Source organism: Hymenobacter ruricola (assembly GCF_015694525.1).
In the GTDB taxonomy this organism is placed as follows: domain Bacteria; phylum Bacteroidota; class Bacteroidia; order Cytophagales; family Hymenobacteraceae; genus Hymenobacter; species Hymenobacter ruricola.
In genome coordinates this window covers 798,119-913,461 of record NZ_JADQDM010000001.1, presented here as the reverse complement: position 1 = coordinate 913,461, position 115,343 = coordinate 798,119, and the positions used below count along the sequence as shown (strand labels likewise).

Below are 115,343 nucleotides of genomic sequence, written 5' to 3'. Positions count from 1 at the left end.
GTACTGAGCCCGCCCACGGCCCGGCCACGCTAAAACTTGGCCGCGAGGCCCACTTTGAGGTAGGTCTGGTCGTAGCCGAGTTCGGCGAAGGCGCCGATGCTGGGCGTGAAATAATAGCGCCCGCCCACGAACAGGCCGAGCGCAAACTCATTGCCGCTAACCGCCGTGGAGCCAAAAAAGCTACTACCCTCAAAGGAGACGCCGGCGTGCCGCACACCCATGCCCAATCCTCCGTAGGCATCGAATTGCTGCGAAACCGGATAGTGAAACGCACCGCGCAGCGTCACGATAACGTCGGTGTACTTCCATTTGTCGCCCCCGCCGTAATCGTAGGTGGCGCCCTGGTAGCCGGCGAAAATGCCGACGCCAAGTACGCCCGGTCCCAGCGGCATGATGCCACGCTCGTAGGACACGCTCAAGGCCGGCGATACCGACGAGCTACCGCCGAAAAAACCGGCGCCGTAGCCATAGCGGTTGCCCAGCCCGATGCCAACGTTCACGGCGTTGGTGCCCACCTCGAAGGGGTCGGTGCCGCTGGCGGTGGCCGCGGGCGGCGGGGGCGGCGTGGGGGCCGGGGCGGGCGCCGCCACCGGGGCGGGGGCCAGCTTGGGGGTGGGTTTGGCTACGGGCTTGGCGGCGGGTTTGGTCGCGGGCCGGGCGGCGGGTTTGGGCGCGGGCTTGCGCGGGGTGGTCTGGGCCAGGGCGGCCGTGAGGGGCAGCGCGGCCACGCAGGTGGCTGCGAGCAGGAGACGGGGAAAAGCGAGCATTAGGGTGCTAAGTGAGTAAGGTGATGAAGGAATGAAAGTCAAAACATGGAGGTAAAAAATTGCGCAAATATAGTATTGCTACTTATTCGCCTGCGCCAGCTGCCCGGCCGTAGCCGGGCGCTGGGCCTGCTCCAGGGCCGCGAGGCGGGCGGCGAGGTCGGTCTGGCCCGCCTGCACGGCCTGCAGTTGCTGGCGCAATTGCGCGTTTTCGGCCCGGAGCTGGTCGTTCTGCTTGGCCAGCTCCTGCACGCCCGCCAGGGCCACGCCGGCGGGGTCGATGGTGCTGATGCTGGTGTCGTTTAGGCCGAGGTGGAAGAGGCGGTAGAAGTCCTGGGCCATGGGGCCGAGGTGGGTTTCGCCATTGGTGCCTTTGTAGGCCCAGCGGCTCAGCGGGAGCTGGCGAATGAGGCCCAGCACCTGCGCTCCCTCCACGGGCTGGATGTTCTCTTTCAGGTTGATATCCGAAGCATTGGTCCAGGTGCCGCCTTGGGAGAGGTAGGCGGCGTTGCCGTTGGTGGCGTTGCTGCCCACTTGCAGGGCCACGCCCAGGCCGGTCACCTGGTTGCGGCCCAGCAGCCACTGCCGCACGTTGATGTTGCCGAAGGCCATGGTGTTGTCGGCGGTGAAGGCCGCGCCATTGCCGAGGGCCGTGGAGTTAGTCAGGTTTTCGTAGCCACCGCTGTTGAACGGGCCCGCGCTGGTGCCCACCACCGTGAGGCCGGTGCCGGTGATGTTGGCTAAGCCGGCGTTGTGGCCGATGAGCACGTTGTCGGTGCCGCTGGTGGTGCTGATGCCGGTTTGCCGGCCCACGAAGGTGTTGCGGGCGCCGGAGGTGATGCCGGCACCAGCCGCCTGGCCCAGCAGGGTGTTGTTGTCGCCGGTGCTGAGGCTGGTGCCGGCCAGGTCGCCCACGGCGGTGTTCGACTCGCCGCTGGTGCTGGCCTTGCCGGTTTGGTAGCCCACGAAGGTATTGTAGTTGCTGTTGTTGCCGGAACCGGAAGCCCCGGCTTCGTTGCCAACATAAGTGTTGCGGTCGCCGCCGGTGTTGGCCTGGCCGGCGTGGTAGCCCACGAAGGTGTTGTCGGCGCCGGTGGTGTTTTGCAGGCCGGCCTGGTTGCCCTCGAAGTGGTTGTGGGCGCCGCTGGTGTTGGCGCGCCCGGCCTGGTAGCCCACGAAGTGGTTGTCGTCGGCGGTGGTGAGGTTGAGGCCGGCCTCGTAGCCCAGGAACGTACCGTGGTCGCCGGAGGTGTTGCTGTTGCCCGCGAAGTAGCCCAGGAACACGTTGCCGGTGCCGGAGGTATTGTCGGCGCCGGCACTGGCGCCCACCACGGTGTTGTTGCTGGCCGTGTTGCTTTGGCCGGCCTGGTAGCCCAGGAAGGTGTTGTTGCCGCCCGCGGCGGTGGCGTAGCCGGCCTGCAGGCCCACGAAGGTGTTTTGGTCGCCGGTGCTGAGGTTGCTGCCCGCCAGCCGGCCAATGACCACCGAACCGTCGGTGGCCGTGGCGTTCTGGGCCGCGCCGTCGCCGATGAACACGTTGTTGTCGGCCGTGAGCTTGTTGCCGGCCGAGTCACCGATTATCACGTTCTGGTCGCCGGTGAGGTTGGCGGCCAGCGCGCCGTGGCCCAGCACCACGTTGCTTTCGCCGCTGGTGTTGCTGCGGCCCGCCCGGAAACCGAGGAAGATGTTGCCCCGGCCGGTGGTGTTGGCGTAGCCCGCGCGCATGCCCACAAACAAGTTGCGGTAGCCCGTGGTGGAGCTGTAGCCGGCCTGAAACCCGCTGAAGTGGTTGGAGTAGCCAGTGGTGTTGGCCTGGCCGGCCTCGTGGCCGTCGAAGTGGTTGGCCGAGCCGGTGGTGGTGCGCCGGCCGGCGTTGTAGCCGTTGAAGTGGTTGTCGTTGGCCGTGGAAACGAGGCCAGCCTGGAAGCCCACGAAGTGGTTGCGGTCGCCGGTGGTGTTGCCGGCGCCGGCGAAGTAGCCCAGCAGGAAATTGTTGTCGCCGTTGGTGTTGCTGTCGCCGGCCCGGAAGCCCACGAACACGTTGTTGGCGCCGGTGGTGTTGGCGTAGCCGGCCTGGTAGCCCTCGAAGTGGTTGCTGCCGGCGCTGGTGTTGTTGTAGCCGGCCCGGTAGCCCACAAAATGGTTGTAGTTGCCGGTGCTGCTGCGGCCGGCCTGTTGGCCCGAAAAGTAGTTTTCCGTGCCCGTCACGTTGGCCCGGCCCGCCTCGAAGCCCACGAAATGGTTGTTGTCGGCCATGGTGTTGGAAAGGCCTGCCGAGTAGCCCTGGAAGAAATTGCCGGTGCCCGTGGTGTTGGCAAAGCCCGCCCGTAGGCCTTCAAACTGGTTGTTCTCGCCATCGGTGTTGGCGTAGCCGGCCTGGAAACCGGTGAAGTGGTTGCTGCTGCCGGTGGTGTTCAGGCCGGCCTGGTAGCCCACAAAGTGGCTGTTGAAGGAGTTCCCGGGCAGCCGCTTGCCGGCCTGGTAGCCCACCAGCAGGTGGTTGTCGGGAAAAAAGGCGGGCCCTACCGGCACGCCGCCCAGCCAAAACGCGCCGTTGACGTGCAGGCGGGCCTTTTCTTGGCTGTTGATGCCCAGGCGCAGGGGCTTGATGTCGGTGGTGCCCACGAAGTTGGTCGTGGAGTCGGTGGCGGCGTTGCCGGTCAGGCCCCAACCACTGCCAGCCGGAGCCGCACCGGTGTTGAGCTTGGTCCAGCTGGGTGCAGCGGGGGTGCCGGCGTTGTAGTAAAAACCCACCCCGCCCCCCAGGCCGGCGTTACGGTTGAAGACAAGAAGACCAGTTGCAGGTGTTGGGATTGTGGTGCCATCGGTGAGTGCAGAAAGGGTGACTTGAGGAATGAGCAGGCCTTTGTCAGCGGCCCGGATTTCGAGTGCGGCCGAGCCGTCGGGCGCGGTGGTGCCGATGCCGACCTGGGCCCGGCCGGCCCGTGCCAGCAGCAGCCCCGCCGACAGCAGCAGAAAAGCGGAGATGTTTTTCATATTAAACAAGGAATGAGCAAGCTAAAAAAACGCAACGCTAGGCCAGTCCTTCGCGCAGCAAGCCCCAGGTGGGGGGCCCGCCCGCCCGCAAATCGGGCGGGCACTGCCCCATCAGGCGGAAGCCAATGCGCTGGTAGAAAGGCAACTGTTCAGGTAGCTGGGTATCGAGGTAGCACGGCACGTGGGGGGCCTGCATGGCGCCCATGGTGGCTTGCAGCAGCCGGCGGCCCTGGCCCTGGCCGCGGGCGGTGGGGTGCACGGCCAGGGCCAGCAGGTAGTGGTGGCGGGTGGTGGCCACGCTTTGGCGGCGCAGCCAGGCCGTGGCCGCCAGAAAGTGCCGCAGGCGCCGCAGCCCGCCGCCCCGCAGGCGCCACAAGGCCGTGGGCAGCAGCCCCGACCGCAGCAGCCGCCACAGCGACGCCGCCGGTTGGCCCGGCCCCAGCCACACCGCCAGGGCCGTTTGGGTGGGGTTGGTGTACACCCGCCCGTAGCGCAGGCCGAAGCGCAGCAGCCGCTCCAGCAGCCACACCCGTTGGGCCGGGGCGTCGGGGCCGGTGCAACAGTAGCTCAGCACCGGGTGGCCGGCGCAAGACGCGGCCAGCAGCGCCGTGGCCCAGGCCAAATCGGCGGGCTCCAGGCGGCGGGCGGGCGGGGCAAAGGCGGTGGGCATCGCGTTAGGCGGATGGAGTAACAGACGCAGGATGAGGCGAAACCAACAGGTAGCAGCAGGCCGAAACGGGCGTTTGGCCCGTGCTTCTCTTCGTGGCCGGAGGCAGTTTTGGGCTTATTCGCGCACCAGCTTCAGCACCTGGCTGGTGCCGGCGGTGGTCACGCGCAGCAGGTACACCCCGCTGGCCAGGGCCGCCGTTTCGGTGGCAAACAGGTCTTCGCTCACCCGGCGCGAGGTGGTATATTCGGCCAGGCGCCGGCCCGTGGCGTCGGTGAGGGTGGCCGTGAGCGGGCCCTCAAACGGCTGCTCCACCCGAATGTGGGGCCCGGCGCCGGCCGAAGGATTGGGCCAGGCCGTCACGAGCAGGGCCGTGGCGCTTTCCACGGCCACCGGCCGCACCGCCGAGTAGCTGCCCGTGCCGTCCTTGTCTACCTGGTGCAGCCGGTAGTAAAGCGTGGGCACGCCGTACTGCGCCACCTTGGCGTCCGTAAACTGGTAGTCGTGCGCGGCCGTGCTGCTGCCCAGCGCGGCCACGCGCCCGGCGCGCTCAAAGGCCACCCCGTCGCGGCTGCGCTCCACGTCGAAGTAGGCGCTGTTCTTTTCCGAAGCCGTGTTCCAGTCCAGCCGGGCATCTGCCCCCTGGCGGCGGGCCTCGAAGGCCGTGAGCTGCACCGGCAGCGGGGCGCTGGGGTCCGAGAAGGTGAAGCGGCCGGCCACGGGCTCCGCAGCGGCCCCGGGGGGAGCGTAGGTGCGCGGGTCGCCGCCCGTCACGTTGGCCGAGGGCCCGGCCGCCAGCACCCAAGTCGTGAATGGCGAAGCGCTGCGCCAAGGCGTGGCTTGGGTCATATTGCGGCCATTATCGAGCGCCGCCAGCCAGCTGAAATTCAGTTGGCGGTTGCCCGAAGCCGTGGTGGCCATCTCCCAATACACGGCCGTCGACGAGTTGCCGCCCACCGTGGTAACGGCCGTGGGGCCCGTCACGCGGGTCAGGGTCAGGGTGCCCACGCTGGGTCCAGCCGGCATGCTCAGGCCCAGAAAAGGGCCGAAGGCCGTGCCGTTCACGGCGCGGGCGGCCATGCTCACGGGCCCCACCAGGCGCGCCCCGGTGGTTTCCACCGGGTCCGGCGCGGTGGGCAGCAGTACTAGGGGGGTGCCGCTGGCAATGCTGACCAAGCCGCTGGTGAGGGTGAGGGTGCCGGCCACGTTGGCGTTGGTGCTCAGGGCCACCCCGGCCGGGTTGTTCACCGTCAGGTTTTGGAGGGCGACTGTGGCGGTGCCGTTCACGCTCTGGGCGGTGGTGCCCACGGCCCGTAGCAGGGCAGCGGGCGCGGCGGGCGCCGTCACGGTGCCGTTGTTGGTGAGGTCGCCGCCGAGGTCCAGCTGGCCGTCGTTGGTGAGCGTGGCGCCGGTGCCCACGGTCAGGTACGAGGGCATAGTGACCAGCCCGCCCGCGCCGATGTAAAACGTAACCGGCCCTGCAAGCGTCATCTGGGCCCGGGCCGCCGAAGCGGGCAGCCCCAGGGCCAGGCCGGTGAGAGCAACTAGAAAGTAGTGTTTTTTCATGGCGTTGGGGAAGGATGAACAAGAGCGGCTTGGTGGTTCCAAAGCAAGTGCCCTTCCCTACCGCCGCCGTTCGCAGGCGTTGCAAATGCGTGTTTCAGCGTTGCAAAAGCCCTGTAGCGGTTGCACATTCTTTCGGATTTGTGGCAACGCCCTCAAATCAGCCCAAAAAAGCCTTGAAAAAGCTGGTTGCAGTAAAACCCGGCTCTCCGTAGCCGATTGGATTCTGCCTACCCGTTGCGCTCCATCTCGGCCTCGCGGCCGTGCCGGGCCGCCGCGCTGGGCGGGTAGCCGAACTGCCGCGAAAACGCCGTGGAGAATGCCGCCGGGCTGCCAAAGCCCACCTGGTACGACACCTCGGCCACGGTGCCCACCTGCGCCCGCAGCAGGGCCAGCGCCCGGTGCAGCCGCGTCTGCCGGATGCGCTCGCCCGGCGACTGCCCGGTGAGGGCCTTCAGCTTGCGGTGCACCTGGGTGCGGCTCATGCCAATGTCGGCGCCCAGTTGGTCCACCCCGAACTGCTCGTCGGCCAGGTGGCGCAGCACCGATTCGTTCACCCGGCGCAGAAACTCCTGGTCCAGCGAGGGCAGCCCGGCCACCGCCGCCTCGTGCGCCGCCAGCGGGTCAGCCGCCGGCTGGGGCGGGGCGGGCGCCGGGGCCACGGCTGCGTCGGTGCCAGCGGCGGGGCTTTCCGCCGCCACCGGCGCGGGTACGGCCAGCCGGGCCTGCACGCTTTGCCGCAGCGCCAGCAGGTTGCGCACCTGCGCCCGCAGCTCGCGCGGGCTGAAGGGCTTGGCCAGAAAGCTGTCGGCGCCGGTTTCGAAGCCTTCGAGGCGGGCGTCGGGGCCGGAGCGGGCGGTGAGCAGCACGACGGGAATGTGGCTGGTAGCAGGGTCAGTTTTCAACGCCTGGCACACCTCGTAGCCGCTCAGCCCCGGCATCATCACATCGCTCACGATTAAGTCTGGCACTTCCGCCCGCGCCAGCGTCACGCCCGCTTTCCCGTCAGCAGCCGTCAGCAGGCGGTAGCCCGCCGGCGCCAGCGTCGCCCGAATGAACTCGCGCACCTCGTCATTGTCTTCCACAATGAGCACGAGCTCACGCAAGCCTTTTTCCTGGCTTTCAGCATCTGCATTAGGGGCATCGGCGGAAGATGGCGGGGCTAATTGGGCCGCCAGCGGCTGGCTTACTCCGGGCTGAGCCGCGCCAGTGGCGGGCTGCAGCAGGCGCGGCAGTTGCACCGTGAAGGTGGCGCCGGCGCCGGGCGCGTTGCTCACTTCCACCGTGCCGCCGTGCAGCGCTACCAGCTCGCGCACCAGCGCCAGGCCGATGCCGGTGCCCGTGCGCTGCTCGTCGCCAGAGTTGTTGGCTTGGTAAAAGCGGTCGAATAGATGGGGCAGGTCCTCGGCGGCGATGCCGGGGCCGGTGTCGCGCACGGCCACGGCCACGCCGCCGTCAGGAGCGTAGCGGTCGGGCGGGGTTTCGGCCACCGTCACGGTCACGCTTCCGCCGGCGGGCGTAAAGCGCAAGGCGTTGGCCAACAGATTGGTAATAATTTCTTCCAGCTTGCTGGCATCGAACACCAACGGCACGGGCGTGGCCGGCACTTCGCAGCGCAGCTCGATGGCGCGGCTTTCGGCCAAAGACGAAAACGACACCACCAGCTGCCGCGTGAACGCGGCCACGTCGCCGGAGGTGGGCAGCAGGCGCAGGGCCCCGGCTTCGAGCTTGCTCAAATCAAGCAACTGATTGATGAGGGCGAGCAGCTTGCGGGCGTTGCGCAGCACCAGACTGCCCTCGCGCCGGATGGCGGGGTCGGCGGGCGCGGTAGCCAGGGTTTCGGCGGGCCCCAGAATGAGAGTGAGCGGCGTGCGCAGCTCGTGGCTGACGTTGGTAAAAAACACCGACTTCACGCGGTCCATTTCCTGCAGATGCCGCAGGGCCTGCCGCTCCAGCTCGCGGTCGGCGCGCTCCCGCTCGCGGCTGCGGGTGTACGCCCGCACTCCGTAAATGGTCAGCCCAAACAAACTGCCATACAATAGATAAGCCCACCACGTGCGCCACCACGGCGGCCGAATGGTGAAGGCGTAGGTAGCCGGGCGGGTGCTCCACACGCCCTCGTTGTTGGCGGCCAGCACCCGGAAGGTGTAGGCGCCGGGCGGCAGGTTGGTATAGGTAGCGTTGCGGCGGGCCACCGGGCCCTGCCAGCCGGCGTCGAACCCCACCAGCTGGTAGCGGTAGCGCACGGCGGCGGGGTTGGTAAGGCACAGGCCCAGGTAGTCGAAGGTGAGCTGGTTTTGCCCGTGGGCCAGCGTGAGGCCGGGCGCGGCCACGGTATCGCGCAGAAACAGGCGCAGCCCCGTGACGCGGGTGGCCGGGGGGCGCCGGTTGGGCCAGCGGCCGCCGGGCACGTAGCGCATCAGGCCCTGGTTGGTGCCCACCCACAGGGTGCCGTCGGGGGTGCGGTGCGTGGCCAGCTGCTGCGCGCCTTCGCCAAAAAAACCTTCGGCGGGCCCGAAGCGCTGCACGCGCCCGGTGCGGGGCTCGTACAAGTCGAGGCCCTGGCCGGTGCCCAGCCACACGCGCCCGGTGGGGTCGGCCTCCACGCCCAGCAGGGCCAGGGCCGGCCAATGTCCCGGGTACGTGGCGGTGGGCACGGGCCGCAGGCGGTGGCCGTCGTAGCGCAGCAGGCCGTTAGCGGGCGAGGTCACCCACAGCTCGCCGGGCCGGCCTTCGCTCACGTCCGTCAGGGTGGCGAGGGCCGCGGAGCCGGGCACTTGTCGAAACCGGTCGGGGCGGCCGTTGCCGCCTTCGTCCAGCCAGAGCAGGCCTCGGTCGTCGGTGCCGAACCAAAGCCGGCCGCGGCGGTCGCGCAGCAGTTTCCAAAAGGACGCGGTGCCGGGGCCGTCCGGGTCAGCGGCGGTGTAGGTGCGCCAACGGCCGGTAGCTGGGGTATACACGCTCAGGCCGCCGCGCTCGGTGGCCAGCCACATGCGGCCCTGGCGGTCTTCGGCCAGGCCCAGCACGCGCTTGTGCTGCAGCTCTGGCACGTGGGCAAAGCTTTGCCAGCGGGCGGTGGCCGAGTCGTAGCGGGCCACGGAGCCGGCCGTGCCCACCCACAGGCCGCGTCGGCGGTCGGCCGCGAAGCTGCGCACGAAAGTGTGCAGCTCGGCGGGCTGCGGCACGTCGCGCACCTGCCGGCCCGCGGCGGCGCCTGGCTCGAAATACCGCAGGCCCAGGTGGGTACCCAGCCAGTAGGCGCCCGGCCCGGCCGGGGCCACGGTCATCACGCCCCCCGCCGGCAGGCCCTGGGCTTCGGCGTAGTAGGCAAACCGCTCGTCGGCCAGCCGCTGGTCGAGCCCGGCCGAGCCGTGGGCTATCCACAGATTCTTTTCGGCGTCTTCGAGCAGCAGGCCGGGGCGGAAGCTGAGGTTGGCCGGGTCGGGGTAAAACTGCCAGTGCCCGGTGTGGTCCAGGCAGCCGGTGCCGGCCGTGCTCAGGGCCCAGAGGCGGCCGCGCGCGTCGGGCCGCACGGCCAGCACGTTCGGCGAGCCCGGGCCGCTCAGGTAGCGGCGCACGCGCCAAGGGGCGCCGGGGCGGGCGCAACTCAGGCGCAGCACCCCGCCCCCAAACGAGGCGGCCCACCACAGCGTGTCGGCGGCCCGCACCACCTGGCGAAATTCCTCCTGGGGCAGCGAGGCCAGCGGGGCCACGGGCGCCGGCAGCACCCGGCCGGTGGCCGCCGCCACCAGCGCCAGGCCGTGGCCGGTGGCCACCAGCAGCTGGCCGGCCGGGCCGGGGCACAGGCCGCTTACCTGGTTGTTGGGCAAGCCCTGGCGTTGGTCCACGTGCACCACGGCGGTGTCGGCCGGGCCAAAATGGCAGCGGTAGAGGCCGGCGCTGCTGCCCACCCACAGCGTTTGGGCATCATCGAAGTACAGGGCAAACACGAGGGCGTTGGCATCGAAGCCGGCCGGCCGGTAGTGGCGCAGGCGCCCGTGCCGCACCCAGCTCAGCCCGCCGTGGAAGTGGCCCAGCCAGAGGGTGCCGTCGGCCTGCTCGGCCAGGGCCGACACGTTGGAGTCGGGGGTGCGGCCCTGCGCCGCCAGCGGGTGAAACCCGGTGCCGTCGTACCAGCAGGCGCCGCCGCGGGTGCCGGCCCACAGCCGGCCCGTGTGGTCTTGCAGCAGCGCATACACCGTGTTTTGCAGCAGGCCATCGGTGGTGCCGAAGTGGCGCTGGGCGAGCTGCTGGGCCGGGCCGCGACGGGCCATCGCAAGCAACCCCCAGCACAAAAACAGTGTCCTCAGCAGCAGTCTTGTTCGCATAAGCCCCTGGCCCAACCCGAAACAAAGCCCCATTGAATGAACTTTGTCTGGCGCAAGTTTTTTTGAAAGCTACTCAATATTCACCAAACGCGGTATTTGCGGGCCAGAGCGTTGCGCCATTTTTTCCCGCCGCAGGCGTTGGCGATGTCGTACCTTTGAACTCGCTTGTCCGAAAAAGCTTCTCTTCCACCCTATTCTATTCCGTACTCCGTGGCCGAAATATCCTGTTCCTTTTGCAATAAGAGCAAGCGCGAAGTTGCCGTTATGATTTCGGGCATCAACGCCCACATTTGCGAGAAATGCGTGGGCCAAGCCCAGCACATCCTCGACGAAGAAGCCAAGGCCCAGGACGCCAGCAAGCAGCCCAAGTTCAACCTCATCAAGCCCAAGGCCATCAAAGACCACCTCGACCAGTACGTGGTGGGCCAGGACGAAGCCAAGCGCGTGATGAGCGTGGCGGTGTACAACCACTACAAGCGCCTGATGCAGAAGCCTTCCGAGGACGAAGTGCAGATTGAAAAGTCGAACATCATCATGGTGGGCGAAACCGGCACCGGCAAAACCTTCCTGGCCCGCATGCTGGCCAAAATCCTGCAAGTGCCCTTCTGCATCGCCGATGCCACCGTGCTCACCGAGGCCGGCTACGTGGGCGAAGACGTGGAAAGCATCCTCACCCGCCTGCTGCAAGCGGCTGACTACAACCTCGAAGCCGCCGAGCGCGGCATTGTGTACATCGACGAAATCGACAAGATTGCCCGCAAGAGCGACAACCCCAGCATCACGCGCGACGTGAGCGGCGAGGGCGTGCAGCAGGCCCTGCTCAAGCTCCTTGAAGGCACCAACATCAACGTGCCGCCCCAGGGTGGCCGCAAGCACCCCGAGCAAAAGATGATTTCGGTGAACACCGAGAACATCCTCTTCATCTGCGGCGGCGCCTTCTCGGGCCTCGACCGCATCATCAAGAGCCGCCTGAACACCAAGCCGTTGGGCTTTGCCAAAACGAATCTGGAAGAGCAGGTGGACACCGAGAACTTCCTGCGCTACGTGTCGGCCCAGGACATCAAGAGCTTCGGCCTGATTCCGGAGCTCATCGGCCGCCTGCCCGTGCTCACCCACCTCAACCCGCTGGACCGCACCACGTTGCGCATGATTCTGACCGAGCCTAAAAACTCGCTCGTGCGCCAGTACAAGCGCCTGTTCGGCATGGAGAACATCGAACTCAGCTTCACCGAAGACGCCCTCGAATACATCGTGGAGAAGGCCGACGAGTACCGCCTCGGCGCGCGCGGCCTGCGCTCCATTTGCGAGAGCATCATGACCGATGCCATGTTCGAGATGCCCTCGGAAGAAGGCGCGGACACGCTGCAAATCAACCTGAGCTACTGCCGCAGCAAGTTTGAGAAGTCGACGCTGCGCCACATGCGGGCGGCGTAGTTTGATGACTGATAGTCGATACTGAGCAGTCAGTATTTGGTCGTGGGAAGTTCGGTTTGGGCCGGGCTTCCCATTTTTGTTGGCTTACTTTCAAAAGCCGACTTCCGTTTGGAGCACCTCCATGCACTACTTACGCGCCTTGCCTTTCCGTGTCTTATTCCTTAAATGCCTTACCAGTTGAGTTTCACCTGACTACTGCTCCACTGACGCCTAACGGGTTGGCAGGCTTTGAGGCATTGTGCCAGCGGGTTGGTGGCAAGGCCTTGCTTATTGAACTGGCACGGGGCCAGCATTGCCAGCAACCGATGTTGAGCCTTGTAAAAACGGATATCGCCCCAGCCACTGCGCTCGTAGAGGCGAGGAAGCTGGCGGAGCAGTTTGGAGATGGTGGCTACTCGGTGCTACGGCTTAAGCTGGAGGTACCAGCCTGGGGCGCGGCCTGGGCACGCCTGGCGCAGCTTGCAACGGGCGGCACATACTATGAGTGGCACGGCCGGGTATGGTATGAGCGGGAAGCGGAGCTGCGGGCCTGGTGTGAGCAGCACGCGGTACACCTCTCCTCCAATGCGTTGCGCCATCGGCCAGATACCCGTTTCGTTACCCTGCGCGAGTTCGGGCCAGTTGCCCAGTTCGCTGCCCGCGTAGCAGCGGTACAGGACGGACTAGCCGCCAATGGCTGGAACGTAGCCAAGCAGCAAGCCGAATTTTGTTTTTTTGACAGCCAGATATCGCTCGATGCCGGTTGGCTAACCACCTGATTTCAGTTGTCCGTGTTCAAAAGGGCCTGATGAATAACAACTGATAATTAGTAACGACACCTTATGACACCCGAAAAACTTTGGACTCCGCACAATGAAATGCTGGCGCAGGAGGCCTTTATTCGGCGGGCGGCAGCAGTAGGTGGCCCATTTATGCTGAAGGGCAGCTTCGTAACGCGCCAATACTTTGCTCACCCCGAGCAGCGGATTCCGCAGGACTTGGATTGGGTGTGCCTCACTCCAGCCCAGAGCGAAGAGCAAATGCGCACCCTGCTCAATGCCTGGGCTACGGCCGTAACCGAGCAGCCCGCCACCGACGGCTTCACTTTCCAGAGCTTCCGGGAAAACACGTTCTGGCGCATGATGGACTATGCCATGACCGACGATTTCCCCACCGTGAATACGGATATAGGCGTCTGGTTACCCAGCTATTCTCCCGCCACCGAAGCCACAATGCTCAGCATTTCGGTTGATGTAAGCTTCAACCTGGTGGTGGAGCCGCCGCCAGTCCCGCTCACCTACCACCCCCTCGACGGGGAGACCTTTCTCGTGCCGCGCACCTGTCCGCTGGCCTTGCAAGTGGCCTGGAAGCTACACCAGACCCTGGTGCGCCCCCGCTACAAAGACCTCACCGACTTGATAGCGCTGCTAGCCGTGCCTGCTTTTGATGCTCCCACCCGGGCCGCCGCTTTGCAAGCCTTCGTGGACGAGTGCCACAGCGACCAGGTCGACCCTAAGAAGATTCGCTACTACGCAACCGGAGATGCCGCTGCCGACAGCCGCAAGTTTGGTCAGCGCGAGTCGTTGTGGTTTCATCAGCTGCTAAACCTCGGGGACAAAGCATCTAACCCATTTGGCAACATCTACTTACAATACGGTCATCACCTCGGCACAGGCAGCAAGCATTATACGTCATTGCCTGAGCTACTTGCAGATTTTCAGCTAGCGCTGAACAATGCCGGCATCAACGCAGCGGTGCTTGAGTATCTGCCTTTACCTACTCCTCGGCGCGCTGAATAAGTCCGTTGTTTGTGTAGAACAAGTGCCCCAGGCTGGCGCTAAAGCCTTGCAGGCATAGCAGTGGCTGCAAGGCTTTAGCGCCAGCCTTTACCTTCGCCCCCACTGCATCCCGTCTTGCGATTTTCAATAGCTGCGCGCATTCTGTTTCTGACCTATCTTCTTGGCGGGGGAATGTTAGGTGGCGTGCTGACAGTTTGCCGGCCCCCGTCGCCCAGTCCACCGCTGCGTGTGAGCATGGTGGGCGACGTGCTACTGGCCCGCGGCGTGCCGGCCGCCCTGGCCCGCGACAGCGTTGCCCTGCGCCGCAACACCCGCCGCTGGTGGGCCGGCAGCCGCTACGTCATCGGCAACCTGGAATGCCCGCTCACCACCGTTGAGCAGCCAGCAACCAAGCCAATCACCTTTCGGGCCAAGCCGCGCTGGGCGGGGTGGCTGCGGCGGCTGGGGCTCACGCACGTATCGCTGGCTAACAACCACACCTTCGACCAGCACCTGGTGGGCCTGCGCGATACGGAACGCGCCGTGCGCGCCGCTAGGCTGGGCCCGCTGGGATACCAGGCTGATTCTGCGACTGGCTGCCTGCCTACCTTATTAGGCCGGGACAGCAGCGTGGCCGTGCTGGCGTACTCCGAATTTCGGACGGGCGGCGCGGGCAAGCGTTGCGTGTGCGGGCGCGATTTTGCCGCGCTCTGCCAGCGGCTGGCCGCCTACAAAACCTTGTTTCCGCAACGGGCGGTGCTGGTGTACCTGCACTGGGGCACCGAATATGCCGGCCAGCCCACCGCCCGGCAGCGGCAGCAAGCCCATACGCTCGTCGACTGCGGAGCGGCGGCCGTGGTGGGCGCGCACCCGCACGTGGTGCAAACCGTGGAGTTTTACCGGGGCCAGCCCATCCTCTACAGCCTGGGCAATTTCCTGTTCGACCAAAGCCGGGAAGCTACTGCGCTGGCGGTGCAGGCCGATTTTGACCTGCGGGCGGGGCGCGTGGTGGCGACGTACCTGCGGCCGCTGCAGCTGGTGGGCGCCGTGCCCCGCCCCGCCGGTGCCCACGCCCAGGCCGCGCTGGCAACCCGCATCCGGCGCTATTCACCTGAGGTGGGACTGGTGCCGGCGGGCGCGGCCGGGGGCTGGCGGCTGCAGCCCACCGGTCCCGGCGCGGCGCAGGATTCGCTGCCGGGATTCTTTGAGCGGCAGGCCGCCGTGGCAGGCCCGGCCGGCGCGGCCACGGCCCGGCTGCGCGCATTGCCCCGTGCCCGCCAAACCCAGGTGTGGCTGCCCACGGCCAATGGCGGCGCTTCCGTGGTGGATTTTCGGTTTCCGATTTACGCGTTTGGGTCGGGCGACGTGGACAACGACGGTTACACGGACTTGCTGATTGGCCCCATCAAGCCCACTCGGTTCGACAGCGCCCTGCACCGGCGGCTATTTGTGTACGCCCTCGACTCGGCAGGGCGGCTGCAGCCGCGCTGGCGCGGCTCGCGGCTGACGTACCGGCTGCTCTATTTCCGGACCGAACGGAGTGCCAACGGACGCACGTATGTTCGCACCCTGGAGCGGGCGCCCGATGGCCGCTACTGCATCGGGCGCTACCATTGGCAAGGCTTTGGGCTGGCGCTCGATGGCTTTTTGGCCCGGCGGCGGTCGTTGGATGCCGCGTACCGGTGCTTCGTTTTATGACACTTTTCCTTCCTTTTATTTTTGCATGAATCGTAAACTTTACCTGCCGCTCATTGGCCTGACCGTCGTTTTGGCACTGGCCGCGGGCTATTTCCTCTGGGAGCGGCACGCAGCGGCCTCTTCTTCCTCTGCGGCAGGCCCGGCGGTGCCCACGGGCAGCACTCTGCACGACAACGGGTTTGGCGAGCAGGTGCCCGTGGTGCTCACCGAGGACAAAACCGCACTGGCCAACGTCTACGCCCGGCCTTACATCAAAGAATATTTTGACCCCTCCGGCGAATACGCCCTTGCCGACTCGCTGAAGCGCAAGCCGCTGCCCGCCTTCGACTACGGCCAGGACCTGGCCGGCAAGTCCTACCTCGACCTGGTGCTGCTGCGCAACACGCTCTACGCCCGCAACGGCTACTGCTTCATGAACGCCACGCTGCGGCGCTACTTCGACAAAACCAACTGGTACAAGCCGGTGTGGAGCGAGCAAATGGACTCGACGGGCAAGGAGCTACCCGTCGAAATCATCCCCGTGCCGCTCAACCAACAAGAGGCGGCTTTTGAGCAGAAAGTCAAGGCCTTTGAAGACAGGCTGCTGGCCAGCCGCGTGACCAAGCCGGGCGGCTACCCGATGATTGGGCCTGACTTCGTGACCAACCAGCGCGAGTTTCTGCTGCCGCCGGCCCTGCGCACGGTGCTGGCCCGCAACAACTTTGCCCTGGTGCCAACCAAAGAAGAGCAGCTGTTTTACCTCTACGACAAGGGCGAGTACGCCTTCACGCCGGCCTTCGTCACCACCGATTTATTCTTGCAGCTGCTGCACAAGTACCTGAACGGCATTCTCGAAGACGTAGAAGAAGAGCGGCTGCTGCCCGTGGTGGCCACCGTGCTGCGCCAGGGCAATGCCCAGGCCCGCACCCTAGCCGCACAGAGCCAGCAGCCCGACGCCCGCGCCGCCGCCGAGTGGGCTGCCACCTACTACGCCGTGGGCCAGAGCCTGCTCACCGGTCAGTCGGGGCAGGTTCCGCCCACCTACGCGGCCGCTGCCCTGGAGGAAATAGCCAACGCTAACCAAGCCGACGGCAAGGGCTCGCTGTTCCTCAAAGACTCGCTGTTTGAGTACCAGTCGCTGAAGCCGCGCGGCATGTACACCCGCAACGACACCACCAGGCGCTACTTCCGCACGGTGAAGTGGCTGAACACGGCCCCGGTTTTTCTCGACACCGACGCCGGCCTGCTGCGCGCCGTGGCCCTGGCCAAAGCCCTGGCCGGCAACCCCGCCGCCACGCAGGGCTTCCAGAACTTCACGCACGTGCTCGACGTGCTGGTGGGCGACGAGGACAACCGCTCGCTCACCAACCTGCTGAAGCTGCTGGCCAGCCCCGGCTACGCCGGCAAAACCCTCGACGAACTGGCCGCCCCGGCCGTGCTGGCCCGCCTGCGCCCGGCGCTGCTGGCCACCGGCACCGACCGCGTGCGCGCCAAGGGCCTCACCGTGCACGCCCAGGAAGCCCTCGACCGCCCCACCCTGCTTTTCACGGCCGGCCGCTACACGTTCGACGCGGAAATCCTGTCGCGCCTGACCGAGGTGCGCAACAAAAAGCGCCCGTTCCCGAAGGGCCTCGACGTGTTTGCCACCTTCGGCACGCCCGCCGCCCAGGACGTGCTGCTGAACCACTACCGCGAAGCCGTGCAGTGGCCCGCCTTCCCCGACACGCTACGGCAGTTGCAGAAGCAGTTTGGGGCCGCGCCGGCCTGGGACCGCAACCTCTACACCAAAACCCTGCAAACCCTGCTCAGCCTGAACAAGCCCGCGCCGCCGGCCGCCGGCACGCCGCTGTTTGCCGCCACGCCGGCCTGGCAAAAGCGCAACCTGAGCACGGCCCTTGGCGGCTGGGCTGAGCTGAAGCACGACCTGCTGCTGTATTCGGAGCAGCCGATGGCGGCTGAAATGGGCGGCGGGGGCGACGGCGGCCCGCCCCCGCCCATTATTCTGGCCTACGTGGAGCCCAACCTGCCGTTCTGGGACGCGGCCCTGGCCTTGCTGGCTTTTCAGGAGCAGTCCCTCACCCGCCTCAAGGCCAACACGCCGCACCTGAGCGGCCTGAACAAGGACCTGCGCGAGAAAATAGCGACCATGCGCCGCATCACCCAGCAGGAGCTGCGCCACGAAAAAGTGAGTGAAGCCGACATGGCCGACTTGTCGGAAATTGGGGGCTGGGCCGAATTCCTGACATTCAACATCCTCAAAACCGACCGGTTGCCCGAGCGGGAGCGCCATCTGGGCGTGACAGCCGACGTGTATGCCTACAACGCCCTGCGGCTGGAAGAGGCAGTGGGCGCCGTCGATGCCCTCTACACGGTGGTCGAAATCAACGGCACCACCGTGGTGGCCGTCGGTCCGGTGTTCAGCTACTACGAATTTCAGAGCCCCAGTCCGCTCACCGACGAGGAGTGGCAGGCCAGGCTGCGCACCAGCCCGCCGCCCCGGCCCACCTGGCTGCGCGAGTTCATCGTGCCCATTCCCAAAGTCAACACCAAAGAAGTGGACGGCCTGTATTGAGCCCCGGGGAAGAAAGGCCAATAGTTTCCATCACAAAAAAGCCCGCCAATTCGGCGGGCTTTTTTGTGATGGAAACTGGCTGAAATGCTCAGCCAGACGTTCATCTACTCCACCACCACGCGCTGGATGCTGGGCGCGCGGCCTTCCGTTTGCACGGTGAGGAGGTAGGTGCCGGTGGCCAGGCCGGTCGTGGACAGCTCGGTGCTGCTGCCGCTGAAGCTGCGGGTGGTCACCGTCTGGCCCAGCACGTTGCGCAGCGTGAGGCTGGCCGAGCGGGCCGGCAAAGCCAGCGTGAGATGCAGCGTGCCCTTGGCTGCAATGGGGTTGGGCCACACGCTGAACGTGCTCTGGTTGGCATTGGCCGTGGCCGACAGCGGCGTCACGGTGAACAGGCTGCCGTTGCTGGCGCCGTTGGGCGAGGACAGGTATACGTCGCCGGTGGTGGCGCCCGTGGGTACCACCACCGTGATGGTGGTGGCGTTGACGACGGTGAAGGACGTGCCCCGAAGGCCGTTGAAGCTCGCCGCCGTGGCCCCCGTGAAGTTGGTGCCGGTGATGGTGACGGTGGTGCCCTCCGGTCCGCTGTTGGGCGATATCTGGGTGATGGTGGGCGCCGACGCCGAGCAGGTGGCGCGCAGCACAAACGTGCCTTCTTCGCCGTCGTAGCCCGTCACGAAAATGCGGTACGTCTCGCCCAGCACCGACGCAAAGGTGACCGTCGAAGACACGCCACCGTTGCTGTTGCAGTTGCTGGCGTCGTCGTTGCCGCCCACGCACACGTAGGCGCCGCAAGCGCCGGAGTACACAAACAGCTTGGTGTCGAAGTTGGTCCCGGCGTTGCACGTCGACACGGTTAGGTTGTTGCCCGTGCCCACGATGGTGTAAAACACCCCGCCCGCGTCAATATCAGCCACGCAGTTGCCGGTGGGGTCGCCCGCGTCGGTCGCGTTCACCGTGCTGCCCGTCACGCTCTGGCCGCAGGCAATGGCAATGGCATCGGCGCAGAGGTCGTTGGCAGGCGCTAGGCCGAAGGACGTGGCCGAGCAGCCCTGGCCGCCGGGCCCGGTCACGCAGATGGGGCCCGTCGAGACGCCTACCGGCGCCGTTGCGGTCAGCTGAGTGGCCGAGTTAATCGTGAATGCCGGCGCCGCCGTCCCGTTAAACGTCACCTGCGTGGCGCCGAGGAAGTTGGTGCCCGTGAGCACCACCACCGTGCCCGCCCGGCCCGAGGTCGGCGTGAAGGATGTGATGGTAGGCGGCTGAATTACGGTGAACACGGCCGACGACACGGCCGTGTTCACCGGCGTGGTCACCGAGATGTAGCCCGTGGTGGCGCCCGCGGGCACCGTGGCCGTAATCTGCGTGGCCGAATTCACGGCGAACGTCACGGCCGCCGTGGTGTTGAACCGCACCTGCGTGGCGCCCGTGAAATTCGTACCCGTGATGACCACCACCGTACCCACGGGGCCGGTGACGGGCGTGAAGCCGGTGATGGTGGGCGGTGCCCCCACCACAAACGGCGTGGCCGAAGTGGCCGTGCCCACGGGCGTAGCCACGGTGATGGGGCCCGTGGTGGTGCTCGCGGCTACCGTGGCGGTAAGCTGCGTGGCCGAAACCACCGCGAAGCTGGCCGCCGGCGTGCCGTTGAAAGCCACCGCCGTGGCGCCCGTGAAGTTGGAGCCGAGGATGCTAACCACCGTGCCGGGCATCCCGCCGGTCGGCGTGAAGCTGGTGATGGTGGGCCCCACGGCGGGCGGCGAGATGGTGAAGTTGGCGTCCGAAATGTCGAAGAAGTAGTTATCGGCGGCTTCCACCATGATGCGGGCCTGCGTTTGGGCGGTGGCGGGGCTGGGCGCCACCACCACGGCCGCGCCGTTGTTGGGCACGTTCTGGGCCAGCACCGTGGGGTAGGTCAGGCCACCGTCGAGGCTGAGGCGGATGTTGACCACGGCGCAGCTCACCGGCGCCGCGTCGGTGCCGGCCACGTCCCAGGTCACGGTTTGGGCGGCGCCGCCCACCCAGGTCACGCCCGTGTTGGGGGCCTGCACCACAAAGGGACCCGCGGTTGCGCTGCTGCTCAGGCTCACCGTGGAGCTGTAGTTAACACCGCCGATGACGCCCACCAAGCCGTTGTGCTCGTCGCGCACGGTGCAGCGGAAGTTCAGGGGGCGCGTCACGGTAGGCAGGCGCTCGCCCAGCACCGTGGTGTTGTTCACGAGGCTAATCAGGCGCGGGAAGTAGCGCGTGGGGCTGGAGTTGGGCGTGAAAGAGCGGAACAGCGGAATGGCCTGGCCGGGGACCTGGGTGGCGTTGGGCGAGCCCGCCGGGCCGAGGTCCAGCTCTTCCCACATATAGGTGAGGGCGTCATTTTCGGCGTCGGTGGCGCTGGCCGTGAGCTTGAAGGGCGTGCCGATGGGCAGCACCTTGCCGCTGGCGGGCACGGCCGTCACCACGGGCGCGGTGTTGCCGGTGGCCGAGTTCACGCTGCAGGTGGTGCCGTCAATAAACGCCCGCATCTCCTGGTAGTTGGCGGTATGAAAAATCGGGTCCGAGTTCGGCTGCAGGTTGTTGGGCGAGCCGCAGATGCCGGCATACGCCATGATGGTCGAGCCCGAGCCCGGCTCGTAGGCCACGTCGGCCTCGCGGTTGCCGGCGCAGCTGCCCGAGTCGTCGTTGTTGAAGGTGTGGTTGCCGCCAAACTGGTGGCCCATCTCGTGCGCCACGTAGTCAATGTCGAAGGAGTCGCCCACAGGGGTGCGCGAGCCGGTCACGCCGCGCGCCTTGTTGGCGTTGTCGCACACCACGCCCAGGTAGGCCACGCCGCCGCCGCCGGTGCTCACTACGTGGCCAATGTCGTAGTTGGCCGCGCCGATGATGGCCGTGATGTTGGACTGGTTCTGGCCCAGCATGGCGTTACCATTGCCGTTGCTGTAGGGCGTGGGCGGCGGGGTGCCCCCGTCCAGGAAAATCAGCTGGTCGTTATTGGCAATGAGCACCAGGCGCACGGCCAGTTCCTTCTCGTACACGCCCACCACGCGGTTCACGGTGGTGGCTTCGCCGGCCATCACGCCGGCCACGGTGTTGCCCTTGGTGAGGGCGTACTGGGGCGTGCAGGCCAAGGCCAGGCGGTAGGTGCGCAGCTGCGGGCCGCTTGAAAGCAGCGCGGTGGCGCGGCTGGCCGCGGCGGCCGGTCGGCCGGCTTTGGCTTTCGGGGCGTCCTGCTTGGCGTCGAAGCCGCAGGTCAGCGCCGCACCGGCCGCGGCCCGGTTCATGTCTTTCTTATAAAAGCCGAGGTAGTGCCGCACGTCGGTCCGGCTCATGGGGTCGATGTAGAAGCTGTTGCCGTTGGCGGTGAGCACTTGGGCGTGAAAGCCCATGGGCGTCACGTCGAGGCGCACCGACGCGGCTGCGTCGTCGAGGCCCACGCCGGCGTAGGTTTTGATGGCGGGGAAGCGGGCCGCCAAAGCGGGCTCCATGATGGGCGCCTCGCGCACGGCAAACCGGCCGAGGTGGCCGTCGGGCAGGGGCAGCGCCAGGACCAGGGGCGCGGCGCCGGCTTTGGTTTCGAGCGGGGCCGTGACCAGAGCGGCGCGCAGGCTGGCCAGGTCCAGGGTCAGGGCCTGGGAGTGAAACAGGGCCGCCGCCAGCGGCGAGGTGGCCGCCGCAGCTTTGGCTTCGGCATCGGCCCGGAAGAAGGGCGAGTCAAGCCGCTGGGCCCGGGCACCGCCCGAAACGCCCAACAGAGCAAAAAGTGCGAGCAACAAGCGGCCCATACGGGCAGGGCCTTTCCGGGCCGACGAGTTGGAGGGCAGCTGGGGGCGAGCCGGCCGGGGCAGGTATCGTTTCTTCATTATGGGCGAGTGAGTTGGGTGGAAGCAGTAAATATAACAGGCCGCCGATGCCCGCCCGGTCAAAATCGACCAACGCCCGAATTAGGTCGCTTGCCGTGCGCATCCGTCGCTTTGCCCGGCACTAACGCCCTTCAGGCCGATAACAAGCCATCGTTTGGGGCAAAGAAGTTTACGGGAACACAAAAGCGCCCTGCCCCGAGGCTACTCCTCAGCGCGGGACGCTTTGCATTATTTATAGCAGAAGACGCTTTCGCCTGAACTCGTAAAGCCAGGGCCTTCGCAAGCCGTGCGCTAGGCGGGCTGCAAGTACTTCACCATCAGCTCGGCCGTTTTTTTGGCGGCTTGCTGCTGGCCCAGCTTTTCGCGCAGCTCGGTGTAGCCGGCCCGGATGCGGGCCTGGTAATCGGCGTCGGTGAGCATCGTGCGCAGCTCGTCGAGCAGGTTGCGGGCCGTGAAGTCGCCCTGAATCAGCTCTTTCACCACTTCGCGCCCGGCAATGAGGTTGACCAGCGAGATGTAGGGCACCTTGATGACCATCTTGCCGATGGTGTAGCTCAGCAGGCTGGTGCGGTAGCACACAATCTGGGGCACGCCAAACAGGGCGGTTTCCAGCGTGGCCGTGCCGCTCGTGACCAGCGCCGCGGCGGCGTGCGCCAGCAGGTCGAAGGTTTGGTCGAACACGAAGCGGATGCCGTTGCGGTGGAAGTGCTTGTAGTAATTAGGGTCGAGGTTTGTGACGCCGGCCACCACAAACTGGTATTCCTGAAAGCCTGGCAGAATGGCAATCATCTCGTGCAGCATCTCCTCGATTTCCTGCTTGCGCGAGCCCGGCAGCACCGCAATGATGGGCCGCTCGGGGTCGAGGCGGTTGCGCTCGTAGAAATCGGGCGTGGGCTGAAACTCGGCCACGGCGTCGGCCGTGGGGTTGCCGGTGTAGTCGATTTCGTAGCCGAACTTGGCGTAGAACTCGCGCTCGAACGGCAGAATGGCGAACATCTTGTCGACGTAGGCCTTCACCTTCTCGACGCGGCTCTGGTTCCAGGCCCATATTTTGGGCGAGATGTAATAGAACACCTTGATGCCGCGTTCTTTGGCAAACCGGGCCATGCGCATGTTGAACCCGGCGTAGTCCACCAGAATCAGCACGTCGGGCTTAAAGGTCAGGATGTCCTGCTGGCACTGCTTGAGGTAGCCCCGAAACTTGAGCACGCTGGTAGCGGCCTCCACAAAGCCCATGATGGCCAGTTCCTTATAGTGGCGCACCAGCTCGCCGCCCTCGGCCTCCATCATGTCGCCGCCCCAAAAACGGAACTGCGCGGCCGCGTCCTGCACCTTGAGCTCGCGCATGAGGTGGGCCGCATGAAAATCGCCCGAACGTTCGCCGGCTATTAAGTAATACTTCATTTAGTGAGTTAAGAGTTAATAGTTAGGAGTTAGGAGTTCTGGTTCTGAATGGCACCTGCGCGAAAATCCGCCAAGGTCCAACTCCTAACTGTCAACTCTCAACTCTTAACTTCTTCAGCCGTAGTATTCCACGAAGTTGCGCGGCGTTTCGTAGAGTTTAACGCAGTGCAGGCGGGCCTGGGTGATGGCGGGCAGTTCGCGCTCCAGAATTTGCCAGAAGGCGATGGCCAGGTTTTCGGTGCTGGCCATCTGGCCGGCCATGAAGGGCACGTCGAGGTTGAGGTTTTTGTGGTCGACCTGCTCGGTGATGTGCGTGCGCAGCAGGTCGGAAAGGGCCTTCAAATCGACCACAAAGCCGGTTTCGGGGTCGGGCTCGCCCTTCACCGTCACGATGAGGTCGTAATTGTGGCCGTGCCAGTTGGAGTTGGCGCAGGGGCCGAACACCTCGCGGTTGCGCTCGTCGCTCCACTTGGGGTTGTGCAGCTTGTGGGCGGCGTTGAAATGTTCCTGGCGGCTAACGTAAATCATTTTCTAAGCTTTTAGCTACTAGCGGTTAGCCATTAGCTTTCTTGGGCTTCCTCCAAAAAAGAAGCTGACAGCTAACAGCTAAAGGCTAATAGCTTAATTATTTTTCCGCAGCAAATATACGAAGAAGGGTACCCCGAACAGGGCCGTGACCAAGCCCACGGGCAGCCCGGCGGGCGGGTAGAGCAGCCGCGCCAGCAGGTCGCAGGCCAGCAAAAAGCCGCCGCCCAGCACCGCGCAAAACAGCAGGTTGTAGCGCCCCGTGGTGCCCAGCAGGCCCCGCGTGAGGTGCGGAATGAGCAGGCCCACGAAGCCCACCGGCCCGCACAGTGCCACCACGCCCCCGGTGAGGCCGGCCGCCAGCAGCACCAGCAGCCAGCGCCGCCGCGCCACCGGCAGGCCCAGGGCAGCGGCCCGCTCCTCCCCCAGCAGCAACAGGTTCAGGTCTTTCTGCAAAAAAGCCATGACGAACAGGCTGACAATCAGCACCGCCGCCGGGTACGGCAGCACGCCCCACCCGGCCCGCTCGAAGCTGCCAAACGCCCAAAATACCACGCTGCGCAGGCTGCCCTCCGGCGAGGCCAGAAACGTGAGCAGGCTGCCCACCGCCGAGGCCAGCGCCCCCACCGCCACCCCCGCCAGCAGCAGCGGCGCCGGCAAAATGCGCCCCCGTCGCGTGCCCAGCGCCACCACCAGCAGCGTGGCCGCCAACGCCCCCGCCAGCGCCGCCACCGGCGGCAAATACACGCCCGCCAGCGTGAGCGAAGGCACCAGCACGTAGCTGGCAATGGCGCCCAGCGACGCGCCCGAAGCCGTGCCCAGCAAATACGGGTCGGCCAGCGGGTTGGTGACGAGGGTTTGGAGCAGGTAGCCGCTCACGGCCAGGCTGGCGCCGGCCAGCAGGGCCAGCAGCAGGCGCGGCAGCCGCAGCTGCACCAGCACCAGCTGGGCCGGGTCGGCGGGGTCGTAATGCCGGAAAGTATTCAGGATGAAGCCGTAGGAAGTGGCGTAGCTGCCCACGCGCAAGCCCAGCACTACCAGCGCCACCACGAGCCCCAGGCCCAGCATCAACCACAGCAACGGGCGACGGGCGGGCATCAGCGGGCGGCGGCGGTTGACTTGGCAGCAGGCTGATTAAGCAGCGCTTGGAGTTCCCGCACCGACTCCACGACGCGCGGCCCCGGACGCTCCATGAGGTTGCCGGTGATGGCGAAGACGCGGCGACTTTTGTACGCGTTGATGCGGCGCAGCTCCGGGTAGCTTTTGAAAAACGTGCTGTCCAGCTTCCCGAAGCTGCCGCCGAGCAGCACGTCGGGGTTGAGCTTGAGGATGTATTCGCGCGTCAGGGCCGGGTAGGGCTGCGGAAAGGTTTCGGTGACGGCGTTCTGGCCCCCGGCCAAACGGATTTCGTCGGTAAAGAGCGTGTTCTGGCCGTAGCAGTAGATGGGGTCCTGCCAGGTGATGGCCAGGACTTTTGGTGGGGCGTCGGATGGTTGGGTTGGTGAACTGGTGAGGCTTTTCAGACGCTGGCGCAGCGAGTCGGCCACGCGGTGGCCCTGCGCGGGGCGGCCCAGCAGCCGGCTTAGCTCCTCCACACCGGAGAATACGTCCTCAACTTTACGGAAACGCATGTAATATACCGGAATACCCAGGTCCTGCAGGCGCTGGGCATCGTCTACCGACGTGATGCCTTCGACGGTGAACACCACGTCGGGCTTCAGGGTGATGAGGCGCTCCATATCCAGCGGGTAGTTGTTGACGACGGGCTTTTGCAGCACGGCGGCGGGGAAATTATCCTGCGGGCAGCGGGCCACGATGGTGGCGGTATCGGCCACGGCGTAGAGCATTTCGGTCATGCTGGGGGCCAGGGCCAGCACGCGGCGAGGGTGCGCGGGCAGCGTGAGGGCGCGGCCCATGCCATCGTGCACGGCCACGGGGGCGGCCGGTTTGGACTCGGATTGGCAACTTGCCAGCCACGCCAGCGGTAAAAGCAACAACAGGAAACGCATGCCGCAAAGGTAGCGGCGCCACCCGGCGCGTCGGTTTACCTTTGCCCCGTCCTCAAGCCCCCACCCTATGATAGTAGTCACCGGCGCGGCCGGCTTTATTGCCAGCTGCCTAGTCGCCCGCCTCAACGCCGCCAATTTCAACGACGTGGTGGCGGTGGATAATTTCTCAGTTGAAAAGAAGCTGCCCAACATCCAGGGCAAAAAGCTGCGCGAGTACGTGGACCGCGAAACGTTTTTTGAGTGGCTCGACGCCCACCACGAGCAGGTGGAATTCGTCTTCCACCTCGGCGCCCGCACCGACACCACCGAGATGGACCCGGCCGTGTTCGACGTGCTCAACCTGAACTATTCCAAGCAGATGTGGCAGGCGTGCGTGAAGTATAATTTGCCGCTGGTGTACGCTTCCTCGGCCGCCACCTACGGCGACGGCACCCTGGGCTACACCGACACCGACGAGGCCCTGTTTCCGCTCTACCGCCCGCTTAATCCCTACGGCGACTCCAAAAACGACTTCGACAACTGGGCCCTGGCTCAGGCCGAAAAGCCCTATTTCTGGGCCGGGCTGAAGTTTTTCAACGTGTACGGCCCCAACGAATTTCACAAGGGCCGCATGGCCTCGGTGATTTTCCACGCCTTCCACCAGATTCAGCAAACGGGCTCGATGATGCTGTTTAAGTCCCATAATCCCGACTACACCGACGGTGGCCAGATGCGCGATTTTGTGTACGTGAAGGACGTGGTGGAAGTGTGCTATTTCCTGCTAAATAACCGCACCCATTCCGGCATCTACAACCTGGGCAGCGGCCAGGCCCGCACCTTTCTGGATTTGGCTCTTAACACGTTCCAGGCCCTGGGCCGCACGGCGGACATTCAGTTTAAAGACACGCCCGAGGACATTCGCGACAAGTACCAGTACTTCACCGAAGCCGACATGAGCAAGCTCCAAAGCATCGGCTACGACCAGCCGTTTACGCGGCTGGAAGACGGCATTCAGGACTACGTGCAGAACTACCTGGTGCCGGGCCGGTACATGTAGTTAGCCCAACGACTTACTTTATTGGTCGTCATGCAGAGCGCAGCGAAGCATCTTTACCGCAATAGTAAACATGCTTAGTTGCGCGGTAAAGATGCTTCGCTGCGCTCTGCATGACGTTCTTAACTTCACTTTGCCGCCCCCGCCCGTGACTCACGCCGTCCGTCCCGTCATTACCATCGTGGGCGGCGGCTTTGCGGGCACGGCGCTGGCGCTGCAATTGCGGCAGCAGCCAGCGTTGCGGCAGGCCGAAATTCACCTGATTGAGCCCCGGGAAATTCCCGGTCCCGGCCTGGCTTACAGCGCGCGCCGGCCGGAGTATCTGCTGAACGTGCGCCCCGGCGCGCTCAGCCTCTACCCCGACGCTCCCGGCCATTTTGCCGACTGGCTGAAAACCCAGCCCGAAAGCGCCGCTGGCGTGCCGGAGTTTGCCGCCCGGGCCACCTACGGGCGCTATCTGCAAGAAGAGCTGGGTGCGGCCCTGGCGCCCACGGCCGCCGCGCCGCGCATTCTCTGGCACAACAGTAGGGCCCTGACGGCACCCTTACGGGGAGGCCCGGGCCGCCGCCAGGTGCTGCTGGCCAACGGCACCGAAATCAGCAGCGACTACGTGGTACTAGCCCTTGGCAACTTCCCGCCCCCGCCGCCCGCCGGACCCGACCACCGCTACCTGCACCACCCCGGCTACCACGCCGACCCCTGGGCCATCGGCAACCTGCGCCGCATCGGGCCAGATGACGAGGTGCTGCTCATCGGCTCCGGCCTGACGGCCGTGGACGTGCTGCTGGCCCTGCACAAAGACGGACACCGCGCGCCCGTGACCGTGGTGGCCCGGCACGGCCGCTGGCCCACCGCCCACGGCCCGGTGGCACCGCCCTACCCCAGCTTTTACCCCGAGCTGGCCGACAAAACCACCGTGGCGGGCGTGCTGGCCGTATTCAAGCGCCACTTGCGCGCGGCGGCGGCGCAGGGCGTGGACTGGCGCCAGGTAATTGATTGCCTGCGGCCGGATTTGGGCCGCATCTGGGGCGCGTGGCCGCTGGTGGAGCAGCGCCGCTTTTTGCGGCACCTGGCGGGCCCGTGGTCGGTGGCCCGGCACCGCAGCCCACCCCAGAATGCCCAGGCCCTGGCCGACCTCTCCGCCGCCGGCCTGGTGCAATTGAAAATCGGCACGGTGCGCGAAATCCTCCCGGCCGGCGACCACCTGAACGTGCGCGTGCGGCCCCACGGCGCCCCCGGCTCCTGGCTCACGGCCCGGCATGTGGTGTGCTGCGCCGGCCCGCTGCTCGACTACGGCCGCATTGCCGACCCGCTGGTGATGCACCTGCGCGACGCCGGCCACCTGGCCGCCGACCCGCTGGGCCTGGGCATGCTCACCGACGCGCACGGGGCCGTGCGCGGCCCCGACGGCGTGGTTTCCGCCACCCTCTTCACCCTCGGGCCCAGCCGGCGCCCGGCCTATTTTGAGTCGACGGCCGTGCCGGAATTGCGGCAGCAGGCCGCCGCTTTAGCCGCGGAACTGGCGCGGCGCGTAAGCCAGGGCGCGTAGCCGGGGCCATAAAAAAGCCGCTTCCCTGCGAAAGCGGCTTTTGTGGGCAATGGAAGCATGGCGGCTTAAGCGGCCAACGCCGGATACAGAGGCAAAACCGGCGCTTCCGTGGCCGGGAAGGCGGGGCGAATGTCGGCCAGGCGGGCGGGCGCGGCGGTGGGCTGCGCCGCGTCGTGGTGGCGCAGGGCGCGCATCAGCAGGTAGCGGTATTTCTCGGCGTCGGCGAGGGCTTGCTCAATGGCTTGCACGGCGTCGGCGTGGGCCACCACGGCCTGCAGGTTGCGGCGCGGACGGCGGGCTTCAAACACACGACCTTCGAGGTATTCGGCGGCAGATTTCATACGTGAAAACGGGCTGGCTTTTAGAGGAATATCAGCGTATTGTAGTAACCCTAAAAACGCGGTTTTCATTCCCGTAGAGGCCGATTTTGGCGCATAATTTTGCGTGTTTCAAAACGCTTTAGAACCCAAAACGTCATGCTGAGCTTGTCGAAGCATCTCGCGTGCAGGAGTAAACCAATCGAATGAATTACTGCCACACGCGAGATGCTTCGACAAGCTCAGCATGACGGTCTTTTTGCTCTGTCTCCCCTGCTTTCTCAGCCAATCTTCAGCACGATTTTGCCGAACTGCACGCCGGCGTCCATGCGGCGCAGGGCGGCTTCGCCTTCCGCCAACGGGAACACCTCATCCACCACCGGCACGATTTGCTTCTCGGTCACCAGCGCCAGCATGTCTTCAAAGTCCTGCGGCGAGCCCATGGTGGAGCCGAGGATGCTGAGTTGCTTCCAGAACACTTTGGCGGGCGGCAGGTCCGGAATGGCGCCCAGCGTGCCGCCGTAGAACACGATGCGCCCGCCCGGCGCGGCCGCGTCGAGCAGGGCGTTGAAGGCCGGCCCGGCGGCGCTGTCAATGATGACGTCGAACGGGCCACCGGCTTGCTGCATGAGGGTTTTCACCCAGTTCTCAGCCGTGTACTTGATGCCGCCTTTCGCGCCCAGCGCCCGGGCGCGGGCCAGCTTGTCGTCGGAGCTGGACGTGACCCAGACCTCGGCCCCGCGGGCGGCGCAAAACTGCGCGGCCAGCAGCGCCACGCCGCCGCCCACGCCCGTCACCAGCACCCGCTCGCCAGCCTGCACCCGGGCGCGGCTGAAGGCGGCCCGGTAGGCTGTGAGCCCGCCCAGCGGCAGCGCTGCGCCCTGCTCATAGCTGAGGTGGGCCGGCAGCGGCCGGACGTATTCGGCGGGCAGGGTGATGTATTCGGCAAATGTGCCGGGGTCGGGCATGCCCCGCACCACAAAGTCTTTGGCCTGGACTTTCGGATTATTGCCCCAGCGCAGGCCGGGGTAGAGCAGCACGCGGGCACCCACCGCGGGCGCCTCAGCGGGCACTTCGGGGCCGTGGGTGGCTACTTCACCGGCGCCGTCGGCGCCCAGGATGCAGGGCAGCTTGATGCCGCCGTACTGGCCCTTTTGAATCCAGACGTCGCGGTGGTTAAGGGCGGCGGCGTGGAGCCGGACGAGGATTTCGCCGGGGCCGGGCGTGGGCGTGGGCACGTCGCGCACGGCGGCGGGCTGGTTAATGGCGTCGAGTTGGAGAGCTTGCATGGTTTCAGTGAGCAATGAGCAAGTAAAAGAACGTCATGCTGAGCGCAGCCGAAGCATCTCGCCCGCGAAGAGTAATTATTTACTTACTCGTTTTCCCTCTTCTGCCTACGCCACGTTAGTCTTTCACTAAGCGCTTGACCACGGTGCCTTCCTGGGCGTGCAGGCGCACGGCGTACACGCCCGGCGGCAAGCCGCCCAAGTCCAACTCGGCCCGGGTCACGCCCTGGCGCACGGCCACGGCCCGCGCCTGCACCACCTGGCCCAGGGTGTTCAGCACCTCCACCCGCACCGGCCCCTGGGCCCGCAGGCCGGGCACCTCCAGCGTGGCGCGGCCCGCCGTGGGGTTGGGCCACAGGCGCGCCCCGGCCGCCAGGGCCCGGGCGGCGGCCGTGGCCAGGGCGAAGGGGAACACGGCCTGCGTGCTGGTGCAGCCCAGGTTGTTGGTCACGGTCAGCCGCACGGCCGTGCCCGCCCCCGGCGCGCCGGCGTAGCGGTGGGGCGGCGGGGCGGGCCCGTCGAAAAAGGTGCCGTCGCCGAAGTCCCAGTGCCACAGAGCCAACTCGGCGTGCCGCGGGCCGGGCGTGGACAGGCTCACCAGGCGCAGGCTGTCGCCGCCGGCCGTGAAGGCGTAGCCCACCTGCGCCTGCGGCCGCACCCGGCACAGCTCCGCCACATACGGCGACCCCACGTTGGCGAAGCGGGCGAAGTAGTCTTCGTAGACCGTGGCCCGGTTGGTGGCCCGCGTGCCGCCCACCACGTAGGCCGAGCTGTCGGCGCTGCCCACCAGCGCGGCCAGGCCCGTGGGCCGCTGCGGGTCGTTGCCGAAGCGGTACTGGAACGCCCAGCGCGGCGCCCCGCCCGCCGTGAAGGCGGTGAACTCCACCCCCACCTGCCGGGTGAGGGCGTTTACGCGCCCGCCCCCGAACACGACGTCGCCGCGGGGGGTGCCGTAGGCGAAGCCAAAATAGTCGTTCTGGTTGCTCGTGTTGGGCTGGGTGTAGGTCCACTGCGGGCGCAAGAGGCTGTCGACCTGCACCAGCTGCGCGTCGTTGTTGGCGCTGGTGGGCAGGCGCCGGGCCCCGCTCACCAGCGCCCCGCCCCCGCGCGTGTTGGAGACGAAAAAGCCGCCGTCGAACTGCGCGCCCGCCCCGAAGCGGGCCGTGCGCAGCGTGTCGCCTTGGGGCGAGAACTGCACCAGCCAGTGGTCGAAGCGCGGCAGGGCGGCCCCGCCGGTGTAGGGCGTGCCGTTGTCCGAGTAGCCCGTGGCCAGGTACGAGCCGTCGGGCCGGGCCACCAGCCCGTTGAGCAGCCCCACCCCGCCGTAGCCCCGGCTGGGCCAGGTGCGCCGCCAGAGCAAGTTGCCCAGCAAATCGAACTTGGCCGCCCCGCCCTGCCCGTAGGTGGCCGCGGGCGTGCTGGCCGGCGAGACGCCGTTGACCAGCACCAAAAAGCCGTCGGGCACCCGCAAGAGCGCCCCCACCGACGCGACGTCGGCGACCGGGTAGCGCCGCTGCCAGCGCACGTTGCCCAACGTGTCCACCTGCGTCAGGGCGTAGAAGCGCTCGGGCGGCAGCGTGGGGCTGGCGTTGGGCTCGTGGTGGTTGCTGAGGTAGGTCAGCAGGTGGTCCGGGCCCAGCACGACGTCCACGAAGAAGTCCCCGCCGTCGGCTTGGTTCAGGTTCAGCCGCCGGTAGCGCACCGTGTCCCCCGACGCTTTGCTCACCACTAGTGCTAACTCTTTCTTCCCTCGGCTCTGAATGGTGACATCTGCTTCGCCGCAATGCACAAACCGGTGACCAGGTAACTCAAAGGACTTGCTGAAAAGGGCCTGAAACCGAGGCGTATTTTTCCGCTCGCCGATAAGCGTGGGCTGCGCCAGGGCCGCGCCAGCCAGAACGAGGCACCAGCCCCCGACTACCGTCAGACACTGGCAAAATCGACGAAACTTGCTCATTGTACCAGCAGGTTATGGTGAGCGACGGGACGGCCTCCAACTTCGAGGGCATAGTGGTAGATGCCGGGCGCCAAAGGGGTCACATTAAGCTCCACGGTGTGCTCGCCGGCCGCCACGGCCCGCCGCAGCACCACTGCGCCCGAATAATAATTTCGGACGACCAACTCTGCCTCGGCGCTGCCCTTGGGCGTGCGGTAGCTCACCGAGGTGCGGCCCGAACACGGGTTGGGCGCGTTCTGGGCCAGGAAGGCATCCTGAGTGGCCACAGTCGAGGTACTGACCGGCGGGTGCGGCGCCACGAGGCCCTGCAAGCCGTTGGCGAAGCCTTCCGAGGCGCAGTCGTTGGCCTTCATGGGCAGCAATGAAGAAGAGAGAACGATTGTTGAGAAGCCAAATATATCAGTACCCGGTTCAGAGGCAAGCCGTTTGGTATTATTTTTCAATGCGTTGCTCAAAACATTACCCCTGCTGTCGCTCGCCGGTACAGGAGCCCGGCGGCCCGCGAAGAACCAGCCTGCCCGCAGCAGGAAATGAACTGCGCTCGTTGCGTCGATAACCTTCCTGCAAAGGCGTCGTTCAAACGAAACGCCCCGACGCGGGCACCTTTCACTCTCGCACCCCCAACGCAATGCCCGAAACCCACTCCCTCGAAGCCGTGCTGAACACGCCGCAAAAGAAGCTCGCGTTTTTTCAGAACCTGATTTTGGTCGCCGCCGCCGACGGGCAGCTCAGCCAGGAGGAAGGCGATTTTCTGCTGCAAATCGGCAACCGGCTGGGGCTGAAAGCGGAGGAGGTGATGCCCATCGCCGACAATCTGGGGGTGCTCAGCTTCATTGTGCCGGCCGAGGGCATTCAGCGCACCCTGGAGCTGCAAACCCTGGTGCAGATGATGATGCAGGACGGCCACCTCGACGCCCGCGAGTACGGCCTGTGCCAGGAGTACGCCATGCGCATCGGCTACAGCAAGTCCATCCTCGACGACATGGTGAGCCAGCTGGCCGGCGGCCCGCCCAACCCCTCCCCCAACCCGCCCACGGTGAGCTAACGCCCCGTGGAGCGGCTTCTAGCTCGCCCGTTTCAACCCGATGAGGGCCAGCGGGCCCGCCACCAGCAGGCCCGTGGCCAGCCCGCCCAGGTGCGCGGCGTTGTCGATGTTGCCGGTGAGGCCCGAAATGAGGTTGCTGAGTACCAGGTAGAGCACCAGCCCCAGCATGGCGCGCCGGTCAGACTTGTCCAGCACCAGCTTTTTGCCAATCAGCAGCACCAGCAGCAGGCCATACAGGCCGAAGATGGACCCGCTGGCGCCCACCGAGTTGATGCCGCCGGTGTGCCACCACAGGCTGGCCAGCCCGCCGCCCACGCCGCTGGCCAGGTACACCAACGCCAGGCGCCAGGGCCCCACCCGGTCTTCCACCAGCAGGCCCAGCAGCCAGAGCGAAAACATGTTGAGCAGCAGGTGCGAGAGGCCGGCGTGCACAAACTGGTAGGTGAGCAGGCGCCAGGGCTGGCCGTGCAGCGTGAGCCCCGACACGTTGGAGCCCCACACCACCAACTGGTGCGGCGTGGGCGCCGACGCCGACACACCGCTGAGCACCATCAGCCCGAAGATGAGCAGCGTAAAATCGAGCAGCAGCGGCGTGGCCAGGAAGCGGCGCGACGGAATGAGCAAGCCCCGCAGCAGCTGGCCCAGCAGTTGGCTCCAGGTTTCGGGCGCTTCGGCCAGGGGCGGCGGGGCAGCGGGCGTGGCCTCGGGCAGCAGGCCGCGCCGCTTGAGCTCGGCCACGGCGGCGGCGCCCACGGCGGGTGGGTAGCGGGCCGCGTTCTGGGCCAGGTACAGGAGCTCGGCTTCGGGCTTTTGGGCGAAGAGCTGGGCGGCGAGGGCGGCGGTGGAGCCGGGCCCAGCGCCCGCAGAGGGGGTGGCTTCTTCCATCAAGGCAGCACGCGGCAAGTAGCGCGCCAGCCTTCAACAACCGGCCACTTTGCCAGTTCGGATGTTGGGTGTTCGGTGTTGGGTGTTGGGTGTTGGGTGTTCGGCTAAAGCTTTTACCGAAACCCAACACCTAAAACCCAACACCGAACACCCAACACCTAATACTTTATCGTCAGCACCGTGGCCTTGTAGGGCTTGCCGGTGACGGGCGAGGCGGGCAGCACGTCCTTGAGCCAGTCTTGCACGTCGGCTTCGCGGGACACCAGCTCTTTGTCTTTCAGAAATTGCTGGTGGGGCAGCAGGGCGGGAAACTGCTCCAGAATGTGCTGCTGGCTGCTGGCGGCGTCGCGCATGCGGCCATATACGTTGGCCATTTTCGGGCCGAAGCGGTAGCTGTACACGGCGCCTTTGTTGAACTCCGACCAGGTTTGGCGCACCACGGTGGTTTGCTCGGCGAACATGGGGCCGGCCTTGCCGGCGTGGGCCTGGCCGGTGAGGTATTCGGTTTGCATCTCGGCCGTCCAGAAGCGGCGGGCCAGCTCGCGGAACTGCCGCAGGGCCTGCGGGTCTTTCTTTTCGGCGGCCGGCATGCGGGCCACCAGTTGGTCGGCCACCGCCGACGCTTCGTAGGTGGGAATGGCCGAGGTGGCCACTTCCGTGAGCTTGGGCACCGGCCGGGGCTTGGCCGGCACCGCGGCCGCCTGCACGCCCCCGCCCCGCTGCTTGGTGTAGTACAGGTAGCCCAGGCCCAGCAGCAGCACGGCGGCCAACGCCAGGTTCAGGAAGCTGGCGCCGCGGCCCGCCCGGGCCACGCTGGCCGGGGCCTCAAAATCCTGCGGCGCCAGCGGCGGCAGCTCCACGGTCAGCAGGCCGCGCCGGCGCAGCTCGCGCCGGGCCAGCTCTATCAAATCGGGCTGGTAATACTCGGGGTGCTCGATGAGAAACCGCAGCTCGGCTTCGGTTTTCTGGTGATAAAAATCGGTAGCGGAGTCGGACACGGTGGCAGGTGGCGGGGCTGAAAGTGAATAGCGGTTACTAAGATGGTGAACGCCGGGCAAACCGCCGCGCCCAACCACCGCGCCCGCCCGCCGTAAACTCAACCGCGAGGCCTGCGGGCCGCCGCGCGTCCTTCCACTCATTCGTTTTATTCCCATGCCCGACCCCACGCAGAACCCCACCGACTCGCAGCCCGACTACGCCCCCACCGCGTCCACGCCCGACCAGACGTCGGAGCAAGACAGCACCGTGAACGCTACGCCCGACCCGGCCCCCGACGAGCAGCCCAGCACCGGCACCAGCATCCCCAGCAGCACCCAGCAGAACATGGGCGACGGCGCGGGCATCCGCGGCGACTACGGCGACGCCAGCCAGACCAACGGCTTGGAAGGCGGCCCCGACACGCCCGACCAGCCCGAGACCGATACCGAGCTGACGGGCTCGTAGAAGCATTAGGCTTACGCTCGATAGACCGTCATGCCGAGCGCCAGCGAAGCATCTTTACCGCAGCAGTAACTCCTGCACTTGGATTACTTCCACGGTAAAGATGCTTCGCTGGCGCTCTGCATGACGTTTCGGTTAAAGGACGTTTTAAATGACAACGGCCCGCATCCAGCGTAATTTGCGGCTTGTTCTCGTGTTGCTGATTTTCCGTTGATGCTCCGTTTTCTTGCCGCAGGCCGCTTTTTCCTACTTCTTACATTGCTGAGCTGGGCTGCCCCCGCCCAGGCCCAACCCACCGCCGATACCCTGCTGGCCATTCCGCCGCCCAAGCGCGAGCTGCGCGGCATGTGGGTGGCCACGGTCGAAAACATCGACTGGCCCAACCAGCGGGGCGAGTCGCCCGACCAGTACCGCCGCGAGTACCGCCGCCTGCTCGACGCCGGCCAGCGCGCCGGCCTCAACGCCGTCTTCGTGCAAATCCGACCCGCGTCGGATGCCTTTTACAAGTCGGACCTGGAGCCCTGGAGCAAGTGGCTGACCGGCACGCAGGGCAAGGCCCCGGCCGACGGCCAGGACCCCCTGCCCTTCCTCATCATCGAGGCGCACCGGCGCGGCATGGAATTCCACGCCTGGTTCAACCCCTACCGCGCCACCATGGATTCGGTGACGCGCCGGCTGGCCCCCACCCACCCCTTCCGGCAGCACCCGGAATGGTTTCTGCGCTACGGCGGGCAGCTGCTGTACAACCCCGGCCTGCCGGAAGTGCGCGCCCACATCACCCGCGTGATACTGGACGTGGTGCGGCGCTACGACATCGACGCGGTGCACTTCGACGACTACTTTTACCCGTACCCGGACCCGGGCAAGGTCATTCACGACGAGGCCGCTTTCCGCGACTACAACCCCGACGGGCTGACCAAGCTGGCCGACTGGCGCCGCCAGAACGTGAACATCCTCATTCGGGATTTGCACGACAGCATTCAGGTGGCCAAGCGCTGGGTGAAGTTCGGCATCTCGCCGTTTGGGGTGTGGATGAACAAGTCGAAGGACTTCCCGCAGGGCTCCGACACGCGGGCCGGGCAGCCGTCCTACGCCAATTTGTACGCCGACACGCGGCTGTGGCTGGAAAAGGGCTGGATTGACTACATCGTGCCGCAGCTGTACTGGAGCACCAATTTCCGCCTCTGCCCCTACCCCGTGCTGGTGAACTGGTGGGCCCAGAACCACTTCGAGCGCCACCTCTACATCGGCCACGGCACCTACCGGATGCTGGAAAGCACCCGCTCCGACACCACCTGGCGCAACCCGCGCGAGCTGCTGCGCCAGATTCGCCTCAACCGCGCCACCGACGGCGAGGCCGTGGGCAGCGTGTTCTTCTCGGCCAAATCGGTGCTGCGCAACCCCCTGCACACCACCGACTCCCTCACCCAAACCCTGTTCCGCTACCCCGCTTTGGTGCCAGCCATGCCCTGGAAAGACGACCTGCCGCCCCTGCCCGTGGCCAACCTCACCCTGCGCCGCCTCGGCAGCGAAGTGACCCTGAGCTGGCAAAGCGGCCCGCCCGCCGCCGACGGCGACGCGGCCACCTACTACGTGCTCTACCGCTTCGACGCCAACGAGCGCAGCACCCCCCACGACCCCAGCCACATCCTGGCCCTGCCGCGCCCCGCCCCCGGCTTCCCCGCCACCTACGTGGACACCACCGCCGTGCCCGGCCAGGCCTACGCCTACTACGTGACCGCCGTGGACCGCCTGCACAACGAGGGCCGGCCCGTGCGCGTCATCAGCACCGGCCAAGCCGGCCCCGAGCTGGCCCTGGGCCAGGCGCCCGGCGGCACCCGCCCGGCTACCACGCCACCCGTGGCCACCCAGCCCGCCCCCCCCAAACCCGACCCGCGCTTCACCCTGCCCAGCGGCGAAAGCCCCGACAAAGCGGCTCCGCTCCTCAAAGTCAAAGTAAAAGAGAAACCCAAGAAGCGCGGCTTCTTCGGGCGGCTGTTTGGGGGCCGGGACTAGCGCCGCCACCAGTGGCGGAGCATGCGGGCACAATGGTCATGCCCACCGCCACAGGTGGCGGGCCGTGTGGGCACACCAGGCAATAGCATCGCCACAGGTGGCGGGCCATATGAGCACACCGGTTATGCCTATCGCCACCTGTGCCGGCGCTTTTTGGGTACTCGGCGGTTTTTCCGCTGCATGCGGCAAGCCACCTAAGCACTGTGCTCATGCCCGCTGCCGCATGCGGTTGGCCTAGCCGGCACTGCGCCCAAGGGTGCTGCCGCACGCGGCAAGCCACCTAAGCACAGTGCCCACCCGGCTTGCCGCATACGGCGGGCCGGGTGGGCACATGAGGTAAGGCCGTTGCCGCACGCGGCGGCGCTACAGCGTCTTGTACTCGAAGCGGACGCGGGCCGTGGAGCCGGCTGTGCCGGGCCGCACGCTCAGGATGCGCAGCAGCCCCAGTTCCGCGTTGCGCACGCGCACGGCGTACACGTCGCCGGCGGCCACGGTGCCCAGGTCGGCGCTCACCAGGCCGGCGGTGAGGCCGTTGGTGTAGAGCAGCGTGCCGGCGGTATTCGCCGTGGCGTTCGCGTAGAAGCGGTCAATTTGCGCGGGCGTGAGCTTGGTGTAGCGGGTGGTGTTGGCGGCCGAAAGCGTCACGGTGGGACTCACGGAGTTCACGAACAAATCCTTGGCCGCGGGCGGGTTGGCAGCCGGCTCTATCTGGCCGGTGCGCAGGTTGAAGGCCAGCGAATCGGGGGTCACGTTGCCCCCGGCGCTGATGCGGCCGGTGCGCAGCGTGGCCAGCGGCGTGGCCGTCGTCACGTTGAGGGGGGGCGCAGTCACGGTCACGGCCTGCACCGGCCCGTAGGCCGTAAAGGAATAGGTGATGGCCTGCCCGGCCGCCGCGGCCGGAATGGTCACGTCGACGGTCCGGCTGTTGGCGGCGCCGGTGGAGGGGTTGCGAACCACGCCCACGCGCACCGGCGCACCGGTGCCGATGCGGTAGAAGGTGGTGAGGCTATCCACGGCCTTGAACAGCGGCGCGGTGGGCGAAGGCAAGGTGGGCACCGGGGGCTGTGTGCCCACCCCGGTTTCGTTGATGACGAGCGAGTAGCCCACGATGTCGCCCGCGGTTTGGGCCGTGCCGGCCAGGGTGTTGCGGTAGGTGGCCGGCGTGGCCCCCAGCTTTATGGTGATGGGCTGGGCAATGTTGTAGGTGAAGCGGCGCAGGCGCTTGCTGCCGTTCTGGAAGGTGAAGGTCACGTCGACGCGCACGGGCAGGCCGTTGGCGGCCACGGGCACCACGTAGGGGATGGCCTGCGTCTGCACGGCCCCGGCGGCGTTGAAGGTGCCGCTGGCCGGAAACGTGCCCACGGCCGCGGAGTCGGCGGTGCCATAGGCCTTGCTGCCAATCACCTGAAACACGCTGATGTCGCGCAGCTGGTCGGTCTGGGTGAAGGACACGTAGAGGGGCACGGTTTCGCCGGGGGCGTAGCGCGGGGCCAGGGGCACGCGCGGCAGGCCCAGGCTGGCAAAGCCGGTGTCTTCCACGGGGGCGTAGTAATCGTCGAGCTCCTTTTTGCAGCTGCCCAGCAGCAAGCCCAGCAAGGGCAGCGCCGCGAGCAGCGTTTTGAATGAAAAGTGTCGCATATAAGTATCGTTTGAAGTCAAAGAGTGAATGTTGCCCGGACCGGACGAGTAGTGGAACGGTCCTGCACAGCCGTTTCCTTAGTCGCTAGGGGCGGTCGAACCACAGCGGCTTGGTCACGTAGTCCTGGTCCGAAGTAGCACCGGCTTCGGCGTAGAGCGCGGCCACGGCGTTGGGGTTCACCGTGACTTCGGTGGCACCCGGCAGCAGGCGGCGCGGGTAGAGTTTGTCGCCGTTGGCGGCCACGGGCAGCGGCGGCGTGGTGCTGGCGTTGTAGGTGGGGAACAGGAAATTGACGTACAAGTCCGAGCGGTAGTTGTAGCGGCGCAGGTCCGACCACGAGTCCGGGTTCAGGAACATGGCGATGTACTTCTGCTCCATGATGGAGCGCAGCGTGAGGGCGCCTTCGTTCTGGGGCACGGCGGCGCTGGCCAGATAGGCCGCAATCTGGCCGGGCAGAATGGTCGGGAACGTCACCAGCGGCGCCGAGTACGTGCCGCCGCCGCCCACCTTGGCCATGTGCGCCCGGATGCCTTCGCGCAAGGCCGCCAGAGACCGGGTTTTGTCGCCGGCCAGGAAGGCGGCTTCCGCCTCGATGAACTTCAGTTCGTGGTAGGTGATGGCCTCGAAATAGCCCAGGTCGCGGGCGTACCAGCCGCCGTAGAAATCGGTGACGTTGGCGCTGCCCGGCGTGATGTTGGCAGATGCCGAGGTGAGGCCCACGCCCGGGTTCACGCCCGAGCCGGTGCTGGGCGTCAGGACGCCGAGGCGCGGGTCGACCACGCCCGGGAACGTGGTGCCGTTGAGGTACTTGACGATGTTCGACGAGAAGGTGGCCGTGCCGAAGTTGGCCCGGGTCACGCCGAAGATGTTGGTCGTGCCCGTGAGCGGGGCCACGGCCGTCTGGAAGTTGATTTGGGCGTCGTCGGCCGAGCTTTGGAACGCCTTGTCGCAGAGGGCGAGCACGTCGGTGGCCTTGTAGCTGGCCTTCTTGGTGAGGTGCTGGGCCTGGCGGGCTTTCAGGGCGTAGGCCAGGCGCACCCACTTGGCGGGGTCGCCTTTGTAGAGAATGTCGCCGCTCTCGCTGGGCGCGGTGCTGTAGAAGGGCCGCACCTGGGCGCTGGCGGGCTTGCTCATTTCCACCGCGCCCTCGTCGCAGAGCTGGTTGACGACGGCGTAAATCTTCTCCTGCGGGTCGTACTTGGGCGTGAAGTTGGCGCCGCCCTGGTAGGCCTCCGAGTACGGAATGTCGCCGAGCATGTCGGTGGCGTGGGCCAGAATCACGGCCTGCATGATTTTGCCAGCCCCCACGTAATACACCGAGCCTTCGGCCTCTGCCGCCTTCTGCATCACCGGAATGTTGCCGCCCGCCTGGAAGTAGGAGTAGTTGAAGGTGTTGGTGCTGTTGGCGTTGGTGAAAAAGTACTGGTCGTTGCCGAGGCTGTTGGGCGTGCGGCTCACCACGTACTGCGTGATGTAGGGCGTGCGCAGCGCCGTGAACATCTGCACCTGGATGCCGTTGGAAATAATGCCCGGCAACAGGAAGTTGGGGGTCGACGCCACCGGGTTGTTGGGGTTGTCGTTCACGTCGAGAAACTTCTCGCACGCGGTGAGGGCCGTGCCGCTCAGCAGCACGCCCAGGCCAAGTATATATCGTTTCAGGTTCATAAGAAGAAAGTTGATGCTGGTTGTCTGCCGGTCATGCCGAGCGCAGCGAAGCAGCTTGCTCGCCGCCACTAATTCAATTGATTGCGTAGCGCAGTAAAGATGCTTCGCTGCGCTCTGCATGACGTTTTGCTCGTCAAAATCATTCCTAAAAATTCACGCGCAGGGCCATGTCCACGCCGCGGGTGGCGGGCACGTTGCCGTAATCGAAGCCGTTGGAGCCGCCGCCGCGCACGCCCGCGCCGGCCGCAGCCGTTTCGGGGTCGGCGCCGCTGTAGTTGGTCAGCAGCACCAGGTTGCGGCCGGTCACGCTCAGCTCCACGCCCTTGATGAACTTGGTGGGCGTGAGGAGGCTGGCCGGCAGCGCGTAGCTCAGGGTCACGTAGCGCAGGCGGGCCCACGAGCCGTCCTCGATGAAGGCCGTGCCCACGCGGCCCAGAATGCTGGTGTAGTAGTTCTGGGTCAGTTCCACGGGCCGGGTGTTGGGCGAGTAAGTGCCGTCGGCGTTTTTCACCACGCCGTCGAACACTACCTGCTTGTAGCGGTCGGCGGTGCGGGGCGAGGTGCCCACGCCGGTCTGGTACCAGTCGTTGCCGTTGATGACCTTGCCGCCCACGCGGAAGTCGAGCAGGCCGGTCAAGGACAGGTTCTTATACGTGAACGTGTTGGTGAGCTGCGTAGTGAAGCGCGGGGCGCGGTCGCCGGCGTACACCAAGTTGGTGTTCACGCTGGGGTAGCCGGTGAGGGTGTTGATGAGCACCTTGCCAAAATCGGGGCTGTTGGGGTCGGTCACGCGGTTAAAGTCCGTGGCCCCCACGCCCGTGATGGGGCGGCCGGGGAAGGCCCCGCCCTCGTGTACATCCGTGATGAAGGCATCGGACTGAAACACCACCGTGAGCGGGTAGGGCAACTCTTCTACGCGGTTGGTGTTGTGGTAGAAGTTGGCGATGATGTCCCAGGTGAAGTTGTTGGTTTTGACGGGCGTGCCGGTCAGCGAAATCTCCTGGCCCTCGTTGGTCACGATGCCGCCGTTGATGTACTGCAGGATGAAGCCGGCCGCCTGGCTCACGCGGGGCGCAATAATCTGGTCTTTCGAGCGCGAGTAGTAATAATTAAAGTCCAGGCCCAGGCGGTTTTTGAGGAACTGCAGGTTGAAGCCGGCCTCGTAGGTGCGGGTGCGCTCGGGCTTCAGGTTAGGGTTCGAGCCGAAGAAGTCGTTGCGGAAACCGCCGCCGATGTAGGTGTTCTGGGCCAGGGCGGCCAGCACGCGGTAGGGCTGCGTGTCCTTGCCCACCTCGGCCACCGAGGCGCGCACCTTGCCGTAGTTCAGGATGTTGCTCTGGTCCATGCCCAGGGTTTTGGTAAACTCGTAGCCCAGGCCGGCCGAGCCGTAGAGGAAGCCTTTGCCGTAAATCTTGCCCTCATCGGGCCGCGGCAGGGTCGAGGACTGGTCGTAGCGGCCCTGCAGTTCCACGAATATCTGATTGAAGGCGTTGATGCTCAGGCGGGCGAAGTTGCCGATGAGGTGGCGCGTGGCATCGCGCTGCAAGGCGCTGCGGTTCACGGTGTTGTTCAGGCCCACGAAGCCAGGGTTCTGGAAAATCAAGCCCAAGTAATCCACGGCCTGGTCCTTGTTCTCCTCGATGGTGTTGCCCAGGATGAGGGTGCCGCCGAAGTTGCTGCTGAATTCGTGGTTGAAGGTGGCCAGCGTGGTGGCCGTAATCAGGCGGAACTGGTCCACGGTTTCGGCGATGCCGCCGTTCTGGTTGCCCACCTGCGAGGTGCCCACGGCCCGCACCGACGTGTTGCGCGAGGTATACAGGTCGGTGCCGATGTTGTGGCTCAACGTCAGCCAGTCTGCGGCCTTGAACGTCAGCTGCACGTTGCCGATGAAGCGGTTGGTGCGGTCGGTTTGCGGGTTTTTCTCAACCGTGAAATAGGGGTTGTCGGCGTCGGCGTCGGTGCCGTTGCCGGGGGCCAGCAGGCGGCGGCGGGTGCCGTCGGGGTTGAGGTAATTGCGGGCGTCATCGCCGCGCGGCCAGTTGAGCAAGCTCAGCAAATAGCCCCCCGACGAGCCGAACAGGCCCGGCCCCTGAATGGGCCGCGCCCCGCCCGAGGTCAGGTACTGAGCCGAGCCGCTCACGCTGAATCTGGACGAGAGCTGGGCCGTGCCCGAGAGGCGCACCGTGCTTTTGTCGTACTTGCTCTGGGGCGTCACGCCGCTTTGCTGCAGGTTAGAGGCCGACACGAAGAACGTGGCCTTTTCCGAGCCGCCCGACATGTTCAGGAAGTTCTGGTAGGTGTAGCCCTTGCGGTAGAAATTGGCCAGGTTGTCGTACACCGGCTGGCCCGGCTGGAAGCGCGGCCCGAACGAGATGCGCGTGGTGGCGTCGTACAGGCCGTTGGTGCCCTGGCCGTACTGGTCCTGCATTTTGGGCAGGCGGTTCACCTCGTCCACCGACACCTGGGTGCGGAAGTTGAGCGTGGTGGTGCCCGACGTGCCTTTCTTGGTGGTGATGACCACGGCGCCGTTGGCGGCGCGCAGGCCGTAGAGGGCGGCCGCGGCCGGCCCCTTCAGCACCGTGATGCTGGCAATGTCCTCGGGGTTGAGGTCGCCGGCGCGGTTGGCGGCGCCCACCGAGCGGCCCAGCAGGCCATTGAACTGCGAGCCCGCGCCCGGCGCCGCGCTTTCCTGAAACGAGCTGTTGTCCATTATCATGCCGTCGATGACGAACAGCGGCTGGTTGTCGCCGTCGAGCGAGTTGCCGCCCCGGATGACGATGGCCGCGCCCTCGCCCGGCGCCCCGCCCGACGACGTGATGTTGACGCCCGCAATTTTGCCTTGCAGCGCGTTCACCACGTTGGTCTGGCGCGAGTCGATGATGTCCTTGCTCTTCACTTCCTGCACCGACGTCACCAGCTCGCGCTTGGCCTGCTGGATGCCGTAGGACGTCACCACCACCTCATCGAGGCCGGTGGTGCTTTCCTTCAGGCTCACGTCCACGGCGCCGTCGGCGGGCACGGTGCGCTCCTGCGAGCTGTAGCCAATGAAGCTGAACACGAGGGTGGCGCCCGGCGCGGCCTGCACCGAATAGCGGCCGTCGGCACCGGTGGTACTGCCCGTGGTGGTGCCCTTTACGAGGACGGTGACGCCTGGCAAGGGGCTTTGGTCGGTGCCGGACGTGACAAGGCCGCTGATGGTACGGGTCGCGGCTGCGGCGTCCGCCGGGCGGGCCGTCTGGGCCCAGCTGGCGGGGGCCGGCGCCAGGCCCAGCGTCAGCAGAAATAACCAGTAAGGTTTTTTCATGAGGTAAGAAATTTGGTGGGGAAAGACGGAAAAACAGCGCCGGCCAGCAGCATTCAGCAATGCGGCCGGTGGGCAGGGTTCGACAATTTAAGCCAGGTAAAGCCCGCTGCCATCATGGCAAGGCGGGTTCTGGGGGCAGGGCAGGGAAAGTGCCGGCCAGGGCGGTGGAAAAGAAGGGTTCAAATGTGCGAAATATTCAGGCAATATTCACCCAAACGTTTGCGGAATTTTTACGAGCTGGCTCACAATCGTAATCTGGCTATTTTCTATGTAATTCGCCACGGCACAGCAATTTTCCAACGGTGGGCGTTGCTTCATCCGTAGCCGCTTCCTACTTTCCCTGGCCCTTACTTTTCCACCCTTTCAGCTGCTTTCCATGACGTCTCCTCTCGCAGAACTGCCGGCCACGGCCGGCGCCCGCCTCCCCGTCAGCCTCTACGCCGATTCGGAGCAGGCCTCCGCCGCCGTGGCCGCCCAGATTGCCGACCTCATCCGTAGCCGGGCCGCCGAGGGCCGGCCCTGCGTGCTGGGCCTGGCCACCGGCTCTTCCCCCACGCGCGTGTACGAGGAGCTGGTGCGGCTGCACCGGGAGGAAGGGCTGAGCTTTCAGAACGTCATCAGCTTCAACCTGGACGAGTACTACCCCATGGCGCCGGGCTCGCTGCAGAGCTACGTGCGCTTCATGCGCGAGTACTTATTCGACCACGTCGACATCAAGCCTGAGAACGTGCACATCCCCGACGGCACGGTGCCGTCCGAGCAGGTAGGCGAGTTCTGCCAGCGCTACGAGGAGCAGATTCAGCAGGCCGGCGGCATCGACTTGCAGCTGCTGGGCATCGGGCGCACCGGCCACATCGGCTTCAACGAGCCCGGCTCCGGCCCCGCTTCCCGCACCCGGATGATTACGCTGGACCACGTAACGCGCACCGACGCGGCTTCTGACTTTTACGGCGAAGAAAACGTGCCGCGCCGGGCCCTCACCATGGGCGTGGGCACCATTCTGGAAGCCCGCCAGATTGTGCTGCTGGCCTGGGGCGAGGGCAAAGCGGCCGTGGTGAAGCGCATGGTGGAAGGCGACGTAACCGACACCGTGCCCGCCACTTACCTGCAGCGCCACCCCGCCGTGCAGGTGGTGCTGGATGAGGCCGCCGGTGCCGAACTCACGCCCCGCAAAACGCCCTGGCTGCTGGGCCTGCCCTGCGACTGGCACGACGCCGCCCTGGTGCGCAAGGCTGTGACCTGGCTGGCCCGCACCGTGAGCAAGCCCATCCTGAAACTCACCGAGGAAGCTTACAACGAAAACGGCCTCTCGGAGCTGCTGGCGCAGTCGGGCCCGGCCTACGACATCAACATTCGGGTCTTCAACGAGCTGCAGCACACCATCACGGGCTGGCCCGGCGGCAAGCCCGATGCCGACGATGCCCACCGGCCCGAGCGCGCCGCGCCCTTTCCCAAGCGCGTGCTCATCTTCAGCCCGCATCCCGACGACGACGTGATTTCGATGGGCGGCACGCTGCTGCGGCTCGTGGACCAGGGCCACGAGGTGCACGTAGCCTACCAGACCTCGGGCAACATTGCCGTGTTCGACGACGAAGCCATTCGCTTCGCCGAGTTCGTGGCCGACTACGACCACGCCTTCCGCCTGCCCTCGGGCGAGCCGGCCGACAACCTCTACCACCGGGTGGCCGACTTCCTCAAAAACAAGCAGCCCGGCCAGGTCGACAGCGACGAAGTGCAGCAGATTAAGGGCCTCATCCGGCGGGGCGAGGCCAAGAGCGCCTGCCGCCTGGCCGGCATCCCCGACGCCAACGCCCACTTCCTGGATTTGCCTTTCTACGAAACCGGCCGGGTGCGCAAAAAGCCGCTCGGCGACGAAGACATCCGCCTCACCATGGAGTTGCTGAACCGCATTCAGCCCCAGCAGATTTACGCGGCCGGCGACCTGAGCGACCCGCACGGCACCCACCGCGTGTGCCTGGCGGCCATTTTTGAGTCCATCAACCGCCTCAAGGCCTCCGGCACGGCCTGGCTCGACGACTGCTGGGTGTGGCTCTACCGCGGCGCCTGGCAGGAATGGGACGTGGACCAGATTGAAATGGCCGTGCCCCTCTCCCCTGCCGAGCTCACGCGCAAGCGCCGCGCCATTTTCAAGCACCAAAGCCAGAAGGACCGGCCCTTGTTCCCCGGCGCCGACCAGCGCGAGTTCTGGCAGCGCAGCGAGGCCCGCAACCGGACCACCGCCAAGCTGTACGATGAGCTAGGCTTGCCGGAGTACGAAGGCATTGAGGCGTTTGTGCGCTGGGCGTTTTGAAGGGCCCGTTTGCTTCGAAAAGAACGTCATGCAGAGCGCAGCGAAGCATCTTTACCGCGAAGAGTAACTAATTGCATTGCGCGATAAAGATGCTTCGCTGCGCTCTGCATGACCGTCCTTTTTCACCCATCCCACTCCCATCCCACGCGCCCATGCAACGCACCACCCAAGCCGCCCTCGACACCACCGGCACCTTACCGCTGGCCGAGGCTTCCCAGCCGGGCCGGCTCATCTCGCTCGACGTCTTCCGCGGCCTCACGGTGATGGCCATGATACTGGTGAACAACCCCGGCGACTGGGGCCACATCTACCCGCCGCTGGAGCACGCCGAATGGAACGGCTGCACGCCCACGGACCTCATTTTCCCGTTTTTCCTGTTCATCGTGGGCGTCAGCCTGGTGTATGCGCTCGATGGGGTGAAGCGCCAGGGTGGGCCGCAGGGCGCGGTAATGTGGCGCGTACTACGCCGGGCGGCCATGCTGTTTGGGCTGGGGTTGCTGCTGTCGCTCTACCCGAAATTCAACTTTCCGGTGGTGCGCGTCATGGGCGTGCTGCAGCGCATCGCACTGGTGTTTCTGGGCTGCAGCTTTATCTTTCTGAAAACCAGCTGGCGCACCCAGCTTTGGCTGATTGCCGGCCTGCTCATCGGCTACGCGGTGCTGATGCAGCTGGTGCCGGTGCCCGGCTTCGGCCCGGCCAACCTGGAGCCCGCCACCAACCTCGGCGCCTGGCTCGACCGGCTGATTATCAGCGAGCCCCACCTCTGGAAGCAAAGCCGCACCTGGGACCCCGAAGGCCTGCTCGGCACGCTGCCCGCCCTGGGCACCGGCCTGCTGGGCGTGCTCACGGCCCAGTGGCTGCGCCAGCCCGGCCCGGAGCCGGCCGCCAAAGTGGCCTGGCTGTTCGTGGCTGGCGGCGCTCTCACGCTGCTGGGCCTGCTATGGGCGCCGTGGTTTCCCATCAACAAAGCCCTGTGGAGCAGCCCCTACGTGCTGTATGCCGGCGGGCTGGCCATGGCCGGGCTGGCCGCGCTCTACTGGGTTTGCGACGTGCAGGGCCACCGCGCCTGGACGCGCCCGGCCGTGGTCTACGGCGTCAACGCCATTTTGGTGTTCTGCCTGTCGGCGCTGCTCTCGCGCACGTTCGGTCTGTTCAAGCTGCCGCTGCCGGGCGGCAAAACCGGCGGCGTGAAGGAATGGCTCTACGAATGGGCCATCGCGCCGCATTTTGCCGACCCACGCCTGGCCTCGGCGGCCGGGGCTCTCACGCTGGTGGTTATCTGGTATTTTATTCTGAGTTGGATGTACAAAAAGGGCGTGGTGCTGAAGGTGTGAGGGAGCCTTTTCACCCGTCCGTCATCCTGAGCACAGCGAAGGACCTTATCCCCGCTGAACAAATCGTTCTTACTTGACAAGGTCCTTCGCTGCGCTCAGGATGACGGACGGGTTGGCGTTCTTTGCCTTCGGACAACGACTCCATCTCATGAAAATCCTCATCATCGGCGGCGGCAACATGGGCCTGACCTACGCCCGCAGCTTCGTGCGCGCCCACATCACCTCACGGCTCGATTTGCGGCTGCTGGCGCGCTCGCCGGAGCGCGTGGCGGCGCTGGCGGCCCACGAGCTCGGCACCGTGTGGGGCGCGCCCGAAGAATGCGTGCCCGGCGCCAACCTGCTCATTCTGGCCGTGAAGCCCCAGGACTCGCCCGCGCTGTTTGAAACCCTGCGCGGGCTGGTGCAGCCGCAGCAAGTGGTACTCAGCATCATGGCGGGCGTGCGCATTGCCACCCTGCGCGAGGCCCTGGGCACGCCCAAAATCATCCGGGCCATGCCCAACCTGCCCGCCCAAATCGGCATGGGCATGACGGCCTTCACCAGCACCGACGAAGTGACCCGCGCCGAGCTGGTGCAGGTGCAAAACCTGCTCAGCACCACCGGCAAGACGGTTTACGTCGAAACCGAAGCCGCCATCGACGCCAGCACGGCCATCTCGGGCAGCGGCCCGGCCTACGTGTACTACTGCATGAGCGCCCTCATGGACGCCGCCACCCAAATGGGCTTCGCCCCCGCCGAAGCCGAGCTGCTGGTGAGCCAGACCTTCCGCGGCGCCGTGGACCTCTACTCGCAGTCGGGCCTGAGCTGCGAGGACTGGATTGCCCGCGTGGCCTCCAAAGGCGGCACCACCGAGGCCGCCCTCAAGGCCTTTGGGGCCGGCGCGGTGCGCGAGGGGCTTGTGGCCGGGGCGGGCGCCGCGCGCGACCGGGCCGAAGAGTTGGGGAAATAAAAGCCCGGCGTTTCCTTTTTCTGCCGGTTATTTGATTCATGAAAAAACCCCTTCTCTGCCTGCTGTTCGCGGCCATCGGCTACCTGCCGGCCCAGGCCCAAACCGCGAAATCGAAGGCGGCAACCGCTGCGGCCACCCCCATTTCCGCCAGCCATCGCCAGGCGGCCGAAACGCTGCTGGCCCTGGTGTACCCCCCGGGCTCGTTCGATAAGCTCATCGACCAAGTGCTGGACGCCCAGCTCAAGCAGCGCCCCGAAGCAAAGGCCATCGAGCCGGAGATGCGGGCGTTTTTCACCAAATACATGAGCTGGAGCAGTCTCAAACCCGATATCGTCGAGATGTACAGCCGCAACTTCACGGAACCGGAGCTGCGCGACATCACCAAGTTTTACCAAACGCCCACCGGCCGCAAGATGGCATCGACGCTGCCCCAGCTGATGCAGTCGGGCATGGAAATCGGCCAAAAACGTGTGCAGGAGCACCTGCCGGAACTGCAGGAGGCCATCAAAGCCAAAATGGAAGCCGAGAAAGGGAATTAGCCGATTCCCGCCCCCTACCCAGCGGCGGCCGCCCAGCCCACTCAGCGGGCCGGGGGGCCGCCTTTTTTTAGGGCAGGGCGTAGCCGGCAAAGTCTTTTCGCAGCTGCGTTTTGAGCAGCTTGCCGGTGGCGGTGTGCGGCAGCGCGTCCACGAATTCCACCGCGTCGGGCTCCCAGAACTTGGCCACTTTACCCCGGAAAAACGCCAGCATTTCTTCGGCCGACACGTCCAGCCCTGGCCGACGCACCACCACCAGCAGCGGCCGCTCGCTCCAGCGGGCGCTGGGCACGCCGATGACGGCGGCTTCGGCCACGGCGGGGTGGGCCACGGCCAGGTTTTCGAGGTCGATGCTGGAAATCCACTCCCCGCCCGATTTGATGACGTCCTTCGAGCGGTCGGTGATGTGCATGAAGCCGTCGGGGCTGATGGTGGCCACGTCGCCGGTGCGGAACCAGCCGTCGGCGGTGAGCTCGCCGGGCGCGGGGCTGCGGAAGTAGTCGCGCACCACCCAGGGCCCGCGCACCAGCAGGTCGCCGAAGGCCGCGCCGTCGTGCGGCAGTTCCTGGCCGTTGTCGCCCACAATCTTCATATCGACGCCGAAAATGGCCCGGCCCTGGGTGGCCAGCACGGCCGCTTTTTCGTCTTTGCTCAGGCCCAGCTGCTTCACTTTGAGGCGGCTGGCGGTGCCCAGCGGGCTGGTTTCCGTCATGCCCCAGGCGTGGGTGATGGTCACGTGCAGCTCGGTTTCAAAGGCCCGCATCAGGGCCGGCGGGCAGGAGGAGCCGCCCACCACCGTGCGCCGCAGCGTGCTGAATTGGCGGCGGCCCTCGCGCATGAATTGCAGCAGGGCCAGCCAGATGGTGGGCACCCCGGCCGAGAACGTGACGCCCTCGGTTTCCATCAACTCAAACAGGCTGGCGCTGTCCATGCCCGCGCCGGGCAGCACCAGTTTCGCGCCGTTGAGCGGGGCCGCGTAGGGCAAGCCCCAGGCGTTGACGTGGAACATGGGCACCACGGGCATTATCACGTCGGTGGCCGCGCAGCCCAGCGCATCGGGCAAGGAAATGCCCAGCGCGTGCAGCACCGTGGAGCGGTGCGAGTAAAGCACGCCCTTGGGCTGGTCGGTGGTGCCGGAGGTGTAGCACAGCGAGCAAGCTGTGTTTTCGTCGAAGCTCGGCCAGTTATAGTCCGCCGTTTCAGCCGCCAGCAGGTCCTCGTAGCAGCACAGACCCGGCAAGGCTGAATCGTTGGGCAAATGCTCGGGACCGGTCATCAGCACCCACTTTTCCACGGTGGGGCAGGCGGGCGCCAGCTTTTCCACCAGCGGCAAAAAGGTCAGGTCGAAGAACAGCAGCCGGTCTTCGGCGTGGTTGATGATGTAGACGAGCTGCTCGGCGAACAGCCGCGGGTTGATGGTGTGGCACACCGCGCCGAGGCCCGCCACGCCGTAGTAGAGCTCGAAATGGCGGTGGGTGTTCCAGGCCAGGGTGCCCACCCGGTCGCCGTTCTCAATGCCCAGCCGTAGCAGCGCGTGGGCCAGTTGCTTGCTGCGGGCGTGGGCGTCGGCGTAGGTGTAGCGGTGAATGCCGCCCTCCGGCCGGCTGCTCACGATTTCGGTATCGGCGTGCCACTTGGCGGCGTGCTCGATAATTGCCGCCACGCGCAGCGGCTCGGCCATCATCAGTCCTAGCATAGGAAGCGGGGTGGGATTGAATAGATGCCCGTAAGGTAGCAGCCGGGCACCTAAGTTCTCGCCGGCCCCGCGCCTACTTCCGCACCGCTTCAATGGCCAGCTGCAGCAGCGACGAGCGCACGCTCAGCTCGGTCAGCTTGTTGTTGCGCCGCGTGGGGTGCACGCGGTTGGTGAGCAGGATGACCACCAAATCCTGCGCGGGCTCGACCCAGAAGTAAGTGCCCGTGAAGCCGGTGTGGCCGTAGCTGCCCGGCGAGGCGCTTTTGGCCGAGTTTACGGTGGGGTTGGCGGCGGGGCGGTCGAAGGCCAGGGCGCGGCGGTTGTCGGGGCAAAACTGGCAGCGCGTCCACTCGGCCAGCACGTCTTTGCTGAACACCTGCTGGCCACCGTAGCGCCCGCCCCAGGCGTAGGTCTGGGCCAGCTTGGCCACGTCGTTGGCATCGCCGAATAGGCCGGCGTGGCCCGAGAGGCCGCCCAGCAGGGCTGCGCCCTCATCGTGCACGGTGCCGTGCAACAGCTGGCGCCGGAAGGCCGAATCGACTTCCGTGGGCACGATGCGGGCCAGTGGGAAGCGGTTGGTGGGCCGGAAGCCCAGCGTGGTGGCGCCCAGCGGCCGGTACACCTCCTGCTGCAAAAACGCGTCGAACGACTGCCCCGTCCGCGCTTTCACCAGCTCCGGATAGAGAATGAACGACAAATCCGAGTACACGTAGCCCGGTTTCTCGTTCAGCGGCGACTCCCCTATTCCCTTGTAGATGCGCGCCGGCAAATCCTTGCGCGCCCACAGCCCGGCCGCCGCCGGCAACGGGAAGCGCGCCGAAGAATCACTCCGGAAATAGCGCCGCCGCATGTCGCCGTTCTTCTTGCGCAGCTCCTGCCAAAACGGAATCCAGGCCTTGAGGCGGGCCTGGTGGGCCAGCACGTCGCGCAGCTTCAGGTCGGCCTTGTTGGTGCCGCGCAGGAAGCCAAAATAGTTGCCCAGGGCGCTGTCGGGGCTGAATTTGCCCTGACCCTGCAGCTTCATCAGGGCCGGCGTGGCGGCCATCAGCTTGGTCATCGAAGCCAGGTCGTAGAGGTCGTCGTTGCGCACGGGGCGCGGCACACTCACGGCCTGGGCGGGGGCTGGGGCTTTGTTCTTTTTAGCGTCAACCACCGCGTCGCCGAAGCCGGCGTAGGTTTGGTTGCCGTAGCTTTTGCGCAGCACCACCGTGCCGCGCCGGGCAATGAGCACCTGCGCGCCCGGAAATGCCTGCGCCGCCAGGGCCCGGCCCACAAGGCTGTCCACGCGGGCTTCGAGGCGCGGGTCCATGTTCACGTCTTCGGGGTTGGCGTAGCGCAGGCGGAAGCCCGCGGCCGTGCGCAGCCCGAAGCCGCGCGGGTACCGGTCGCTCACCGTCACGGGCAGCTTGCCGGTGGCCGCGATGCCGCCAAAAATGGCCTGCGCGGCCAGGCTCTGGGCATTCTCGCTTTCCTGGTAGGCCAGAACGACGGCGGCGGCGCGGTCGATATCGCGCACCTTGGCCACGGCGTAGGCCGAGCCGAACACGCTGATTACCAAGGTTTGCTTCTGGTCCAGCAGCTCGCGCAGCAGCAGGTTGGTTTCCGGCGTGATGCCGAAGCTGGTGGCGGGCAGGCGGCCCAGGCTTTGCAGGCCCACCAGCACCACGTTGTAGGGCTTGAGGGCGGCGCGCAGCTTCATCAGCTCATCGAGCGTGGGCGCGGCCGCGGCGTGGAAGTGCGCGGCGGGCGCGTAGTCGGCCACCGCTTTCTGGAAGTCGGTGGTGTCGCGCGGGGAGCCGCCCAGCACCAGCGTGGCAATGCGCAAGGTGTCGAGGCGTTGCAGCGGCAGCAGGTTTTTCTGGTTGCGCAGCAGCGTGATGCTCAGCTCGGTGAGGCGGTGGCTGAGGTACTGGGCGTGCGGCGGGTTGAGGTCCTGGTACAGGTTTTTGGTATCGATGGGCCGGTAGTGGTTCAGGCCGGCCCACTGCTTGAGGGCCAGCACGCGGCGGCAGTGCACGTCGATTTCCTGCTGGGTGAGGCGGCCGCTGTCCACGGCGGTGCGCACCATGCGCAGGGCCAGCGGAATGTTCCTGCTGAACTCCAGAATGTCGTTGCCGGCGATGAGGGCGCGCACGTCGGCCTCGCCCGGCGCAAACATGCTGATGACGCCCTTCATGTTCATGGCGTCGGTGAAAACCAGCCCTTTAAAGCCCATCTCCTTGCGCAGCAAATCGGTAATAATGGGCTTGGAAAGCGTGCTGGGGCCCGGCACGGTGTCCAGGGCCGGCACGTTGAGGTGGGCCACCATCACGCCGCCCAGCCCACCGGCCATGAGGCTGCGAAACGGCGGCAGCTCCAGCGTATCGAGCCGCTTGCGGTCGACGCGCACGGTGGGCAGGGCCAGGTGGGAGTCGGCGTCCACGTCGCCGTGGCCGGGAAAGTGCTTGGCCACGGCCAGGATGCCGGCGTCCTGCATGCCGCGCATGTACTGGCGGCCGTCGCGGGCCACGGCGGCCGGGTTTTCGCCCCAGCTGCGGAAGCCGATGACGGGGTTGGCGGCGTTGTTATTCACGTCGACCACCGGCGCGAAGTTGACGTGCATGCCCAGGCGCTTGAACTGGTGGGCGATTTCGCGGCCCATGTCGTAGAGCAGCGCGGTGTCGCTTTCGCCGCCCAGGCTCATCTGGTAGGGGAATTTTACGATGCTGTCGAGGCGCATGCCCACGCCCCATTCGCCGTCCATGGCCACGAGCAGGGGCACGCGGCTCTGGCTTTGATAGCGGTTCAGCAGCCTGGCCTGCCGCATCGGGCCGCCCTGGAAGAATATCAGCCCGCCGATGCCATACTGTTGAATGAGCGTCGAAATCGAGTCCTCGTCGATGCGCTTGCGGTTGGAATACGCGGCCACCATGAACAGCTGCGCGGCGCGCTGGTCGGGCGTGAGCACCCGCATCAGGCTGTCCACCCACGGCGAGTGCAGGTAGCGCGTGAAAGCCGGGGCGACGGGCGAAGCAGCTTTTTTAGGCGCTGCTTTTTTAGCACCTGCGGCGCGCGTGGCCTTTCGCGCGGCTTCCACGCGGGGGATGGCGGGGCGCTTGACCGGGCCGGCCGGGCGGCGCTGGGCGGAGGAGAGCAACGGGGCGGCCAGCAACAGCAGCAGCAAGAGGAACGTGGGGAAGGCGGTGCGCAAGGGAGTCTTTATTTTTTGCAAAAGTACCGCACGGCGAGGCGTGTACTGGCCGGCTGCTTGACGCCTCACGGCCCGCAGTTGGCATACCCACCTGCCCCGGGGGCTTTCTTTTTCCGGACGATGCCGTATGAAGAAGCGGTTTTGGCTTCTAACATCCTCCGCTCATGCTCCTTCCCACGTCCCTTGGTGCTTCTTACCGGTATTGCCTGGTCATCTTAGCCGCTGGCGGCTTGCTGAGTGCCTGCAGCGGCGGCGCGCCGCTCGAACAATCCAGCGGCGGCTCGGGCCGCTCCACGGCGGTGCAACTCGACACCACGGCCACGCTGCCCACCGAAGCCTGCGGCCTGCTCACGGCCCGCGAAGTGAGCGAGCTGACCGGCCAGGACGTGCAGCAACAAGCCCAGGGCGACGCCTGCCGCTTCGTGGACGCCACCCGCCCCACCGACCCCGACGCGGTGGTGCTGGTGTCGCTGCGGCCGGCCACCGCCTTTGCCATCGCCGAAGCCGGCAACCAGCACAACCGCCGCGCCGTGGTGCGCATTGCGGGCCTGAGCCGCGCGGCGTACTACGACGACTACCGCGGCGACCTGTACGTGCAACTGCCCGGCCGCACGCTCGTCATTGGCATGCCGCGCCGCCTCGAAGACCGCCGACGCGACCGCATTGCCACGGAGCTGGGGCGGGTGGCCCTGGCGCGGCTGGCCAGTCGCGCCGGCACAGCGCCGGCGCAGTAGCTTCGGGGCGGGTGCGGGGCCCGGCCGGGCTTCGTAGCTTGCGCCAACTTTTTCCCGCCTTCATGAAGAAAACTGTACTGGCCGGCCTTATGGCCGCCGCGCTGGTTTCGGCCTGCAACCAAACCAAAACCACGGAAACTGCCGTCACCAGCGCCCCCGGTGCGGCCGCCGACTCCACCAAGGGCCTCAACGGCCTGTTTGCCAGCTTCTGGGAGCGGCAGTCGCGCCTCGACCCGCTGTCGGCCACGGCGCAGGGCGACAACCGCTACAACCACCTGCTGCCCAACGACCAGACGCAGGCCTTCCGCGACACGCTGCGCACGTTTTACCAGGACTACCTGGACCGGCTGGGCAAGTTTGACCGCGCCACGCTGGACGACAACGACAAAATCAGCTACGACATCTTTCAGTACGACCTTAAGCAGCGGGTGGCGGGGCTAAAGCTGAACACCTGGATGCTGCCGTTTCAGCAGTTCTGGGGGCTGCCCATCAGCATGGGGCAGTACGGCTCGGGGCAGGGCAACCAGCCGTTTAAGACCGTGCAAGACTACGACAACTGGCTGGGCCGGGTGCGCGGGTTCTCGGTGTGGGCCGATTCGGCCATCGGCAACTTCCGGCGCGGCATGCAGGCCGGCGTGGTGCTGCCCCGGGCCCTGGTGGTGAAAATGCTGCCCCAGGTGCGCGCCGCCGACATGCAGGTGACCGACCCGACCAAGTCATTGTTCTACGGCCCCATCAACAGCTTCCCGAAAGACTTTTCCGACGCCGACAAGCAGCGCCTCACGGAAGACTACAAAAAGGCCATTCTGACGGAAGTGGTGCCCACGTACAAAAAGCTGGGCGACTTCCTAGCCAACGAATACCTGCCCAAGTCGCGCGCCAGCAGCGGCATCAACGCCGTGCCGGGCGGGCCGGAAATCTACCGCTACTACGTGGGCTACTGGACCACCACGGAGAAAACCCCGGCCGAAATCCACGAGCTGGGCTTGCGCGAAGTGGCCCGCCTGCGCGCCGAGATGGAGCGCATGAAAACCGAGCTGGGCTTCAAGGGCACGCTGCGGCAGTTCTTCGAGAGCCTGAAAACCAACCCCAAGGCCATGCCCTTCAAGACGGCGGAAGAGGTGTTGGCGGGCTTCCGCCAGATTCAGGCCACCATCGACCCCAACCTGAAAAAGATGTTCGGGCGCACGCCCAAAACGCCGTTTGAGATTCGGCGCACCGAGGCCTTCCGCGAGGCGTCGGCGTCGGCCGAGTACAACCAGGGCTCGCCGGACGGCACGCGGCCGGGCATTTTCTACGTGCCGCTGCCCAAGCCCGCCGAGTACAACGTGACGCAGGGCATGGAGTCGCTGTTTCTGCACGAGGCCATTCCGGGCCACCACTACCAGATTTCGTTGCAGCAGGAAAACACCAGCCTGCCCAAGTTCCGCCAGTTTGCCGGCTACGGCGCCATGACCGAAGGCTGGGCCCTCTACTGCGAAAGCCTGGGCAAGGAGCTGGGCCTCTACAAAGACCCCTACCAGTACATTGGCGCGCTGAGCGACGAGATGCTGCGCGCCGTGCGCCTGGTGGTGGACACCGGCCTGCACACCGGCCAGATGACCCGCGAGCAAGCCATTGACTACATGCTCGACAACACGCCCGACAACCGCGAAAACGACACCGCCGCCATCGAGCGCTACATGGCCATTCCGGGCCAGGCGCTGGCCTACAAAATCGGCCAGCTGAAAATCCAGGAGCTGCGCGCCCGCTACAGCCAGCAGCTGGGCAGCAAGTTCAAGCTCAGCGACTTTCACGACGAGCTGCTGAAGGACGGCGTGATGCCCCTGGCCGTGCTCGAAACCAAGATGGACGCCTGGGCCGCTCGTCAGAAGTAAGGCCGGCTTTGCACATTCAGAGAACAACTCGCTGGCAACGGCGAGTCGTTTTTCTGCTGATAAACGGGCAAGGCTGGCGCGCCAGCGGTGGCAGCTGCCGAGGGAAACTGGCGCGAATTGTGGCATTCCAGCGCAATTGGGCGTAGATTGCGAGCTTATTCTCGCGGTGAATGGGCAAGTTGGTTTTCGTTTTGCTGGCGGCCCTGGCCCTGAGCGCAGGGCCCGCGGCGGCGCAAGCGCCCCCGGCCGGCCGGAGCCCCAACCCGGCCGGCGTGCTGCTGGCCAACCTCTTCAATAATTACTGGGACGACCGCGCCCGGCTGTTCCCCCTGCTGGCCATGGCCCAGGGCGACAACCGCTACAACGACCGCCTGCCCAACGACCAGACCCGCGCCTTCCGGCAGCAGCAGCAGCGCCTCTACCGCCGCTACCTCAACGACTTGCTGAACATCGACCGCGCCCGCCTCTCGGCCGAGGACAAGCTCAGCTACGACATCTTTCAGTACGACATGCGCACCCGCCTCGACGGCCTGCGGCTGGATTTGTGGATGCTGCCCTTCGCACAGTTCAACAGCGTGCCCAGCGTGCTGGGCGTGCTCGGCGGGGGCAGCAGCGCGCAGCCCTTCCGCACGGTGCGCGACTACGACAACTGGCTGGCGCGGGTGGGCCGCTTTCCGGTCTGGGCCGATTCGGCCATTGCCAATTTCCGGCTGGGCATGAAGGCGGCCGTGGTGCTGCCCCGCGTGCTGGTGCTGCGCACGGTGCCCCAGCTGCAGGCCTTTGTGACGAGCGACGCCACCAAAAGCCCGTTTTACGGCCCGGTGGCGCGGTTTCCGGCCGACTTTTCGGCCGCCGACAAGGCCCGGCTGACGGTGGCTTACCAGGAAGCCATCCAGACCGATTTGGTGCCCACCTACCGCAAGCTGGCCGACTTCCTGCAAACCGAATACCTGCCCCAGGCCCGCACCAGCACCGGCTTCAGCGACGTGCCCGGCGGGGCCGACATGTACCGCTACCAGGTGCGCCTGATGACCACCACCGACCGCTCGCCCGACGCCATCTACCAAACCGGGCTGGCCGAGGTGAAGCGCATCCGAACCGAGCTGGAGGCCTTGAAAAAGCGCGTGGGCTTCCGGGGCCCGCTGCCGGCGTTTTTCACCTACCTCAACAGCAACCCCCGTTTCACGCCCTACCAAAGCCCCGACGAAGTGCTGAACGCCTTTCGGGCCATCCAGAACAAGATTGCGCCCAACCTGGCCAAGGCCTTCAGCCGCGGGCCGCGGGCCGCGTTCGAGATTCGGCAGACGGAGGCCTTCCGCGCGGCCACGGCCCCGCCCGAGTACAGCCGCGGCACGCCGGACGGCACCCGGCCCGGCATTTTCTACGTGCCCATTCTCGACGCCACCAAGTTCAACGTGACGCAGGGCATGGAGTCGATTTTCCTGCACGAGGCCATTCCGGGGCACCACTACCAGCTCTCGCTGCAGCAGGAAAACACCAGCCTGCCCAAGTTCCGGCGCTTTGCCAGCTACCCGGCCTTCAGCGAAGGCTGGGCGTTGTATTGCGAAAGCCTGGGGCCGGAGTTGGGCTTGTTCAAAGACCCTTACCAGCGCATTGGCGCGCTGGGCGACGAGATGCACCGCGCCCTGCGCCTGGTGGTCGACATCGGCCTGAACGCCAAGGGCATGACCCGCGAGCAGGCCATCGACTACCTGATGGCCAACGAGCCCATCTCGGAACCGGAAGCCACGGCCGAGGTGGAGCGCTACCTGGCCCTGCCCGGCCAGGCCCTGGCCTACAAGGTGGGCGCGATGAAAATACAGGAACTGCGCGCCCGCTACGAAAAGCAACTCGGCGACAAGTTCGACGAGCGGGCCTTTCACGACGAGATTCTGGCCGGCGGCAGCATGCCCCTGGCCGTGCTGGAGCGCCGCATGGACGCCTGGGCCGTGCGCCAGCGCTAAAATCCGGAAGCGGGCAACCCTGAAAATTCAGTAAACTGCGCCCATGAAAATGCGGACACTAAAAGGTCCGCTGGCGGCCTGGCTGCTGGCGGTGCTGATGCTGCTGGGGCTGCGGCCCCACGCGACGCGGGCCCAACGCCGGTTTGAGCTGGCCGACATCGGCAAGCTGGTGAACGTGAGCGACCCGCAGCTGTCGCCCGATGGCCGCAGCATTCTGGTGGTGGTGTCGCGCCCCAATTTCACCACCAACCGCCACGACGCCGAAGTGGTGCTGGTGGACGTGGCCAGCGGCCGGCAACGCGTGCTAGTGGCCGGCCGCCCCACCGTGAAGCAGCCGCGCTGGGCGCCCTCCGGCGACCGGGTGGCGTTTCTGGCTCGCACCGGCACCGGCAAAGACGCGCACACCCAGCTCTTCGTGCAAACCCTGGCGTCCGGCGAAGCGCGGCAGCTCACCAGCGCCGTCGAAAACGTGCAGCTCTATAGCTGGAGCCCCGACGGCACGGCCCTGGTCTACTCGGCCGCCGATGCGCCCGCCAACGCGGCCGAAGCGGCCCGCGGCCACGACAGCTTCGAGGTGGGCAACGGCGCCGTGACCCTAACCGCGCCGCCTGCGCCCGACCACCTGTGGCTGGTGGCAGCGGCTGGCAACGCCCCCGCCCGCCGCCTCACCAGCGGCCCGCTCAGCTTGCCCGACGACTCGTCGGCGCCGTTTGGCTGGGCGCCCGACGGCCGCGTGCTGGTGTGCGTGCTCCGCCCCAGCGCCCAGACCGGCGACCAGGAAACCCAGGTGTACACCCTGGAAGTGGCCTCCGGAGCGCTGCGGGCGCTGCCCGGCTCGCCGCACCGGGTCGACCTGCCCGCCTACTCACCCGACGGCCGCTGGATAAGCTACCAGACGCCGCGCGAGCCACCGTATTTTGAGTCGCTGGAATTTGACGTGGTGCCCGCGGCGGGCGGCCCGGCGCGCCACCTCAGCCGCGCGCTCGACCGCAACCTGCAACGCGCCTTGTGGAGCCCCGACAGCCAGAGCCTGTTGGTGGGCGGGAACGACGGCACCACCGTTGCCATCTGGCAGCAGGGCCTGAACGGCAGCAGCCAGCGGCTGAAGCTGGGCGCGGTGTCGCCCAACGGCAGCTACTGGGTGGACATGTCGGTGGGCCGCCGCGCTGCCCTGGCCCTCACGGCCAACGAGCCCGGCCGCCCGCCGGAGCTGTACTACTTAGCGTCGCCCGCGGCCGCCCCGCGTCGCCTCACCGATTTCAACCACGAAACGGCCGCCCTGCCGCTAGGCCGCATGGAAGCCGTGCAGTGGACGTCCGACAACCTGCGGCCCGACGGCGTCCTCACCTACCCGCCCGACTTTGAGCCCACCAAAAAATACCCGCTGGTGCTGATGATGCACGGCGGGCCCTCCAATGCTTCGCGGCTGGCGTTTTACGGGCTGGGGCAGGCGGTGGCGGCGCGCGGCTACGTGGTGTTTCAGCCCAACTACCGGGGCTCCGACAACCTGGGCTACGCCTTTCAGCGGGCCATTCGGGAAGACGCGGGCGCTGGGCCGGGGCGTGATGTGCTGGCGGGCATTGCCGCGCTCACAACGCGCGGATGGGTGGACACCAGCCGCATTTCCCTGAGCGGGGCCAGCTACGGCGGCTTCCTGACGGCCTGGCTCATGGGCGAGCCGTGGCGCTGGCGCTGCGCGGTGGCGGCCTCGGCCGTGGTCGATTTGCTGGATAGCTACAACCTGAGCGACAACAACATTGCCAACGCCGGGCACTACGGCCCCTCGCCCTGGCTGAGCGCCGAAAACCTGGCGCGCTACCGGGCGCAGTCGCCCCTGGCGCGGGCCGGGCGCTGGCGCACGCCCACGCTCATCCTGCACAACGTGAACGACTTCCGGGTGCCCATTGCCAACGCCTATAAGCTTTACCACGCCCTGCAGGACAATGACGTGCCGGTGCGCTTCGTGGCCTTCCCTATTGCGGCCCACGTGCCGGGCGACCCCGTGCGCAGCGCCGAATGGAACCGGCTCTGGGTGGAGTGGCTCGACCGGTATCTGCAGCCCGGGCCGGCGGCCAAATAAGCGGCGCGCCTACTTCCCCTTGGCCGGCAGCTTTGTCCGTTTCGTGCCGGTATGCCTTCGGCGTCCTGCTCGCCAACAGAACTTCAGGCGGAAGCGGTGTGGTAAGGCGGGAACAACCGGCCCGCCGGCCGCTTGGGCAGCAGGCCGAACTCCTGCAGCTGCTCGATGTGGTGCGGCTCGCACACGCCGCTGAACTTGATGGCCGGGTGCGGACACTGCGCCACCCGGCAGGGCTTGCCGCTGGGCTCGAAGGTGTTTTTGGCGTAATACGGCTGCATTAGGGCGGCGTACACCATCCACGCGGCGGGCTGCAGGTAGGGTTCCCGCAGCCACTCGGCTACTTCGATGGCCGGCACCTGGTACGCGTATTCGGTGCCGCCCAGATTCCACTCCCACCCGGTTTGCCAATAGTGGCCGCACTGCGGGCACTGCAACAGCTTCAGCTTCGCGGCGGCGTGGGTGACCAGCAGCCCCAGCGGCTTCAAAAGGGCTGGCGTGGCCTTGATGCGCTTGTTGATGGCGGCACGGGTGAGTTCAAGCGGCGGATACTGGGAACAGACGCAGGGCATAACCCAAAGGTAGAACGCCCGGCTGGGCGCCCGGCCCGATAACGCCCGCCCGGCCCGCCCGTATAGCCGGCATGCTTACTCTGACCAATGCCGAACTGGCCTTCGTGCTGGGCCGCCTGCTGATGGGCGTGGCCTTTCTGACTCATTTCCTGGTGCGGCTGCCCAAGCTGGCCGCGTTTCAGGCGGGCATGGCGAAGCAGTTTGCCAATTCCCTGCTGCCCGAGCTGCTGGTGCGGCCTTTCGCCGCCGGGCTGCCTTTCGTGGAAGGCGCCATTGGCGTGCTGCTGATTATCGGGCTGTTCACGCGCGCCGTCCTCGCCGCGGCCATGCTGCTGATGACGGCCCTGGTGTTCGGCAGCAGCCTGCTGGAGCAATGGGCTACCGTGGGCACGCAGCTGGTCTACGGCCTGTTTCTGTTTGCGCTGATTCTGCACAGCCAGTACAACCGCCTCTGCCTCGACCGCTCGGCGGGTCCCACCGCACACTAACGTCCTGGGCTGAACAATTGGGGGAAGAAGCTGGTCATTGCCCCACCACGCCCGCTCCCACCTTCGTTCCTCCATGCGCCACCTCACCGCCGCCGACCTTCAGGCTTTCGAGAAAATCTACCGCCTCAACCTCGTCAACGGCCTGCCCGGCTTCAAGCCCGCCAACCTGGTGGGCACCGCCGCGCCCGACGGCGCCACCAACCTGGCCGTGTTCAGCTCGGCCCTGCACCTGGGCTCCGACCCCGCCCTGCTCGGCATCGTGACGCGGCCCACCACCGTGCCCCGCCACACCTACGCCAACCTCAAAGCCAGCGGCTGCTACACCCTCAACCACGTGCCCCAGGCCCTGGCCGCCCCGGCCCACTACACCTCGGCCAATTTCCCCGACGACGTGTCGGAGTTCGACGCCTGCGGCTTCACCGCCGAGTACCGCGACGGCTTCCCGGCGCCCTACGTGGCCGAAAGCCCACTCAGCATTGGCCTGCGCCTGCTCGAAGAGCACGCCATCAGCAACGGCACCGTGCTGCTGGTGGGCGCGGTGGAACACGTGTATCTGCGCGAAGAAGGCCTGCGGGAAGACGGCACCCTGGACCTGGCCGCGTTTGGCGTCGCCTGCATCTCCGGCCTCGACGGCTACCACGCCGTGCAGCCGCCCGTGCGCTTCGGCTACGCCCGGCCGGGGAAATTTCCGGAAGCGCAGTAAATGTTTTTGCCTAAAACGTCATGCCGAGCGCAGCGAAGCATCTTTACCGCAGCAGTAATTGATTTTACTATTGCGGTAAAGATGCTTCGCTGGCGCTCGGCATGACGTTTTAAGACTAATTATCGGCGCTCCGGTCTACGGATACTGCGTTTCAATCTTGCGGCTCCAGGAGTCGGAGTAGCGCTGGTCGGCGTGTTGCCGGGTACCAGTCTCGTGCGAAAAGTTGGAACCGCCGTGGCCTGGCTCCGAGCCGGCAGCCGGGTTGTCGCGGTACCAGGCCCGGTACGAGCCGTCGGCCGGGCGCTGAGCGGCTTTGCCGGGCGAATCGGAACTGTCGGTACGGCCTTGTTTCCGCTTTTTGTCTTTCTTTTTGCCCTTGCCGGCCGTGGCCAGCGCCACGGCCCCAATGGCCAATCCGGCCAGGGCCAGGCCTTTCAGCCAGGGCTGCACCAGGGGCGGCGGCACCGAGGTTACCCCGCTGCCGTCGGCCGTGGCCGGCACTTTGGCGTAGCGGCCCACTTTGGGGCGGGCCAGCGCGTCGAACCGCGGCACGAAGTCGGCCAGCTGGCGGCGCAACGTGGTGCCGCTCATCGGAATGCCGTGGCCGGTGGCGGCCACTTCGGGCTCCAGGCGGGCCAGCAGCGCTATCGACTCGCGGGCGGCGTCCCAGTCGGGCGTGAAGTAGGCCGGCGGGCCGTGCACTTCCTGCTTCTGGGTGTACACCGCCGAGCCCGACTCCTGCTTCACGGTGGTGAAAGCGTCGCCGGCCACCAGCACCTTGTCGTGCTCGCGGAAGAAGGAAACGTGCCCGAACGTGTGCCCCGGCGTGTGCACCCAGCGCCAGCCGGGCAGGCCGGGCACGCTGCCGTCGGCGGGCAGGGCCTGCACGCGGGGGCCGAAATCGTAGGCGTGCTTGGGGTAAGTAAAGGAGAGGTAGGCCATCATGCCGCCGCCCACGGTGGGGTCGGGCGGCGGGAAGCCCGACTTGCCGGTGAGGTAGGGCAGTTCCAGAGGGTGCGCGTACACCGGCACGTCGGGCCAGGCAGCCAGCAGGCCATCCAGGGCGCCCACGTGGTCGAAGTGCCCGTGGGTGAGCAGGATGGCAGCGGGCGGGGTGTCGGGCCCGAACAGCTCCTCGGCCTGCTTGATAATCTTGTCAGAAGAGCCCGGCAGGCCGGCGTCAATCAGCACCCAGGGGCCCTGCGGCTGGTCTTGCGGAAAGGCGTAGTAGAGGTTCACAAACACGTCGCGCAGCACGCTCAGGCCGGGCACTACGGCGGTGAAAGCGGGCGTGGTGGCCCGGGTGGCATCGTTGGAAAGCATAGGCGGGGAGGAAGTGGGTGAGGTGGGGAGAAGTGAGGTGGGGACTCGCAAGCCGTCACGCAACGAAAAGAACGTCTTGCCGAGCGCAGCGAAGCATCTTTACCTCGGAAGTAATCCTGTTGATTGGAATGCGTTGCGCGGTACAGATGCTTCGCTGCGCTCGGCATGACGGCTGACGGGCCGGCCCGCTGCTACTACGGCAGCCGGTAGCCGGCAGGTTGAGTTTTTTCACTACCTAAAAAGCCGCGCCGCGCCTACGGCCGCGCTTCGCCCAAACGCAAAAAGCCCGCCACTGAACCAGTGACGGGCTTCCAGCGCGGAGCTTAAAAAACTACTGCGGCTGCGACTTGGGCTGCGGCTGGTCGTTGGTGTTGCCGTTGCCGTTGGTGGCTTTGTCCACCGAGTTCATGGTGCCGTTGGCGGCCTGGGGCGAGGCGGTGCTGTTGCCGGCGGGGGCCGAGTTGAGCTGGTCCTGCACGGTGCCGTTGGCAATGGCCGCGGCCGAGCCTTCGCCGCCGGCGGGCTCCACGCGCTGCTTGTAGTTGATGCTGTCGCGGTTCACGTCCCAATTGTGCCAGCCGGGCGCTTTGGTGAAACCGTGTTTGAATTGCGGGTTTTCGCCCGGGCTCCAGCGGTAGTCGCAGGACGAAAGCGTGGCGGCCAAAGCGGTGCCCAGCAGCAAAGCCAGGGCGGGACGAGAAGAGAGCTTCATGAAGTAGGTCTGGGGATTGGTCCCACAAAGTACGGGGATTTCGGGCGGAAGGCCAACCCGATGCCGCCGTGCGCGTTACTTTCGGGGCCGGCGCGTGCCGCCACTCTTCTGCTTTTTTCGTCATGGCCGCTTCCGACGCTCCCCAGCCTTCCCGCTTCCGCCGGGCCCTCGGGGCGGTGGGGCGCGCCGCCCTGCTGCCCGTGCGCGGCGCCGGCTACCTCGTGCGCTCGGGCCGGGCCCACCAGCATTTTTTCCTGCCCGTGCTCAACGGCGCCCTCGGCGACCAGCTGGCGGCCCGCTTCGACCGCCGCGCCATCCGGATGAGCTTCCGGCGGGGCGGCGAGGACGTGCCCGTGGCCGACCTGCGCCTGAGCGAGCCCCGCCAGAAAACCGTGGTGTTCGTGCACGGCCTGATGGGCGACGAGCTCATCTGGCAAACCGGGTTTCAGGACGCGCCCGGCAGCCGCCGCTACGGCCCGCGCCTGGCCGAAGAAACCCACTGCCGCGCCCTCTACCTGCGCTTCAACTCCGGCCTGCACCTCTCCGAAAACGGCCGCGAGCTCAGCCGCCTACTCACCGAGCTGGTCAGCACCTACCCCGACGCCGTGGGCGAGCTCGTGCTGGTGGGCCACAGCATGGGCGGGCTCATCATCCGCTCGGCGGGGCATTATGGTCAGTTAGGAGTGAAGAGTGAAGCGTTAAGAGTTGACTCAACCGAACCAGCGCTACCAACAGAGAAACAAACCCTAACTCTTAACTCTCAACTCTTAACTCAACAAGCCCCCTGGCTGGCGCATTTGCGGTCGGTGTTTTTGCTGGGCACGCCCAACGACGGCTCGTGGCTGGAGCAGAACTCTCACTTCACGGCGCGGCTATTGGAGCGCATCAACCTGTTTCCCACGCGGTTTCTGAGCAAGGCGCTCAACCAGCGCAGCAACGGCATCAAGGACCTGCGCTACTCCATATTGGTGGACGATGACTGGCAGGACGCCCACGCCAACGACCTCACGCCGCCGCGCACGCCCGTGCCGCCGCTGCCCGGCGTGCGCTACCACATCCTGATGGGCGCCTGGCTGCGCTCAACGCGCCCTTCGGCCCTGCGCGAGTACTTCGGCGACGGGCTGGTGGGCCAGGGCAGCGCCCGCGGCCACGCCACGTTTGGCGACGAGGCGGCCCTGCCGGAAGGCGCCAGCGTGCGCACGGCCGTGTTCGGCCAGCAGCACCACGGCGGACTCCTTACGCACCCAGAGGTGTTTCAGTACCTTAAACAGTGGGCATAGGCCCTGGCTTTTTCGTTAAAAAAGCCAGGGCCAAATCCGCGAAGGAAATGGCCCTGGTTGTGGAAAGGAAGGAAGGCTGGTTGAAATCAGGTGGTGCTGCCCGTGGTAGAGCCCGACGTGCTGCTGCCCGATGTGGTGCCGCTGGTAGTGCCCGTGGTAGTGGTGCCCGACGTGGTGGAGGCGCCTGTGGTGGTACCGGAGGTGGTGGCGCTGCCGGCCGGGGTCCCGTTGATGTCGCTGGCCGACGTGGTGCCGCTGGTGGTGCGCGGCTCCGAGCCGCTGGTAGAGCCAGCACTTTCGGAAGTGGAGCAGGCGCTGAAAACGACGAGCGACGAACACAGCAAAGCGCCAGTCAGCCCGGAAAGCCATTTGCGTTTCATAAGGGAAGGAAAATGTGGAAAGGAAGGAACGATGCCGGATGGCACTATGGCTATACGAGCCTCACGGGCGCGATTTATCCGTAAATCCCTCCTGGTAAATACGTATTTTTTAGTTGCGCATGGTCGCCGACGGAGCCTCGGGTTGCGGCGGCAACTCGCAGTCGCACAACACTTCGCGGGTGGGTTTGGCCACCTGGTAGTTGGGCAAGGATACCTCCTTCATGTACACCACCGAGAGGTGGCGCAGCGGCGGGTGGGCCGGGTTTTCGTGCCAGATGCGGAGCAGGTAGTTGCAGTAGTAAGGCCGCATCCAGGCGAAATCGACGAAGAGGTAATTCTCCGAATACTTGCGCCACCGGTCGTTTTTGAACAGCGAGACGATGGCGGCGGGCTTGGTGTAGCGCACGGGGGCGCCGCCGCGGTTCAGGTCCAGCACTTGGCCGCGGGCGGTGGTGCCCTCGAAGATGTACCAGCCGTCGTCCTTGAACACCGTGGGCGCAAACATGCCCCAGTGCTGGTCGACGCGAAACAGGTAGCCGAACCAGCGCAGGCCGTCGGGCAGGCGGCCGCCGCGGGGCCGCAGCACGGCCACGTCGTCGAGGTTCCAGAGGCAGACGTAGGCCAGCACCACGGCCACGAAGGTTTCGCGCGCGGCGCGGGCCAGGCGCAGGCCCCCGGCGGTGGGCGGGCGGGTACGCTCCAGTCGCAGGCGCCAGGGGGCCTGCCAAGTGGGCAGCTTGGCGTGCCAGCGCCGGGCCAGGGGTGCGAGGCGTCCGAAGCGCCTTTCCAGCCAGTCGAGCGCCAGGGGCGGCAGCAGCCCCAGTATCGAGGCCCAGTTTATCAGGAAAAACAGGCCCACAAACAGCGTGAGGCTGATGGTGAGGTGAAAGAAAAACAGCACCCCCACCACCAGCAGCCGCCACCAGCGCACTCCCACCGGAATGAACAAGGCAAAGGGCAGCAGGAGCTCGGTGAAATAGGCCCCGAAGGTGAGCACCCGCAGCAGCTCGGGATACGGGTAGAGCAGCCGGCCGCCGGGCAGCACCAGCTGGTCGAGGCTGAAGGCGTAGTAGAGCGCGGTGCCTTCGCGGGTCCACTCGGCGCCGTTTTTGAGCAGGGCGGTGCACCAGTACAGCAGGGCCAGCTGCACCACGTAGGCCACGGTGGCCGCGCCGAAATAATCGAGCCGTGCGGGTGCGGGTTTGTCGCGCGCGTCCCGGGACCAGACCCGGCCCCAGGGCAGGAAAATGCCCCAGAACAGCAGCATGCGCAGCAGGTCGTCGCCGCCCTGGCCGATGAGGGTGTTGCGGTTTTGCAGCGACACCAGCAGCACCCACGAGGCCACCGTAGCCAGCCGCGTGTGGTAGCCCAGCAGCAGCGCCCCGGCCACCAGGGCGGCGAGGAGAAACAGCACGGCTTCGACCTGCCACAGGCCGCTGGCGGCGTGCAGCGAGAACTGGTAGGGCGTCCAGGCGCGCTCCAGGAGCACGGGCACGGGCATCACGCCCATATTGGCGTAGTGGGCTTCGAGGTCGGTGCTGCGAATGGCTAGGTCGACCAGCACCACCGCGGCGGTGGCCATGCGCAACAGCGCCAGGGCCCGCAAATCGAGCACGAACGGGCGCTTGAGCACGCCCCAAAAGCCCGGTTTGGCTTCATCCATAAAATGAACCGGCGAGCGCCGGGAAGAAAATCAACAAGGCGAAAAGGCTGTCATACGGAACGACGCGCCCTTTCGCCTTGCGAAAAAAATCTAAGCCTTAGGAATTTGGTTTCCTATCGCGTGGTGGAGCCGCTGGTGCTGCCCGAAGTGCTCATGCCCGTGGTGGAGCCGGAACCGCTGGTAGAACGGCCACTGGTGGAACTGCCGCTGGTAGAGCCGCTGCTGCGGCCCGACGTGGTACCGCCGGTGGAGCCCGACGTACTGCCGCTCATGCGGCCGGAGGTACTGCCGCCCGCGCGCCGCGAACCCGAAGTGGTGCCGCTGGTGCTACCACTGGTCGAGCCCATGCTACCCGACGTACTGCCGCTGGTCGAGCCCATCGAGCCCGACGTGCTCATGCTGCCCGAACCGCTGGTAGAGCCGCTGGTGCTGCGGCCGCTGCCGCTGGTGGAGCCCGAAGTGCTCATGCCCCGCGAGCCGCTGGTGCTGCCCGAAGTAGACATGGAACCTGAGCCCGACGTGCTGCCGCTGGTGCTACCCGAGCCGCCCGTGGTCGAGCCGCCCGTGGTGCCCTGGTAGTCGAGCGCGGCCAACGACGACTGGAAAGAAGTGGCCGGCGACTGGCTGTGCGCCGTCAGGCCCATGTCGAGGACTAAGGCCGAAACTCCCAGAGCAACGGCCCAGGACGGCCAGGAAAGGTGCTTTTTCATAACTCTATGCGCTGAGGGTGGAAAGGAAGGAAAGAGAACAAGCCAACGCGCCGGGCGCATTGGCCTGCGAAAAACTTAGTGACTGCCGGTGGTGCCGCCCGTGGAGCCCGAGCCGCTGGTAGAGCCGCCCGCGCCGCCCGTGGAGCCGGAAGTGCTCATGCCGCCGGTCGAGCCACCCGTCGAACCGCTGGTGCTCATGCCGCCGGTTGAGCCGCTGGTGCTACCCATCGAACCCGAAGTGCTGCCGCTGGTGGAGCCCATGTCGCCGCCGGTGCTGCCGCTGGTGCTGCCCGACGTGCTCATGCTGCCGCCCGTGCCGCTGGTAGAGCCGCTGGTCGGGCTCGTATCGCCGGCGCTGCCCGAGCCGCCCATGCCGCCTTCCGAGCCCGTGCCCGAGCCGCTCATGCTGCCCGAGCCGCTGCCGCTAGCCGAGGAGTCGCTGCTCATCGTGCTGGTGTCGGAGCTGGTCGAGGTAGAACTTTCGTCCGAGGTTTTGGATTGGCAGGCCCCGAGCAGGGCAGTGCTGAGGGCCAGCGCGGCGAGAGGGGAAATAATTTTTTTCGTAAACATGACAATAAGAGGTTGGTATGGTTAGCTATACGACCAACGCCAAAGCCCCAACCGACGAATAAATCCGTATTTTCTTTGAAACAAATACGGAGTTGCGCCCGCGGCCACTTCGTATTCGTCGCCTTGCACCAACCTCCCGGCCGGCGGGTTCGTTAACATCGGCGCTGCTTTCCCCTTTTCCATGCCCTCCCCCGCCGCTCCCGACACCATTTTCTTCGACGGCGTGTGCAACCTCTGCAACGGCTTCGTGCAGTTCGTCATCCGGCACGACGCGGCCGGGCGCTACCGCTTCGCGGCCCTGCAAAGCGAAGCCGGCCAGGCCCTGCTGGCTGCCCAAGGCCAGGCCATTCCGGCTGCCGCCCCCGAATCGGTGCTGCTGCTGCGCCAGGGGCGCCTGTATTCGCATTCCAGCGCGGTGCTGCGCATTGCCCACGGCCTGGGCGGCGCCTGGCGCCTGGCCGCCGTGGCCGAGCTGCTGCCCCGTGCCCTGCGCGACGCCGCCTACCGCTTCGTGGCCCGGCACCGCTACCGCTGGTTTGGGCGCGAAGAAAGCTGCATGCTGCCCACCCCGGCGCTGAAAGCGCGGTTTTTGTAGTCCCCAATCCCCGGTCACGGCTGCCCTTTCCGGCGCAGCTCCGCCTCGTACACCCGCCGGCCCAGGTCGCGCAGAAACGGCAGGCCCACGGTGTCGTACTCGTACTTGTCGTCGTTCAGCACGCCGTCGGCATTCACGTAAAGCACCGCGCTGAGCAGGAATTCAACGCGGTTTTCCGGGTCCTCCACGTAGGCGTTGTCGATGAGAAAGCCGTAGGCCTGGCCTATTTTATTGAACACCCGCACGCCGGCGGGCAGCGGCGCGAGCCCTCCACCACCCAGCAGGAACTTGGCGTAGGTGTCGGGGTAATGCGCGGCGTCGTAGCGCGGGTGCCGGCTGGCGCGGGGCGGCCACGACAGCGCCTCGCGCAACAGGGCCACATCCTCGGGGGCAAGCTGCAGGCGCTGGCTCGCCGGGAACGTCTCCGGAAAAAGCACGGCGCGCAGCAGGCGCTGCAAGTCGGGCAGCGAGAAGGCATTTTTCTGGCTGAAATCCAACGGGCCTGGCACCGCCTCCGGGCCCTGCACGTGGGCTTGCCCTATCTGCTCGCCGCGCAGCTGTAGCCGGGGCCAGGGGCCGGCGAAGTAGCCGGCGGGCTGCTGGTAAAGCAGTTGCGTGGCGGCGGTGTCGGCGTAGAAGGCCACCGGGTTGGAGTGGCGGCTGCCGGGCTCCTGGTCGCCCACGGCAAGGCGGTGTTGCAGGCGGCTGTGGCGCAGGCCCAAACGGGCCAGGCCGGCGTTCAGCTCGGCCGGCCCCACAAACTCATAGAGTCGGTTGAAGGCGTTGTTGTCGCTCACCAGAAGGGCTTTGCGCACGTAGTTGGCCAGCGTGGGGCGGCCGCTGGCGCTGCTGCTGTCGCGGCGCGCCCGCGTTTGCCCGGCAAAGGCCGAGTCCGTGAGCATGGGCGAATCGGGCGTGAGGCCGGGGATTTGGGCCGATAAGCGCCGGAGCTTTTCCAGGGCCAGGGCCGCGGCGGCCAGCTTCACGGCGCTGGCCGGGTAGAAATAGTTGTGGGGCCGCATCTGGTAGCCGTAGCGGCGGAAATGCGGCTGCCCGGCCGCATCGCGCCGCACCCGGGTGTAAAGAATCTGCAGCCGGTACGTCTCGGGGTGGGCCAGCACGCGGCTGAGGCCCACGGTGTCGTGGCGCAGCACCTGGCGCAGGGGGTTCGGAAGCAGTTGAGCAGCGGCCGGGCCGGCGGGCAGCATCAGCAGGCCCAGCAGGAGCCTCATTTGGCACACCAGCCTGTTCATCAGAAATGCACCTGCTCGGCGCGCCGCAGGAAGGCTTCGTCGATGGTGGCGCCCAGCCCGGGCACGGTGGGCACTTCCACCACGCCGCCGGGCCGGTAGCGGATGCCACCCAGCACGGGGTCTTCGCTGAACATGAGCGGTGTGTCGAAATCGCAGTGCCGGATGGCGTCGTTGGTGAGGGCGAGGTGGGCGGCGGCCGTCATGCCCAGGCGCGATTCGAGGAAGCCGCCCACTTGCAGGGTGAGGCCGGCGGCCTGGCCGAGCTGCGCAATTTTCCGGGCCCGGTGGAAGCCCGACGACTTGCCCAGCTTGATGTTGAGCATGCGGCAGGCCTGCAGCCGAATGAGCCGGGCGGCGTCGTGCTCGTCGCCGCAGCTTTCATCGGCCATGATGGGGATGGGCGAGGCGGCCGAAACGCGGCTCAAATCCATGAAGTGCTGGCGCAGAATGGGCTCTTCGCAGTGTTCGATGTTGAATTCGGCCAGTGCCTGCAGCACGGCAACGGCGGTGTCGGCGGTTTTCCAGCCCTGGTTGGCGTCGATGCGCAGCGGGTGGGCCGGGCCGATGCCCGCCCGAATGGCCCGGATGCGGGCCACGTCATTTTCCAAGGTGTCGCCCAGCTTCACCTTGATGGCGGGAAAGCCTTCCTGCTGAAAGCGCACGGCGTCGGCCTGCATTTTTTCGGCGGGACCGAGGCTCACGGTCATGTCGGTGTGCAGGGTTTTGCGGTTGTGCCCGCCCAGGAATTCGTACATCGGCAGGCCCGCGTGCTGGGCCGCAATGTCGTGCAGGGCCACGTCGAAGGCGCTTTTGATGCTGCTGTTGCCGTAGATGATGCGGTCCAGCTCGGCCAGGGCGCCGGACAGGTCCAGGGCGTCGCGGCCCCGGAGGGCGGGCGCGAAGTACTGGCCCACGAGGAAGCAGGTGTCCACGCTCTCGCCGTTGATGGTGAGGAAGGGACTGCACTCGCCGTAGCCGGTATGGCCGTCCCGGGTGCGAATGACGACCACCACGTTTTGCACCGCCAGCAGCGGGCCCAGGGAGATGACAAACGGCTCGCGCAGCGGCACAAGCAGCTTGTAGATACTGATGGCTTGGATGGTGGTGCCGGGCATGATGCAGCAAGCGAACGGGGTGGGCCCGCAAATGACGGCGCCCGGCCGGGATAAAGCAACGCGGCTGCCACCGGCTGCCCCAGGCAAAGGGTCCCAGTTGCTCAGCCTTGCTTCCGTGCCTCTTAAAGGTTGCCGAACCCGGAGTTGAAGAATTCTCGGCTCGAAAGCACAGAACGCATGGTAGGTGAGTGCGCGCTACCTACCATCTTTGGCGAACACTCGCCCGCTCAACTACTTCCGCCACTTTCCCCACCCACCCGCCAATGTCTCCGATTTCGCCCGTTGCCACGCCAGCTGCCGGCCTCCCCCGCGCCGCCACGCCCCGCGTGCAGGCCCTCGACGTGGTGCGGGGCCTGGTCATGGTCATCATGGCCCTCGACCACACCCGCGACTTCTGGAGCCCTTTCCCTGTGCGGCCGGAAGACGTGGCGCACGCCCCGGCGCTGCTGTTTTTCACGCGCTGGGTCACGCACTTCTGCGCGCCCACATTCGTGTTTTTGTCGGGCTGCAGCGTGTATTTGTACGAGCAGAAGCGGCAGGACGGGGCGGCCGTCAGCCGTTTCCTGCTCACGCGGGGGCTGTGGCTCATCCTGCTCGAAGTGGTGCTGCTCACCTTCATCCTCAGCTGGAGCCACGACCTGATTTTGCTGCTGGTCATCTACGTCATCGGGGCCGGGCTGGTGCTGCTGGCGGGCCTGCGCTGGCTGCCGCGCGGGCTGCTGGCGGGCCTCGCGCTGCTCATCATTGTTGGCCACAACCTGCTGCCCAACATTGCCCCCGTCACGGCCGCCAATGCCGGGTGGGCACTGCTGCACAACGGGCCGTTTGTGCTGCCCGTGCTGGGCACGCCCGTGCTGGTGGGCTATTCGCTGGGGCCGTGGCTGGGGGTGCTGCTGGCCGGCTACGTGCTGGGGCCGTGGTTCCGGCTGCCGCTGCCCGAGCGCAACCGCCGCCTGCGCTGGGCCGGGGCCGGGCTGCTGGTGCTGTTTGTGGTGCTGCGGGCCACCAACTGGTACGGCGACCCCTCCCCCTGGAGCCCGCAGCCGCAGGGCGGGCTGCACACGGCCCTGTCGTTTCTCAACGTCACGAAATCGCCGCCGTCGCTGCTGTTTGTGAGCCTCACGCTGGGCGTGGCGCTGCTGCTGCTCAGCGGGGCCGAAACCGCCACCGGCGGGCTGGTGCGGGTGCTGCGCACGTTTGGGCAAGTGCCGTTTTTCTACTACATCGGGCACTTTGCGCTGCTCAGCTTCGCGGCCTGGGTGTGGACCACGCTGGCCTTTGGCAAGGCAATAAATCTGGCGTTCGCCAACGTCAAGGACTGGCCCGCCGGCTACGCGCCCAGCCTGGGGCGGGCCTACCTGGTGTGGGCCACGGTGGTGCTGCTGATGTACGGGCCCTGCCGCTGGTACCAGCGCTTCAAGCAGACCCACACTTATTGGTGGCTGTCGTATTTGTAAACGGGTGGTGAAAACGCCTCCGGGCGCGGGTGCAGCCCCATGCGCCGGCCCGCCAAAGGCGCGGCGGCCCCGGCTACGCCCCGGCGCCCAGCGGCAAGCCCACGCAAAAAGTGGTGCCCTCGCCCTCGCGGCTTTCCACCGCCAGCGTGCCGCCGTGGCCCTGGGCAATGATGTCGTGGCTCAGCGAGAGGCCCAGGCCGGTGCCCTCGCCGGTGGGCTTGGTGGTGAAAAAGGGCTGGAAGATTTTTCCCAGCACGCCGGCGGGGATGCCCGTGCCGTTGTCCGTCACCCGGATTTCGACCCGGCCCTCCGTGTGCTGCGTGCTCACCGTCACGGTGGGCGCGTAGCCGGGCTCGCCGGTTTGCTGGCGCTTTTGCACGGCGTAGAAGGCGTTGCCGAACAGGTTGAGCAGCACCCGGCCCAGGTCGCCGGCCACGGCCTGCACCGGCGGCAGGCCGGGGGCAAAATCGGTCTGGAGCGTGGCGTTGAAAGTCTTTTCCTTGGCGCGCAGGCCCTGGTAGGCCAGGCGCAGGTACTCGTCGCAAAGGGCGTTGAGGTCGGTGGGGGCCCGCTCGCCGGTGCTCTGGCGCGAATGCTCCAGCATGCCGCGCACAATGGCCGCCGCCCGGCGGCCGTGCTCCGTGATTTTGCCCAGGTTCTGGCGCACATCGGCCGCCAGGGCCGTTACTTCTTCCGCGTCGTGGGCGGCCTGGGCTTCTTCCAGCTCGGCCATCAGCTCGGCGCTCACTTCCGCGAAGTTGTTCACGAAGTTCAGGGGGTTCTGAATTTCGTGGGCAATGCCGGCCGTGAGCTCGCCCAGACTGGCCATCTTTTCCTTCTGAATGAGCTGGGCCTGAGTGGCGCGCAGGTCCGTGAGGGAGCGTTGCAGCTCGCTGGTGCGCTGCTGCACCTGCTGCTCCAGGGTTTCGTTTTGGGCGGCCAGCAGGGCCTGCTTTTCCTGCTCCTGGGCCAGGGTTTGGGCCGAGAGGCGCTCCACTTCGGCCAGCTTCACTTGCAGCAGCTGGCTGTCGAGGGCAAACTCGCGGGCCAGAAACAGCGAGATGCCCAGCGCGGGCGAGAGCTCAAACAGCAGGCCCACCGCCCAGTTGCCGCTCGATAGCGCCTGCAGGGGGTTGGGCACCCGCAGCAGCTGGCTGACCAACGCCGACAGGGTGAGCACCACAATGACCAGGAGAATCACGGCAAAGCCCGCTCCCACAATCCAGGCGCCGCGCTGGCGCTGGCGCAGCGCCCGCACCGTCAGGCGCACCAGCTCAATAATGGTGACGAGGATAAGCAGCGCCAGCACGTTGCCCAGGTACGTGGCCCCGCTCAGGCCCAGCACCAGCAGCGCCCCCACCCCGCCCCACAGGCCCTTATATACCCAGCCGGGGCGAAAGCCGAAGAGGGCATAGAGCGCCCGCACGGCCCACACGTAGCCCACCGCAAACAACAGCGTTTGGCTAAACGGCAAAAGCACCGCCACCGCCAGCGGCGGAAAGGCCACCCCCCACTGCACCACGGCCGTCAGGCCGCTCAGGGCCAGCGCCAGCGAGAAAAAGGCGAAGTAGAGGTTGGCCCGCTGCCGCGGGTAGTACCGAAAAAAGGCCAGGTGCAGCAGGGTGAGCAGCCCGAACACGGCGGCGGCGGCGCTGCTGACCAGCGCGGCCACTACCTGCCCGGCGGCCTGCTGCCGCACCTGGGCCTCGGCGCGCAGGCGCACCTGCAGCAGGGTACGGGCGGTGTTGCCGTTGCCGGTGCCCAGCCGCAGCAGCCCCGACTGCCAGGGCGCGAAGCGGATGGCCAGCACCTGGGTGGCCGGGCCGCCCGCGGGCACCTCAATGGCCGGCAGCTGCTCGGGGGCGGGCACCTGGCTGGGGTTGGGCCGCACGGTGCCCGAGCGCTGCACCAGGCGCCCGTTGAGGTACACTTCCCAGGCCCCGTAGCCCAGCACCTGCAGCCGCAGGGCCCGCGCCCGCAGGCTGTCGGCGGGCCGAAAGCGCAGCCGCACCCAGCCCATGCCGGTGCGCAGGCGCGGGGGCAGTTTGGCCAGGGGCTGGCGGGGGTCGAAGGTTTCCCAGGCCGAGGCGTCGAAGTCGGGCCGGGCCCAGGCGGGGTTGTCGCCGGCGTGGTAGCGCCAGCCCGGGGCCAGCAGCCGGCCGCCGGCGGGCAGGCGGGCTATGCTCAGCGTGTCGGGCGGGGGCGGCGGGGTGGCCCGGGCGGGCAGGGCCAGCAGCCACGCGGCGGCCAACAGCCACAAGTAGCACCTGGGAAAAACGGAAACCCCGCCGCCCGCCCTGCGCCGCAGCGCTGTCAATTGCCGGAAAAGAAAAGCCATGGTCCGGCAAGCTAGCACCAAAAGCGACGCGCGGCACCAGGCGGCTTCGGGTGGGTTTTGGGGCGTGGGTTCGTGCCGAGTCCTCGTTCTTTGCCCGCGCCGCCCGCCCGGCGCTTGCTTAGCGCAGCGCGGCCTGCACGTCCACCACCTCGAACTGGTCGTTGTTTTCCAGCAGGTGTTTCAGAATGGGGATGTGGCCCTGGCCGAAGATGAGCACCACGTAGCCATCGCCGGGCCGCACCTGGCTGATGATGTTAGCGTAAATCATCAGGTTGCGCAGGTACCAGTCGGACACGGCGCCGGCGCCGGCGAAATTCTGGCCCGCCCCGATGCGGGCCATGTACTGGAGGTAGAGCGCCAGGTTGGCCCGCAGTTGCGCCGGCTGGTTGATGAAGCGGAGCACGTCGGTGAGGGTGCCTTTTTTCAGCTCCGCGTCGAAGGTGCCCAGCAGGGCGGTGGCGGCCATGCCCATGTCACGCAGCAGCGTTGGCTGGCTGGCGGCCGTGGCCGCCATCAGGCTGTCGTGGGGGTTGGTGCTCAGCTCATCGACGCAGGTGATGTGGGGCAGGCCCAGCTTCCGCGCCAGCCGGAACCCCAGCTGCTCGCGCTCGGACACGGCCAGGGCGTAGCGCCCGGCCAGGTACTGCCCGTAGAGGCTGTCGACGGCCGCCTGCCGCTTGTGGGGCCGCTCTATCATCACCTGCCGGGCGTGGGTGCGGGCCAACACCGCCGTGAGGGCTTCGAGCTCCTGCTGGCGGCGGGGGCTGCGGAAATCGTCGGTTTTCAGCTCGTACCGGTCTTTGTGCGGCGTCTCGAAGTGGATGGTGCCGAGCAGCAGGATTTTGGTTTTGGCCGGCTGCGCACTGGCCAGATGGCTCAGGGGCAGGGCCAACAGCAGGAGCAGTAGGTTGAGGTGCTTCATGGTCGGGAGCGTTGGGGCGAGGTGGCGCCAGCGGCAGCCCCGTCCCGGCTGATACGGCTTTCGGGGGCAACGGGTAGGGGTGTAGAGACGCAACATGTTGCGTCTCGTCGTTGAACAGTGACGCCCGAACGATGCCCGAACAATGCGAGACCGGTCGTTCAACGGGGAGACGCAACATGTTGCGTCTCTACACCCTGGCCAGCGCGGTTCTGGTTATTCAACAACGAGACGCACCGGGTGGCGTTTTTACCGGAACAGGCTGAGCTCGTTGTGTTGTTCGGATGCCCATTTAGCAGGGTTGCCGTGGATGTAGTCACGGATTTTTTCCAGCTCCCGCTCGTCGCGAATGATGCGGTCGTAGTAGCCCGCTTGCCACTGAAAGGAAAGGCCTTGCCGGGTGGCCCAGGCCTTTACGCCCACTTTGAAGCCACGGACCACGGAAGCGAGGTTGTTGGATTGCGGGCCAAACCGGGCCTCGGGCTGCCCGGCATACGTGGCGGGACGGTCGAAAAACAAGATGCCATGCACGTGGTCGGGCATGACCACGAATGCATCGGGCCGGGCGAAGGGGAAGTGCTGCGGCACCTGCTGCCAGCAGTCCCAGGCCCGCACGGCCAGGTCGTTGCCGTTTAGGTAAGCATCTGTGAGCGCCCCGGCGGCGGGCACGATTTCGCCGAAACACGGCGTCCGGTCTTTCGTGCAAATGGTGACGAAGTAGCCACCGCCCTGCCCGTAGTCGTGCCCCACCCGCCGCGCGGAGTCGATGCGGTACCGCTCATTATACAAGCCGTTCAAGTTTGCCATAGTAGAGACGCAATATATTGCGTCTCGTCGCTGAACGACTGGTCCCGTGTCGTTCGGGCATCGTTGAAACACCAGCCGGTAGAGACGCAACATGTTGCGTCTTCTCGTTGAACGACCGGAACCGCCCCGTGCGAGTGTCGTGCAAACGTAATCGTTCAACGACGAGACGCAACATGTTGCGTCTCTACCCCCAGCCCCCATTTCCAGGGGCACTGCCGCCACGGTGGCGGCGGGGCCGCGCCGAAGGGAAGCGGCCAACCCCTGCCTGCCCGCCTAAGTTTCCCTACCCTACCACACGGCCTTTGGCACCGGCAACTGCCTCGGCCGCCGCAGGCCCGCCCCCGCCCCACCGCCCGGCCGGGCGCGGCTATTGCCCGGCGCCCCCCTCCGAACGCCCGAAAAGAGCTTGCGCTGAGCGTCCGGAGGGGCGCGCTGACCGGCCGGAGGGAGGGGCTGCGTGCCCGGAGGGGTGCGACGGGCAACCGGAGGCCCGCGCCGGACAACCGGAGGCCCACGCCGCTGGGCCGGTGGCTTTCGCCGGGGCACCGAAGGGGTGCGCGGGCCGGGCGGCGGGAAATGCGGCGGGGGTTGCTACATTCGGGGCACCTCCGGCTGCGGTTGGGGCTAATTGTCTATCCCATTACCCTTTTACCCCCTTTACCGATGCGCCAAACGCAACCCACTCCCCTCTTCAACATGGCCCAGAGCGAGCTGATACGGCTTAGCTTCGAGAAGCACGGCTACCTCGTGCGCGACGCCGCCGACCTGGCCGCCCGCGGCATCACGCCCGCCCGCGTGGCCGCCTTCGATAAGCAGCGCCAGGACTTCGAGCTGCTGCCCACCGACATCGAACTCGACGCCGCCAAGCAGAACGCCACCCTGGCCAAGGAAAAAGCCCAGGCCACGGCCGTGACGCAGCTGCAAGGCATCATGGGCATCGTGGGCACGGTGCACGATGCGCGCTCGGCCAGCTACAAGATGTTCGGGAGCGCCGGCTTGGCCAACGGCCCCGAGGCCGACCTCTACGTGGGTCTGCTGCGGGTGGTGCGCGTGGGCCGCGCCCACCTGGCCGAGTACGCCGGCGCCGGCCTCACGGCCGCCATGCTGGACGAGCTGGCCGCCTCGGCCGCTGTGTTTCTGGAGCGGCTGGGCCAGCAGCAGGACGCGGAAAGCGCCCGGGGCCGCGCCGCCGACGCCCGCATCCTGGCCGGCAACGCCCTCTACGAGGAACTCATCGACCTCTGCGCCATCGGCAAGGCCCGCTACGCCACCACCGACGCCCGCAAGTACGAGGACTACGTGGTGACCGACGCGCCCGCCCCGGGGGCCGGGCCGGTGCCGCCCAAGGCGTAGGAGCGTGTTGTGCAAAAAAAGGCGCCCGGTGGGGCGCCTTTTTTGATGGGGGTAGAGACGCAACATGTTGCGTCTCGTCGTTGAACAACCGGAACCGCGCCGTTCGGGTGTCGCCCCAGCGTCCCCGTTCTGACGCCGGTCGTTCAACGAGGAGACGCAACATGTTGCGTCTCTACCGCGCCCACCCCCCGCCTCTCACCGCACGCCAGCCCCGTTTCCAAGGGCACTGAGGCAACTTGGGCCGCTGAGAAACAAGACTAGGCGGCAGCGCGGTGCAGACGTGCGCTATCTGAAGTTCACATAAGCTAACTAATCCACACAAGAATCTCGCGCTCGATTCGCCCCTGATACACCACATAAATATCCCCTTCATAAGAGCCCTTGCGACGGCCAGCTTCCACGCCGGAGCGTTCCACGTAATAATAGTGCCGGCCGTCGCGACCATTACACTGGGCTGAGAAGGCCAAGAAAATGGCATTTGCTTCGGTGCCAGAAGCGTTGAGCTGGGTACGCAAGGCCTGCCATTCAGCCGATGTATTAGGCGTTGCTAAGCACTCCGGTCGTACGGTGAGAAGCAGGGCCGCATCCAAAGAGCGACCTATCCTTTCGCTTCGGAAGGCGAAGTTGGAAAATTTCGTTTCCTCGCTGTAACGATGAAAACCAGCGGGTACTAGCACCACGAACTCACCATGCACGAGAGAATCATGCTGCACGATGTAATCGTAGACCAAGCCCACCTCGGTAGAGCCGTGAGGGGAAGTGGTTTCGCGGCACCCACTGCCCAGGCAAGCCAACAGGAGTTCAGCGCAGGCAAGTAGAAACGTAAATAGTTTGGTCATAACCAAAAGAGGTGGTTACTCGAAAAAAGCGACTTGCTTTCTTCACTATAACGGTGGTTATTGTTTCAAACAGAAAAGGCGTTCCGTGGAACGCCTTTTCTGTTTGAAACAATAAGAAACTTATGCCACCGGAACAATCGCCACTTCCGCCTTCTCCCCCGCCGCCGCCGACGCCACGCGTACCCGCACCTCCCCAAAGCCCACCGGCACCACGAGGCTGGGCAGCACCAAGCCCGTTTCCAAAGTCACTTCTGCTACCTCAGCTACTTGGCCGTCGGCCGTCGCCTCTAACGCCCCAGGCAGGCCGTGCAGCACCACGCGGTAGGTGGCGTAGCTGGGCGCGTAGTCGCCCTCGATGGCCTGGGTGAGCACCAGCTCCTGCGGCGAGCCCGCCACGGTGAAGCGGCGTAGGGTGCGCTGGCCTTCGGTGTAGCCGTAGCCCTCGCCGCCGTCGTCGTAGTGCACGCTCTCGGCGGTGCCGTTTTTGTAGTACACGTGCAGGGTGAGCTGCTCGATGGCGCGCTCGCCCACGTATTGCAGCACGGGCTGCATGGGCAGCACGGCGCCGGCCTTCACGAAGAGCGGGATGCGGGTGAGGTCGGCGGTGGCCCAGACTTCGGCGCCGCCGCTGGTGGGCGCGTCGGTCCAGTAGTAGAACCAGTCGCCGCGGGGCAGGTACATCCAGCGGCCGTCGGCGCCGGGCTGGGTGATGGGGCACACCAGCAGGTTGTCGCCGAGGCCGAACTCGGCCATGCGCAGGTAGGTTTCGGTGTCGTGCTGGTCGAGGAAGGTGAGCGGGCGCAGCATGGGCGTGCCCTGGGTGGCGTACTGCCAGAACGTGGTGTACATGTAGGGCAGCAGGCGGTAGCGCAGCTCAATGAAGTGCCGGGCCAAATCCGTCACCTCCTCGCCGAAGCTCCAGGGCTCCTGGTCGCCGTGGTCGCCGGAGCTGTGGGTGCGGAAGAACGGGTGGAAGGCGCCCAGCGCAATCCAGCGGGCATAAAGCTCGCCGGTGGGCGAGTCGATGAAGCCGCCGATGTCGGAGCCGATGAAGCTGAAGCCCGAGATGCTCAGGCGCTGGCACTGGATGTTGGCCAGCCAGAGGTGTTCCCAGGAGGCGATGTTGTCGCCGGTCCAGCCGGAGGAGTAGCGCTGGCCGCCGCTGTAGGTGCTTCGCGTGATAGTGAAGGGCCGGTTGGGGTAGCAGAACTGCTTCACGCCGTCGTTGGTGGCGCGGGCCATCTGCATGCCGTAGATGTTGTGCGCCTTCTGGTGCGAGGCCCAGTGGCCGTCGTAGTGGAAGCGCACATCGGGCGGGAAGGTGCCCTTCTCGAACACCGCCGGCTCGTTCATGTCGTTCCACACGCCCTTCACGCCGATGTCTTGGATGAGTTCCTTGAACAGGCCGGCCCACCAGGTCCGCACCTCGGGGTTGGTGTAGTCGGGGAAGTTGCAGAGGCCGGGCCACACCGAGCCCTTCATCAGCGGGCCGTCGGCGCGGCGGCAGAAGTAGTCGTTGGCAATGCCTTCCTGGTACACCGAATACTCCGGGTCAATCTTGATGCCGGGGTCGATGATGACGACGGTTTTGAAGCCGTCCTCGGCCAGCTCGCGCACCATGCGCTTGGGGTCGGGGAAGTGCTGCTTGCTCCAGGTGAAGCAGCGGTAGCCCTCCATGTAGTCAATATCCAGATAAATGGCATCGCAGGGGATTTTTCTATCCCGCAAACCCGAGGCAATTTCCTTCACATTGCTCTCGGGGAAGTAGCTCCACTTGCACTGCTGGTAGCCCAGCGTCCAGAGGGGTGGCAGCTCGGGCGGGCAGGTGAGCAGGGTGTATTCCTGGGTCACCTCCATCAGCGTGGGGCCGTAGATGAAGTAGTAGTTCAGCTCGCCGCCCTGGGCCCAGAAGCTGGTCACGTCGGCGCGCTCGGCGGCGAAGTCGAAGCTGGCGCGGAAGGTGTTGTCGAAGAAAATGCCGTGGGCAATTTTCTGGTGCAGCACGTGGTAGAACGGGATGTTCTTGTACAACGGGTCGGAGCCTTTGGTGTAGCCGTAGGTGTCACTTCCCCAGTTGGTGAAGCGCTTGCCGCGCAGGTTCATGTTGTCGGGCTTGTCGCCGAGGCCGTAGTAGTGCACGCCGGGCGGCACCTGCTTGCTCATCTTCACGATGTCGTTGCCCGAATCGTAGTCGTACTCCCAATGGAAGCCCTTTTCGTCGTCGCTGAGGATAGTACCGGAACGGTCGAGCACGCGGGCCTTCAGGTTTTCCTTCTGCACAATGCAGATGAGGCGGGCCGTGGTGAGGCGGTAGTGGTCGGGCTTCTCACGAAATTCTACCTGCGCAGGCGCCAGGCGGGTGGTGGCATCGGCCGGCACGGCGTAGGAGAAGTCGGGGTTCAGCGGGCCATCTGTGAGGTAGCGAAAGCGCAGGATTTTATCCGAAAGCACGTGCAGCATGAGGCGCACGCCGTTCTGGCAATTGAAAAGGAAGCGGTTGCCGTCTAGTTCTTCGGCGCGAATGACTTCGCCGGGGTAGTGTTCCTGGTGGCTTTTGGCCGCCAGGTCGTTCACCATGTAGTTGTTTTCCTGAATCGAGGTATCCATAAAAAGCGGGGTTCTGAGCAAAAGGCGGCGCGGGGACGCGGCGGGGCAAAAAAAGACCGGCCAGGCCGGTTAAGCGAGGGTTAAGTACGCAAGATACTTTTTCCGGGCTGGCCAAAAAGATTTTTCGCCCAGATGTGGCTCCGCTGCCGTAGCATTGGGGGTAATATGAGCGTTGCGCATTCGCTGGGCGCCGCTGTAGCGTGGACCCTGCGAGTCCGCGCCGGGGCCGTGCCAGCCAAAACGCGGACTCGCAGAGTCCACGCTACATTTCCAATCCGCCCATGACCCCGTCCGATTTTTCCGTTCTGCTGCTGGCCTGGGACAATGCCGACCCCAGCGTGGCCGTGCTCGGCGGCGCGGCCCTGCCCCCTACCCTACCACTGGTCTATCACCTGGCCGAGGAACGGGCCGTGCTGGCCGTATACCCGCATTTGCCAGCGCAGGCAGAAAGTCATGCTGGAAATGAACTGGCCGAAGCAACAGCCGAAGCTCATGCGTCCGGGTTCGCTTTCCAAGCCAATGGAAATGCAGAAAAGACCGTTGCAACTGCAGACACAGAAGCCGCTCCAGAAGCTGAAGCTGCGAAGCATGCTACCAACGAAGCCGGTGAAACTGCTGCTCAAGAGGCGCCGGGCACGCGCCGCCTGGAAACGGCGGCCACCGGCACCGCCGCGGCGTTTTCCTCCCTCCTGGTGGGGCTGGACGACCTGGCCGCCGCCCCGGCCACCCGCCCGGCCAGTGGCTTTGCCGAAACAAACCCCGTGCTGCCCGCGCCCACTACCGCGACGGCGCCCTCGCCCGGCCCCATCCGCAGCCAGTGGCCCACCGGCGCCAATGCCCCGCAGCGCCTGAGCTGGGCCGCGCCGGCCGCGCCGTACCTGGGGGCCAGCGTGCCGGCCGGGCCGCCGGTGCTGGCGCCCGTGCCGCCGCTCGTTCCCGCGCCCACCGTGCGCGAAGCCGCCGACCTGGCGCACGCGGCCCTGAGCTGGCCGTCGGGTTTCAGTCCGCTTTCGTCGGCGGCCGCTCCGCCGCTAGCCGCAGAGCCTGCAGAGAACGAAGACGTCCCAGTGCAGACCCAGGCAGAGGATGCCGGGCAACTCCCGGCTACCACGCTTCGCGCCGAGGCGTTTGACGAGCCCACGGAGGAAATCGGCGCGGCCGAAGCCAACGACCTAGCGGCCCCGGAAGACAACTTAACGCCAGATGCGCCCGCTCCCAGCGCCCCGGAAGCGGAAGCTGAGTTGCCGCAACCCATGCCGCAGCCGGAACCGGCGCGGCCAGCTGCGCCCACGCTCACCGTTCGCACGCCCGCGCTGGATGGCCTGAACTACCGCATGATTCAGTACGCCCGGCAGGCAGCGCAGTTGGTGCACGGCCGCACCGATTTTGAGGTGATTTACGCGCCCAACTGGCCGGCCTGGCTGGCGGCGCTGGAAATTCGCAACCGCTCGCGGCGGCCACTGGTGCTGTACGCCGCCAGCCTGGCCCACGCATTCAGCGCGAACGCGGGCGGCTGGCTGCCGGAGGTGGAGCGCCTGACCCTGCGCCGGGCCCGCCTCGTGCTGGTGCCCAACGAAACCGTGCGCCAGCAGCTGCAGGAGCAGTACGGGGCCGATGTGCAGGAGGTGCGGGTGGTGGCGGCGGGTGATGAGGAAGGTGTGCGGGCCGTGTTGCGCGAAGTGGCGGCCAGGTAGAAGCGGCCCGGATTGGTTTTCTTTGCGCTTAGCCATCTTAATTTCCCTTCTCCGCATGCAGCCCGAACACGAATTTGAAGCCGTTTTAGAAGCCGGCGAGGACCACGGCGGCGTGTTTGTGGTGCTGCCCTTTTCGGTGCAGGAGGTGTACGGCACGCGCGGCCGCATCCCCGTGCAGGCCACCTTCGATGGCTACCCCTATCAGGGCAGCGCCGCACCGCTCGGCGATGGCTACCACGCCCTGCTCCTGCTCAAGCAAATCCGCAAAGCCATCGACAAAACCGTGGGCGACACGGTGCGCGTCACCATATCGCGCGACGTGGCCGAGCGCAAAATGGAAGCCCCCGCCGACCTCGCCGAGCAGCTCGCCGCCAACCCCAAAGCCGCCGCTTACTTCGCCAAGCTGGCCTACACCCACCAGCGCGAGTACGTGCGCTGGCTGGAAGGCGCTAAAAAGCCCGAAACCCGCGCCAAACGCCTCGGCGAAGCCGTGCAGCTGCTGAACCAGGGCCGCAAGCGCGGCTGAGTTTCGGCCTTTTCTGGTTCCCTGAAGGCCGAACGCAACGTTGAGTGCAGCCGAGACATCTCGCGTGCTTTATATTTGAGCAAACGTTTGCGCTAACTCCTGCCCGGTAAGTTTGGCCTCGTTGTGTTTCTCCCCCGTTGGCATCCCACCCACACCTCTTCCCATGAAAAAAAGCTGCTTCCTGCTGCTCCTGTTGCTGCCCTTGCTGGCCGGCGCCCAATCTGTCAGCATCGACCGCGTGAACCCGACCAACTGGTGGGTGGGCATGAAAAACCCCAACGTGCAGCTGCTCGTGCACGGCCTCGGTGCCGGCACGCTGACGTACACCGTAAATTATCCTGGGGTGAAACTGCTGAAAACCAACGCCGTCGAGAACCCCAACTACGCCTTTCTGGACCTGACCATCTCCCCCACGGCCAAGCCCGGCACGGTGCGGCTGGTGGGCAAAAAAGGCCCCCAGACCGTAACCCAAACCTGGGAGCTGCGCGCCCGCGACAAGTCGCCCAAAGCCCAGGGCGTGACGGCCGCCGACTTCATCTACCTGGCCATGCCCGACCGGTTTGCCAACGGCGACCCCAGCAACGACAAGTTTGCCGACCTGCGCGACCCGAACCTGGACCGGGCCAACCCCTTCTTCCGCCACGGCGGCGACCTGGCCGGCGCGGCCCAGCGCCTGCCCTACCTCAAAGACCTGGGCGTGACGGCCATCTGGTTCACCCCGCTCATCGAAAACAACCAGCCGCTGACCAACGAGGGCGGCACCATGCGCGCCTCCTACCACGGCTACGGCTTCACCGACCAGTACAACATCGACAAGCGCTTCGGGGGCAACGCGGCCTACGTCGACTACGTGAAAAAGGCCCACGCCGCCGGCCTGAAGGTGGTGCAGGACGCCGTGTACAACCACGTGGGCAACACCCACTGGATACTGCAGGACCTGCCCATGAAAAGCTGGCTGCACCAGTGGCCCACCTACACCAACACCACCTACCGCTACCAGCCCATCACCGACCCGCACGCCGCGCAATCGGACCGCAAAAACACGCTCGACGGCTGGTTTGTGCCCTTCCTGCCCGACCTCAACCAGGGCAACCCCTACGTGGCCAACTATCTGATTGAAAACGCCATCTGGCAGGTGGAATACTTCGGCGTGGATGCCTACCGCATCGATACCTACATGTATAACGACCAGCCCTTTATGAACCGCTGCAACGCCGCGCTGCTGGCTGAGTACCCGCGCCTGCACATCTTCGGCGAGTCGATGGTGAACAACGTGGTGGACCAGGCCCACTACACCCGCAACAACATCAACTTTCCCTTCAAGTCGAACCAGCCCGGCACCATCGATTTCGTGCTGGAGTACGCCATGCTCGCCGGCCTCAAGGAAGTGGGCACGCCCGGCGTCACGGGCTGGGACAACGGCCCGCAGCACTTTTACCAGGCCCTGGCCCAGGACGGCGTGTACCAGGACCCCACCAAGCTGGTGACCCTGCTCGACAACCACGACCAGAACCGCTTCCTGTCCGAAGTGGGCGACGACCTGGACAAGTACAAGATGGGCCTGACCTGGCTGCTCACCACGCGCGGCATCCCCAGCCTGTACTACGGCACCGAAATCCTGATGAAAAACTTCAAGGACCCCACCGATGCCGAGGTGCGCAAGGATTTCCCCGGCGGCTGGCCCGGCGATAAGGAAGACAAGTTCACCGCCGCCGGCCGCTCGGCCCGCGAAAACGAAGCCTTCGACTTTGTGAAAAAACTGGCCACCTACCGGCGCGACCACCCGGTGCTGCACTCCGGCAAGCTGATGCAGTACCTGCCCGAAAACGGCCTCTACGTGTACTTCCGCTACGACGCCACCGGAACGGTGCTGGTGGCCACCAACCCCACCGATAAACCCACTGCGCTGCCCACCGGCCGCTTCTCGGAGCGCATGGCTGGCTTCACGAAGGCCAAAAATGTGCTGACGGGCGAGAGCCTAAGCAGCCTGGCCACGCTGCAACTACCCGCCAAAACCGCCGTGGTGCTGGAGCTGGGGAAGTAGCCAGCCAGCCGCGCGGCGGGTGACGTGGTTCAGGGGCCGCCTGTAACTTGCACCCATGAATCGCATCGGGGCGTGGCTACTGGTTTGGGCCTGGGCGCTGGCGGCCGGCGGCGCGTGGGCGGCCCCGCCGGCGGCCCCGGACAGCCTTGCGCGGCCGGAGTTTGCCCGCTGGCCGCGCGCCACGCAGCTGCGGCTGGCCCGCGGCGGCATCGACCTGCGCACCGCCCCGGCCGTCGTCCGGCTGCTGCGCCGCCCCGACCTCCACTACGCCGTGCGCACCGAGCTGATGGCCACGCTGGCCGGCCACTACCTGCACGAAAACCAGCCCAGCCTGGCCATTATCCAGATGTTGCAAACCCGGCGGCGCTACCTGGCCGTGCACGACTCGCTGGGGGCCGCCATTGCCTGCGAGTGGCTTTGCTATTCCTACTTTCTGCTGCACGAGTCGACGGGGCTGGCTTACGGACGCGAGGCCCTGCGCCTGGTGCCGCACACCGAAGCGGGCCGCCAGCAGCTGGGCGGCATTTACGTGAACCTGGCCGACTGCGCCTTTGGCGTGGCCGACTACCCGCTGGCGGCGCAGAACTACCGCAAGGCCATGCAGTTGGCCTTGCAACGCAACAACCTGCGCAGTGCGGGCATGGCCCAGGCCAACCTGGCGGCCGTGGCGCTCCGGCAGCAGCGCATTGCACAGGCCGCGGCGCTGCTCGATTCGGCCGCGGCATTCTACCCGCCGCCCCGCAAAGTGGGCGCGCAGCTGGTGTTTGAGCTGCTGCGGGGCCAGCTGGCCGTGCGCCGGGGACAGCTGGCCCAAGGCGTGGCCATTCTGGCGGCGGCCCGGCAGCAGGCCATCGAAACGCAGCAGTTTCGCGACGAGATAGAGCTGATGAAGGCCGCCGTGCCGGCCCTGAGCCAGCTGGGCCGCTACCGCGAGGCGCTGGCTTACCAGCAGCGCATTACCACCATGCAGGACAGCGTGTTTGAGGAATCGAGCGCCCGGCACGCGCGCGAGCTGCGCACCCTCTACGCCCTCGACCAGCAGCAGCAGCGCATCTCGCAGCTGCAGGCCCGCACCCAGCGCTCCGACGCGGCCCTGCGCCAGCGCACCCTGCTGCTGCTGGCCGGCCTGCTGGGCGCCGGGCTGATGCTGGGGCTGGTGGTGCTGCGCCAGCGGCACCGACACCGGCTGGCCAGCCGCGCGGCCGCCCAGCGCATGCGCGACCGCATCGCGGCCGACCTGCACGACGAAGTGGGCACGCTGCTGGCCCGCGTGAGCATGCAGGCCGACGTGCTGCGCCAGACCCAGCCCGCCGAAAGCCCGGCGCTGGACCGCCTGCTGACCAACACCCGTGCCGCGGCCGGGCTGATGCGCGACATCGTGTGGGGCATCGACTCGCAGGCCGACACCACCGGCGCCCTGCTCGACCGCATGCGCGACTACCTCGACCAGGCCGCCGGCCCGGCGGGCCTGCGCACCCACCTGGCCGTGACCGGCCTCGCCGACGACTGGCCCCTGGCCTCGGAGCTGCGGCAGCACTTCTTTCTCATTTTTAAAGAAGCCGTGACCAATGCCGTGCGCCACGCCCGCGGCGCCACCGACCTGTGGGTGAGCCTCACCCGCGAAGCCGGGGAGCTCCGGCTGCTGGTGCGCGACAACGGCCAGCCCGCCCCGCCCAGCGGGCGCAGCAGCGGCCTGGGCCTGCGCAGCATGCGCCAGCGCGCCAGCGCCCTGCAAGGCACGCTGCTGGCCGGCCCCACCGACGGCCCCGGCTTCAGCGTGGCCCTGAGCGTGCCGGCCTGAACGGGCCCTACAGCTGCCCGCGGGCCGAGCGGCTCATGAGCTCGGTGCGGCCGCTGACTTGCAGCTTTTTGTAGATGCGCTTGGTGTAGGTGCGCACGGTTTCGACCGAGAGGTGGAGCCGGGCCGCCACCTGCTTGTCGCTGAGCCCGTCGACCACGGCCTGCACGACCTCGCGCTCGCGCTCGGACAGCAAATCGGCCTGCACCGAGGGCGTGGGCTTGAAATGGGCCAGCACTTTGCGGGCCACCGAGCGGCTCATGGGCGCGCCGCCGCGGTGCACTTCCAGCACGGCCTCCTTCAGCTCGGGCAGGGGCGTGTGCTTGAGCACGTAGCCGCTGGCCCCGGCGCACAGGGCCTGGTAGATGCGGTCGGCGTCGTCGAACACGGTTTGCATGAGCACGTCGGTGTCGGGCAGGCGCTGCTTGATGAGGGGCAGGGCCTCCAGGCCGCTCAGGCCGGGCAGGTGGATGTCGAGCAGCAGGACTTCGGGCGCCTGGCGCACGTCGGGCAGCTCGGCCAAAAACGCCTCGACCGACCCGGCCAGCAGCACACACTCGAACTCGGGCTGGGCGCAGAGGTAGCCGTGCAGCAGCTCGCGCAGTTCGGGGTCGTCTTCCACAATGGCAAGGCGGATACGGGTCATGGGGCAAAGGTCCGGTGCCGGGCCGGCCGGGGCAACTCAGGGCATGTCCTCAAATGAGGTATAGCCCCGGGTTGCGGCAACGGAAGTGCCTGCGGGAATTTTGCCCCGCATTTGCTTTCCCTCTTCGCTGCCCCCGTTTATGAACAAACCCTTACGCGCGGCCCGCCTCGTAGCAGGCATTTTGTTTGGAATACGGCCCGCCGCCCAGGCCCAGACCACGCCCGGCGGCGTGGGCGTGGGCACGGCCACGCCCCACGCCTCGGCCGCGCTCGACGTGACTTCCTCCACCAAAGGCCTGTTGCCGCCACGCCTGAGCCAGGCCCAGCGCGACGCCATCAGCGGCCCCGCGGCGGGCCTGACCGTTTACAACACCGATTCAGGCAAGCTCAACACTTGGAACGGCTTCTTCTGGACCGAAGCCGTGAACGGGCTGCCCCCCGGCGCCACTGCCCCGCAGGTGCTGTCCTTTGGCTACACGGGCGCCCCCCGAACCTGGACCGTGCCGCCCGGCGTCACGAGCGTGCAGGTGGACATGGCCGGGGCCCGCGGCCGCACCATCGACAACTGCTCCAACTGCTACCGGGGCGGGGCGGGCGGCCGGGTGCAGGCCACGCTGGCCGTCACCCCTGGCCAGGTGCTCACCATCGTGGTGGGCGGCGACCGAGGCTACATCACCACTTCGCTGTATCAGGACGGCGGCTACAACGGCGGCGGGCGCGGCTCCGAGCCCGGCGGCGGGGCCACCGACATCCGCATCGGCGGCACGGCCCTCACCGACCGGGTGCTGGTGGCGGGCGGCGGCGGCGGCTCGGGCTTCTATGCCCGGGGCGGGCCCGGCGGCGGCCTCACGGGCGGCACCGGCCTGCTGCCCAGCGCCGGCAACCCCACCGGCGTGCCCGGCACGGGCGGCACCCAAACGGCCGGCGGGGCCGACGGCACGCCGCCGGCGCAGTTTTGCTATTGCAGCTCCATCCCGGCCACGCTGGGCCTGGGCGCCAGCATGGACGGCGACGGGGCCAGCCACGGCGCGGCGGGCGGCGGGGGCGGCTACTACGGCGGCGGCGCCAGCTACGGCAACGCGGGTGCGGGCGGCGGCAGCTCCTATGCCGACCCCGCCAAAACCAGCAACGTGGTGCACACGCAGGGCTACCGCAACGGCGCCGGCTACGTCACGCTCTCCTTCACCTTTCAGCCCGAGGCGCCGGTTATCAGCCTCAACAACGCCACCACCTCGCAGGCGGCGGGCAGCGTCATTTTCAGCGATGGCAGCAAGCTGGCGGGCAATTCGGGTCAGTTCTTTTGGAATAATTCGGCCGCGCGCCTGGGCATTGGCACCAACAGCCCGCAGGCCGCGCTGCACGTAGCCGGCAACGCCCGCTTTGAGGCCCTGGCCGGCGGCGGCGCCCGCATGCTCACCACCGACAACGCCGGCAACCTGGCTGCCCAGGCCCTGCCCACCGACGCCCAGCAGCTCAGCATCAACGGCCTGACGCTGAGTTTGACGGGCGGCAACTCGGTGAGCCTGCCCGCCGGGGCCGACAACCTGGGCAACCACACCGCCACCCAAAACCTGAACCTGGGCACCAACCAGCTGCTGGGCAACGGCAGCAGCCAGGGCCTGGGCGTGAGCAGCATCGGCGGCCTGCTGCTGCCCGGCGGCGTGATTCAGCGCGGCGGGGCGGCCATCACCGGCACCACCGACCTGGGTCTGTACTCGCGCCTGAGCGGCAACTTCATGCGCCTGGTGACCAATGCGGCCCCAATTCGCTTCTATTCCGATGACAACTTCGGCACCACGCCCAACGTGAGTTTCGAGAGCAACGGCGACGTGGGCATCGGCACCGGCAACAACACGCCCGCCAACCGCCTCGACGTGCAGAGCGTGGCCCGCAGCGGCACCCACGGCGCGGGCCGGACGCTGTACGTGACCGGCGACTTCAGTGAGGCCAGTAACGGGGCGGAATTCCGCCACTCCAACGGCACCCAGGGCGTGGGCATCGGCTACAACTCGCTCTACGCCGCCGGCTCCAACGCCGACCAGCCCCTGAACCTGATGCCCAAAGGCAGCGGCGGCGTGGGCATTGGGACGACGACGCCGGGCGCGCTGCTCGACGTGAACGGCAACGCAGCGGTGCGCGGCAACCTGGGTTTCGGGGCCAGCACCCGCCAGATGATTAATTTGTGGGATGCCACCTACGGCATTGGCATCCAGAGCGGCACGCAGTACTTCCGCACCGGCGAGGCCTTTGCCTGGTACACCGGCGGCGTGCACAACGACAACCAATTTAACGCCGGCGGCGGGGGCACCATGCAGATGATGCTCAAGAACGGCCGCCTGGGCATCGGCTCGGGCTTTAGCAACGCGGCCCTGCCCAACGGCCCGTTGGAAATCCGCCAAAACAGCCCCTACATGGTGGTGCATTCGCCCAACAACGCCTGGGCTTCCTTTGGCCTGGACGCGGGCGACGGGTTCAAACTCAAGCTCAACGACGGGCCCGACTTCGCCGGCACCAACTACATCACCTTCAGCGGCACCAACGTGGGCATCGGCACCACGGCGCCGGCCTTCCCGCTGGATGTGCAGCGCAGCCTGACGCCCGCCAACTTCAACTACGGCTACCTCAACGGCAGCGGGGCCACCGGCTACGGCTCCAACAACACCGGCCCGGTCAGCATTCGGGCCACCGGCCGGGTGCTGGCCTCGGAATTCAATGCCACGTCTGACCGCCGCCTGAAAAACGTCATCGGCCGGAGCGACCGGGCGGCGGACCTGGCGTTGCTGAATAAAATCCGCATCACCGACTACACCATGCGCGACCGGGTGCAGTACGGCACCCGTCCCTTCAAAAAAGTCATTGCCCAGGAAGTGGAGGAAATCTTCCCGCAGGCCGTCAACCAGCACAGCGGCTTCCTGCCCGACGTGTACGCCAAGGCGGTTGCCGTACAAAGCGTGGGCGACTCGCTGCTGCGCCTCACGCTGCCGGCCGCGGCCACAGCCACAATTGGCCAACGCGTGAAACTCATTGGCCCGGCCGGCGAGGTAGTGGCCACCGTGGCCCACGCTTCGGCCAGCAACACGCTGGTGGTGCGCGGGGCGCGGCAGCTGGCCGGCCAGCCGGTGTTCGTCTTCGGCCTGGAGCACGCCGACGTGCGCACCGTCGACTACGAAGCCCTGGCCATGCTCAACGTCAGCGCCACCCAGGAGCTGGCCCGCCAGCTCGCCGAGTTGCAGCAGCAAAACGCAGCATTGAAACAGCAGAACACCGCCCTGCAAACATCGCAGTCCGCCGACCACGCCCGGCTTGAAAGGCTGGAAGCCCAGGCCGCGCAGTCGGCCGAGCTGGCCCAGCGCCTCAAGGCCCTGGAAAACCTGCTCGGTACCCGCGCCGAGGCCCGCTAGAGGTCAAAGAGCAAAGAGCTGAAAAGGCCGGCTTCGTGCGAAGCCGGCCTTTTTGAATAGTCCTCAAATGAGGTACAAGCTTGGTTTGCGGGCCGGTGGCCTGCCGTCGGAGCTTTGCCTCACGCCCCCGAAACTCATCTGCAAACAGCCTTTTCATTTATGAACCAAACTATACGCCGTGCCTTGCTAGGGGCTGCCCTCATCCTTGGCGGGCACCAAGCCGCCCAGGCCCAGACCGGGGGCGTGGGCATTGGCACGGCCACGCCCGACGGCTCGGCCCTGCTCGACCTTACTTCCGGCAGCAAGGGCCTGCTGGCCCCGCGCCTGAGCACGGCCCAGCGGCAGGCCATCAGCAGCCCGGCCAAGGGCCTGCTGGTGTACCAGACCGACGCCTCGGCGGGCTTCTACTATTTCGATGGGGTGAACTGGATTCAGCTGCCCAGCGGGCTGGTGCCCAATGCCCTGGGCGTGGTGCCCACGGGCACGGCGGCGCAGTACGACAACAACGCCGTGGTGAGCACCGTGGCCGGCGCCGGGCAGGGCTTCCAGGACGGCCCCAGCACGGCGGCGCAGTTCAACCTGCCCCGGCAGGTGGCCCTGGACGCGGCGGGCGTGCTCTACGTGGCCGACCAAGTCAACAGCCGAATCCGCAAAATACTGCCCGACGGCACCGTGAGCACGCTGGCCGGCTCCGGGGCCAGCGGCGCGCAGGACGGGCCGGGCGCGTCGGCTTCGTTCAACCAGCCCTACGGCGTGGCCGTGGATGCTGGCGGCGTGGTGTACGTGGCGGACATCGCCGGGAGCCGCGTCCGCAAAGTGCTGCCCGACGGCACGGTGAGCACCCTGGCGCTGACGGGCAGCGCGGGCGGGCCCGCGGCCGTGGCCGTGGATGCCAGCGGCGTGGTGTACGCCGTGGCCGGCAACCAGGTCCTGAAAATACTGCCCAACGGCACCGTGAGCACCCTGGCCGGCTCGGGCACGGCGGGCTACCAGGACGGGGCGGGCGCGGGCGCGCTTTTTAACACGCCGAGCGGCATTGCCGTGGACGCGGCGGGGGTGCTGTACGTGGCCGACGGGCGCAACCACCGCATTCGCAAGGTGTTGCCCAATGGCACGGTGAGCACCCTGGCCGGCTCGGGCACGGCCGGCAACCAGGACGGGCCGGGCGCCACGGCGCAATTCAACACGCCCGTGAGCGTGGCAGTGGACGCGGCGGGGGCGGTCTACGTGGGGTCGCTCACCGGCGGCCGCATCCGCAAGGTGCTGCCCGATGGCACCGTGAGCACCCTGGCCGGCAACACCAACGGCTACCAGGACGGCCCCGCGGCCACGGCCCGGTTCGGGTACGTGTCGGGCGTGGCCGTGGACCCCAGCGGGGGACTGCTCTACCTCAGCGACACGAACGTCAACGCCATCCGCAAGGTGGCGCGCGGGCTGCTGGCCAACGCAGTGCCCGCCATCGGCAACCAGCAGCTCAGCCTCGCGGGCCAGACGCTGAGTTTGAGCGGCGGCAACTCGGTGACGCTGCCCAACGGCGCCGACAATCTGGGCAACCACACCGCCACCCAGAACCTGAACCTGAACGGCAACCAGCTCGTGGGAGTGGGTCGCCTCGACCTGCTGGCCGGGGCCGACAACAACGGCAGCAACGACCCGGGCGCCGTGGCCTTTCAGTACCGCACCGGCGGCTACCGACACTGGCTGCGCTCGCGCCACGACGACCAGGCCGCCGGCGCGGGCAACAACCTGGATTTCTTTCTCAACAGCTCCACCACTGCGGCCGGCAGCATTGCCCCTGGCGCGGGCAACATTCAGGTGCTGACCCTGCAAAACAACGGCGGCCAAGCCCGCGTGGGCATTGGCACCGCTACCCCCAGCCAAGCGCTGGACGTGGCCGGCAACGTGCAGATTAGCGGCAGCGGCAATGGGCTAAAATTCCCGGACGGCACCACCCAGACCACGGCCCCCCGGCTGACGCTGAGCGGGCAAACGCTGGGCCTTGGCGGAGGCAACACGGTGACGCTGCCGGTGGGGGCCGACAACCTGGGCAACCACACCGCCACCAAGGCGCTGGATTTGAACGGCAACGCGCTGGTGAGCGGTGGCACCACGGGCCTGAGCATCAGCAGCACCGGCAACGTGGGCATTGGCGCTGGCAGCCCCGGCCAGAAGCTGGAAGTGGCGGGGCAGGTGTTCAGCAGCACCGGCGGCTTCCGCTTTCCCGATAATACGGTGCAAACCACGGCCGCCGCGCCCGACAACCTGGGCAACCACACCGCCACCCAGCCCCTGAAGCTGAACGACAACTTTCTGTCGAACAACGGCAACGCGGGGCTGCGCATCGACAACAACGGCCGGGTGGGCGTGGGCACCGTCAGCCCCACGGCGGCCCTGCACGTCACCAATCAGCTGCTGGGCGGTGGCCCCAATGTTGCGGCGCAGGCCACGATAACGGCCTCCTCGACGCTGGCCGGCACCCCCGCAGCGAATGCCATCGACGGCAACACCGGCACGGGCTGGTCGGCCGCCTTAAACCAGCCAATGCCCCAGTGGCTGCAGCTGGACTACGGCGGCCAGCCCCGCGTTATCAGTCGCTACAGCATCTATTTGCGCCGCTCGTTCGCCGCCTCCGGCACCTGGGACCTGCAGGGCAGCAACAACGCCAGTGCCTGGACGACGCTGCACACCGTGGCCGCGGCCCAGCCGGTGGACGTGACCAACAGCTATTCGTTTGCCAACACCACGGCCTACCGCTACTACCGCCTGCTGGTGAAAACGGCCTCCGATGGCTCTGCGCGCAGCGATGTGGAGGTGAATGAATGGGGACTGCTGGACCAGACCGCTCCGGCGGTGGCCCTGCGGGTGGACCCGGGGGCCCTGCAACTGGGCAGCGGTGCCGTGGTGAACACCTTCTCGGCCGATGCCACGCTGGCCGGCAACGCCGATGACGCGGTGCCTACCCAAAAGGCCGTAAAAACCTACGTGGATGCCCACAACCAGACGCTGAGCATCTCGGGCTCCACCATCAGCCTCACCAACGGCGGCAGCGTGACCGTGCCCTCCTCGGCCGACAACCTGGGCAACCACACCGCCACCCAAAACCTGAACCTGAACGGCAACCTGCTCACTGGCGGCGGCAGCCTGGGCCTGCGCATGGACGCCAGTGGCAACGCGAACTTCGGCACCACCACCCGGCAGATGCTGAACCTGTGGGACACCAACTACGGCATCGGTATTCAGGACAACACGCAGTACTTCCGCTCCGCTGATTCGTTTGCCTGGTTCACGGGCGGCGTGCACAACAACAGCCAGCTCAATGCCGGCGGCGGCGCCACGCCGATGGTGCTGAAAGCGGGCCAGTTGGGCATCGGCACCTCGGCCCCGGTGGCCGCGCTGGACGTGCCCAATGGCTCGGTGCACCTGCCCGGCGACTCGTGGATTCGCTACTCTGGCGACAACAAAAACTACCTGCGCGGCACCACCATCCTGGCCGACGACGCCCAGGGCGGCCGCGTGGGCATCGGCACGGCCAACCCCGCGTTCCCGCTCGACGTGCAAAGCGCCCCGGTTACGCCCGGCAACTTCGCCTACGGTTTCCTCAACGGCAGCGGTTCGGTGGGCTACAGCGGCAGCAACACGGGCCCGGTGAGCATCCGGGCCACGGGCCGCGTGCTGGCCTCGGAGTTCAACGCCACTTCCGACCGCCGCCTCAAAACCGTCATTGGCTTGTCGAATAACGCGGCCGATTTGGCCTTGCTGAATCAGTTGCGCATCACCGACTACACCATGCGCGACCGGGTGCAGTACGGCACCCGCCGCTTTAAGAAAGTCATCGCCCAGGAAGTGGAAGCGGTGTTTCCGCAGGCCGTCAACCAGCACGCCGGCTTCCTGCCCGACGTGTACGCGCTGGCTACTTCGGCCACGGCCGAAGGCGACTCGCTGCTGCGCCTGACCTTGCCCAAAGCGGCGGCGGCCACGGCTGGCCAGCGAGTTAAGCTCATCGGCCCGGCCGGCGAGGTGACGGGCACCGTGGCCAAAGCGGCTGGCGGCACCCAGTGGCTGGTGCGCGGCGCAGCCCAATTGGCCGGCCAGCAAGTCTTTGTCTTCGGCCTGGAGCACGCCGACGTGCGCACCGTCGACTACGAAGCCCTGGCCATGCTCAACGTGAGCGCCACCCAGGAGCTGGCCCGCCAGCTCGCCGAATTGCAAAAACAGAACGCTGTCCTCAAGGCCGAAGCCGCCGGCAACCGCGCCGAACTGCAGCAGTTCAAGGCCGAGGCGAGCACCCAAACCGCCAACCTCGCCCAACGCCTGCAAGCCCTGGAAAACATGCTGGGCACCAAAGCTTCCGTGAAATGATGCGTACCCTATCCATTCAAACCACTTTGGTGCTGGCCCTGACCGGCGCCACGGCCCACGCCCAGAGCCTCACCAACACCGGCACCCAGCTTACCGTGGAAGCCGGCGCCCTGCTGGCCGTGCCCGGCGCCCTCAATAACCAGACCGGCGCCACGCTCACCACCGGCGGCACGGTGCAGGTAGGTGGCGACTTCACCAACGCGGGCACGGTGGTGCCGGCCAGCGGCAAAGTCGTCCTGAACGGCGCCGCCGACCAGACCCTGACGCCCGGCGGCGCCACCCTGGCCAATGTGGAAGTGCGCAACTCCGGCCCCGCCGGCAACAACCGCGTGCTGCTGCCCGCCGACCTCACCACCAGCCAGCAACTGCTCCTGACCAGTGGCCTGCTGCGCACCGCGCCCGCCGCCACCGCGGTACTGCCCGACGGCGCCACCCTAAGCGGCGAAGCCACCGGCCGCTACGTGCAAGGCAACCTGCGCGTGGAGCGCGCCGCCCTGGCCGGCACCGCGCCGGTAGATTTTGGCAACAGCTTTGTGCTGAACCCCAACGGCAACGCCCTGGGCACCGTGCGCGTGACGCGCACGGCCGGCCTGCAAACGGCGGGCGTGAGCTTCGACGCCAACCCTGGCAACGCCACCCAGCGAAGCATTGACCGCTTCTGGACCGTGGACGCCGACCAGGCCCCGACCACCGCCGTGGAAGCCTCCCTGAGCTGGCTGGCCGACGACGATAACGGCCTCACCTTCGGGCAGGGACAGCTGTACCGCGTGCCGGGCGCCGGTGCGGCCTGGCAAGCGCTGGGCAGCCCGGCCAACGGCGCGGCCCGTAGTCTGGCGGCTACCACCGGCAGTCTCGGTCGCTTCACGGTGAGCACCGCGGCGGCCCCGCTGCCGGTGGAACTGCTGGCCTTCACGGCCGAGCGGCGGGGCGCCGACGGCCTGCTGAAGTGGGCCACGGCCTCGGAGAAAAACAACGACCGGTTTGAGGTGGAAAGCAGCCCCGACGGGCGCACCTACCGCCGCATCGGCACGGTGGCCGGCCAGGGCAGCAGCAGCCAGCGCCACGACTATTCGCTGACGGACCCCAACCTGGCCCGCTACGCCACTGACCGCGTGTACTACCGCCTGCGGCAGGTGGACCGCGACGGCACCGCCCAGTTCTCGCCCGTGCGCACCGTGCAGGTGCCCCTGGAAAGCGGCTTTGCGGTGCAGGCTTACCCGCAGCCTTTCGCCACGGAATTGAATCTGCTGATTCGGACCGACGAAGCCGGGCCGGCTGTCGTTGCCCTGCACGATGCCGTGGGCCGCGCCTTGCTCACGCGCCAGGCCAGCCTGCAGCCGGGCAGTACTGCCGTGGCGCTGCCCGAAGCCGCGGCCTTGCCCGCCGGCGTTTACGTGCTCAGCATCACGCAAAACCACTACCACCGCGCCCTGAAAGTGGTGCGCGAATAGCCCGTTCTCTTGTCATTTCTCACCTCTCTTATGAACAAACCGCTACTCACGCTGACGCTATTGGCTGCCGGCTTCACGGCCGCTGCGCAAACGCCCATCACCATCACGCAGGCCGATTTCCCGGCCGCCGCGGGGGCCGCCGAGCGTTACCAGGACGCCAACCTGCCCGCTTCCGTTTCGGCTACGCCCACCGGCGCCAACCAAGCCTGGGACTACCGCAGCCTCACGCCCAGCGGCCAGGCCTATGCCCTGCCCTACTTGCCCGTGCCGGCCAACTCCAGCATTGCCGGCGCGCAATGGACCCGCGCCCGCACGGCCCCGGTGGGCTTTCTGGCCTACAACATCACCTCGTATTACAGCCTGACGGCCAACGGCCGCATCAGCCTGGGGCGCACCGTGGCGCGGCAGGCCACGTCGCTGCGGGCGCTCACGGGCGGGGCCAACGACTCGGTGGTCATCAACCGCCAAACCATTTCCCTCGGCGCGGGCCTGGTAGACGTGGCGCTGCCCCTCTCCGCGGGCGCCCACTACCGCCGCTCTTTTCGCTACGCCACCACGGGCATCATCACGGTGGCCACGGCGGGGCTGAACCAGGTGCCTTTCCGCCTCGTGAAGCGCGGCACGTACACCGATTCGGTGGCCGGTTGGGGCACGGTGCGGGTGCCGGTGGCGGGCAGCGCCACGGGCTCGTCGGCCATTCCGGTGCTGCAAGTGCGGACGCTGTCGGTGGAGCAGGACAGCGTGTACCTCAACGGGGCGCCGGCGCCGGCCGCGCTGCTGCAGGTGCTGAACATGACGCAGGGCGCCATCACGCAGTACTACCAGGACGACTTCCGGCGCCGGAATTCCATCCAGCCGGTGCTGAGCTTGTACTACGCCACCGCCCAGTTTGGCACGCCCTACACGGCTTCCTACTCCACCGAAAGCACTTTGCTGGCCGTGCGCAACGCCCTGGCTACGGAACTGGGCGGCCTGAGCGCCTACCCCAACCCCGTGGCCCGGGGCCCCCTCACGCTGTGGGCCGGCAACGGCAGCCGCCAGCCCCTGCGCCTGACCGTGCGCGACGTGCTGGGCCGCGCCCTGGCCACCGCCGCGGCCGCCACCGGGCAGCCCACCGCCGTGCTCGACGGCCTGCCTGCCGGCACCTACCTGCTGGAAGCCGAAGGGCCCACCGGTGCCCGCAGCACCCTGCGCGTGGTGCGCGAGTAAGCGGCGACGGCCCGGCCGTTCACGCTTAAGCCCACTTCGTGCAGCGGGGTGGGCTTATTTTTTATTTCAATACAGCAACTGTGCCTTAGCCCGCCTTGTGCAACCCCAGTTGTTGCAACTGCGGAAATTGCGGCTGAGTGTCCTTCACTGCATTGGCGGCTTTGACAAACGACTTTCCCTTGAACAGGTAATAGCGCGCGTACCGGACACTATCCGGCAGGGGCTGCCCGTTGCGCAGCTCCTGGGAGAATAGCCGGGTGTACTTGTTGCAGTAGTCCGTTTTGTAGAAGCGCTGATTGACGGCCAGCAACGGGGTTTCCAAGGGCGCTTGCAGGCTGATTTGGGCCATGTCGTAGTACTCAGCCACCACGTAGAGGCGGTAGCCTTTGCGCTTGCACACGTCCTGCAGACTTTGCAGCGACGCGCAACTCTTGCCGTGACAGTTCGGGCCCCAGATGTAGACCAGGCTGCTGTCGTGGGCCGGCAGGGCGTTGAGCAGGCTCTGCGCGTTCACGGCGTACACCAGCCCGCTGCCGGTAGCCGGGATGGCCTCTCCGGCCGCCACAAACCGGATTTTTTCCTGCTCCGACGGCGACAGCTTCTTGTAGCCGCTATTGAAGCCCGTGATGGTGACGGCGCAGCCCTGCAAGAGCAGCCCCAGTCCAATCATTGGTGCAAAAAGTGCCTTCATGATATAATGATATAAAAAAGACAATGGTTGATGAACGCGTAAGCAAAAGCCTGCCGGTGGCTACCCCCGCGCCAGCACCAGCGCCACCCGGCTGGGCACGTAGAGGCTGAGCTGGTGCTCGTACGTCTCGTAGGCAAACGCCTCGTCGGTCCGGTCGAAGCCGCCGAAACGGCCGTTGTCTGACGACAGCACCACGCGGTACTTGCCTTCCTCCGTCACCCAGAAGCGGTAGTCGGTCAGGCTTTTTTCCACGTGCAGGTTCACGACGAACACCAGCCCGCCGCGCTCGAAGGCCAGCACCTGGTTTTCCTCATCGTGCTTCAACAGAGTGGCCGGGCCGGCGGCCAGCAGGTGCCGGGCTTTGGCCAGCTGAATCATCGCCTTGTCGAAGTTGCCCATTTGATGGAACTTCAGGTCGGGGTTGTCGCCCAGGCTCCACTGGCGGCGGGCGTAGCGGTAGCTCCAGCCGTTGCCCTCGCGGGGGAAATCGACCCATTCCGGGTGCCCGAACTCGTTGCCAATGAAGGTGAGGTAGCCCTCGCCGCCAGCTGAGAGCGTGAGCAGGCGGATGATTTTGTGCAGGGCCAGCGCCCGCGCCGCGCCGGGGTCGCCGTCCACGTTGTGCATGTGGGCGTAAATGGCCGCATCGAACAGCCAGTGGGCAAGGGTTTTGTCGCCCACCAGGGCCTGGTCGTGGCTTTCGGCGTAGGCAATGGTCTTCTCCCCCGCCCGGCGGTTGGTGAGCGTGTGCCAGAGGTCGCCGAGGGGCCAGTGCTCGTCGGGCGTGTGCTTGAGCAGCTTAATCCAGAAGTCCGGGATGCCCATGGCCAGGCGGTAGTCAAAGCCCACCCCGCCTTCTTTAATGGGCCGGCACAGGCCGGGCAGGCCGCTCATGTCCTCGGCCACCAGCAGGCTGCCTTTCTTGAACTCGTGGGCCAGCGTGGTGGCCAGCTGCAGGTACAGAATGGCGTCCTCGTCGGCGGCCGGGCCGAAGTAGTTGTCGTAGCCCACGAAGGCCACGCCCTCGCCGTGGTGGTGGTAGAGCATGCTGGTCACGCCATCGAAGCGGAAGCCGTCGAAATGGTATTCCTCCAGCCAGAAGCGCAGGTTGCTGAGCAGAAACTGCTGCACCTCGGGCCGCCCGTAGTCGAACAGCTTGCTGTCCCAGCCGGGGTGGTTGCCGCGCGCGCCTTTGTGAAAATACAGGTTGCCGGAGCCGTCGAAATCGGCCAGTCCCTCGGCCTCGTTTTTCACGGCGTGCGAGTGCACGATGTCGAGCAGCACCGCAATGCCGCGCCGGTGGGCCTCATTGATGAGAAACTTCAGGTCCTCGGGCGTGCCGAAGCGGGAGCTGGCCGCAAACAGATTGGCCACGTGGTAGCCAAAGGAGCCGTAGTACGGGTGCTCCATCACGGCCATGAGCTGCACGGTGTTGTAGCCGCCGGCCTCGATGCGGGGCAGGACGTTTTCAGCGAATTCGCGGTAGGTGCCCACCCGCTCGTCCTCGGTGGCCATGCCCACGTGGGCTTCGTAAATGAGCGGTTCGGGCACGGCCGTGGCGGTGCGGAACTTCTGGTCGGTCCAGGCAAAGAGCGTTTCCGGGCGCCAGATTTGGCCGGCGAAGTCCTTGGTGTGCTCGTCCTGCACGGCGCGGCGCAGGGTGGCGGGCAGGCGGTCCTTGCCCTGGCCGTGGGCCACCACGTGCACCTTGTAGCGGCTGCCGTGACTCAGGCGCTGGTCATATTCCGCACCGGGCAAAAACGCTTCCCACACCCCAAAATCCAGCTTTTGCAGCGGGTTGGCCTGCCGGTCCCAGCCGTTGAAATCGCCGACCAGAAACAGGGCTTCCGCCCCCGGCGCCCACTCGCGGTACACCCAGCCGCCGCGCCCGGCGTCGTGGTTCAGGCCGAGCTGCTGGTGCGCGGTGGCGTAGTTCAGCAGCGAGCCGTGGTACTGCTCAATTTCGGCCAGCCGGGCCTGCAGGCGCTCCTGGCGGCGGCGCAGCACGGGCTCGTAGGGCGCCAGCCACGCGTCGTTTTTGACGAGGGCCAGCGGGGGCCGGCGCGGGGCTTTGGGGGCGGGCGGAGCGGTGGTTTTCGACTTAGCCATGATGCAGGGAGGGTTTTCGTCAAATGTAGCGCGCCAAAGCTACTGGCCGAGGGCCTGAATGGGCTCGCCGAGGTTTTGGCAAGGCTGGGCCGCAATTTTCCGCGCCTGGTAGCAAGGGCGGCATTATTGCTGTTATTTTGCTTAATGTTGAAACGTCTACTCACTATTTCGCTGGCGCTGCTCATGGCCTGTTCGGCCGAGCGGCCCGTTACGTCTACTTCGCGCGCCTTCGAGGGCTCGCTGGGCACGCCGCCGCCCAAGGCCGCGGCCCCCAAGCTGGCCCGCTACGCCATGGTGGTGTCGGCCCACCCCGAAGCTTCTAAAATCGGCACCCAGATTCTGCAGCGCGGCGGCAATGCCTACGACGCGGCCGTGGCCGTGCAGTTTGCCCTGGCCGTGGTGCTGCCCGCGGCCGGCAACATCGGCGGCGGGGGCTTCCTGCTCTACCGCGACCGCAACGGCTCGGCCGGCTCGCTCGACTTCCGCGAAACGGCCCCCAGCGGCGCCTCGCGCGACATGTACCTGAATGAAAAAGGCGAGCCCGTGACGGCCCTGAGCACGGCCGGCGCGCTGGCCGTGGGCACGCCCGGCACCGTAGCCGGCATGGTCACGCTGCACCGGCAGCTGGGCAAGCTCTCGTGGCCCGCGCTGCTGCAACCGGCCGTGGCCCTGGCCACCAAAGGCTTCGCCCTCACCACCAAAGAAGCCGCCGGCCTCAACCACGCCAAGGCCGATTTTGCCAAATACAACACCCACGGCGCGCCGGCCTACCTGCGCCCCGGCGGCGGCGAGTGGCAGCCCGGCGACACCCTGCGCCTGCCCGAGCTGGCCCGCACCCTCACCCGCATTCGCGACCAGGGCCGCGCCGGCTTCTACAAGGGCGAAACCGCCCGCCTGCTGCTGGCCGAGATGAAGCGCAGCGGGGGCCTCATCAGCCAGGCCGACCTCGACGCCTACCGGGCCAAGTGGCGCGAGCCCCTGCGCGGCCGCTACCGCGACTACGACGTCATCACGATGGCGCCGCCCAGCTCCGGCGGCGTGGCCCTGCTGCAAATGCTGCAAATGCTGGAGCCCGTGGACCTGGCCCAGACCGGCTACCACACGCCCCTGGCCGTGCACTACATCACCGAAGCCGAGCGCCGCGCCTACGCCGACCGCGCCACCTACCTCGGCGACCCGGACTTTGGCCTCGTGCCCACCCACAAGCTGCTCGACGTGGACTACAACAAGCAGCGGGCCGGCTCCATGCGCTCGCGCGGCCGGGCCTCGGCCAGCGCCGACGTGACGGCCGGCGCCAACCTGCCCGGCTACGAAAGCGACCAAACCACCCACTTCAGCATCATCGACGCCCTCGGCAACGCCGTGAGCTGCACCACCACCCTCAACGGCGCCTACGGCAGCAAAGTGGTGGTGCCCGGCGCCGGCTTTTTGCTCAATAATGAAATGGACGACTTCTCGGCCAAAGCCGGTTCGCCCAACTCCTACGGCCTCACCGGCGGCGCGGCCAACGCCATTGCCCCCGGCAAGCGCATGCTCAGCAGCATGACGCCCACCATCCTCACCCGCAACGGCCGCGTGGCCCTCGTGACGGGCACGCCCGGCGGCAGCACCATCATCACCAGCGTGTTGCAGTCCATTCTCGGAATTGTCGATTATGGCTTCAACGCCCAGCAAGTCGTCACGGCCCCGCGCCTGCACCACCAGTGGCTGCCCGACATGCTCTTCGTGGAAGCCGGCGCCCTGCTGCCCGCCGCCCAGGACACCCTGCGCGCCCGCGGCTACCACCCCCAGCCCGAGTTGCCCTGGGGCCGCCTCGACATCATCCACGTGCTGCCCGACGGCACCCTGGAAGGCGGCGCCGACCCGCGCGGCGACGACACGGCGGCGGGGTATTAGCCTGACAGTTGAACAGAGACGACATAAAAAGAACGTCATGTCGAGCTTGTCGAGACATCTCGCGTGCCAGAGTATTCAATTACTGCTGCACGCGAGCGAGATGTCTCGACAAGCTCGACATGACGTTCCGTGTTCCTGAGCTTTTCGGCTCTTGTGCGGCTTAGCCTTGCACCGCCGGGGCTTTAGCCAGGTGGCGCAGGTTGCCGGCGGCGGCGATGAGCTTCTGGCTGAGCTCGCGGGCTTTGTCGCCTTCGCCGCTGAAGTTGTGGGTGGTCAGGGCCGATTGGGCGGTGAGTTCGCCGAGGTTTTGGAAGGCCTGGGCCATGCCGGCGGGGTTGTTGCCTTCGATGTGGCGGCGCAGGGTTTCCAGCTCGGCCACGATGGGGTTCAGCACGGGCTGGTTGATGTTGCGCAAGTGCTGAATCCAGTTGTCAATGTGGCTGTAGCCGGCGCTGGGGTCCATCTGGAAGCCGTTGCCGGTGGCGGTAAACAGGGATTTGATGCCGGATTCTACTTCGGAAATAAAGCTCATGGGAAGAAGAGGAAAATGAAAACTGGAACCCAGCCGGCCCCGCACGCCGCGAAACCCAGGCCTGGGACCGCAAAGGTACACAGTGGGGCAAACCAAAACGTCATGCCGAGCGCGGCGAAGCATCTTTACCGCCACTAGTAATTATATTTACTCAAACGGTAAAGATGCTTCGCTGGCGCTCGGCATGACGTGCTGAATTCCTCCATCAAGCCGGCAGGGCGGTGCTGGCGGCCACCAGCGCCTCGCTCAGCCGCCGCAGCTTGCTGGCGATTTCCTCGTCGGAAACCGTTTCGGCGGCTTTGGCCGTGAGCAGGCCCACGCTGTGCAGCGAGTGGCTGATGTTGGCCGGGTCGCCCTGGTGAACGTAGTTTTTGAGGTTGCTGAGCTCCGTGAGGATGGCGCCCTGGGCACCGGTTCCCTCGCCGTCGAGCAGGCGAAGCCAGCTATCGAGCTGGCTGGTAGCGGGCGCGTTGCCCAAGCCGCCTTTCACGGCGTTGATGGCGTCGTCGAGCGACTGATTCGCGGAGGCAGGATTGAATCTGGACATAAGTAAACGTGTGGATGGAAGGATGCTTGGGTTTACTCAGAGCCAGCGTGAAAGGTTAGCCCAATGCTATGAGCATCAGTTTGCCCTGAATAAAAAAGGCTGCCGGCTCAGTGCCAGCAGCCTTTTGTGTAAGTCTAAGCCTGACTTCTTAACCGCCCAGCTGGCCCGCGGCGGTGCTAAGCACTTCGCCCAGTTCGCGCAGCTTGTCCTGGGCATCGGGTGTGGCCGAGGCCGCGGCTTTGGTGGTGTGCTCGCCGAGGGTGGCGAGGCTCCGGGCCAGCGTAGCAGCATCGGCCGTGCCGCTGCGCAGCAGGTCGTGCAGGCGTTGCAGCTCGGTGGCGATGGGGGCCAGTTGGGCGTTGCCTTGCAGGGTTTTAATCCAGCCCGCAATGTTTTCGCCGGCGATGTCGGCGGCGTTGGGCAGGCCGCCGCGCAGCGCGCCGAGCGTGAGGTCGAGCTGGCTGTTACCGAGGCTGCCTTGGGAGGAAGGGGTGTTCATGGGCGTGGAAAGGTTGGTGACGTGAAAGAATGCCTTACCAACCCGCAACGCCCGGGCTTGTTGAAGCCCGCTGCCACAACATTTTGTCTTTCCTCAACAGCACGCCGCCGGGGCGGGCCGTTTTCGCGGCGCTTCTATTCCTCGCCGGGGTGCAGGGCCTGCACGTCGGGGTGGTTGTAATTGACCACGATGACGGAGAAGGGGTGCGGCTCGCCCTCGCGCTTCTCGATGCGGATGGTGCCGGCGTCGCGCAGCTTGTTGAGCAGGTCGCGGCGCTCGTAGTCGGGCAGCTCGGGCAGCTCGTCGGTGAGCAGGCGCATGAACGGGCCCAGCCACAGCTCGGGCACGCGGCGCTGCTGCTTGGCTTCCAGCTTCTGAAACTCGCCCAGAATGAAGGCCAGCGTGCGGCGCTCCACCTCGCTGGCCAGGCGGCGGGCGGGGGCAAAGTCGGGTACCTCCTCGGCCGGGCGCGCGGCCACCGGGCGCCCCACCACGGGCATGATGGGCCGCGGCGCGCTGGCCGACGGAATGGAGCCTACCTGCGGGCCCTTGGGGGCGCCGGGGGCCTCGGCGGTGGCGCGGGCGGCCAAGGCGGCGGCCGTGGGCACGCCCACCAGGCCCTGCTCGCGCAGGCGGCGGCTTTCTTCCTGCATGCGCAGGCGGTCGGCGCGGCGCTTTTCGAGCTGCTCGATGCGCTCGGGGCCCAGCAGGTCACGGGCGTCGATGAACTGAGCGGAGCCAATGTTTTGGAGCAAGTCGCCGGACACGGACTCGCGGAAGCCAGCCACCAGCACCTGCCGGGCCTGCCGGCGCAGGTGCTGCAGCACAGGAATGTAGTCGCGGTCGCCGGCCACGAGCACGAAGGTACCGATGTCGGGCCGGGTGTACATCACCTCCAGCGCGTCGATGCAGAGCTGCATGTCGGCGGCGTTTTTGTGGTCGGTGCCCAGCACGTTGCGGGTGCTCACGCCCATGAGGTAGAGGGCGCCCTGCGGGGCGGTGGCCAGGCGCTCGAAGTCGGCGTAGGCGTAGCTGATGAGCGAGTCGAGGCCCTTGGCGGCCAGTTGTTCGCGCAGGCTCCGCACGATGTCAAGGACGTAGTCGTTGAGGTCGGGCGGGTCGTGGAAGTGGTTCTTGAGAAAGTAATAAACGTTCTCAAAATCGATAAAAACTGCAGCGTACGGCGAAGCAAGGGACTTGGGCGACATAAGGCGAAGGTACTATATCCCGCTTTGGGACGCATAACCTCGGCCGTAACCTTGCGCGAAGGCGCCGCTTTTTCAACCACATAAGTCGCTTTTGGGGCAGTGGGGCACTGCTGAGACAGGCACAAAAAGAATAGTTGCATAGCAGAATAATTGTGTGCACCTTGGCCATTGCAATGGTGCCAAAGCGTTGTGAGTCTGCGCGGCGGCTTCCTGCAAATTTCTTTCCATCCATTTTTCCCATTTTCAGAAAGCATGAAAAGTTTCTACCGTTTCATGCAACCGGCCACGAGGCTGATGAGCACGCTGGTGCTGTTGTTGTTCACCCTTCGCGGGCACGCGCAGCAGGAGGGCATCAGCACCATTCACCCCGGCTATTTCAATTCTTTCAACTGCTTTCCCGGCGGCGTGCCGGCGCCCCTGCGGGCGCCTTCCCGGGCGCCTGAGACCGGCACGGCGGCCTCGCTGATTCCGGGCGGCCCGGGTCCGGGCCCAACGACGCCCAGACCGGTGTCCTACAACGGCATGAGCTTCTCGCCCAAGGGCACGTTGAAAGTGCTGGTTATTTACGCGGGTTTTACGAACGATAATGTCCAGCCCACCCCCAATAGTCCGAATCTTATTCCCAACAACAATAATGACCCGCAGAACCCCTGGCCCCAACGAGGCGGCAGCGGCACCAATCCCAACTGGGGGTAGTCGCTACCGACCAACGCGACGACGACTTTCTACACCAGCCCGAACCAGTTCAGCAACACGGCTACCGACCAGACGCTGTCGAACTTCTACTACCAGATGTCGCAGCACAACGCGAACCCGCTGCAGCTGCTGGCCGTCAATTTCCCGACGCGGGTGAACGTAACGGCCACGGATGCCGACAACCAGGCCGGCTGGTTGCATTACAACCAAATGGTATTTGAGCGCATTCGCAACGACTACCAGCCGGAGTTGCAGTCGGTGATGAGCCAGGGCATTGACTCGCGGACCAACAACCCCAACTACGCCTACGACAACAGCGCGTCGGCCCCGGACCATCAGGTAGACTACACCATCATCATCTGGCGCTACGACGGCAACCACAACCCCCATAATACCTTCGGGTTGGAATTTGCTGATGGCAGCGGCGGCGGGTTCGCCACGGTAGGGTTTGGCATATTATCGACGGGAATTTCGCCGGCCCTGACCACCGGGCAGGTTTTCCCCTCGCAATACAACGGCTTTACGCAGTGCATTGGCGTCCGGGGCATGGACAAAGCCATTTTCACGCACGAGCTGGCGCATACCCTGTACAGTGCGCCCCACGTGTACGGGGCCAACAACGTGGTGGGCAAGCACCTGTACGGCAGCGTGGGTTACGGCATGATAGGCGGCCCGATGCTGAACTGCGCCAACGGCTGGGAACGCTGGTACCTGAACCGGATTACGCTGCAAGCCAGCGGCGTGCCCGCCGACGTGTTTAGTGCCAACACCCTATCGCCGGGCGGGCTCTACACCCTGCGCGACTTTATTTCGACGGGCGACGTGGTGCGCATCCGGCTGCCCAACTCCCGGGCCGCCGACGGCACCGCCCAGTACCTGTGGCTGGAAAACCACCAAGGCACCAGCGTGTGGGACAACGCCGCCTGGGTGCTCGACGGGCAAAGCCCGCCGCAGCCCTTCCCCGCGCCGCCGCGCGGGCTGGTGGCCTACGTGGAAGACCTGCACGTGCTGCAAAGCGCGCCCAACCCGCCGGGCGGCAGCATTGAGGCCGGGGGCCTGCGCATTCTACCTTCGGGCGGCCTGATAGACGCCGACCACAACGGCCAGACCTCGACCTTCAACAACCACTTTTGGGGCAACGTGGTGCATGATTTCGTTCGTCGGCGCGCCAACCCGACCGGCCCGATGAGCGGGCAAAACAGTCCCATTGACGACCGAAACGGCGACCGGGTCATCGACCACGCCGAATTCACCAATTCCAGTAGTGGCCAGCCGCACGACCACAATGAGGGCTTTGTCTTCATGAGCTTCGACCACGCCAACCTGGACGGGCTGCTGGGCACCTTCATGACTTACAACCAAGTGGGCCAGAAGCTGGGCCTGGACCGCAACCCGACCATCTTTCCCAGCCAAGTGTTCGACCCGAATACGCAGCAGCTTTCTCCCATCCACCTGAGCGGGCTGTCGGTCGAAATCGTGGGCATCAGCGGCGGCGACATCACCGTGCGCGTGCGCTTCGATGACGTGGCCGTGGCCCAAAACACCCGCTGGACCGGCAACGTGGCCCTGCACCCCGTGCCCAACAGCGCCTACGCGGCGGTGGTGCAGCCCAACGTGGTGCTCACCATTAACCAAAGCGGCACCCCCAACCGCACCACCCCCATCGGCTCCACCGGCACCAAGGCCGATTTTATCAACCCGACCCGGTTGACCATCAACACTGGGGCCGAGGTGCTGCTGAAAGACGCCACGCTGCTGATACACGACCGCAGCACCGCACCGTATACGTGGACGACGACGCGTTTCTGCGCGTCACCGACAACGCCTACATCGAAGTGGACGACCAGTCGCTGCTGAGCGTGAAAACCCAAGCCGAAGCCGACGCCTTGCAAAGCAACAACCAGCTAAAGCTGCTGCCCGGCGGGCAGTTGGAAATCCGGGACGCGGGCACCGTCATCACGGGCCTGCGAGCCACCGTCCCGCCGGTGCTAGTGTTTCCTAACCCCAGCACCGCCATGCACTTTGCCGCGCCCGAGGCCACGGGCGCCGGCAGCTACCGCTACCGCGTACTCAACGCCTTTGGGCAAGTAGTGCGCACGGCCCAGGCCAGCGGCGAGGCTCTGCAGGCTGGCATTACGCTGGAGGGCCTGCCCGCCGGCTCCTACCTGTTGGAGGTGCAGGCAGCGGCTGGCACCAGCCGGGTCATCAAACACGTCGAAGTTCGCTAAGCACCCGACCATGAGACATAACCTAAACAGCCGGCCATTGCGGGCCGGGATACTGTGGCTGGCCGTGCTGCTGGGCCTGCTGGCCGGCGCGCCGGCGGCCCACGCGCAGCTGCTGCGGCAAAAAGCCTACGGCACGGCCACGGGCCAGGAAACGATGGGGGCCATGGCCAGCCTGCGCGCCGGGGGCTACCTGCTGGGCGGCTCGCAATATTTTGGCGCGACCCCCAACCGGCCCGGCGAACTCTACCTGCTGCGCCTCAACGCCGTGGGCGACACGCTCTGGACCCGGCACTACGGCCTGCGGGGAGCGCGTGGATTCTACGTTCAGCACGCGTTGGAGGACGCGGCGGGCCGGGTGCTGCTGGTGGGCAGCAGCTTCACGTCCTCGGGCACCACGCAGGACGATGCGTTCCTGGCCTTGTTCAGCCCGCAGGGCGACACGCTCTGGACCCGCCGCGCCCAGAGCCCGTTTCAAGATTACTACTCCCGGCCGCAGTTGACCCCGGCAGGTGATTTCGTGCTGGCGGCCAACCTGGAGGGCGCCCCGCAACTCGTGCGCATATCCCCCTCGGGGCAGCGCCTGCAACAGGTCATCGTGGCCTATTCACCGTCCGATTTGGGACAGTTAGGCTTGTTGCTTCCGGCCAACAACGGCGGGTATTGGGTCGGAGCATATAATTCCACGCCGCCTTACACCGGCAACTTTGTGCGTTTCGATGCCGCCGGCGTCCGGGGAATAGAGTTGCCTATATTGCCTAATGGCCCGGCATTTGGCGATTTCATCTACGATGGTAACGAGTATATTGTAGCAACCGGGGAGGGCGTGGCCCGGTTCGACGCCAACCTGAACGTGGTGTGGAATCGGACCCTCACGGCGCGGGGCTACCTGTTCGGGCCGGACTTCATTCGGGCCACGCCGGACGGCAACTTCGTGGTGGGCGGCGGCATCAACACCACCTCCGGCGGGCAGGACCTGGGCTTTGCCAAGATTTCGCCCGCCGGTCTGCCCCTGCGCGACACGGTGCTCATCCGCCCCGGCAACGAAACCTTGTGTGGGCTGGCCGTGGCCCCCGGCTCGGGCAACTACGTCTTCGCCGGCTCGGGCAGCCAGGGCCCCATCGGCGGCGAGGACATCTTCTGGGGCGAGCTGCGCCGCAGCGCCGTCACGGCCGCCCGCCCCGGGCTGGCCCCGGCCAACGCCCTGACCGCCTACCCCAACCCGGTGGGCGCCGACGGCGTGGTGCAGCTCGCGGCCGGGCAGGCGCTGCGCGGCACCCTCACCTTGCGCGACGCGCTGGGCCGCGAGCTGGCCCGCTGGCCCGGCAGCGGCGCTCCCACGCAGCGCCTGGCCCTGCCCCCGAGCCTGCCCGCCGGCCTCTACCTGCTCACCCTGGCCCCCGCCGACGGCGGCCCCCGCCAGGCCCTGCGCCTGCTCCGGCCCTAAACCGGCCGTGGACTGGCCACCGCTGTTGGGCGGCGAAGCGCGAAGCGGTAACTTGCCGCCTTCCGCTTCGCCGCCCATTTGCTTTTGATGAAGGTTTCTCGCCGCCTGGTTTCCTGCTGTATTACGTTGTTGCAAGCCGGCGCGCTGGCCGGGCTGCTGGCACCCGCCGCTCAGGCCCAGCGCGCGGCCGATGGCCCACCGGCCTCGGACCCGTTTGGGCGGCGCGTGGTGCCGGCGCGGGCGGTGCCGGGCGGGCGGTATCGGTCGCACAAATACGACATTCGCACACACGTTTTGACTATTGCGGCTACTGACGGTAGCATCCGGCAGGTACGCCCCTGGAGAATGGGGGTAGTAAAAATCAGCTATTTTGCTTCGGGTGCAAAACCCGACACCGATTCATCGCTGAGTGTAATTGAAAAGCCTGTATCCCAATGGTTTCCGCCTAATTCATCAGGCTACCACGGGCCAGATTGGGAAGCACCGGAAGCGGCTGTCAAGCATTGGAAAAAGCAATTAGCCAGTGGCGATATTCGGCAGACAAAAGCTACTTTGATGTGGCCTATCGCCGGTGATTTTATCTCGCCGCTACACCAGCAAGTCGTGGTTGTTGATAAAGACGACCTGGGTATCAGCATTATGAATGGCGTGGAACCGTTAGTAGGTGAAAAGGGTGCTGCCTTTCGCCGCGCAGCCTCTACGCCTAGCCCGACCATCGCACCTGAACCTAGCGGCGTGGCCGTACGCTTCCGCCTCGCGCCGGGCGAACGGCTCTACGGCACCGGCTCCCGCGCGCTGCCGCTGGACCGGCGCGGCTACCGGCTAGAGCTGTACAACCAGGCCCACTACGGCTCGCAGAACAACGAGCCCAATCTCAACATCACGCTGCCCACGGTGCTCAGCAGCCGGGGCTACATGCTGTTTTTTGATAACCACGCGCCGGGCTACCTCGATTTGGGCAAGGCCGATAAAAACCTGCTGGAATACGGCGGCGAAAACCTCACCGCCCTCTCCTACTTCGTGATAACGGGCCGCAACCAGGCCGAAATCCTGGAGCGCTACACGGCCCTCACCGGGCGGCAGCCGCTGCCGCCGCGCTGGGCCCTGGGCCTGATTCAGAGCCGCTTTGGCTACAAGACCGATGTGGAGATGCAGCAAGTGGCTGCCCGCATGCGCCGCGAGGGCTTCCCGCTCGATGCGCTGGTGCTGGATTTGTACTGGTTTGGCGGCACCACCCGGCAAGGCGATTTCGCCTGGGACCGCAGTAAATTCCCCGACCCGGCCGGGATGATGAATCGCCTCAACCAGCAGGGCGTGAAGACCGTCCTGATTTCGGAGCCTTACGTGATGCGCACCTCGCGCAACGACTCCACCGTGCGCACGTTGGGGCTGGTGGGCACCACGGCGGCGGGCCGGCCGTTCACGGTGGGCTCGTTCTGGGCCGGGCCGGCCAGCATCCTCGACGTGTTCAAGCCCCAGACCCGCGACTGGCTGTGGGGCTACTATAAAAAACTGCACCAGGAGGGCGCCGCCGGCTGGTGGAGCGACCTCGGCGAGCCCGAAAACCACCCCGCTGACATGCAGCACGTGGCCGGTTCGGCCCGGGCCGTGCACAACGCCTACGGGCAACGCTGGGCCAGCATTCTCACCGAAGGCTACGCCCGGGATTTCCCGGAGGAGCGGGTGTTCAACCTGGCGCGCGCGGGCTGGGCGGGCATGCAGCGCAACGCCGTTTTCCCGTGGTCGGGCGACATCAACCGCTCCTGGAGCGGCTACCAGGCCCAGGTTCCGGTGATGCTGGGCATGGGCCAGGGCGGCGTGGGCTACATGCATTCCGACGCCGGCGGCTTCTGCGTGGGCGGCATCGACCCGGAGCTGTACACCCGCTGGCTGCAGATGGCCAGCCTCTGCCCCATTCTGCGGCCCCACGGCGAAGGCGTGCCCCCCGAGCCCTACTATTATCCCGACCCCTACAAGAGCAGCGTGCGCAACGCCGTGCGGCTGCGCTACCAGCTGCTGCCCTACCTCTACACGCTGGCCTGGCAGAACGCGACCAAGGGCGCGCCGCTGGTGCGGCCCCTGGATTTCAGCACGGAATACCCCGAACCCAGCCCCCGGACTGGCCCCCCACCCGCGGCGACGGACGACCAGAATTCTCAGTACTTACTCGGCCCCAACCTGCTGGTGGCGCCCGTGCTACACCCCAGCCAGCGGCGGCGCAACGTGCGGCTGCCCGCCGGCAACTGGATTGACTTCTACACCAACCACACTTATGCCGGCGACCGCACGGTGGGCGTGCCCGCGCCCCTGGCGCACGCGCCGCTGCTGGTGCGCGCCGGGGCCTTCCTGCCGATGACGGCCTACCGCCCCAGCACGGCGCTCTACCGTCCCGATACGCTGCTGCTGCGCTACTACCCCGACCCGAGCGCGTCGGAGTCGGAGTTCACGATGTATGACGACGACGGGCACTCGGCCCAGGCGCTGGCCCGGCGGCAGTACGAAACCCTCACGGCCCGCGGCTTCTGCACGCCCGCCCAGACCGACATCATCCTGAGCAGCAACGGCGAGTACCCGGGCCAGCCGGTGTTTCGCTACCTGCGGCTGCTGGTGCAGCGGGTGGCTGCGCCGCCCACCGCTATTTTCTTCGATGAAAAGCCCGTGCCTGCCGAAGGCTATTCCTATAATCCCGCGACGCACGAGCTGGAGGTGCATTTTCTGATGAACGCGGGCGTGTCCGTGCGCCTGAGCGGCCTGAAAATCCTCACCGAAACCGCGCCCGATGCCGGGCCCGATGCCCTGACGCTGGAAGCCCCGGACGCCCGCAGCTTCGGGCCCGGCGGCACCACGCTGCACTACACCCGCCACCCGCCCACCACGCCCACCGTCGACATTCGGCCCGACCGCCACAACCCCAAGCTGGAAACCAGCACCGTGCGCGTCGCGGCGGCCCTGAGGATTGTTAATAGCCGGGGGCAGCTGGTTTTTACCGAAATTTTGTCGAACGAGCCCGGCCCGCACACCCTGCGCTGGGACGCCCGCAATGCCGCCCCCGGCGTGTACACCGCGGAAGTGGAGGGGCAGCACCAGCGGCTGATTGTGACGCCGTAGCGGCCCGCCATGCCAGTGCTTATGCCCTCGCTCATACAACAAATAATCATTCTGCTGCTGGCGATGGCCAGCGGCGGGGCTGCGGCCCAGCCCACGGCTCCCGCCATACTGCGGGGCCGCGTGTTGCACCCCAAGGACTCGGTGGTGTTTCTGGCCCGGCCGCGCAGCCTGCTCGACCCCACGCCGGTGATGGCCACGGCCCGGCTGAACGCGGCGGGCCGATTCACGGTTGAACTCGACAGCCTGCGCCGGCCGCTGGCCGCGCAGTGGGGCCTGGGCCGGCCGGCGCGGGCCCGCCGCGTCATTCCCCTGTGGCTTGCGCCCGGCGACACGCTTACGCTGGAAATTGACGCGAAGCGGCCCCAGCGCAGCCTGCGCTTTGCGGGGCGCGGGGCAGCGGCCAACTACTACCGCACCGCCCAGCAGCGGGCCCGCGTCGAGAATTTTTACGACGCTCCCGAAGGCCGGCCCGAGCCAAAGAGCCCGGCCCGAATGCGCGCCAGGGCCGACCGGTACCGGCAGCGGGCCGAAGCCGTGCTGGCCGAAGCGGACCGCGCCCATCCGCTGCCGCCGACGTTTCGGCGGCAGGAAGCAGCGGCCATTCGCTACGCCTGGGGCCAGGCCCTGCTGGGGCTCCATATGGACTACGAATACCGCGCTTGGGGCCAGGGCCCGGTGGTGCGAAAGCTGCCCGAGTCGTATTATTCTTTTCTGGCGGAGCTGCCCTGGCCGCAGGACTCGCTGCTGGCGCACGGGGCCTACCGGGGGTTTGCCGTGGGCTACGTGCGCTACCTGCTGCGCGAGCGGCGGCAGCGCCTGTCGTTTTCCGCCTTCGTGCCCCGGCAGTTTCCGTGGGCCTACGACACGGTGCGGCGGGTGCTGCCGGCCGGCCCCACCCGCACCTACCTGCTGGCCCAAACGCTGGACGACCTGCTGCAGGCCGGCTACGAAAGCGACCTGGCGCCCCTGCTGGCCCATTTTCAAACCCTTGGCCCCGACCAGGAGCTGCGCGCGGCGCTGGCCCGGCGGCAGGCGCAGCTGGCCTTTACCCGCGCCGGGCAGCCAGTACCCAACTTTACCCTGACCAACCTGGCGGGCCAGCCCGTGCGCCTGGCCGACTTCCAGGGCCAGCTCGTGTACCTGGATTTGTGGGCCAGCTGGTGCCAGCCCTGCCGGGCCGAAGCCCCGGCGCTGCGGGCCTTGCAGGCCCGGTTTGCGGCGC

81 protein-coding genes and 1 pseudogene (2 of these 82 running past the window's edge) are annotated in these 115,343 nt (G+C 66.5%); 41 read left to right on the top strand and 41 right to left on the bottom strand.

The annotated features are described in order from the left end of the window. On the top strand, positions 1-7 hold the end of the coding sequence (locus I2H31_RS03940) for a response regulator transcription factor (protein ID WP_196291684.1). It extends 740 nt beyond the left edge of the window; the window shows 7 of its 747 coding nt (coding positions 741-747); its start codon lies off the left edge, out of view; the stop codon is at positions 5-7. A gap of 22 nt (positions 8-29) precedes the next feature. Here I2H31_RS03940 and I2H31_RS03935 read toward each other — a convergent pair whose 3' ends face one another. The 5 genes from I2H31_RS03935 to I2H31_RS03915 form a co-directional block, all read right to left on the bottom strand. Beyond that, positions 30-767 (bottom strand): porin family protein, encoded by a 738-nt coding sequence (locus I2H31_RS03935; RefSeq protein WP_196291683.1) that lies wholly within the window; start codon positions 765-767, stop codon positions 30-32. A gap of 78 nt (positions 768-845) precedes the next feature. After that, positions 846-3,761, bottom strand: a complete 2,916-nt coding sequence (locus I2H31_RS03930; protein ID WP_196291682.1) for a tail fiber domain-containing protein — start codon at positions 3,759-3,761, stop codon at positions 846-848. 37 nt (positions 3,762-3,798) lie between these two features. Beyond that, entirely contained in the window at positions 3,799-4,431 is a 633-nt protein-coding gene (locus I2H31_RS03925) for a GNAT family N-acetyltransferase (protein WP_196291681.1), read from the bottom strand. 114 nt (positions 4,432-4,545) lie between these two features. Continuing rightward, positions 4,546-5,994, bottom strand: coding sequence for a T9SS type A sorting domain-containing protein (locus I2H31_RS03920; protein WP_196291680.1), 1,449 nt, complete (start codon positions 5,992-5,994; stop codon positions 4,546-4,548). Between the two features lie 227 nt (positions 5,995-6,221). Then, positions 6,222-10,265: a hybrid sensor histidine kinase/response regulator transcription factor gene (locus I2H31_RS03915; protein WP_196291679.1), complete on the bottom strand. Its 4,044-nt coding sequence runs from the start codon at positions 10,263-10,265 to the stop codon at positions 6,222-6,224. Between the two features lie 264 nt (positions 10,266-10,529). Here I2H31_RS03915 and clpX point away from each other — a divergent pair, with 264 nt between their 5' ends. The 5 genes from clpX (at position 10,530) to I2H31_RS03890 (ending at position 17,759) form a co-directional block, all read left to right on the top strand. After that, positions 10,530-11,753, top strand: a complete 1,224-nt coding sequence (gene clpX, locus I2H31_RS03910) for an ATP-dependent Clp protease ATP-binding subunit ClpX (protein ID WP_196291678.1) — start codon at positions 10,530-10,532, stop codon at positions 11,751-11,753. A 149-nt stretch (positions 11,754-11,902) separates the two neighbouring features. After that, positions 11,903-12,511, top strand: coding sequence for a hypothetical protein (locus I2H31_RS03905; protein WP_196291677.1), 609 nt, complete (start codon positions 11,903-11,905; stop codon positions 12,509-12,511). Positions 12,512-12,574: 63 nt separating this feature from the next. Then, positions 12,575-13,531, top strand: a complete 957-nt coding sequence (locus tag I2H31_RS03900) for a nucleotidyl transferase AbiEii/AbiGii toxin family protein (RefSeq protein ID WP_196291676.1) — start codon at positions 12,575-12,577, stop codon at positions 13,529-13,531. Between the two features lie 234 nt (positions 13,532-13,765). Next, a complete protein-coding gene (locus I2H31_RS03895; protein ID WP_230687464.1) occupies positions 13,766-15,208 on the top strand; it encodes a CapA family protein in 1,443 nt (480 codons plus the stop codon). A gap of 25 nt (positions 15,209-15,233) precedes the next feature. Next, entirely contained in the window at positions 15,234-17,759 is a 2,526-nt protein-coding gene (locus I2H31_RS03890; protein WP_196291674.1) for a DUF3160 domain-containing protein, read from the top strand. Between the two features lie 104 nt (positions 17,760-17,863). On the opposite strand, the gene I2H31_RS03885 is transcribed toward I2H31_RS03890, so the two are convergent. The 5 genes from I2H31_RS03885 to I2H31_RS03865 all read right to left on the bottom strand — a co-directional run bounded on the left by I2H31_RS03885 (position 17,864) and on the right by I2H31_RS03865 (position 25,548). Further along, positions 17,864-21,610: a reprolysin-like metallopeptidase gene (locus I2H31_RS03885; protein ID WP_196291673.1), complete on the bottom strand. Its 3,747-nt coding sequence runs from the start codon at positions 21,608-21,610 to the stop codon at positions 17,864-17,866. A 291-nt stretch (positions 21,611-21,901) separates the two neighbouring features. Further along, positions 21,902-23,014 carry a lipid-A-disaccharide synthase gene (gene lpxB, locus I2H31_RS03880; protein ID WP_196291672.1) on the bottom strand — a complete coding sequence of 371 codons (1,113 nt, stop codon included), beginning with the start codon at positions 23,012-23,014 and terminating at the stop codon, positions 21,902-21,904. A 114-nt stretch (positions 23,015-23,128) separates the two neighbouring features. After that, positions 23,129-23,542 carry a 6-pyruvoyl trahydropterin synthase family protein gene (locus tag I2H31_RS03875; protein ID WP_196291671.1) on the bottom strand — a complete coding sequence of 138 codons (414 nt, stop codon included), beginning with the start codon at positions 23,540-23,542 and terminating at the stop codon, positions 23,129-23,131. Positions 23,543-23,635: 93 nt separating this feature from the next. Continuing rightward, positions 23,636-24,637 carry a FecCD family ABC transporter permease gene (locus tag I2H31_RS03870; RefSeq protein WP_196291670.1) on the bottom strand — a complete coding sequence of 334 codons (1,002 nt, stop codon included), beginning with the start codon at positions 24,635-24,637 and terminating at the stop codon, positions 23,636-23,638. After that, positions 24,637-25,548 carry an ABC transporter substrate-binding protein gene (locus I2H31_RS03865; protein WP_196291669.1) on the bottom strand — a complete coding sequence of 304 codons (912 nt, stop codon included), beginning with the start codon at positions 25,546-25,548 and terminating at the stop codon, positions 24,637-24,639. The genes I2H31_RS03870 and I2H31_RS03865 overlap by 1 nt, the downstream gene beginning before the upstream one ends. Positions 25,549-25,615: 67 nt before the next feature. Here I2H31_RS03865 and rfaD point away from each other — a divergent pair, with 67 nt between their 5' ends. Next, positions 25,616-26,584 carry an ADP-glyceromanno-heptose 6-epimerase gene (gene rfaD / locus I2H31_RS03860; RefSeq protein WP_196291668.1) on the top strand — a complete coding sequence of 323 codons (969 nt, stop codon included), beginning with the start codon at positions 25,616-25,618 and terminating at the stop codon, positions 26,582-26,584. 145 nt (positions 26,585-26,729) lie between these two features. Beyond that, positions 26,730-28,130, top strand: coding sequence for an FAD/NAD(P)-binding protein (locus tag I2H31_RS03855; protein ID WP_196291667.1), 1,401 nt, complete (start codon positions 26,730-26,732; stop codon positions 28,128-28,130). 65 nt (positions 28,131-28,195) lie between these two features. Here the strand turns inward: I2H31_RS03855 and I2H31_RS03850 are convergent, their stop codons facing one another. The 4 genes from I2H31_RS03850 to I2H31_RS03835 form a co-directional block, all read right to left on the bottom strand. Beyond that, positions 28,196-28,471 carry a hypothetical protein gene (locus tag I2H31_RS03850; RefSeq protein ID WP_196291666.1) on the bottom strand — a complete coding sequence of 92 codons (276 nt, stop codon included), beginning with the start codon at positions 28,469-28,471 and terminating at the stop codon, positions 28,196-28,198. A 257-nt stretch (positions 28,472-28,728) separates the two neighbouring features. After that, complete coding sequence (locus I2H31_RS03845) at positions 28,729-29,736, bottom strand: zinc-binding dehydrogenase (protein ID WP_196291665.1); 1,008 nt, start codon at positions 29,734-29,736, stop codon at positions 28,729-28,731. Between the two features lie 115 nt (positions 29,737-29,851). Beyond that, a complete protein-coding gene (locus I2H31_RS03840) occupies positions 29,852-31,690 on the bottom strand; it encodes a T9SS type A sorting domain-containing protein (protein ID WP_196291664.1) in 1,839 nt (612 codons plus the stop codon). Then, the gene (locus tag I2H31_RS03835; RefSeq protein ID WP_196291663.1) at positions 31,687-32,043 is read right to left on the bottom strand and encodes a hypothetical protein; all 357 of its coding nucleotides are present in this window, start codon (positions 32,041-32,043) and stop codon (positions 31,687-31,689) included. Before I2H31_RS03835 ends, I2H31_RS03840 begins: the two co-directional genes overlap by 4 nt. Before the next feature lie 272 nt (positions 32,044-32,315). Here I2H31_RS03835 and I2H31_RS03830 point away from each other — a divergent pair. Then, positions 32,316-32,735 (top strand): annotated as a pseudogene (locus I2H31_RS03830) (TerB family tellurite resistance protein); the annotation flags it as partial. Between the two features lie 18 nt (positions 32,736-32,753). Here I2H31_RS03830 and I2H31_RS03825 read toward each other — a convergent pair. Then, positions 32,754-33,620, bottom strand: a complete 867-nt coding sequence (locus I2H31_RS03825; RefSeq protein WP_196291661.1) for a rhomboid family intramembrane serine protease — start codon at positions 33,618-33,620, stop codon at positions 32,754-32,756. A gap of 158 nt (positions 33,621-33,778) precedes the next feature. After that, entirely contained in the window at positions 33,779-34,618 is an 840-nt protein-coding gene (locus tag I2H31_RS03820) for a hypothetical protein (RefSeq protein ID WP_196291660.1), read from the bottom strand. Positions 34,619-34,772: 154 nt separating this feature from the next. Between I2H31_RS03820 and I2H31_RS03815 the strand changes: the two genes are divergently transcribed. Together I2H31_RS03815 and I2H31_RS03810 are read left to right on the top strand one after the other, a co-directional pair. Then, a complete protein-coding gene (locus I2H31_RS03815; protein ID WP_196291659.1) occupies positions 34,773-35,063 on the top strand; it encodes a hypothetical protein in 291 nt (96 codons plus the stop codon). A 255-nt stretch (positions 35,064-35,318) separates the two neighbouring features. Beyond that, complete coding sequence (locus I2H31_RS03810) at positions 35,319-37,076, top strand: glycoside hydrolase family 10 protein (protein WP_230687416.1); 1,758 nt, start codon at positions 35,319-35,321, stop codon at positions 37,074-37,076. A gap of 363 nt (positions 37,077-37,439) precedes the next feature. Here I2H31_RS03810 and I2H31_RS03805 read toward each other — a convergent pair whose 3' ends face one another. The 3 genes from I2H31_RS03805 to I2H31_RS03795 all read right to left on the bottom strand — a co-directional run bounded on the left by I2H31_RS03805 (position 37,440) and on the right by I2H31_RS03795 (position 43,684). Continuing rightward, positions 37,440-38,714, bottom strand: a complete 1,275-nt coding sequence (locus tag I2H31_RS03805) for a hypothetical protein (protein ID WP_196291657.1) — start codon at positions 38,712-38,714, stop codon at positions 37,440-37,442. Between the two features lie 85 nt (positions 38,715-38,799). After that, positions 38,800-40,380, bottom strand: coding sequence for a SusD/RagB family nutrient-binding outer membrane lipoprotein (locus I2H31_RS03800; RefSeq protein WP_196291656.1), 1,581 nt, complete (start codon positions 40,378-40,380; stop codon positions 38,800-38,802). 145 nt (positions 40,381-40,525) lie between these two features. After that, positions 40,526-43,684 carry a SusC/RagA family TonB-linked outer membrane protein gene (locus I2H31_RS03795; RefSeq protein ID WP_196291655.1) on the bottom strand — a complete coding sequence of 1,053 codons (3,159 nt, stop codon included), beginning with the start codon at positions 43,682-43,684 and terminating at the stop codon, positions 40,526-40,528. A gap of 376 nt (positions 43,685-44,060) precedes the next feature. Here I2H31_RS03795 and nagB point away from each other — a divergent pair, with 376 nt between their 5' ends. The 4 genes from nagB to I2H31_RS03775 all read left to right on the top strand — a co-directional run bounded on the left by nagB (position 44,061) and on the right by I2H31_RS03775 (position 48,817). Next, the gene (gene nagB / locus I2H31_RS03790; protein ID WP_196291654.1) at positions 44,061-45,995 is read left to right on the top strand and encodes a glucosamine-6-phosphate deaminase; all 1,935 of its coding nucleotides are present in this window, start codon (positions 44,061-44,063) and stop codon (positions 45,993-45,995) included. A gap of 152 nt (positions 45,996-46,147) precedes the next feature. Continuing rightward, the gene (locus tag I2H31_RS03785) at positions 46,148-47,329 is read left to right on the top strand and encodes an acyltransferase family protein (RefSeq protein WP_196291653.1); all 1,182 of its coding nucleotides are present in this window, start codon (positions 46,148-46,150) and stop codon (positions 47,327-47,329) included. Positions 47,330-47,477: 148 nt separating this feature from the next. After that, a complete protein-coding gene (proC, locus tag I2H31_RS03780; RefSeq protein WP_196291652.1) occupies positions 47,478-48,278 on the top strand; it encodes a pyrroline-5-carboxylate reductase in 801 nt (266 codons plus the stop codon). A gap of 38 nt (positions 48,279-48,316) precedes the next feature. Further along, the gene (locus tag I2H31_RS03775; protein WP_196291651.1) at positions 48,317-48,817 is read left to right on the top strand and encodes a DUF2059 domain-containing protein; all 501 of its coding nucleotides are present in this window, start codon (positions 48,317-48,319) and stop codon (positions 48,815-48,817) included. 67 nt (positions 48,818-48,884) lie between these two features. Here the strand turns inward: I2H31_RS03775 and I2H31_RS03770 are convergent, their stop codons facing one another. Next, a complete protein-coding gene (locus tag I2H31_RS03770; protein ID WP_196291650.1) occupies positions 48,885-50,510 on the bottom strand; it encodes a 3-(methylthio)propionyl-CoA ligase in 1,626 nt (541 codons plus the stop codon). A 73-nt stretch (positions 50,511-50,583) separates the two neighbouring features. Further along, complete coding sequence (locus tag I2H31_RS03765; RefSeq protein ID WP_196291649.1) at positions 50,584-53,700, bottom strand: glycoside hydrolase family 3 N-terminal domain-containing protein; 3,117 nt, start codon at positions 53,698-53,700, stop codon at positions 50,584-50,586. Between the two features lie 164 nt (positions 53,701-53,864). Between I2H31_RS03765 and I2H31_RS03760 the strand changes: the two genes are divergently transcribed. The 4 genes from I2H31_RS03760 to I2H31_RS03745 all read left to right on the top strand — a co-directional run bounded on the left by I2H31_RS03760 (position 53,865) and on the right by I2H31_RS03745 (position 60,355). Further along, positions 53,865-54,434 (top strand): hypothetical protein, encoded by a 570-nt coding sequence (locus tag I2H31_RS03760; RefSeq protein ID WP_196291648.1) that lies wholly within the window; start codon positions 53,865-53,867, stop codon positions 54,432-54,434. A gap of 62 nt (positions 54,435-54,496) precedes the next feature. Continuing rightward, entirely contained in the window at positions 54,497-56,311 is a 1,815-nt protein-coding gene (locus I2H31_RS03755) for a DUF885 domain-containing protein (RefSeq protein ID WP_196291647.1), read from the top strand. A gap of 170 nt (positions 56,312-56,481) precedes the next feature. Next, entirely contained in the window at positions 56,482-58,275 is a 1,794-nt protein-coding gene (locus tag I2H31_RS03750) for a DUF885 domain-containing protein (protein WP_196291646.1), read from the top strand. A 43-nt stretch (positions 58,276-58,318) separates the two neighbouring features. Then, positions 58,319-60,355: a S9 family peptidase gene (locus I2H31_RS03745; RefSeq protein WP_196291645.1), complete on the top strand. Its 2,037-nt coding sequence runs from the start codon at positions 58,319-58,321 to the stop codon at positions 60,353-60,355. 83 nt (positions 60,356-60,438) lie between these two features. Here the strand turns inward: I2H31_RS03745 and I2H31_RS03740 are convergent, their stop codons facing one another. Next, complete coding sequence (locus I2H31_RS03740; RefSeq protein WP_196291644.1) at positions 60,439-60,924, bottom strand: hypothetical protein; 486 nt, start codon at positions 60,922-60,924, stop codon at positions 60,439-60,441. A 71-nt stretch (positions 60,925-60,995) separates the two neighbouring features. Here I2H31_RS03740 and I2H31_RS03735 point away from each other — a divergent pair, with 71 nt between their 5' ends. Both I2H31_RS03735 and I2H31_RS03730 read left to right on the top strand, forming a co-directional pair. Then, a complete protein-coding gene (locus I2H31_RS03735) occupies positions 60,996-61,412 on the top strand; it encodes a MauE/DoxX family redox-associated membrane protein (RefSeq protein WP_196291643.1) in 417 nt (138 codons plus the stop codon). 73 nt (positions 61,413-61,485) lie between these two features. Beyond that, positions 61,486-62,115 carry a flavin reductase family protein gene (locus tag I2H31_RS03730; protein ID WP_196291642.1) on the top strand — a complete coding sequence of 210 codons (630 nt, stop codon included), beginning with the start codon at positions 61,486-61,488 and terminating at the stop codon, positions 62,113-62,115. Between the two features lie 135 nt (positions 62,116-62,250). On the opposite strand, the gene I2H31_RS03725 is transcribed toward I2H31_RS03730, so the two are convergent. Beyond that, on the bottom strand, positions 62,251-63,438 hold the full coding sequence (locus I2H31_RS03725) for an MBL fold metallo-hydrolase (RefSeq protein WP_230687414.1): 1,188 nt from the start codon (positions 63,436-63,438) through the stop codon (positions 62,251-62,253). 331 nt (positions 63,439-63,769) lie between these two features. After that, the gene (locus tag I2H31_RS03720) at positions 63,770-64,150 is read right to left on the bottom strand and encodes a hypothetical protein (protein WP_196291641.1); all 381 of its coding nucleotides are present in this window, start codon (positions 64,148-64,150) and stop codon (positions 63,770-63,772) included. A 122-nt stretch (positions 64,151-64,272) separates the two neighbouring features. On the opposite strand from I2H31_RS03720, the gene I2H31_RS03715 reads away from it, so the two are divergent. Further along, on the top strand, positions 64,273-65,430 hold the full coding sequence (locus I2H31_RS03715) for an esterase/lipase family protein (RefSeq protein ID WP_196291640.1): 1,158 nt from the start codon (positions 64,273-64,275) through the stop codon (positions 65,428-65,430). Positions 65,431-65,516: 86 nt separating this feature from the next. On the opposite strand, the gene I2H31_RS03710 is transcribed toward I2H31_RS03715, so the two are convergent. Both I2H31_RS03710 and I2H31_RS03705 read right to left on the bottom strand, forming a co-directional pair. After that, positions 65,517-65,810: a hypothetical protein gene (locus I2H31_RS03710; RefSeq protein WP_196291639.1), complete on the bottom strand. Its 294-nt coding sequence runs from the start codon at positions 65,808-65,810 to the stop codon at positions 65,517-65,519. 109 nt (positions 65,811-65,919) lie between these two features. Then, the gene (locus I2H31_RS03705) at positions 65,920-67,473 is read right to left on the bottom strand and encodes an HTTM domain-containing protein (RefSeq protein ID WP_196291638.1); all 1,554 of its coding nucleotides are present in this window, start codon (positions 67,471-67,473) and stop codon (positions 65,920-65,922) included. A 105-nt stretch (positions 67,474-67,578) separates the two neighbouring features. On the opposite strand from I2H31_RS03705, the gene I2H31_RS03700 reads away from it, so the two are divergent. Beyond that, a complete protein-coding gene (locus I2H31_RS03700) occupies positions 67,579-68,052 on the top strand; it encodes a hypothetical protein (RefSeq protein WP_196291637.1) in 474 nt (157 codons plus the stop codon). Between the two features lie 206 nt (positions 68,053-68,258). Here the strand turns inward: I2H31_RS03700 and I2H31_RS03695 are convergent, their stop codons facing one another. Then, positions 68,259-68,753, bottom strand: a complete 495-nt coding sequence (locus I2H31_RS03695) for a hypothetical protein (protein WP_196291636.1) — start codon at positions 68,751-68,753, stop codon at positions 68,259-68,261. A 181-nt stretch (positions 68,754-68,934) separates the two neighbouring features. Between I2H31_RS03695 and I2H31_RS03690 the strand changes: the two genes are divergently transcribed. After that, the gene (locus I2H31_RS03690) at positions 68,935-69,348 is read left to right on the top strand and encodes a thiol-disulfide oxidoreductase DCC family protein (RefSeq protein WP_196291635.1); all 414 of its coding nucleotides are present in this window, start codon (positions 68,935-68,937) and stop codon (positions 69,346-69,348) included. 14 nt (positions 69,349-69,362) lie between these two features. On the opposite strand, the gene I2H31_RS03685 is transcribed toward I2H31_RS03690, so the two are convergent. After that, entirely contained in the window at positions 69,363-70,580 is a 1,218-nt protein-coding gene (locus I2H31_RS03685; RefSeq protein WP_196291634.1) for a serine hydrolase, read from the bottom strand. A 20-nt stretch (positions 70,581-70,600) separates the two neighbouring features. Further along, a complete protein-coding gene (locus I2H31_RS03680; RefSeq protein WP_196291633.1) occupies positions 70,601-71,716 on the bottom strand; it encodes a mandelate racemase/muconate lactonizing enzyme family protein in 1,116 nt (371 codons plus the stop codon). Between the two features lie 263 nt (positions 71,717-71,979). Here I2H31_RS03680 and I2H31_RS03675 point away from each other — a divergent pair, with 263 nt between their 5' ends. Beyond that, complete coding sequence (locus I2H31_RS03675; RefSeq protein WP_196291632.1) at positions 71,980-73,173, top strand: DUF1624 domain-containing protein; 1,194 nt, start codon at positions 71,980-71,982, stop codon at positions 73,171-73,173. Positions 73,174-73,246: 73 nt separating this feature from the next. On the opposite strand, the gene I2H31_RS03670 is transcribed toward I2H31_RS03675, so the two are convergent. From I2H31_RS03670 to I2H31_RS03660, 3 genes are all read right to left on the bottom strand, one after another. Next, on the bottom strand, positions 73,247-75,433 hold the full coding sequence (locus I2H31_RS03670) for an ATP-binding protein (protein WP_230687413.1): 2,187 nt from the start codon (positions 75,431-75,433) through the stop codon (positions 73,247-73,249). 196 nt (positions 75,434-75,629) lie between these two features. Next, the gene (locus tag I2H31_RS03665) at positions 75,630-76,433 is read right to left on the bottom strand and encodes a DUF5694 domain-containing protein (protein WP_196291631.1); all 804 of its coding nucleotides are present in this window, start codon (positions 76,431-76,433) and stop codon (positions 75,630-75,632) included. Between the two features lie 246 nt (positions 76,434-76,679). Next, entirely contained in the window at positions 76,680-77,237 is a 558-nt protein-coding gene (locus I2H31_RS03660; protein ID WP_196291630.1) for a transposase, read from the bottom strand. A 663-nt stretch (positions 77,238-77,900) separates the two neighbouring features. On the opposite strand from I2H31_RS03660, the gene I2H31_RS03655 reads away from it, so the two are divergent. Continuing rightward, positions 77,901-78,590, top strand: coding sequence for a hypothetical protein (locus tag I2H31_RS03655; RefSeq protein WP_196291629.1), 690 nt, complete (start codon positions 77,901-77,903; stop codon positions 78,588-78,590). Between the two features lie 305 nt (positions 78,591-78,895). Here the strand turns inward: I2H31_RS03655 and I2H31_RS03650 are convergent, their stop codons facing one another. Both I2H31_RS03650 and I2H31_RS03645 read right to left on the bottom strand, forming a co-directional pair. Then, the gene (locus tag I2H31_RS03650) at positions 78,896-79,429 is read right to left on the bottom strand and encodes a hypothetical protein (RefSeq protein WP_196291628.1); all 534 of its coding nucleotides are present in this window, start codon (positions 79,427-79,429) and stop codon (positions 78,896-78,898) included. Positions 79,430-79,549: 120 nt separating this feature from the next. Continuing rightward, entirely contained in the window at positions 79,550-82,036 is a 2,487-nt protein-coding gene (locus I2H31_RS03645; protein WP_230687412.1) for a glycoside hydrolase family 31 protein, read from the bottom strand. 281 nt (positions 82,037-82,317) lie between these two features. Here I2H31_RS03645 and I2H31_RS03640 point away from each other — a divergent pair, with 281 nt between their 5' ends. The 4 genes from I2H31_RS03640 (at position 82,318) to I2H31_RS03625 (ending at position 88,101) form a co-directional block, all read left to right on the top strand. Next, entirely contained in the window at positions 82,318-83,730 is a 1,413-nt protein-coding gene (locus I2H31_RS03640) for a glycosyltransferase (protein WP_196291627.1), read from the top strand. A 55-nt stretch (positions 83,731-83,785) separates the two neighbouring features. Beyond that, a complete protein-coding gene (locus I2H31_RS03635; RefSeq protein WP_196291626.1) occupies positions 83,786-84,256 on the top strand; it encodes a YdeI/OmpD-associated family protein in 471 nt (156 codons plus the stop codon). A 163-nt stretch (positions 84,257-84,419) separates the two neighbouring features. Beyond that, positions 84,420-86,300, top strand: a complete 1,881-nt coding sequence (locus I2H31_RS03630) for a glycoside hydrolase family 13 protein (RefSeq protein ID WP_196291625.1) — start codon at positions 84,420-84,422, stop codon at positions 86,298-86,300. Between the two features lie 55 nt (positions 86,301-86,355). Next, complete coding sequence (locus tag I2H31_RS03625) at positions 86,356-88,101, top strand: sensor histidine kinase (protein WP_196291624.1); 1,746 nt, start codon at positions 86,356-86,358, stop codon at positions 88,099-88,101. A gap of 7 nt (positions 88,102-88,108) precedes the next feature. On the opposite strand, the gene I2H31_RS03620 is transcribed toward I2H31_RS03625, so the two are convergent. Further along, the gene (locus I2H31_RS03620) at positions 88,109-88,744 is read right to left on the bottom strand and encodes a response regulator transcription factor (RefSeq protein ID WP_196291623.1); all 636 of its coding nucleotides are present in this window, start codon (positions 88,742-88,744) and stop codon (positions 88,109-88,111) included. Between the two features lie 139 nt (positions 88,745-88,883). Here I2H31_RS03620 and I2H31_RS03615 point away from each other — a divergent pair, with 139 nt between their 5' ends. From I2H31_RS03615 to I2H31_RS25445, 4 genes are all read left to right on the top strand, one after another. Continuing rightward, on the top strand, positions 88,884-92,144 hold the full coding sequence (locus I2H31_RS03615; protein ID WP_196291622.1) for a tail fiber domain-containing protein: 3,261 nt from the start codon (positions 88,884-88,886) through the stop codon (positions 92,142-92,144). Positions 92,145-92,303: 159 nt separating this feature from the next. Then, positions 92,304-96,503 (top strand): discoidin domain-containing protein, encoded by a 4,200-nt coding sequence (locus tag I2H31_RS03610; RefSeq protein WP_196291621.1) that lies wholly within the window; start codon positions 92,304-92,306, stop codon positions 96,501-96,503. Further along, positions 96,500-97,954 (top strand): hypothetical protein, encoded by a 1,455-nt coding sequence (locus tag I2H31_RS03605; RefSeq protein WP_196291620.1) that lies wholly within the window; start codon positions 96,500-96,502, stop codon positions 97,952-97,954. Before I2H31_RS03610 ends, I2H31_RS03605 begins: the two co-directional genes overlap by 4 nt. A gap of 30 nt (positions 97,955-97,984) precedes the next feature. Next, complete coding sequence (locus I2H31_RS25445) at positions 97,985-99,163, top strand: T9SS type A sorting domain-containing protein (protein WP_196291619.1); 1,179 nt, start codon at positions 97,985-97,987, stop codon at positions 99,161-99,163. Between the two features lie 85 nt (positions 99,164-99,248). On the opposite strand, the gene I2H31_RS03595 is transcribed toward I2H31_RS25445, so the two are convergent. Together I2H31_RS03595 and I2H31_RS03590 are read right to left on the bottom strand one after the other, a co-directional pair. After that, the gene (locus I2H31_RS03595) at positions 99,249-99,854 is read right to left on the bottom strand and encodes a hypothetical protein (protein WP_196291618.1); all 606 of its coding nucleotides are present in this window, start codon (positions 99,852-99,854) and stop codon (positions 99,249-99,251) included. Between the two features lie 60 nt (positions 99,855-99,914). After that, a complete protein-coding gene (locus I2H31_RS03590; RefSeq protein ID WP_196291617.1) occupies positions 99,915-101,963 on the bottom strand; it encodes an alpha amylase C-terminal domain-containing protein in 2,049 nt (682 codons plus the stop codon). A 144-nt stretch (positions 101,964-102,107) separates the two neighbouring features. Here I2H31_RS03590 and ggt point away from each other — a divergent pair, with 144 nt between their 5' ends. Then, positions 102,108-103,859, top strand: a complete 1,752-nt coding sequence (gene ggt, locus I2H31_RS03585) for a gamma-glutamyltransferase (protein ID WP_196291616.1) — start codon at positions 102,108-102,110, stop codon at positions 103,857-103,859. 160 nt (positions 103,860-104,019) lie between these two features. On the opposite strand, the gene I2H31_RS03580 is transcribed toward ggt, so the two are convergent. From I2H31_RS03580 to I2H31_RS03565, 4 genes are all read right to left on the bottom strand, one after another. Next, positions 104,020-104,391, bottom strand: a complete 372-nt coding sequence (locus I2H31_RS03580) for a hypothetical protein (protein WP_196291615.1) — start codon at positions 104,389-104,391, stop codon at positions 104,020-104,022. 205 nt (positions 104,392-104,596) lie between these two features. Continuing rightward, positions 104,597-104,938 carry a hypothetical protein gene (locus I2H31_RS03575; RefSeq protein WP_196291614.1) on the bottom strand — a complete coding sequence of 114 codons (342 nt, stop codon included), beginning with the start codon at positions 104,936-104,938 and terminating at the stop codon, positions 104,597-104,599. Between the two features lie 148 nt (positions 104,939-105,086). Further along, positions 105,087-105,437 carry a hypothetical protein gene (locus I2H31_RS03570; RefSeq protein ID WP_196291613.1) on the bottom strand — a complete coding sequence of 117 codons (351 nt, stop codon included), beginning with the start codon at positions 105,435-105,437 and terminating at the stop codon, positions 105,087-105,089. A gap of 134 nt (positions 105,438-105,571) precedes the next feature. Next, positions 105,572-106,645 (bottom strand): NYN domain-containing protein, encoded by a 1,074-nt coding sequence (locus I2H31_RS03565; protein ID WP_196291612.1) that lies wholly within the window; start codon positions 106,643-106,645, stop codon positions 105,572-105,574. A 252-nt stretch (positions 106,646-106,897) separates the two neighbouring features. Between I2H31_RS03565 and I2H31_RS03560 the strand changes: the two genes are divergently transcribed. From I2H31_RS03560 to I2H31_RS03535, 6 genes are all read left to right on the top strand, one after another. Beyond that, complete coding sequence (locus I2H31_RS03560) at positions 106,898-107,341, top strand: hypothetical protein (protein WP_196291611.1); 444 nt, start codon at positions 106,898-106,900, stop codon at positions 107,339-107,341. Positions 107,342-107,437: 96 nt separating this feature from the next. Beyond that, positions 107,438-109,198, top strand: a complete 1,761-nt coding sequence (locus I2H31_RS03555; protein WP_196291610.1) for a hypothetical protein — start codon at positions 107,438-107,440, stop codon at positions 109,196-109,198. Next, entirely contained in the window at positions 109,129-109,569 is a 441-nt protein-coding gene (locus tag I2H31_RS25000) for a T9SS type A sorting domain-containing protein (protein ID WP_196291609.1), read from the top strand. The genes I2H31_RS03555 and I2H31_RS25000 overlap by 70 nt, the downstream gene beginning before the upstream one ends. Positions 109,570-109,579: 10 nt before the next feature. Beyond that, entirely contained in the window at positions 109,580-111,013 is a 1,434-nt protein-coding gene (locus I2H31_RS03545) for a T9SS type A sorting domain-containing protein (RefSeq protein WP_196291608.1), read from the top strand. Between the two features lie 87 nt (positions 111,014-111,100). Next, entirely contained in the window at positions 111,101-114,121 is a 3,021-nt protein-coding gene (locus I2H31_RS03540; protein ID WP_394368949.1) for a TIM-barrel domain-containing protein, read from the top strand. Positions 114,122-114,142: 21 nt separating this feature from the next. Beyond that, positions 114,143-115,343, top strand: the 5' portion of a protein-coding gene (locus I2H31_RS03535) for a TlpA family protein disulfide reductase (protein ID WP_196291606.1). The gene runs 299 nt beyond the window's last position; only the first 1,201 of its 1,500 coding nucleotides appear in the window; its start codon is at positions 114,143-114,145; its stop codon lies off the right edge, out of view.

Bases quoted from the DNA above. Each gene is read 5' to 3' on its own strand.
- I2H31_RS03935 (WP_196291683.1), bottom strand. From the start codon at position 767: ATGCTCGCTTTTCCCCGTCTCCTGCTCGCAGCCACCTGCGTGGCCGCG.
- I2H31_RS03930 (WP_196291682.1), bottom strand. From the start codon at position 3,761: ATGAAAAACATCTCCGCTTTTCTGCTGCTGTCGGCGGGGCTGCTGCTG.
- I2H31_RS03925 (WP_196291681.1), bottom strand. From the start codon at position 4,431: ATGCCCACCGCCTTTGCCCCGCCCGCCCGCCGCCTGGAGCCCGCCGAT.
- I2H31_RS03920 (WP_196291680.1), bottom strand. From the start codon at position 5,994: ATGAAAAAACACTACTTTCTAGTTGCTCTCACCGGCCTGGCCCTGGGG.
- I2H31_RS03915 (WP_196291679.1), bottom strand. From the start codon at position 10,265: ATGGCCCGTCGCGGCCCGGCCCAGCAGCTCGCCCAGCGCCACTTCGGC.
- I2H31_RS03900 (WP_196291676.1), top strand. From the start codon at position 12,575: ATGACACCCGAAAAACTTTGGACTCCGCACAATGAAATGCTGGCGCAG.
- I2H31_RS03895 (WP_230687464.1), top strand. From the start codon at position 13,766: ATGGTGGGCGACGTGCTACTGGCCCGCGGCGTGCCGGCCGCCCTGGCC.
- I2H31_RS03890 (WP_196291674.1), top strand. From the start codon at position 15,234: ATGAATCGTAAACTTTACCTGCCGCTCATTGGCCTGACCGTCGTTTTG.
- I2H31_RS03885 (WP_196291673.1), bottom strand. From the start codon at position 21,610: ATGAAGAAACGATACCTGCCCCGGCCGGCTCGCCCCCAGCTGCCCTCC.
- lpxB (WP_196291672.1), bottom strand. From the start codon at position 23,014: ATGAAGTATTACTTAATAGCCGGCGAACGTTCGGGCGATTTTCATGCG.
- I2H31_RS03875 (WP_196291671.1), bottom strand. From the start codon at position 23,542: ATGATTTACGTTAGCCGCCAGGAACATTTCAACGCCGCCCACAAGCTG.
- I2H31_RS03870 (WP_196291670.1), bottom strand. From the start codon at position 24,637: ATGCCCGCCCGTCGCCCGTTGCTGTGGTTGATGCTGGGCCTGGGGCTC.
- I2H31_RS03865 (WP_196291669.1), bottom strand. From the start codon at position 25,548: ATGCGTTTCCTGTTGTTGCTTTTACCGCTGGCGTGGCTGGCAAGTTGC.
- rfaD (WP_196291668.1), top strand. From the start codon at position 25,616: ATGATAGTAGTCACCGGCGCGGCCGGCTTTATTGCCAGCTGCCTAGTC.
- I2H31_RS03850 (WP_196291666.1), bottom strand. From the start codon at position 28,471: ATGAAATCTGCCGCCGAATACCTCGAAGGTCGTGTGTTTGAAGCCCGC.
- I2H31_RS03845 (WP_196291665.1), bottom strand. From the start codon at position 29,736: ATGCAAGCTCTCCAACTCGACGCCATTAACCAGCCCGCCGCCGTGCGC.
- I2H31_RS03840 (WP_196291664.1), bottom strand. From the start codon at position 31,690: ATGAGCAAGTTTCGTCGATTTTGCCAGTGTCTGACGGTAGTCGGGGGC.
- I2H31_RS03835 (WP_196291663.1), bottom strand. From the start codon at position 32,043: ATGAAGGCCAACGACTGCGCCTCGGAAGGCTTCGCCAACGGCTTGCAG.
- I2H31_RS03825 (WP_196291661.1), bottom strand. From the start codon at position 33,620: ATGGAAGAAGCCACCCCCTCTGCGGGCGCTGGGCCCGGCTCCACCGCC.
- I2H31_RS03815 (WP_196291659.1), top strand. From the start codon at position 34,773: ATGCCCGACCCCACGCAGAACCCCACCGACTCGCAGCCCGACTACGCC.
- I2H31_RS03805 (WP_196291657.1), bottom strand. From the start codon at position 38,714: ATGCGACACTTTTCATTCAAAACGCTGCTCGCGGCGCTGCCCTTGCTG.
- I2H31_RS03800 (WP_196291656.1), bottom strand. From the start codon at position 40,380: ATGAACCTGAAACGATATATACTTGGCCTGGGCGTGCTGCTGAGCGGC.
- I2H31_RS03795 (WP_196291655.1), bottom strand. From the start codon at position 43,684: ATGAAAAAACCTTACTGGTTATTTCTGCTGACGCTGGGCCTGGCGCCG.
- nagB (WP_196291654.1), top strand. From the start codon at position 44,061: ATGACGTCTCCTCTCGCAGAACTGCCGGCCACGGCCGGCGCCCGCCTC.
- I2H31_RS03785 (WP_196291653.1), top strand. From the start codon at position 46,148: ATGCAACGCACCACCCAAGCCGCCCTCGACACCACCGGCACCTTACCG.
- proC (WP_196291652.1), top strand. From the start codon at position 47,478: ATGAAAATCCTCATCATCGGCGGCGGCAACATGGGCCTGACCTACGCC.
- I2H31_RS03775 (WP_196291651.1), top strand. From the start codon at position 48,317: ATGAAAAAACCCCTTCTCTGCCTGCTGTTCGCGGCCATCGGCTACCTG.
- I2H31_RS03770 (WP_196291650.1), bottom strand. From the start codon at position 50,510: ATGCTAGGACTGATGATGGCCGAGCCGCTGCGCGTGGCGGCAATTATC.
- I2H31_RS03760 (WP_196291648.1), top strand. From the start codon at position 53,865: ATGCTCCTTCCCACGTCCCTTGGTGCTTCTTACCGGTATTGCCTGGTC.
- I2H31_RS03755 (WP_196291647.1), top strand. From the start codon at position 54,497: ATGAAGAAAACTGTACTGGCCGGCCTTATGGCCGCCGCGCTGGTTTCG.
- I2H31_RS03750 (WP_196291646.1), top strand. From the start codon at position 56,482: ATGGGCAAGTTGGTTTTCGTTTTGCTGGCGGCCCTGGCCCTGAGCGCA.
- I2H31_RS03745 (WP_196291645.1), top strand. From the start codon at position 58,319: ATGAAAATGCGGACACTAAAAGGTCCGCTGGCGGCCTGGCTGCTGGCG.
- I2H31_RS03740 (WP_196291644.1), bottom strand. From the start codon at position 60,924: ATGCCCTGCGTCTGTTCCCAGTATCCGCCGCTTGAACTCACCCGTGCC.
- I2H31_RS03735 (WP_196291643.1), top strand. From the start codon at position 60,996: ATGCTTACTCTGACCAATGCCGAACTGGCCTTCGTGCTGGGCCGCCTG.
- I2H31_RS03730 (WP_196291642.1), top strand. From the start codon at position 61,486: ATGCGCCACCTCACCGCCGCCGACCTTCAGGCTTTCGAGAAAATCTAC.
- I2H31_RS03725 (WP_230687414.1), bottom strand. From the start codon at position 63,438: ATGCTTTCCAACGATGCCACCCGGGCCACCACGCCCGCTTTCACCGCC.
- I2H31_RS03720 (WP_196291641.1), bottom strand. From the start codon at position 64,150: ATGAAGCTCTCTTCTCGTCCCGCCCTGGCTTTGCTGCTGGGCACCGCT.
- I2H31_RS03715 (WP_196291640.1), top strand. From the start codon at position 64,273: ATGGCCGCTTCCGACGCTCCCCAGCCTTCCCGCTTCCGCCGGGCCCTC.
- I2H31_RS03710 (WP_196291639.1), bottom strand. From the start codon at position 65,810: ATGAAACGCAAATGGCTTTCCGGGCTGACTGGCGCTTTGCTGTGTTCG.
- I2H31_RS03705 (WP_196291638.1), bottom strand. From the start codon at position 67,473: ATGGATGAAGCCAAACCGGGCTTTTGGGGCGTGCTCAAGCGCCCGTTC.
- I2H31_RS03695 (WP_196291636.1), bottom strand. From the start codon at position 68,753: ATGTTTACGAAAAAAATTATTTCCCCTCTCGCCGCGCTGGCCCTCAGC.
- I2H31_RS03690 (WP_196291635.1), top strand. From the start codon at position 68,935: ATGCCCTCCCCCGCCGCTCCCGACACCATTTTCTTCGACGGCGTGTGC.
- I2H31_RS03685 (WP_196291634.1), bottom strand. From the start codon at position 70,580: ATGAGGCTCCTGCTGGGCCTGCTGATGCTGCCCGCCGGCCCGGCCGCT.
- I2H31_RS03680 (WP_196291633.1), bottom strand. From the start codon at position 71,716: ATGCCCGGCACCACCATCCAAGCCATCAGTATCTACAAGCTGCTTGTG.
- I2H31_RS03675 (WP_196291632.1), top strand. From the start codon at position 71,980: ATGTCTCCGATTTCGCCCGTTGCCACGCCAGCTGCCGGCCTCCCCCGC.
- I2H31_RS03665 (WP_196291631.1), bottom strand. From the start codon at position 76,433: ATGAAGCACCTCAACCTACTGCTCCTGCTGTTGGCCCTGCCCCTGAGC.
- I2H31_RS03660 (WP_196291630.1), bottom strand. From the start codon at position 77,237: ATGGCAAACTTGAACGGCTTGTATAATGAGCGGTACCGCATCGACTCC.
- I2H31_RS03655 (WP_196291629.1), top strand. From the start codon at position 77,901: ATGCGCCAAACGCAACCCACTCCCCTCTTCAACATGGCCCAGAGCGAG.
- I2H31_RS03650 (WP_196291628.1), bottom strand. From the start codon at position 79,429: ATGACCAAACTATTTACGTTTCTACTTGCCTGCGCTGAACTCCTGTTG.
- I2H31_RS03645 (WP_230687412.1), bottom strand. From the start codon at position 82,036: ATGGATACCTCGATTCAGGAAAACAACTACATGGTGAACGACCTGGCG.
- I2H31_RS03640 (WP_196291627.1), top strand. From the start codon at position 82,318: ATGACCCCGTCCGATTTTTCCGTTCTGCTGCTGGCCTGGGACAATGCC.
- I2H31_RS03635 (WP_196291626.1), top strand. From the start codon at position 83,786: ATGCAGCCCGAACACGAATTTGAAGCCGTTTTAGAAGCCGGCGAGGAC.
- I2H31_RS03630 (WP_196291625.1), top strand. From the start codon at position 84,420: ATGAAAAAAAGCTGCTTCCTGCTGCTCCTGTTGCTGCCCTTGCTGGCC.
- I2H31_RS03625 (WP_196291624.1), top strand. From the start codon at position 86,356: ATGAATCGCATCGGGGCGTGGCTACTGGTTTGGGCCTGGGCGCTGGCG.
- I2H31_RS03620 (WP_196291623.1), bottom strand. From the start codon at position 88,744: ATGACCCGTATCCGCCTTGCCATTGTGGAAGACGACCCCGAACTGCGC.
- I2H31_RS03615 (WP_196291622.1), top strand. From the start codon at position 88,884: ATGAACAAACCCTTACGCGCGGCCCGCCTCGTAGCAGGCATTTTGTTT.
- I2H31_RS03610 (WP_196291621.1), top strand. From the start codon at position 92,304: ATGAACCAAACTATACGCCGTGCCTTGCTAGGGGCTGCCCTCATCCTT.
- I2H31_RS03605 (WP_196291620.1), top strand. From the start codon at position 96,500: ATGATGCGTACCCTATCCATTCAAACCACTTTGGTGCTGGCCCTGACC.
- I2H31_RS25445 (WP_196291619.1), top strand. From the start codon at position 97,985: ATGAACAAACCGCTACTCACGCTGACGCTATTGGCTGCCGGCTTCACG.
- I2H31_RS03595 (WP_196291618.1), bottom strand. From the start codon at position 99,854: ATGAAGGCACTTTTTGCACCAATGATTGGACTGGGGCTGCTCTTGCAG.
- I2H31_RS03590 (WP_196291617.1), bottom strand. From the start codon at position 101,963: ATGGCTAAGTCGAAAACCACCGCTCCGCCCGCCCCCAAAGCCCCGCGC.
- ggt (WP_196291616.1), top strand. From the start codon at position 102,108: ATGTTGAAACGTCTACTCACTATTTCGCTGGCGCTGCTCATGGCCTGT.
- I2H31_RS03580 (WP_196291615.1), bottom strand. From the start codon at position 104,391: ATGAGCTTTATTTCCGAAGTAGAATCCGGCATCAAATCCCTGTTTACC.
- I2H31_RS03575 (WP_196291614.1), bottom strand. From the start codon at position 104,938: ATGTCCAGATTCAATCCTGCCTCCGCGAATCAGTCGCTCGACGACGCC.
- I2H31_RS03570 (WP_196291613.1), bottom strand. From the start codon at position 105,437: ATGAACACCCCTTCCTCCCAAGGCAGCCTCGGTAACAGCCAGCTCGAC.
- I2H31_RS03565 (WP_196291612.1), bottom strand. From the start codon at position 106,645: ATGTCGCCCAAGTCCCTTGCTTCGCCGTACGCTGCAGTTTTTATCGAT.
- I2H31_RS03560 (WP_196291611.1), top strand. From the start codon at position 106,898: ATGAAAAGTTTCTACCGTTTCATGCAACCGGCCACGAGGCTGATGAGC.
- I2H31_RS03555 (WP_196291610.1), top strand. From the start codon at position 107,438: ATGTCGCAGCACAACGCGAACCCGCTGCAGCTGCTGGCCGTCAATTTC.
- I2H31_RS03545 (WP_196291608.1), top strand. From the start codon at position 109,580: ATGAGACATAACCTAAACAGCCGGCCATTGCGGGCCGGGATACTGTGG.
- I2H31_RS03540 (WP_394368949.1), top strand. From the start codon at position 111,101: ATGAAGGTTTCTCGCCGCCTGGTTTCCTGCTGTATTACGTTGTTGCAA.